The organism is Streptomyces sp. NPDC107498 (assembly GCF_055582805.1).
The window spans coordinates 226,352-341,694 of record NZ_JBVJPE010000002.1 but is presented as its reverse complement, the minus strand read 5'-3'; the positions used below and the strand labels follow the sequence as shown (position 1 = coordinate 341,694).

Below are 115,343 nucleotides of genomic sequence, written 5' to 3'. Positions count from 1 at the left end.
CTGTCGGGGCTCGCCGTTCTGCACGCGCCCGCACAGGCCGCTCCGAGCAGGCCGGCCGTCCCCGCCGAACCCCCGTCCACCCACCGGGTCACCCTGGTCACCGGCGACGTGGTCACGGTCACCACGACCGCCGACGGCCGGCGGACCGCCGACGTCGACCGGCCGGACGGTGCCGTGGGCGGCGTACGGCTCCAGCAGACCGGGGGCGATCTGTTCGTCATCCCCGACGAGGCCGTGTCACCGCTGGGCGCGGGCACACTGGACCGGCGGCTGTTCAACGTCACCGACCTGATCGAGATGGGATACGACGACAAGAAGTCGTCCGCGGTGCCGCTGATCGCGACCTACACCCGGTCGACGTCCCGGGGGGCCGTCGTGCCGACGGCCCCCCGGGGCAGCAGGCTGACCCACCCGCTCAAGGGCATCGGCGGCGCCGGGCTCAGCACCGAGAAGCGGCAGGCCCGCACCTTCTGGAACGCCGTCGCGCCGCGGGGCGGCACGCGGTTGGGCGCGGGCGTGGCGAAGCTGTGGCTCGACGGGCGCGTGAAGGCCGACCTGAAGGAGAGCGTGCCGCTGATCGGCGCGCCCGACGCCTGGGCGGCCGGATACACCGGCAAGGGCGTCAAGGTGGCGGTGCTCGACACCGGCATCGACGTCGACCACCCCGACTTCGCCGGACTGATCGACGGCACGACCAGCTTCGTGCCGGGTGAGGCAGTCACCGACGTCAACGGGCACGGCACGCACGTGGCCGGCACGATCGTCGGCTCGGGCGCCGCCTCCGGGGGCGACAACAAGGGTGTCGCGCCCGGTGCCGACCTGTACGTCGGCAAGGTGCTCGGCGGCGCGGAGGGTCAGGGCCAGGACTCCTGGGTCATGGCCGGCATGCAATGGGCCGCCGAGTCGGGCGCCGACGTCGTCAACATGAGCCTGGGCGACTCCTACCCCACCGACGGCAGCGACCCGATGTCGCAGATGGTCGACGCGCTCTCCGCGCAGTACGGCACGCTGTTCGTCATAGCCGCCGGCAACGCGGGCCCGGAGAGCATCTCCGCCCCGGGCGCGGCCGCCGCGGCGCTGACCGTGGCGGCCACGGACAAGCAGGACCGGCTCGCGTCCTTCTCCAGCACCGGCCCGCTGGCGTACTCCGGCGGCATGAAGCCGGACATCGCGGCGCCGGGCGTGGACATCACCGCGGCCCGCTCGCAGCAGATGACCGACGGCGGCGAGGGCCTCTACCGCACCCTCAGCGGCACCTCGATGGCCACCCCGCACGTCGTCGGCGCGGCGGCCCTGCTGGCCCAGCGACACCCGGACTGGACCGGTGCGCAGCTCAAGGAACACCTGATGAGCACCGCGAAGGGCCTCGGCGACGCGTACTCGCCGTACGAGGTCGGCACCGGCCGTCTCGACGCGGCCGCCGCGGTGCGCACCACGGTCCGCGCCACCGGACCGCTCTTCTTCGGCAACCACACCTGGCCGCACGAGCCGGGCGACGGCGCCGTCACGAAGGAGCTCGCCTTCACCAACTCCGGTTCCGCCGACGTCACGCTGAACCTCGCGCTGACCGCCGCCGGCGGCCCGTTCGCGCTGGGCGCCGACACGGTGACCGTCCCGGCGGGCGGCTCCGCCGCCGTCCCGGTGACCGGCGACCCGCGAAGCGCCGCGCCCGGACGGCACGTCGGCCACGTGGTCGCCACCGACGCGAGCACGGGACAGCCGGTGGCCCGCACCTCCGTGGCGCTGCTGAAGGAGGAGGAGCGCCACGACCTGAACATCAAACTGGTCGGCCGGGACGGCAGGCCCGCCGCCGGCTGGGTCTCGGTCAACCTGGCCGGCGACGGCTGGCCCTGGTCGTTCCACGTCGACGGCTCCACCACCGTGCGCATGGCACCCGGCCTGTACACCGTCGCCGCCTACCTCGACGTGGCCGGCGAGCAGACGGACCGCTCGGGCCTGGCCGTCCTCGTCGATCCGGAGACCGTGCTCGACGACGCCTCCGCGGACGTGGTCCTCGACGCGAGCAAGGCACGCCTGCTGCGGACCGAGGCGCCGCAGCGGACCCAGGACCGCCAGCGCAAGGTCGACTTCAACGTCCACTACACCGGCTTCGACCCGTGGACGGACTACCGCGGCGCGTACGTGCTGCCGCCGACGTACGACGACGTCTACGTCGCGCCGACGCAGCCCATGACCCGGGGCGAGTTCACGCTCGTCACCCGCTGGCGCAAGGGCGAGCCGCAGCTCGGCCTCAGCACGGTGGACGGCCGGCTCCATTTCGAGACGCTGGTGCAGGGCGGCAGTGCCCTGGGCACCGGCACGGACCGGCTGAGCGCCGTCTACGCGGGCGTCGGCGCGGCCGCCGACTACGAGCGGACCGGAGCCCGGGGCAAGGTCGCCGTCGTCGAACGGAGCGACGGAGTCTCGCCGGAGGAGCGCGTCGCCGCCGCGGTCGCGGCCGGGGCGAGGGCCCTGATCGTGGTCAACGACGGTGTCGGCGGCCTGATGGAGAACATCGGCGCGTCCGGCATCCCGGTCGCCACCGTGCACCGCGACGCGGGCCGGGCCCTCGTCGCGAGGGCCAGGGCCGGCAACCTCGGACTGACCGTGAAGCAGACCCGGTACACGCCGTTCGTCTACGACCTGACCCGGGACTATCCCGGCCTGGTGCCGGACCGGCCACTGGTGTACGAGCCCGGCAAGGCCGATCTCGCCCGGATCGACGCCCGCTACTACGCGGCGGCGGGCGGCCGCGCGGCCGAGGGCTACCGGTCCGACTTCACCCTCAGCCCGTCGTTCAACCTCCCCGAGGCCGAGTGGCACCCGGGCACCCGTACCGAATGGGTGACCCCCGGTCAGGTCTGGCGGGAGTTCCACACCCAGGGCGTCGACACGGCCCTGCCGTGGTCGATGGTGTCGGGTGACAACGCGTACGCCAAGGGCAGCACCACCCGGCTGGACTGGTTCGCCCCGGTGACCCGGCCGGGCCAGAGCGAGTCCTTCGGCGTCCACAACTCCCGCTGGCAGAACCGCATGACCTGGAACGTGCAGCCCTGGGCCTCCGCGAGCGACACCCTGCGGCTCGGCGGCTACCTGCCGTGGGGCGAGACGCCGACCCGCCTGCGGATCCTCCAGGGCGACACGCTGATCCACGACAACCCGAACGGCTCGGACATGCAGTGGGTGGAGGTGCCGGCCGGTGACCTCCCCTATCGCGCCGTGCTCGACGCGGAACGGCCCGCCGGCCTCTTCCGGCTGTCGACGCGCACCCACACCGAGTGGACCTTCAGGTCCGACACCGTCGACGCGGACTCCTTCGAGCCGTTCTCGGCGCTGAACCTGGACTACCGGCTGGGTACGGACCTGCACGGTGACGTGAAGGCGAACGCGGCCCAGGAGATCACGCTCAAGCCGGTGTCGACGGACCTGGGCACGGTGCCGGGCGAGGTCACCGGGGTGACGCTGGACGTCTCGTACGACGACGGCGCGACCTGGCGGAAGGTGACCCTGACCGAGGGCACCGACGGCTCCTGGACGGGTGCGTTCAGGACCGCCGGGAAGCCCGGCGGCTTCGTCTCGCTCCGCGCGGGCGCCGAGACGGACCGGGGCTTCGGCGTCAGGAACGAGATCATCCGGGCGTACGGCCTGCGATGAGCCGTACCGTCGGGCCCCGGGGCGGCGACACCCCGGGGCCCCTCCTCTCGCACCCGCTTCCAGCAGGGACTTTCCGCGCTCCGCCGCCGTGGCGCATACTCTCCCCGCCGAGGCAAGCGGAAGGGGGTCGATCGCCGATGCTGGATGCCCTGGGCCTCGGCCCCGACGACGAACGCGTCTACCGGGCGCTGATCGGGCACCCGGGCACCACCGCGGTCCTCCTCTCGGACCTGCTCGTGCTGTCCCGCGCCCACGTCGGCAGGGCACTGTCGCGCCTGGTCGAGTGGGGCCTCGCCACCAGGTCGGCGGACGCCCGGTTCACCGCCGCACCGCCGGCCATGGCCCTCGGCGCCCTCATCAGCCAGCGCCGGGACGGACTGCGCACGGCCGAGCAGGCGCTGGCCGCCTTCGCCGAGGAACACCGCGCCGCGACGACGGGCAGCAGCATCACCGATCTGATCGAGGTCGTGACCGGCGTCGACGCCATCAGGCACCGTTTCCTCCAGGTGCAGCAGGCGGCCAGGACACAGGTCCGCTCCTTCATCACCGCACCGTTCGTCGCCCTGCCGCCCGACGAGAACACGGCCGAGCCCATGGCCCTGGACCGAGGCGTGCTCTTCCGCGCCGTACTGGACCGCGAGGTGCTGGCCGAGCCGGGCATCGTCCACGACGCCCTCGACTCCCTGCGCAACGGCGTACGACTGCGGGTCGCGGACCACGTGCCGATGAAGCTCGTGCTGGCCGACGCCGATCTCGGCCTGGTCCCGCTCGCGGTCACCCCGGCGGGAGAGCCCGGCGCCGTGCTGCTGCACCGCAGTGGCCTGCTGGACGCGATGGACGCCCTGTTCGAGACGGTGTGGCGCACGGCCCGCCCACTTGAGCTGTCGAACGGGGGAGGCGAGTCCGAAGCCGTCGTCGAGGCGGACCCGCAGGGCCCGACCGAACTCGACCGCCAGATCCTCGGGCTGCTCCTGGCCGGCCTCACGGACCTGACGGCCGCGGCCCGGCTCGGCCTCTCGCCGCGTACCCTGCACCGGCGCCTGCGGCACCTCATGGACCTGGCCGGCGTCAGGACCCGGATGCAGCTGGGCGCCCACGCCGTGCGGAACGGCTGGGCGGAGCCCGCGGGAACCTGACCGCACCACCGCGTCAGGTGAGGACGTTGACGGCGCGGGCGACCACCAGACCGAGAACGAGCAGCGAGACGAGGGACTGGACGCCCATGGCGACCTTGGCCCAGGGCGCCAGGGGCATCACGTCGGTGGGGCTGAACGCGGTGGCGTTGGTCAACCCGAGGTAGAGGTAGTCGACGTAGCGCGGCCGCCAGTGGGCACGTGCCAGTTCGGGGTTGAGCTGCTGGGGGAAGGCGAGCGCGGGCGTGCGGGGGAGGCGGTGGGCACGGGCGGCGGCCCCGCCGCTGTCGAGTTCGAAGTACAGCAAGGAGAAGGCCAGGACGGTACAGGCCCAGACCGTGCCGCCCGACTGCAGAAGGCCGACGGCGGAGCTGGTCTCCTCGCCGCCGTGAAGGATGTCGTCGACCAGCTGCACCGTGGACCAGACGGCGCTGAGCGCGAGAACGCCCACCAGGGCGATCGACAGGCCGCGCAGGACCGTCGACCGCCGGTCGATCCGGCCCGGGTCGCCGGCGACGAGCGCGAGGAGCAGCAGCCCCTCGACGGTCGGGAGCACCCAACGGGGCGCCAGACGCAGGTCGTCGGGGAGCAGGAGGGTCAGCACCATGGCCGTGACGACGGCCATGGCCATGGGCCAGCGGGCCTCGCCGAGGGGCTCGGGCCGACTCGGGCTCCCGGCGGGTTCGGGGATGGTTCCGGTCACGGTGGAGACCCCTCACGTCGAGTGCGGAATGTCGGTCGTCGTCCTGCACTCGGACGATATAGCGGGCCGATGGGCGTCCGGCGGACCTCGTGACCGCGTGCCCCGGCGTCACGGCCCCGCCGCGGGGCCCTGGGAATTCCGGCGGAAGCTCTGCCCGCGTGACGAAGGCGCTGACCGTGGCTGACGAGGCCCCCGCGCCGGAGATCGTGGTGACGGCCGGCGGCGGGGCGTCCCTGATCGTCCCGGCCCTCGGTCGCGCGGAGCACCCCGTGAACGACAGGAGCCCCGCCGGGGTGGCGGGGCTCCGTCGATCTCACCGGAATCTAGGGAAGGAACTCGTAGGACGGTCCGTCAGGCGCGCGGTCGCGAGCGCACAACGTCACGTCGCTCCCCTCGAGATAGGCCAGCAGCCATGCGCCGAACGTCATCTCGTAGAGGGTCCACGACGGGCTGTCCATCTCCTGGACCAGGACGCGCCAGGGCGACGAGGGTGCGTCGGGAACGCGGAGGAAAACCATCTCTCCCGTCGTGGCCGTCGCCACCGGCAGCAGTTCACCGGGGTTCGTCCCTGCCGGGTCCGGCAGGAACTCGGCCATGTCCTCCTCGCGCCAGAACTCGAGGTCCTGCCTGATCATCGTTCCCAGATCGTGCAGAAGACGACCGGCGGGGTGCTTCAGGTACAACTGCCCGTTGATCGTGATCGAACCGTAGGCATCGACGATCTCGTGGAAGTCCGCGGGGAACTCGACGCCGAGTTCCCGCTCCAGTTCGATCCACGGTGCCGGGTCCGACCAGTTGAACCGGGGTTCGCCCAACAGGGCCCGTATCTCCGAAAGCGTTGTCACCTCTGGGCTCCTTCCAGCACTTCGAGCCGATGCCGTGCCCACGACGGGAGAACCGGCAGCAGGACTTCGGCGCAGTCGCGTGACGCCCGGTCCGCGGTGAACTGACGGCTCGGTCGCGGGGGTGCCGATGAGGGCCCGCCCCACCCGAGCCGGGCGTCATGAACGGCGGGGGCGCCCCGTCAGGGGGCGGAAGGTCCGGTCGTCCCGGCCCGCCAGCTTCCGCCGTCCACCCGGTACACCGTCAGTCGGCGGTTGACGGTGTCGCCCCCCTCGAAGGCGACGCGACCGGTGACGCCGTCGAAGGACAGCTGCTCCACGGCTCGCGGCAGTTCCGCCCGGATGCCGTGGGCGGGCGTGCCGCCCTCCCCCTTCACGACGGCCTTCACCGCTTCGATGAGGGCCCAGGTCGCGTCGTAGGCGTAGGGGCCGTACCAGCCGGCCGGCTGGGAGTAGCCCGCTTCGCCGTACCGCGTCAGGAAGTCGCGTCCCGCCGCCGACTCCGTCGCGGGTGCGCCGATCTGGGTCGCGAGGTCACCGTCGGCCCGAGGGTTCTCCGTGAGGTACTGCTGGTCGAAGATGCCGTCGCCGCCCATCAGGGGGACGGTCACCCCCGCCTGCTTGAGCTGTCGGGACAACGGTGCCGCGGTGTCGTAGTAGCCGCCGAAGTAGACGGCTTCGGCGCCCGAGGACCGCACCCTGACGGCGAGGCCCGCGAAGGAGCGTTCCGCGGGATCCACCTGCTCGGTGCCGACGACGGTCCCCCCGAGCTTCTTCCACTCGGCCGTGAGGCCGGAGGTGAGGGCGGTGCCGTGGCTGCTCGCGTCGTCGACGACGTAGAGCTTGCTCTTCCCGGCCCCGTGCAGGTACCGGGCGGCGAACGGACCCTGGTCGGCGTCCGTGCCGATCGTCCGGAAGTAGGTGGAGTACGGACGGACGCGGGTGCCCGACGCCCAGTCGGGGCCCAGTGTCAGGGCCGGGTCGGTGTTGCCCGGTGACACGTTGACGACGCCCGCGCGTGACAGCGCCGGCACCAGAGTGCGGGCGACGCCGGAGTTGAGCGGGCCGACCACCCCCACCAGCTTGTCGTCGGACACGAACCGGGCGGCGTTGGCCGCGCCCTCGGCGGGGTCGGCCCCGTCGTCCACGGCCGTGATCTCGAAGGTCACACCGGGAACGTGTCCGGTTTCGTTGGCGGTCCTGACCGCCAGTTCGGCGGAGTTCCTGATGCCGGTGCCCATCGAGGCGAGTCCGCCGCTGAGGGGCGCGTCCACCCCGATCCTCACCGTGACGGGGGACGCCGCCGCCCCGCCGCCCCCCGCCCGGCCGCCGCTCCGCGCGTCGTCGTCGCGGGTGAGGGACCAGGTCAGGAGGGACCCCGTGGCGAGCACGGCGAGTGCCGTACCCAGGACCGCGGAGCGCCGGGTGAGGCCCCGCCCTCCTGCGGACGCCCCGTCTCCCCGCTCTGATCGGGCCGTCGTGCCGAGCGTGCCCCGCCGCTCGTCCGGGATGACGACGACCGGCGGGACCGTGGGCCGGTCCGGCACGGGGTGACGCGGGGAGCCCGCACCGGCCCCGGAGGAGTCCGGGACCGTGGGGGTCGCCACGGGCGGTGTCGACGAGGGGGCCCGCTTCGGCATCGTCGGTGCGGAGGAGGGCTCCACCGCCGCGCCCGGTGCCGGAGCCGCCGTCGGATCGGGGAGGGGCACCGGTCCGCCGTCCGGCCCGGATTCCCGTGCGGTGCCGTGCCCGTGGGGCGCGTCGGGGCGGGGCGGGGCGGAGATCAGTACGTCCCTGAGCATCTCGGCCGCTTCCGCGGCGCCCACGCGTCGTGCCGGGTCCTTGGTGAGGAGGGCGTCCAGCACGGGCGCGAGCGGACCGGCGTGGACCGGCGGCCGGTGCGGGCGGGTGAACACGGCCACGGCGAGGGCGTGGAGACCCTCCGCCTCGAACGGGGGGTGCCCCTCGACGGCGTGGTACAGGGTGGCGCCGAGCGCCCACAGGTCGTTGGCCGGGGTCGGGCGCTTGCCGTCCAGTTGTTCCGGCGACATGTACTGCGGCGTGCCGATGACGATCCCGCTGTGGCTCAGCTTGGTCGTGGCGTCCGCGAGGTGGGCGATGCCGAAGTCGGTCAGGACGACACGGTCCTTGGCCAGGAGCACGTTGTCCGGCTTGATGTCGCGGTGGACGATCCGCGCCCCGTGCGCCGCGGTCAGCGCGTCGAGGACGGCGGCGCCGATCTCGGCCACGCGCCGTACGGGCAGCCGGCCTTGGCTGTGGATCGCGGCGGCCAGGGACCGGCCGCGTACCAGCTCCATGACGATGACCGGAGCGCCGTGATGCTCCACGACGTCATGGACGGTGATGACCCCCGGATGGCTGAGAGTGACCGCCGCGCGCGCCTCGCCCGTGAATCGCCGGAGCAGCGACTCACGGGCGTCGTCGTCCATGCCCGGTGGGAAGACGATTTCCTTGACGGCGACCTCGCGCCCGAAGAGCTGCTGGTCGAGACCACGCCAGACCCGGCCCATGCCGCCTTGTCCGATACGTTCGACCAGTTGGTACCGGCCGGCGATGAGTTCGTGGTTCTGCTCGGTCACGCGCACACTCTAGGCCCTGATGAGCCGATCAGGGGACGGAAGAACGGCTTGATCACGCTCCTTGCGGCGACGGCGCGAAGCGTCGACGGGAGGGGCGGGCACTCTCCGCCGTGGAGACTTCCGCGTCCGACTCCGGTGACACGGCGGGCCGCGTGCCCAGGGGAGGGACGACTACGGCGAGGTGGACCGCTGCGGGGAGCGGAGCACGAGCAGGGTGATCTCGCTGGGGGCGAAGACGCGGAAGGGCGGGCCCCAGAAGCCGGTGCCGCGGCTGGTGTAGAGGAGGGTGCGGGCGCCGTGGTGGCTGAGGCCGGCGACGGTGGGCTGGTCGAGGCGGACCAAGTGGTGGAAGGGCCAGATCTGGCCGCCGTGGGTGTGGCCGGAGAGCTGGAGGTCGATGCCGTGAGCCGCCGCCCGGTCGACGAACTTGGGCTGGTGGGCGAGCAGGAGGACGGGCAGGTCGGGATCGGCGCCCCGGAGGGCCCCGGCGAGGTGGGCGCGGTGACCCGCCAGGCCGGAGGACTCGGCGGTGACGTCGTCGACACCTGCGACCACGAGGGCGTCACCGCCGCGTTCGAGCAGCAGGTGACGGTTGCGCAGCGGCTCCCAGCCCAGCTCGTCCATCAGGTCGACCCAGCCCTGGGCCTCGCTGTAGTACTCGTGGTTGCCGGTGACGTAGACCCGGGCCCGCGTCGCCCGCACGGTGCCCAGGGGAGCGGCCTGGGCGCGACGGCGTTCGGCCGTGCCGTCCGCGATGTCACCGGTGTGGCACACCAGATCGGCTTCCAGGCCGTCGACCGTCTCGCACACCCGTGCCGACCAGCGGGCGCGGTCGAGCGGACCGTAGTGGGTGTCGGTGATCAGAACGACTCGGGTTCCGTCCAGCCCGGCTCCCAGACGCGGGAGCGGCACATCGAGCCGGCGCACGCGCGGCACGCGTCGGGCCTCGGCGTACCCCCATGCGAGCAGTACGGCGGCCACGCAGAGGACGGCCCAGGTGACGGTGCGCGCCCGGCCCTGCCCGTCACCGACACCGGCCACGACCAGGACGAGCCGCAGCACCACACCGAGCAGAACGGACCAGGTGAACAGGACCCAGCTGGTGCCCAGCAGCGTGTCACCGACGACTGCCGCCCGGTCCCGCTGACGACGGCCGTGGCCGCGCGTCATCGCGAGCGGCATGCCGACGAGGCCGAGGGCGAACAGGGCGGTGCCGACCAGCGTGACGGGCGGCGGCCAGTGCTGGCCGGCGTGGAGGAGCACCCAGCAGGGCACGGCCCACAGCAGGACGGGGGCGATCAGGGGGAGGTGGCGCATCAGGCGCTGCAGTCGGGTCCGTGACGCCCCTTGCGGCTCCTGGGCGGTGGATCGGGTGTCGCCGGTCTCTGTCACGCTTCCCCCTCCTGAGGTCCTGTCCGGCGGATCGTGCGAGTGGCGGAGCCGCGCGAGGGCGGCGCGTTCGTCGCGGCGGCCGTCCGCGGTGGCCTCGACATGAGCCGCCGCCCACGCCCTGCTTCTGCTCCGGCCCTGCTTGCCGGAGTCTCTCGGAGAGCCCATTGTCCGCCGTGGGGGGACGGGCTGTCCTCCGGGCTTCGGTGAGACCGCTCAGGGCACCCGCCGTCGGCGCCGCTCCGGAGGCCCCGGCGCGAGGGCTGCGGACCCTCCGCCGCACCGTTCGCTCACGCGTGGGTGTGAGGGGGGAACGCGGGGGCAGACGGAGGGCGGGGCGCATGGGACCGCCCCTGTAGCCGCCCGGAGCCATCCCCCCGCTCGCAGGCGGCGGTTTTGCGGCCGTCCCGCCCGGACCCCCTTCCGTGCGGGACGGCCGCCTTCCTTCCGGTGGTCGCGGGACGCGGCAGCGGAAGGGTGGGGCCGGTCCGGCTCACGTGCTGTCGTCGCCGGCGGCGAAGATGCCGTGGGCGGCCACGATGAGCCGGGCGCAGCGCCGGGTCATGGCCTCGGGCGACTGGTCGGGGTGGTGGATCCACCAGCGGACCAGAGCGGTGCACAGGCCGCGCCAGGCGTGCTTGAGGGCGTCGGCGTCCAGCGGGTCGGTGGTTCCGGCCGTGTGCAGGAGTTCGGCAGTGCCGGTCGCGGCGAGGTCGTCGATGGCGTCGCGGTGGTGCGCGGCGCGCAGGGCGGCGTCGCTGCCGGGCGGCAACGTGGGGTCGTAGAGGACGAACCACGCCTCGCGCTGCCCGTCGAGCGCGGTGAAGAGGGCGTTCAGGACGCGCAGGGGGGTGGGCGGCGCGTCGGTGTCGCGTCCGGCCATGGCGGTGCGGATGGCACCCAGCAGCCGGTCGCCGATCGGGTCGAGGCAGGCGAGGTAGAGGCCCTGCTTGCTGCCGAAGTACTGGTGCAGCAGCGGCTTGGTGACGCCGACCCGTACGGCGATGGCGGCCACGGTGGTCGCCTCGTAGCCGTGGCGGCCGAACTCCTCGGTGGCCGCGGCCAGGATCTGTTGTTCGCGATCGGCTCTCGGCACGCCCTTGGTGCCGGCCTTGGAGGAGGGCGTTGTCATGGAAACAGATCTTACCCTAAGGTAATTTTCCGCTGGGTAAATTCAATCGGCCCCCACCGGGAGGACTCCCATGTCCGAGATCCCGCTCGTGCCCCGCTCCGCCCGCACCCGTTCCTGGTGGGGCTGGGGCCATACCGACGGCCACCCCGACGACGCCGAATGCGTCGCGATGGGGGCCCTGCTTCCGGGCACCCTGGCCCGCCCGCTGCCGGTACCCCGCATCGCCGACCTGCCCATCGCCCGACCCGCCGTGACGCCCCCGTCCTCCCTGGCGCACCTGGTCACCGACGAGCCGCGGGCGCGCGCCGCCCACGCCATGGGCAAGGCGTACCGCGACGTCATCCGGGCCCTCCGCGCCCGTCCCGGCCGGATCCCCGACCTCGTCGCCCACCCCACCGGCGACCGGGAGGTGGCCGACCTGCTGGACTGGGCCGGCGAGCACGGCGTGGCCGTCATCCCCTTCGGCGGCGGCTCCTCGGTGGTGGGCGGCGTGGAGTACCGCGGCGATGCTCACCGCGCCGTGCTGTCGCTCGACCTGACCTCGATGGACCGCGTCCTGGAGATCGACACGGCTGGCCGCTCGGCCCGCATCCAGGCAGGAGCCCTCGGCCCGGTGCTGGAAGAGCAGCTGCGCCCCCACGGCCTGACCCTGCGCCACTTCCCGCAGAGCTTCGAGTTCTCCACCCTCGGCGGTTGGCTGGCCACCCGGGCCGGCGGCCACTACGCCACCGTCCACACCCACATCGACGACTTCGTGCAGTCCCTGCGCGTGGTCACACCCGCCGGATCCGGTACGTCCTGGCGCCTGCCCGCCTCCGGCGCCGGCCCGTCGCCCGACCGGTTCTTCCTCGGATCCGAGGGCGCGCTCGGCGTCATCACCGAGGCATGGATGCGCGTGCAGGAACGCCCCCGCCACAAAGCCTCCGCGTCCGTGGCCTTCACCGACTTCCACCGCGCGCTGGACGCCGTGCGCGCCATCGCCCAGTCCGACCTCGCCCCGGCCAACTGCCGCCTGCTCGACGCCGGCGAAGCCCTCCTCTCCGGCGCCTCCCACGACGGCTCCTCCGTCCTGGTCCTGGGCTTCGAATCCGCCACCGGACCCGTCGGCGACCGTCTCGCGAGCGCGGTGGACCTGGCCCGCGCCCACAGCGGCCGGGCCGAGACGCCCCCGGCGGACCGTGGCGCCCCGGCCGACCCGGCGGTGGACGCCTGGCGTTCGGCGTTCCTGCGCATGCCCTACCTGCGTGACGGCCTGGCCCGCATGGGCGCCGTCGTCGAGACCTTCGAGACCGCCGCCACCTGGGACGGGATCCCCGCCCTGATCGACGCCGTCCGTACCGAGGTCGGCGCCGCCGCCCTGAAGACCACAGGACACCCGGCCACCGTCAACTGCCGCCTGACCCACGTCTACCCCGACGGGGCCGCCCCCTACTTCACCGTGGCCGTCGCCGGCCGACCCGGCGACGAGGTCGAGGTCTGGGACGACATCAAGGCCGTCGCCGGTGAGGTCCTGCACCGCCACCGCGCCACGATCACGCACCACCACGCCGTCGGCCGCGACCACCGCGCCGGCTACGACCGCCAGCGCCCGGAGCCCTTCGCGCTGGCACTGCGCGCCGCCAAGGACGCCCTGGACCCCCACCGCGTCCTGAACCCCGGCGTCCTGCTCGACTGACGCGCCGGAGGGGCCGGGCAGGAGTGCGGCGGTGGGGCAGCGCCGCCCCGTGTGCTTCGCCTTCGTGGTGCGGGGTCCCCGCGAGGGCGGCCGGCGCCCGGGGGCGCGGTTCGCCGCCATGCGTCCGTCCGGGTCATCGGAGTGGCCCGGGGGAGGGCGAACGGCGTGGTTACCGCATCTTCCGGCGCCACTTCCTATGGTCGGCGCAGGTACGGCGACGGGCCGGCCACTCAGACCCGATGGGGAGTCATGGTACGGACGACGGCCAGGCCCGGAACGGTGACGCTCGTGCCCTCGAAGGGGCGTGCCACGCGCCGGTGGGCCCGACGGCTCGCTGCCGCGGCGGGCCTCGTGGCGCTGTGCGCGCTGCCCACGACGACGGCGGGCGCGACCCCGTCGCCGGCCGGCCGGGCCTTCGCGCACGCACCCCTGTACGTGTCCGACTACGGCAACGACCGGGTCGTCGCCCTGCCCACGAGAGGCGGCGACCGGACACCCGTGCCCTTCGAGGGTCTCGTACGGCCGACGGGCTTGGTCGGGGACGCGTCGGGCCGTCTCTACGTGTCGGACACCGGCAACAACCGCGTGGTCGTGAGGGCGGCGCGCGGGGGCGGCCAGTCCGTCGTTCCCACCGACGGCCTGTCGCGCCCTCTGGGCCTTGCTCTCGACGGAGCCGGGAACCTGTACGTCGCCGACAGCTTCAACGACCGGGTCGTGAAGGTGGCCCTGGCGAGCGGTACCCAGACGACCGTCCCGACCTCGGGTCTGCTGCACCCGTGGGGGCTGGCGCTGGACGCCGCCGGGAACCTGTACGTCTCCGACTTCGTCAACGACCGCGTCGTCGAGGTGGCCGGTGACGGCAGCGGCCAGTCCACCGTCCCCACCGTCGGCCTCTCCCAGCCGACCGGCCTGGCGCTCGGCGCCGCGGGGGACCTCTACATCGCCGACAGCGGCCACAACCGCGTGGTGAGGATCGCGGCGGGCGGCGGTCAGAGCACCGTTCCCACCACCGGCCTCAGCAACCCGCTCGGCCTCGCGCTCGACGGCTGCGGCAGCCTGTACGTCGCCGACGGCTTCAACAACCGGGTGGTCCGCGTCCGGGAGACGGGCGGTGGTCAGACCACCCTCCCCGCCACCGGCCTGAACACGCCGACGGGTCTCGCCTTCCCGCCGACCGGCACCCGCCCCTGAACACCACGATCCGGCGCCTCCGGGCCGCACGCGGGAGCGGGCCCGGCGGAGCGGCACGGAGGAGGAGCGGGTCCGGCGCCCTCGACGCGGTGATCGTGACCGGCACGGTCACGGCGCCGGGCGGGGACGGAGTGCCCGAAGGCCCCGTCGATCCTCGGACGGTGAGGGGGGCGGTGGCCGGATCGTCCGTGCCGTGCGGGGTGAGCCGCCCACCGCCCTCCCCGCTCAGGGAGTGAGCACGAGGCGGATCGGGCCTCCGGTCTTCTTCTCCAGCCGGACGACGGCGTCCGCGGCCTCGGCCAGCGGGACGTGGCGCCGACGGAGGGGCCGATGCGGCGGCGCTCCGCGTGTCCGCCGCTGAGCGGTCGTCAACTCCGGCATCCCGTTCAGCGGGCGGGCGACCGGGTGGTGAGCAGGGGGAGGAGGCGGTCGGGGGTCAGGGGGAGGTCGCGGAGGCGGACGCCGCACGCGTGGTGGACGGCGTTGGCGATCGCCGCCGCCGTGCCGACGATGCCGATCTCCCCGATGCCCTTGCTGCCCATCGGGTTGAGGTGGGGGTCGTGCTCGTCCACCCAGTGCGCCTCGACGTCCGGCACGTCGGCGCAGACGGGGACGTGGTAGGAGGCCAGGTCCCGTTCGCGGAAGTCGCCGAAGGCGGGGTCCATGGTGCTGTGTTCGGTGAGCGCCATCCCGAGCCCCATCGTCATGCCGCCGATGAACTGGGAACGGGCGGTGCGCGCGTTGAGGACCCGGCCCACGGCGTAGACGCCGAGCAGCCGGCTCACCCGGACCTCGCCGGTGACGGTGTCGACGCGGACCTCCGCGAAGTGGGCGCCGAAGGCGTGACGGGCGTACGGGGACGTCCGTCCCGCCTCCTCCCTCGTGTCCGCCTCGACCGTGACGCCCTCGGGCGGCAACGGACGGCCGGGGTCGGCGGCCAGGGTCGCGCGCAGCGCCGCACAGGCCTTGTGCACGGCCCAGCCCCAGGACGCGGTCCCGGAGGAACCGCCGGCGACGGGAGCGTCGGGCAGTCGGCTGCTGCCGAGTTCGACGCGTACGGAGTCGAGCGGGGCGCCGAGGGCGTCGGCGGCGATCTGGGCGAGGACGGTCCGCGCCCCGGTGCCGATGTCGGTGGCGTCGACGCGGACGACGAAGCGGCCGTCCGGGGCGGCGTGGGCGGAGGCGCGGGACGGACTCAGGAGTACGGGGTAGGTGGCGGCGGCGACGCCCGTACCGGACAGCACGTCCCCGTCCCGCCGGATGCCGGGGCGCGGATCCCGGTCCGCCCAGCCGAACCGGCGCGCGCCGTCCCGCAGACAGGCGGCGAGACCCCGGCTGCTGAACGGTTTGCCGCTGTCGGGCTCGGTGTCGGGTTCGTTGCGCAGCCGGAGCTCCACCGGGTCGACGCCGACCGCCTCGGCGAGTTCGTCCATGGCCGCTTCGAGGGCGTACATCCCGGACGCCTCGCCGGGGGCGCGCATCCACGACGGGGTGGGCACGTCCAAGGCGACCACCCGGTGGGTGGTGCGGCTGTGCGGGGAGGTGTACATGGTGCGGGCCGGGACGGCGGCCTGTTCGACGAACTCCTTCACCGTGGACGTCTGGGTGACCACGTCGTGGGCGAGGGCCGCGATCGTCCCGTCGTCGGCGGCGCCGATGCGGACGCGCTGGACGGTGGGCGCGCGGTGCCCCACGGTGGTCGGCAGGTCGCGGCGGGGCAGGGCGAGCCGGACGGGCCGGCCGGTGTGCCGGGCGGCCATCGCCGCGAGGACGGCCGGCGGCCGGGGGGTGCCCTTGGAGCCGAAGCCGCCGCCCACGTAGGCGGAGACGACGGTGATCCGCTGCCGGGGCTGCCGGAACAGGCGCGCGAGGACGTCCCGTACGGTCGTCGCGCCCTGGCTGGAGTCGTACACGGTCAGGCCGTCGTCGTCCCACCAGGCCGTGGCGGCGTGCGGTTCCATCGGGTGGTTGTGCAGGGCGCCCATGGCGTACGTGGCGTCGAGGCGGACCGGGGACGCGGCGAAGGCGGTGTCGAAGTCGCCCCGCTCGCGCACGGCCGGGTAACCGCCGTTGGCCTTCTCGGGCGTGTAGAGGCGCGGGTGGTCGACGCTCAGCCGGACGTCGTGCTCGCTCGGCGCGTAGTCGATCCGCAGCGCGTCGGCGGCGGCGCGGGCGTTCTCGGGCGTGTCGGCGACCACGACGGCGACGAACCACCCCCGGTGGGGGACCCGGTCCTCCTGGAGCAGCGCGAGCGTCGGGTCGTCGGCGTCGGCGAGGCGCGGGGCGTTCTCGTGGGTGAGGACGGCGTGCACGCCGGGGCGCCGCAGGATCTCGTCGGCGTGGACGGCGGTGACCCGCCCGCGGGCGACGGCGGCGGGCACCGGGCAGGCGTGGAGGCAGCCGGGCGGCGTCCGGTCGACGGCGTAGCGGGCCTCGCCCGTCACCTTCTGGCGGGCGTCACGCCGGACGGCCGTCGGGGGCTGCGCGGTCGCGGGTTCGTGGCGGGTCATGGCGCGGTGCCTCCTCCGGTCGGCGTACGGCGGGGTGCGGGCGGTCGGTCGCCCGGCGGGCGGGCGCACGGGTGCCGGGCGGGCGGGTCGACGCCGGGCGCGCCGGGCGGGACGTCGGGGCGGCGTGGCGGGCGGGCGACGCGCCGCAGGGCTCCGGCGGGGACGGCGTCGGGGCGCGGACGCGGCGCGGTCGTCACGGGGCGGCCGCGGCGGCGCGGGACGCGAGGTCCCCCAGGAGGCTCACGGCGAGGTTGTGGGCCAGCGGCACCTTGAAGCCGTTGTCGCGGAGGGGCTCGGCGGCGGCGAGTTCGGCGTCGGCGGCCCGCCGGAAGGTCTCGGTGGTGGCCGGTGCGCCCCGCAACACCTCCTCCGCCGCCCGTGCCCGCCAGGGCTTGTGGGCGAGACCGCCGAAGGCGAGGGCGGCGTGCCCCACCCGGCCGTCCTCGACGGTCAGGACGAGGGCGACGGAGGCGAGCGCGAAGGCGTACGAGGCGCGGTCGCGGGCCTTGCGGTAGGCGCTGAACGCGCCGGGCGGCGGCGCGGGGAGCGTCACGCCCGTGACGAGTTCGCCGGGTGCGACGACGGTGTCCAGGTCCGGGCGGTCGCCGGGCAGCCGGTGGAACGCGGTGACGGGCACCGTCCGCTCGCCGTCCGTCCCGCGCAGCCGGACCTCCGCGTCGAGGGCGGCGAGGGCGACGGCCATGTCCGAGGGGTGCGTGGCGACGCAGTGCGCGGAGTGGCCGAGGACCGCGAGGTCCCGGTGGACGCCCTCCCGGGCGGGGCAGCCGGAACCGGGCACGCGCTTGTTGCACGGCGTGGACGTGTCCTGGAAGTAGGGGCAGCGGGTGCGCTGGAGGAGGTTGCCTCCGGTGGTGGCCGCGTTGCGGAGCTGGGGAGAGGCGCCGGCCAGCAGGGCCTGGGACAGCACGGGGTAGCGGGTGCGCACGACGGGGTGGGCGGCGACGTCGCCGTTGCGCGCGGTCGCCCCGATCAGCAGGCCGCCGTCGGGGGTCTCCGCGACCCCGTCGAGGGGCAGGGCGCCGAGGTCGACGAGCAGCGGCGGACCGGTGACGCCCAGCTTCATCAGGTCCACGAGGTTGGTGCCGCCCGCCAGGAAACGGGCGTCGGGGTGGGCCGCGAGGTGCGCGACGGCCTCCTCGGTGCGTTCGGGGCGCACGTACGCGAAGGGCTTCACCGTGCGGCCTCCTCGATCGCGGCCACGATGTTCGGATAGGCGCCGCAGCGGCAGATGTTCCCGCTCATGCGCTCCCGGATCTCGTCCGGGGTGAGGGCGACGGGGGCGCCCGGCACGCGTTCCGGCGGTGTCACGTGCGACGGTTCGCCGCGCGCCGCCTCGTCCAGCAGGGCCACGGCCGAGCAGATCTGACCCGGTGTGCAGTACCCGCACTGCAGGGCGTCCCGGGCGACGAACGCCTCCTGGACCGGATGGAGGCGCTCGCCGTCCGTGAGGCCCTCGACGGTGGTGACGGAACGGCCCGCGCACGCGACGGCGAACAGCAGACAGCCGTTCACGCGCCGGCCGTCGAGCAGGACGGTGCAGGCACCGCACTGCCCGTGGTCGCAGCCCTTCTTGGTGCCGGTGAGGTCGAGGTGGTCGCGCAGTGCGTCCAGCAGGGTCGTGCGGTGGTCCAGGGTGAGCGAGCGGTCCGTTCCGTTGACGCGCAGCGTCACCGTGGACGCGTGCTCGGGCAGGGTCTGGTCCACGGGCCTTCCTCCTCACCTCGGGGCCTTCGCCGACGCGGGCCCGGACGTCCGCCGGCCGGCGGCACGTGGGCGGGCCCGACCGACCGGGGCGCCCTCGGCACGCCCGCCGGCCCGTCCGCACGCGGGTGCGGACGCGTGTCCGTCGGCGCGTCCATCCGTACGCGCCTGTGCCGACGCTATGCGACGACCGCCTTCCCCGCCTCCCGCGCGCCAAGCGTCCGACTCCCCAGGGCGTCTTCCCGGCCCTCGGACCGTCGGCCGGGGAAGGTGGGGACTCCGACGCGGCGCGGGCGGCGATCGCACCGTCGCTGCCGTCGCTGCCGTCGGTGGGTCGGGCTCGTGACGGGCGCGGCGCCCGCCGTGACCGCCCCGTTCGCCGCGTACGCCCGTTCCGTCGACGTCACGGCGGGGGAGCGGGGGACGCGGAAGGGCCCCTGCGTGTCGAACACCGCGCACGGCACGCAGGGCCCTCCTGGCCGGCAGTCCCGTCGCGGCGAGAGCCACTCCTCCGCCACGGGGCCGGTGAGAGTCAGTCAAGCAGCCGAAGAACCGCCGGGGCGATTGGATCTGGACACAGAAAAAACCGGTCGGGAGCATCCCGCGCACAGTGGATCATCCAAGGGCCGGACGAGGCGATATCACGCACATGTGCGAGGAAGGAACCGCTTGTGTCTGGCTGATGCGATACGCGACGCCATGGGCGGGAGGAGAGGCGCCGGGTTCCGCGGTCAGGCTCTCCACCGCCTGATCGAGCATCCCCGCCACTCTCGGTCCGGCGGCTCGACGAGCACCCCGTGCCGCACGGGCAGGTCTTCTGTGGCGTCGCGTCCGGGTGGGGCACACTGGCGGCGTGCGCATCGTGATGATGACGGCGGGGTCGCGGGGTGACGTCGCGCCGTACACGGGTCTGGGTGCCGGTCTCGTACGGGCCGGGCACGAGGTGACGTTGGCCGCGCACGGGGTGTTCGAGCCGCTGGTGGCGGGGTCGGGGGTGCGGTTCCGTCCACTGCCGGTGGACCCCCGTGCCGAGCTGCACTCCGCGCGCGGCCGACGGTTGCACGACGCGAGGACCGGTGCGGGAAAGCTCGTGCGGCTGGTGTCCATGGCCCGGAGCGCGGTCGACGAGATGACGGCGGCCCTGGTGGAGGTGGCGCGGGAGGGCGAGGTCCTGCTGGTCGGCGGGTCGCTGGGACCGCTCGGGCACGCCCTCGCCGAGGGCCTGGAGGTGCCCGCCCTGGGGCTGCACCTCCAGCCGCTGCACCCGACCGGGGAGTTTCCCCCTCCGGTCCTGGGGACGCGGTCCCTGGGCGCGGTGGGCAACCGGCTGAGCGGACGGGCCGTCATGAAGTCGGTGGAGCTGATGTTCTCCGACGCCGTACGGTCACTGCGGCGGTACGGGCTCGCGACGGCGGGCCGGTCCCGCGGACAGTGGCCCCGGCAGGTCCTGCACGGCTACAGCGAACTCGTCGCCCCCCGGCCCCGGGACTGGCCCGCGGGGCTCGAGGTGTCCGGGTACTGGTGGCCGCACGAGACCGGGCGGTTGTCCCGGGAACTGGAGGACTTCCTCGCCGCGGGGCCCCCGCCGGTCTTCGTCGGGCTGGGCAGCGCCACCGTCCCCGATCCCGAGCGGGTCAGCCGCGAGATCGTCACCGCGCTGCGCGCGGCGAAGGTGCGCGGGATCGTCCAGCGGGGCTGGGCGGAGCTGGACGCCCGGGACGACGACATCCTGACCGTCGGCGAGGTGCCGCACTCCCTGCTGTTCCCCCGGACGGCCGCCGTCGTCCACCACGCGGGAGCGGGCACGACCGGCGCCGTCCTGCGGGCCGGGGTGCCCACCGTTCCGGTGCCGGTCCAGTTCGACGCGGCGTTCTGGGCGTCCCGGCTGACCGCGCTGGGCACCGCCCCCGGGGTGGTGCCGCTGCGTCGGCTCACCTCCGGGACCCTGACCGGGGCCCTGCGCCGGGTGACGGAGGACGACTCCCACCGTGCGCGCGCCCGCGCGCTGGCCGACCGCCTGGCCGTGGAGGACGGCGTCGCGCCGGTGCTCGCCGCGCTCGCCCGGCTGGCGCGCTGACCGTTCGCCGACCGCGCCCGGCACGACTGCGACGATCCCGCGGCCGGACCGTCCCGTCCCGGTGTCACGCCGGGCGGGCCGTGCTCTCACCGACGACGAGTTCGGGCAGCAGCACGCGCGGCCGGAGGTCGACGTCGGCGGCGGAGGCGACCGCGCCGAGGGCCAGCTCGACCGCCTGGCGGGCCATGCTCCGCTTCGGCAGGACCACGCTGGTGAGTGCCGAGCCCGACAGGAGGCCTTCGGGAGCGTCGTCGTACGACACCACGGAGAGGTCCTGCGGGACCGAGCGTCCCGTGGCGCGGGCCGCTTCCGCGGCCGCCGCCGCGAGGATGTCGTGCGTGGCGAAGAGCGCCGTCGTGCCCGGGGCGGCCCGCAGCGCCCGCAGCGCCGTCGCGACGCCCTCCTCGAAGGTGGGTTCGGCCGCCCTGTGGACAGCGCTGTCCGGCAGGGCGACGCCGTCCTCGCGGAAGGCCCGCCGCAGGCCCTCCACGCGCACGGTGTGCGCGGGACTGGCGAGCACCGCCACGTTCTCGTGGCCGAGCTGCCGCAGATGGCGGCCGGCCAGCAGTCCGCCGTGCTCGTAGTCGATGGTCACGACGGGGAAGCCCGCCGGGACGGCGGCCTCCCACGCGCAGAGCACGACGGGGAAGCGGGCGTCCGCGAGGAGCGGCAGATGGCCGGTCAGCCCCTGGTCGCCGGCGATCAGGAGCGCGTCCACGGAGCGACTGGTCAGGCCGGCCAGATGGCGCCGGGCCCGCTCGCCGTCGAGGCGCGTGGTGCACAGCAGCAGGTGGTACCCGCGCTCCTCGAGGGCGTCCTCGACCTCTTCCACCAGGCCCGCGTAGAAGGGGGAGGAGACCGTCGGCACGAGGAGGCCGATGGTGCGCGTGCTGCCCGTCGCGAGCGAGCGCGCCACGAGGTTGGGCACGTAACCGAGTTCGGCGATCGCGGCGCGCACCCGGGCCTCGGTGGAGGGGCGTACCGCCACCCGTCCGGTGATGACGTTGGAGACGGTCTGCTTGGTGACGCCGGCGAGCTCCGCCACGTCCCGCATCGTCACCATGGCGCCCTCGTCCCGCTGCTCGTCGACCGGGTCGGCAACGTATCCCCGCCCCTGCCCGCGGTCAAGGCGCGCCACTGCCCGCCGACGGGCCCGGGCACCGCCGGACCGACGCGCCGCGATCCGGCGGCGGAGGCCGAACTTCCCTTCGCACGACCCTTGTTTTACCGGTCAAAGAAGGCCTACTGTCCGTGCCACGACGGCGCCGCGGACGGATGCCGCCGAAGGAAGGCGGCCCACTCGTCCCGGGCCGAACCGCACGATCCCGTACGGGTCCGAGGCGTCCTCCCCGGGGCCGCCGTCCGCTCGGCACCACGACACGGCGACGACCCATCGGGGGCAGGCCCACCGCCCCCGCGTTCCCACCCCCGAGCCGCTCTCCCGGCACGGCCCGTTCGGCGCGGTCCCCAGACCCCCGCCTTCGCGGCTTCCGCCCCGCCGGGAGGGCCGGGCGCCCGGGCCGCACCCCACAGCGGCCCGGGCACCGCCGGCGCCTCCCCACGGCGTCGCACCGACCAGGAGCCGCGGCACCACGCGCGGTTCCACCGACCAGGGAGTACCCGTGACAACTCCTCTCAGCAGGCTGGCGGCCGTGACCGCCGCGGTGATGCTGGCCGCCACCGGCGGCACACTGGCCACTCCGTCGGCCACGGCCGCGTCCCCGTCTGCCACGGCAGCGCCTCCGCCGGCCACGGCCGCGTCCCCGACGGCCACCTACACCGTCACCGTCGGCGCCAAGGGGTCCTGGACGCACCCGGACGACACCCCGGCGAGCCCGTACATCGACAAGGACGGCACCTTCCACTTCCAGCAGGCGCACGCCCTGTACGGCGCGGATCAAGGCCGGGCGTGGGACTTCTTCACCGGGACCGACCTCGACACCGCCACCCGGTCCTCCGCGATCAGCGACGCCGTGAACCCGGCGAACGCCGACGACCGCAACAACGACACCACATGGCGGTGCAACAACAGCCCGACGGGCCGGGAGGCCACCGCCCCGCCCGCCGGATCCGGCTACTCGCAGAAGAACTTCTGCGACCTGACGGGCATGTGGGTCGACCCCGACACGGGTGACTGGTACGGCCTCGTGCACAACGAGTTCACCCCCGAACCCTTCGGGGACGGCCTCCACTACGACGCCATCGACTACGCGGTCTCCAAGGACCGGGGCAGGACCTGGACGATCAAGGACCACGTCATCACCTCGCCGTACAGCACGAAGCGAGGGGACGTCGCGGCCTTCCCGCAGCAGACCTACCACTACGGAACCGGCGACCCCCGGCTGTTCGCGGACACCGCGTCGGGCTACTTCTACGTGTTCTACGGCTCCCGCATCGTGGACAAGGGCGGCAGCTGGAAGGCCTTCCACGGCCACGTGGCCCGCTCCCCGATGTCGGCGAAGCTGGCGCGCGGCTCCTGGCAGAAGTGGTACGACGGCCGCTGGTCCGAGCCCGGTGTCGGCGGCCACGAGAGCACCATGGTGCCGGTCGGCGCGAACAGCACCACGGGCTACGTGCCCGCCTCGAAGGAGTACGACCCGGCGACCCCGGGCTCGGTGAGCCAGCAGGTCGCCGACGGACGGACGCCGCCCACGTCCCCGCTGTTCGTCATGGACATCACCTACAACGCCCACCTCGGGCTGTACATCGGCGAACCGCAGGCCGTCGACCAGAGCGGCAAGGCCCCCCAGGAGCTCTACGCCACCGACGACCTCACCACCCAGAAGTGGTTCCGGCTCGGCGACACCGGAAGCTACCGGAACGCCTCCTGGTACCGCTGGTTCCTCGACAGCGGCAACAGGACGAGCTCCGGCATCGTCGGCAAGGACTTCCGCTCGTACTGCTCGTTCGGCTGCTCCGGCGGCGCGAGCAGCGAGTACGTCAACCTGAGCATCGGCACGAACGAGCCGGCGGCCCCGGTCGACACCGGCAGGACGTACCGGATCGCCGCCTCCGGCGGGCGCGTCCTCGCCCAGGTGGCGGGCGGCGCGGCCACCACCTCCCTGGCCTCCTCCACCGGCTCGGCCCTCGAATCGTGGAAGTTCACCGCGAAGGGCGACGGCTCCTACCGCATCGCCAACGCCTCCACCGGACAGCTGCTCGGCGTCGCCGCCACCGGCTCGACCAGCCGCGCCTGGGGCACGAAGCCCACGGTCACCGCGGCGGGTTCCGGCGGCTCCACCACCGGTCAGGAGTGGTTCGTCGTCCGCGGCGCGTCCGCCACGGACAACGCGCCCACCGGCGCCGTCAAGCTCGTCAACCGCTACAGCGGGCTCGTGCTCGGCCTGTCGGGCGATTCCGCCCGCACCGCCGAGACCACCCCCGTCCGCGCCTGGACGGACACCACCGGCAATCCGGTCGGCGGCGGCCGCACCGCCGGTGAGCAGACCCTGACGCTGGTCCCCGTGGGCGCGGCCCCCGGCCCGCTCACCGGAGTCCACACCCTCACCACCGGCGGCAAGGCCCTCGACGACCCGAACAGCAGCACGGCCGACGGCACCCAGCTCATCACCTGGACCCCGAACGGCGGCACCAACCAGCGCTGGACCTTCACCCAGCAGGCCGACGGCACCTACGAGATCAAGAACAGCACGTCGGGCAAGTGCGCCGACATCGAGGGCGGCTCCAGGAGCGCCGGCGCCAAGGTCATCCAGTGGACCTGCCACGGCGGTGCCAACCAGCGCTGGAACGTCGTGCGACAGGGCACCGGCGCCTACACCGTCGGTTCGGTCGCCAGTGGCCTGCTGCTGACGACGGCGTCGACGGCGGACGGAGCGCCGGTGACGCAACAGCCCGACACCGGCGGCACGCTCCAGCGATGGGCCGTCGATTGACCGCCGCCCTCCGGTGACCACCGGGGGCCCGGCCCACCGACCGGGCCCCCGCCCGGCTGCTCCGACGGGGCCTTGCCGGGCGCCCGAGCGCCGACCGGGGGCGGGTCGGCTGCCCCTGGGCTCACATCCGGCGCCACAGGAGTTCATCGGGGTCGTGCAGCCGCGCTCGGCCGGGAGCCACCGTCCGCGCGCGCGGGTCCTGGCCCGAGGTCACCCCGATCCAGGGGGCCCGCTCCGCCACGGCGTCCGGAGTCGAGACGTCGAGCGGCTTCCAGTGCGAAGTGCCGAGCGGTGTACGGGCCGAGGCGACGCGGTAGTACAGGCGCCGACCGGTTCGCAGCTTTTCCCAGGCCGACTCCGGCAGCCGATACGGGCCGGCCTCGCGCGCGTCGACGACAGGGCAGAGGCAGTAGGTGCGTGATGTCCGGTCGGAGGCCTCGTCCGGGTCGAACAGCCGCGCTTCGGCAGCGACCTCCACGCGAAAGGAGCGGGCGTAATCCGGCAGCTCGACCCGGAACAGCGGAGCCGGGCCGCTGCCGGAGACCGTGTCGGGTCCGCTGATGCGGGGGGACGCGAGACGCCTCCCGACCTCGCGGGTCCGCCCGTCCGACTCGATCTCCATACCGGGTGCGGTGGCGTGGTCCGTGTCCGACGTCGTGACCAGGACGTCCCGCCACTGTTCGGCCGAGGAACTGAACCAGGCGCGGTAGAACAACTCGTCGGCGTGAAGCAGTCGCTGCCAGGCCGTCTCGGACAGTCGGTACGAACTGCCCGCGAGGAAACCCGTGTCCTGCCAGGAGGCGTAGAAGTTGTCCGGAGAGCGCTCGTTTCCGTGACGCGCCCTGTCGAACAACCGGGACGCCGTGGCTGCTTCCACCGCGTAGTACAGGGTCGGTCCGGGGCCCGCGTCGATGCCGAAGGTCGGTGGCGGCCCCGAGCTGCTGACGCTCGTCGGGCCCGTGATCGACAGGCTCCGGTCCACCGGGCTCACCGGGGGGGAACCACCGGCCGACCGGGCGGCGAGCACGGCGGCGTGTGCGTCGACCTGGCCGTAGCCGAACTCCGGACTGTGACCGTCCGCGTCGTAGCCGTCCCCGATCTTGCGGGCCGTCTTCCTCAGGATGTCCCGGACCTGCTCCGCGGTCAGCTCGGGGTTGGCGGAGAGGATCAGGCCGACGATGCCCGCCACGAGCGGTGCGGCGGAGGAGGTGCCCCCGAACGAGTCGGTGTAGGCGACGTCGAGGCCTTCGCGCCCGTCGTTGTAGCCCTCGACGCCGGTGCGGTCCGTCGTGGTGATCGACTTCTCGCCCATGGACGCGGCGCCGCTCGACGGCGCACAGACCCAGATCGCCTTTCCCTTGTCGCTGTACCAGGCCCTGCGCTCGCGGTCCGTGCTGGCGGCCACGGCGATGACGTCCGGGCTGGAGGCGTAACCGTCGTCGTCCACGGACTCGTTGCCGTTGCCGGCGGCCCAGCAGATCGGAATGCCCTTGCCGCCGCGGCCCTTGCGGGCACAGTAGTCGAGTGCGGCCGCCGTGCTCCCCGGCAGGGGTTCGACGTCGCCCGTCCCGTCCTCCGGCCCCCAGCTGCAGCTGATGACGTCGGCCCCGTTGTCGGCGGCCCATTGGAACATGCGGGCCTCTTGCGAGGCTCCCAGGGAAGAGGGGAAGCGGACGGGCATGAGGGTGCACTCCGGCGCGGCACCGGAGGCGCGGAGTCCCTTCGCCACCGCGACGCCGGCGCAGGCGGTGCCGTGGTTGTTGAAATCCGACTTCGGCGAGGCGTCGGCCGTCTGGGTCGAGAAGTCGAACTGCGGTCCCACCTTGTCCGCGAACTCGGGGTGCCCGACGTCCACCCCGTCGTCGAGGACGGCGACGCGGATGCGAGGGTCGCCGAAGGTCACCCCCCAGGCATCGACGACCCGGGCTGCGGTGAGGTGCCACTGGCGGGAGACGTAGCCGGCGTCGCGGACGGCACGGGCCGAAGGCCCCGTTCTCGTGGCGGCCGTGGGGGATGGAGCGCGTGTGGCCGCGCGGCGCCGGTGACGGGGCGCGATGAGGTCGGGGTGAGCGAAGACGGTCAGGCCGGTCGCCCGGTAGGCGTTGGCCGTGCGCAGGGCTCCCAATCCGTCCGCTCCGGCCGGCGCGGCCAGGAGGAACCCGTTCTCCGCGTAGCCCAGCTCCTCTGCGATCGACACCCCGTGCTCGGCGTTCAACCGGTCGATCTGCTGTCGCGTCACGTCCGGAAGGAACTGGACGACGAAGCGCTCCGTGACGTAGATGTCGTCCTGGCTGTCCGTCGAGCGGTGGAGCACGGGTGCCGCCACGTCGACGGCGCGCTCCCGGTTGAGCAACTGCACCGCCTCGTGGGCCTCGGTGGCACTCAGGGTGTAGACACTGAGCCGGTGTTCGGGCAGACGTTCCACGACGGCTGCCCGCCGCCGCAGGAGGTCGCGGGCGTCCGGGTCGAGGGGTTCGCGTTCGACCCCGAACCGCACGGTGAACCTTCCCGGGTCACGAACGACCGTGACCCGGGTGTCACCGGCGTTGGGGAAGTAGGCGAGGTCCTCCCCTGCCGTGGAGCCCTCTTCCGGTGCGGGGTGGTTCATCTCGATCTCCTTCCCTGAAGGACGTTGCGTGCGCCGGTACGGGTCCCCCGTAGCGAAGGACCTCGTTGTCACTCTGGGACGACCCGGTCGACGAGCGCGACGACCTCTGCCGTGGCCCTGTCCACCTGTTGGAAGTACTCCGCCCAGGACGCCCCGGCCGGTGGAGCGAACCGCAGGGTCACTCCTCTCCACACGGAGCCGTCGACCCGGGAACCGAGGTACTCCCGGACGACCTCGGTGTGCACGGCAGGCGTGCGTGCGCCCCGGAGGCGGCCGACGACGGAGCTCATCCCACGGGCGAGCCGGTGGGACTCATCGACGTCCCGGGCCACGGCACAGACCTCGCGGTGGTCGTTGGGCTCTTCCTGTCCCGTGCGGTCGTGGCCCTCACAGCTCGAATACGTGACGCAACCGAAGCACCGCACGACAGCGGGCACCAGCTGCCGAACCCCGTCTTCCAGGACGTCCAGCCAGCTGCCCCGCCTGCCGTCGACGATGACTTCCTCACCGGGCGCCACCGCCCGGGCGACCGACCGACCGGGCGGACCCCCACGGCTTCGGCCGCTTAGGCCGCCGGTGAGCACGGTCCTGCCGGGCGCCCCGGACACCCGACCCTCCCACCGTGCGAGAAAGCCTTCGACATCACCCATGCGATTGCTGGTGCGATCGAGCCGAGGCAGGTCCTCCCAGCTCACCACCTCCCACCCCCGAGTCCCGCTCATGGAGCCGCCCTTCGCGCCACGGACGTCCGAGCTGCGGGCGGGTCAGCGCGCACCGGCGAGTTCGCGGCGCAGGCGCATCGTCTCTCCCGGGTCCACCTCCAGCCGGCGACGCAGATGCGCGAAGATCTTGAGCAGGTCCGCGCACCACACGCTCCGGTTGTCGAACCCCCGCTCCTTCGAGTACCGGTGCGGGTGGTATCCGCCGGCGCAGGTGTCCACCTCGACGCATCCGACGCAGTCGCTCGGCAGGGGCGCACCGTCGAAGACCATCCGACTGTGCAGCGGACTGGTGTGGATCAGGTCGGCGAAGTCGTCGTCGAGCACGTTGAGGCCGGTACGAGTGAGTCCGTCCTCGCAGGCCTTGAGCACGTCGAGGCCCTCCACCTCCCCGCTCGGGTTGACGACGACGAAGCCCAGGGGGATGTTGCCCAACGCGTCCACGTGACTCGTGCCACCGAGGATCAGCCTCGAGACCTCCCAGAAGTTCCTGATCCGCACCTCGAGAGTGGAGTTGTGCCACCAGTCCTCGAAGATGGGGATCAGGTAGTCGGCACACGGAGTGGGGCCGAACCGCGTCCGCGCGTCGCCGATCGTGTCGTGCGTCATGTCGGGCATGAGGTAGCTGACGCTGCGACAGCCGATGTCCAGGAAGTGGCGGTGGATCTTCAGGGGGTCGGCGCCGAGCTGCACGACCGCCAGGATGCCGTACCTCACCCCGTTCGTCTGGAGCATGTCGAGCCCGCGCCGCACCGCCCTGTACGAGCCGCTGCCGTTGCGCCGGACGCGGAATTTGTCGTGCACCTCGGGAGGGCCGTCCAGACTGATGCCCACGTCCACGCCGTGCCGGAGGAACACGTCGATCCAGTCACGGTTGATGAGCGTCCCATTGGTCTGCAGGGAGATGTACACCTGCAGACCAGGGAGCGACGATCTGGCCTCCTCGCACCACCGGTCGAAGCGGGCCGCCCCGACGAGGCACGGTTCACCCCCGTGGAACGACAGGGAAATGGTCCTCTGGCCGCTCATGTCGGCGTGCCTGCGGATGCGCTCGATCGTCGAGGAGAAGACCTCGTCCGACATCATGCGCGGTCCGGCCGCGAGGTTCTGATCCGCCAGATTGAACTCGTAGCAGTATGTGCAATCGAGATTGCACCGTCCGGCCACCTTCAGGATGACCAGACCCAGCCTCGGTGTCGTGATAACAGTGTTCACGTGCGCTCTCCTACAAGTGGCCTGCGCGATCACCAGCTCCGGCGGCGGGCGACGCGGCACCTCCCGCGCCGCCCGCTCGACCGCTCTACTCGGGCGGCGGACCCGCGGGTTTCGACGAGGGGTCGGTGTCCTCCTCGTACGCGACGGCCTCGCTGTGGGTCTGACCGTGGGCCGGCTTGTCGCTGTTCCCCTTGCCGCGCTTCGTCCTGGTCGGCTCGTCGGGAGGGCCCGTCCGGTCGTGTTCGGGCCGCCGAGTGGCCGCGGCGCGCAGTTCCTCCTCGATGATCGGCCGCAGTGCCGCCGCGACCTTCATCTCAAGGGATCCGCCGTCATGGCCACCGGTGCTCGTGTGGTCCTGGATGAAGGAGCCGCCTCTCGCGCCCTGCGCATCGCGCGTACGCGACTCCGAGGGTCGGGACTGGCTGTGGGTCTGCTCGAAATCCGTCTCGCCCGCCGCACCCCGTGTGGCGGGGCCGCGCAGCTTGTGCCCCCCGCCGCTCTCGCTGTGCGTCTGGGAACCGTTCTCACTGTAGGTCTGGCTGTGCGGCTCCCCGCCGGTGTCCCGGACGGCGGCTTGGCGTGCCTCGGCGGCGATGTGGGTGCTTTCGCTGTGGGTCTGGCCGTGTTCGAGCTCTCCGCCCACGTCGCGGGTCGAAAGAAGCTTTGCGCTTCCGCCTCCTCCGCCCGTGCTTTCGCTGTGGGTCTGCCCGTGCTCGAGCTCTCCGCCCACGTCGCGGACTGCGGACGAGCGCAGCTTCCCGCCGCCTCCGCCTCCGCCGGTGCTCTCGCTGTGGGTCTGGCCGTGCGGCTCCCCGCCGGTGTCCCGGACGGCGGCTTGGCGTGCTTCGGCGGCGATGTGGGTGCTCTCGCTGTGGGTCTGGCCGTGTGGTTCTCCGCCGGTGTCCCGAACGGTGGCTTGGCGTGCTTCGGCGGCGATGTGGGTGCTTTCGCTGTGGGTCTGCCCGTGTTCGAGCTCTCCGCCCACGTCGCGGGTCGAACGGAACTGTGCGCTTCCACCGCCACCGTGGGTGCTCTCGCTGTGGGTCTGGCCGTGTGGTTCTCCGCCGGTGTCCCGAACGGTGGCTTGGCGTGCCTCGGCGGCGATGTGGGTGCTTTCGCTGTGGGTCTGCCCGTGCGGCTCCCCGCCCACGTCGCGGGTCGAACGCAGCTTTCCGCTTCCACCGCCACCGTGGGTGCTCTCGCTGTGGGTCTGCCCGTGCTCGAGCTCTCCGGCCATGCCCTGAACCGCAGGAGCACGCTCCTCCTCGCCGGGGATCACGTTCTTGGGAGTGGAGGTGTGCGAACTCATGCCGCTGGCGTCACTGCCGTGGGACTGGTCGTGCCCTGCCAGATCTGCCGCCAGTTGATTCTCGACAGCGGAGCGCAGACTTCGCGCCACATCGCCGGCGAGAGCGTCCACAACTTCGTCGTGTGAAGACTGTTCATCGTGTTTGCCAGTCACCGGCATTCTCCACTTCACTCTGGACACCGGGGCCTAGGAAAGCAACGTATCCACAGCCTTGAGCGAGGTCTCCTCCGGACACGCCCGGGCTACTCCATCAGGGCCTTCTTCCCAGCCGATTGCTGTCGCCGCCTAAAGGCTGTCCCGTAACTCGGCGCAGAGGTCAGCAGTGCGCCGCTCCCGGAGCACCATGTCCGGTTCTGACCCGACTCGCGGCGTCAACAGGACCTCGGTCAAGCAGGTCGAAACGGACACCAGCAGGCGGTCTTCAGAGTTACGGGACAGCCCTTAGGTGGAGGGCGCCCCTGGCGGCCGTTTCCAGGGGCCCTGAGTGCACTGTGCCCTGTCGATGAGATCCGTGATGGCGTTCTTGACACGGGGCTCGACACCCTGTGCCGAGAGGACGAGGCGTGTGAGCCCGTCACCCTCGAACCCTTTTGCCGCTCGCCGGAACATGGAGCGGGCGACAGCCTCGTCACCCTTGAAGGAGGACCAGAAATTCAGGAGTCCGAACCAGACGAAACTGGCATGCACGAAGGAGTGCACGCGGATCTCGCGTCCTGACCAGGGTGACGTCATGCGACGGGATCGGACCGCGTGCCGGTCCGTGTACCAGGGTTCGTGCGACTCCACCAGGTAGAGGAGGTTGTGAATGGCTTCGTGGAGGACGGCGTCGACGAGGGCCGCTCGATCATGCGGTTTCAGGTTAACCAGCCGGATGTATCCCGGGCACGTCGTGAGCGAGGACGAGGTGACGCTGTTCGACGCGTCCTTCCTGAGACAGACGACTCGCACGCATCGGAGGACGAGATTTCCGGCGGCGGGATTGCTGGAGGAGAGCGAATCGATCGCCTGCTCCATCGCGGACACCAGCTGACCGGCTTCATCCGCCGTGTAGTCCTCCGAGATCCCTTCCAGAGCGCGCAGAGCCTGGGCGGAACAGGCGCGCGACGTGTCGACCACGATCCCCTTCAGCGAGGGGCTCCGGCGGTGTCGAACGACCCCCCGCGCGTCGATCTCCCATGTGTGGTCGCCCAGTGCGGTCTGGATCCTGCGTCGCTCCCGGGGCTTGCTCCCGAGAGACGCCTCCGGGAGCTCCGCTTCCGCCAGAAGGAGTTCACCGGCTGCCGCGTTCATGAGGTGGGAGATCGGTAATTGGTTCGGGGCGCGTAGAACATAGCTGGTGGCGGGTGCGAGGAGGATGCGCGCCCATGAGTTTTCGTCGAGCCGTGCGAGGCGTCCGAGATCTTCGCGTTCCAGCACAGGAAGGAGTAGCTGGAATCGTTCCCGCAGGCTGTCGAGGTGCGCCCTGAGCGCTACTTTCACGAATTCACTGGAATCTGTTCCCCATCCCAGTACGGAGATCAGTCCTTCGGTCAGTGAAAATTCGTCCGGTTTCTCCTCCACCGTTCCTCCGCAGGTTCGGCCGGACGCCCGCCCTGGCTGTTCATGGGCGTTTCGGTCCGGATCCGCCGTGGTCGTGCGACTCCGTCTCCATGGCTTGTCGGAGGTTTCGGGGTTCCTCCCTCGTGCCCCGGTGTCGTCCGCGTCTCCCTGATTCGGGTCGGCGCCACACTCGTACGTTGGCAGTTGACGACGCCGTTCGCCTCCCCTGGGGTACGGCCGGGCTCCAACGGAGTGACCAGTGGACGGGCCCGGACCGGGCCCGGAGGGGAAAGGGACCGTCCGAAGGGTGAGTCGGCGGGCCGGGGGTGGGTAGGGGGCGTGCATACGGAGGCCCCGGGGCGGGTCCCGCCCCGGGGCCTCGTCCGTGGCCCAGCCCTCCGACCGGACCGGAGGTCCCGGTGAACCGTCCCGACGTGATCGCCTACCGCCTCGCGCGGGCCATCGCCCGCCGCCGGGGTTCCCGGCCCGCGCTGCACCCGCGGGGAGTGGTGCTCACCGGGCGCCTCACGGTCCCGGACCACCGGCCTTCCTGGGGCGTGCCCTGGCTCGACCGCCCGGGCTCCCACCGGGTCACCGCGCGTTGGTCCCGTGCCGCGGGGCTGCCGTACCCGCTGCCCGACGGGTTGGGACTCGCGCTGCGGGTGGAGGACGCCGAGGGCCCGGGGCGCCCCCTGGAGCTGTTGCTGACCACCAGCGGCCGCAGCGGGCCGTTCCGGCACGTGCCCCTGCCCCGGCTGTCCGCCACCGCCGGTCCGTACGGCACCCTGCTGGGCTACGCCGTCGGTGACCGGCGCGGCGTGGTGGCGGCTTTCCCGGTGCCCGGCACGCCGGGGGTGCCCGCGCACCCCACGGCGGTGGCGGCCGCCGCCGCCGTCAGGCCCCTGCACTTCGTCCTGGCCTTCGCCGCCGGTCGCCGCTGGCAGCCGATGGCACGGCTCACCCTGGTCGGTGAGGAGCAGGCCGTGGACGGCGGGGCCTTCGACCCGTACCGCGCACCGCTCACGGCCTTCCGACCCCCCGAACGCCTGCGCGGGCTCCGGATCGCCGCCTACGCGGGATCACGGGCGGGCCGGGCCGGCAGCCGGTCCCGCGCGATCGGGACCCGGCACCGCGCCCCGGGCCCGGAGGCCGGAGGCGAGCACGGCGCTCGGTGAGCCCCCGCGCTCCGAACGTGAGGAGGCGACGCCCGGACGCGGCAGGCGGCCGCGGCCCGCTTCCGGACCCGGGCCGTGGTGTCCACGATCTCCGCGCCTGCCTCCCGTGGGGTCTCCGGGTGAGGGAAGGCGGAGCGGGCCGGTTCAGCGCGGTGTGTCCGAGAGGGCGGGCGCGGGGCGGCCCGCCGTGAACACGTGGCGGACGCGGCGGAGGGCGCCCAGGTCGGTCAGCGGGTCGCCGTCGACGACGATCAGGTCGGCCCGCATGCCCGGGGCCAGGGTGCCCGTGTCCCGGAGGCCGAGGGCCCGGGCGGCATCGACGGTCGCCATGTCGAGGACCTCGCTGTTCTCGAAGCCCGTGGAGGCGAAGAACTCGAGCATGCCCACGTAGTCGCCGAACCGGGCTCCTGGCACACCGGCGTCGGTGCCGGCGATGAAGCGAACGCCCTGCTTCCGCATCTCCTGGATGGACTCGATCATCGCCTGGGCGCGTTCGGGGCCCATCTGTTCGAGGAACAGGCGCCAGTCGCCGGAGACGCACCGGCAGACGGCCACGTCGTTGTCGACGATGCGGCTCGTGATCGCGGGATCGTAGGTGATGCCCCCGGCGGTGCGCCAGGAGCAGTGCTCGATGGTGCGGACGCCGGCGTCCACGCAGTGGCCGATGGTCTCGGTGCCGTGTGCGTGGGCGGCGACGGCCAGCCCGTGGTGTGCCGCTTCCCGGACGATCAGGCGCAGTTGGGCCGGGGAGAACTGCGGCTCCCACATGGGCGGGCCGCCGGGGGTGAGGGCGCCGCCGGAGGCCATGACCTTGATCAGGTCGGCTCCGGCCGCCGCGTTGCGGGCGATGAGGGCCCGGATGTCGTCGTCCGTGGTCACTTCGCCGCCCAGGAAGCCGCAGTGGCCGCCGTGCGAGGTCAGAGGGGTGGTGGCGGCGAGGACGCGAGGGCCGGCGACGGATCCGGAGGCGATGGAGGCGCGCAGCGCCAGGGTGCGGCCGTCCCGGTCGCCGAGGTCCCGCACGGTGGTGACGCCGGCGGCGAGCAGCCGGAGCGCGCGGTCCGCCATGGCGGTGGCCGCCCGGTCCGGGGCGGTGCCGGTGACCGCGCCGACGATGTCCGGGCCCGCGTCGAAGGCGAGGTGGACGTGACAGTCCACCATGCCGGGGACGACCGTGCTGCCGGGGCAGCGCAGCCGGGGCACACGGGGATCGAGCGTCGCGTCCAGCGCGGCGGCGGCGCCCACCGCGGCGACGGTGCCGGAGTCGACGAGGACGGCGCCGTCGGCGATCACCTCGTTCGCGGGCCCGGCGATCACGGTGTCCGCGGTGATCAGTAGCTTGTTCACGTTTTCCTTCCGCGCAGGGCGTGGGAGACGGCGATGAGTTCGCGGGCGTCGGAGTCGAGGTCGTCGCCTCCGACCGGGGTCGCGACGCGGACCGCGGACAGCTCGGCGGGTGGCACCTCGGCCGCGGACTCCATGGCCAGCGCCTCGGTGACGTACCCGGCGAGTCGCTCGGCGGGGACGTGGGCGAGGTCGGCGTCGGGCGCGATGTGCGCCAGGTAGGGGCTCAGGCGCAGCAGTCCGTCACGGCATTCGATGAGCCGCCGGTAGAAGCGCTGCTCGTACGTCCGGCGCTGGCGGCGCCACCCCCGGCGGGCCGGTGCCCGGTCCAGGACGATCTCGGGGTAGGCGGTGGTCAGGGCCGTCCACAGGGGGGTGAGCTCGTGGTACATGCGCCGGTGGCGTGACATCGAGCGCAGACGGGCGAGGACCTGGACGGAGGCCGAGTAGCAGATTCCGGTGAGGACGACCCCCATGCTCCAGTCGGACAGGGACCAGTTGACCGTGTTGAACGCCTCGTGCGACCCGGGCTCGCCGATGCGCAGCAGCACCAGGAGCATCCGGCCGGCCGACGACACGGTCAGCCCGATGAGGCCGAGGGCGGTGATCCGCAGGCCGATGCCCAGGTGCTGGGCCGCCCTGCGGGCGTAGCGGAGCGCCCACCGGCCGGCGGTCAGGAAGGCGTAGATGAAGTAGGCGTTGCCGACGACGTAGAAGGAGGCGACGGCCGGTTCCGCCATGTGCGGGGTGCCCAGGGAGTGGGCGCGGAGCGCCGCGGGCGTGGCGGCCATGGAGAGGGTGAGGGAGATCAGGGTCACGGCGAGGAGGCCGGTGTGGATCCGCAGGTGCCGGCGGTACGCCGCGTCCGTGCTGCGGGCGGCGCGGGTGAAGAACAGGATGAGGGCGCACAGCCCGGACATGTAGACCGCGTTGAAGGCGATCTTGCCGAACCCGACGACGGAGGCGGCGTCGAGGGCGCCGCTGACCTCCGGAAAGCTGAGGACCTCGCCTCCGAGCAGCAGCAGGAGGCAGGCGACGAGGAAGCGCAGTACGCGGTTGTGGGGGGCACGTGCCAGGTCGATGCCCTTCCACAGCACACCGATGCCCAACATGACGATCAGCGGTATCTGGAACATCACAGCCACCCCCAGCGCGGGTTGAGCGCGGAGCTGAGGGCGCCGAGGGTGGGGTCCTCCGGGGCGCGGGGAACGACCTGGTCCAGGACGGTCGACCACTCCAGGATGATGGTGGCGACCAGCTCGGCCTCGAGTTCGTGTTCCTCTTCGTACGCGGTGCGCCGCAGCGCCCTGTTGATGGCTCCGTACGAGAGGTCGGGGAGGAGGGTCTTCCAGACCGCGGGATCGGATTCGTCGCTCACGTGGTTGGCGAGAATGTGGCCGACCTCGTGCAGGATGATGTGGTCCTGGTGAGCGAGGCTGGTTTCCTGCTGGTAGAAGATGTAATCCGCCGTGTCCGTGGCGACCCACAGACCGAAGGGGCCCGGCACCGGCAGGGCGTAGTCGACGAGGTGTACGGGGCGGCCGCGGTAGTCGCCGAGGAGCCTGCACAATTCGCGCACCTGGAGCGGAGGACTTACTCCGAGGTCCCGGAGGATGCGTTTGCAGCGCTTTCGTAAGCGTCGCTCGTTCAAAACGGTCTCTCCGCTTGTAGGTCCGCCGGCCGAGCCGTGATGCGCTCTCACGACGGCGGCGGAAAGTGGAGGGGATGTGGGGGGTGTGAAGAGGTGATGGGGAATCGCCGCCGTCCCGTGCGGTGCCTCACCGGCTCCGACGCCGGCGCTCCGGGGAATAGGGTCCGACGGGCCTATTCCACGGCGGCGGGGACACGGGTCAAGGGAACGGATTGACGGAGGCGATGTCGAGTGCGCACTGGTCCGGTGTCATTCACTCGCCTTTCCCTGCTGATCGACTGCACTTCATCTCAACACGTCGACCAAGGCTCCACCAGGGGGGTTTGAGCCAGTCGATCATCCGTCGAAAGGAAGGGTCACGAATCCACGGCGGGTGATTCCTCGGGAAGCCCCTCGAGTTCGCGGACGCGCTCGATCACTTCCTGGATGGACTTCAGGCTCTTGCGCGAGAGCCCGGCGGTCCGCAGCGCGACGCGCTGCACCTCCGCGTCCCGCAGGGCCATGAGGAGGGACAGCTGCGTGTCGACGGCCTCGGTCACCTGGTCGTCGAAGAAGTAGGCGGGGGGGACTCCGAAGAACTTCGCCAGGCCCTCGACGTGCCGGACGGTCGGGTTGTCGCGCTGCCCCTTGCGCAGCATGCCGATGTAACTGCCCGAGATGGGGATGCCGTCCGCGGTGATGGCGCGGGCGACTTCCTCGGACGTGTACGGGCCCCGGCCGGCAGGCGCCGTATGGCTGAACAGATGGGTGAGCTTGTCGGCCAGGGTGCGAGTGGGCGGTCTGCCCTCGGGGTTGGTCACGGCTACGCCTCCATCCGTGGTGCCCCAGCATACCTCCGGACTGGCGTGCGGACGTGCGCCATGTTCGTTAAATGTCAGTTGACTCGGTCGAGGTGCCGGAGTTAGCGTGGCCGCTGCTTGAACTGGTGTTGTGAGTAACGGACTTGTGAAGAAACATCAGTGGCGGTGCTGCGGGTCGGAGCGTCGTTCGGCCGCCGCACCGGCGCCGGACGGAGGCCTGGCGAGGTCGGTGCCCCGCGCGTGCGTGCAGTCGCCTGCTCGAACTCCGTTCCATCGGACGAAAGTGGAGACCCCCTCGGCATGGAATACCAGTCCACGAAAACGGCCGCACCTCACGTTCCGCACCAGATGTCCGCGGGAACCGCGTCCGCCCGACCGCGGGGGCGGACCGATCGCGGGGCCCTCCGCGTGCTCGCCGTGGCGAGGGAGTCCCCCGACTCCGACCTCCTCGTCCGGGGGCTGCGCCGGCACGGGTACGCGGCGGAGGGGCTCCGAACCGGCGCCGAGGCGCTCCGGGACCACCGGAAGGCCGATCTGCTCCTCGTCGACCTCGATCTGCCGGACCTGGACGGCGTGGAGCTGTGCCGCACCCTCCGGGCCGTCAGTGACGTCGCCATCATCGTCGTCACCGCCCGCGACACGGAACTCGACAGGGTCCTCGGCCTGCGTGCGGGAGCGGACGACTACGTCGCCAAGCCCTGCAGCCTCACCGAACTGACCGCGCGGATGGAGGCCGTGATGCGCAGGGTGCGGCCGCAGCCGGGCGTTCCCGAGGACGTCATCACGGTCGGCCCGCTGCACATCGACCACCGCGCCCGGGAGATCCGTCTGGACGGCCGGCACATCGGGGTGACGCGCAAGGAATTCGATCTGCTCTCCCTGCTCGCCTCACGGCCGGGCAGCGTCTTCTCGCGCCGACAGATCATGACCCAGGTGTGGAGCGATCCCCGGGCGAAACCCGGCCGGACCATCGACACGCACGTCAGCAGCCTGCGCAGCAAGCTCGGTTCCAGCCGGTGGATCACCACGGTGCGCGGCGTCGGCTTCCGTTTCGTCCCCTCCGGGTGACCGTTCCCCTTCCTCCTCCTCGCCGTCGTGCCGGAGGCCGGGGGTGCTTCCCCCGGTGAGCACCGCCCGGGGCGGCAACCGGCGCACGACCCGTCGCCGCAGCCCTCCCCGGATCGCGGCGGCGGCGGCGTGGCCGCCGCCCCAGGGCACGTCCACGACCGTCCAGCCGGCGGGCCGCGGAGGGGCGTCCGGTCCTCCGTCGCCCAGGTACACGTCCGAGGTCCAGCCGCCGACCCCGACGCCCGTTCCCTTGAGGTAGGCCTCCTTGCGGGTCCACAGCCGGGCGAACACGGCCGGCCGGTCGCCGGGCGCGCACCGCTCCACCTCCCGCCGCTCGCCCGGGTGGAGCGCCGTGACGCTCACGTCGACGCGCTCCGGCCGCGGCAGCCGCTCCACGTCGACGCCGACCGGCGCGGAGGCCACGCCGATGAGGACGGCACCCCGGCTGTGCGACAACGAGAAGTGCACGGCGGAGTCGACCAGCACCGGGCGGCCGTGCGGGGCGCCGCACCGCGGGCATTCCGCCCGGGCGAAGGCGACGTCCCGTGGCGCCGTCCCCGTGTACGCGGCCAGCAGCCGCCGCAGCGCGATGTGGGAGGCCACGTACCGCTCGCGGTCGACCGGCCGCCGGAAGGCGTCCGCGCGGCCGCGCTCGGCCCCGTCCAGTTCGTGCAGCGCGAGGGGGCCGTGCCGGCCGGCGGTCTCGGGCGCGGCGAACAGCCAGAGGTCCAGTCGCCCCGGCCCCGGTCGCGGTTCGGCCCCGAGCCGCGGGGCCCACGGGGCGGTCATGCGGCCCGGTCGCGCACGTCGTCCAACAGGCGTGCCTGGCGCAGCGTCGCCCCGGACGGGGCGACGCCGGCGCGCACCGAGGCGACGAAGGCGGCGACGGTGGAGGCCACCTGGTCGTGGGGGGCCAGCCGCACCTCCTCGTGCTTCCCGCCCCGGTGCAGGTCGATCACGGGGACGAGGTCCGCCGGCGGGGTGAACGCGCGGTCCACCGTGATCCGGCCCTCGCTTCCCCACAGTTCGTACCGGGAGAGGTAGGCGTGCTCGATGCCGAAGGCGACGTGGGCCGTGGTCCCCCCGGGCGTGCGCAGGAGCGCGGCGCCCGAGGTCTCGACCTCGCGGCCGCGCCCCCGGGCGAGCACGGCCCCGACGACCTCCAGGGCGGGCCCCAGGAGGTGGAGGGCCGCGCGCAGCGGGTACAGGCCGACGTCCGCGAGCGCGCCGCCGCCGAGCTCGGGGCGGTGGCGGATGTCGGAGTCCGGCAGGGCCGGGACGCTGAACGCCGCGTGCAGGGAGCGGAGTTCGCCGACGGCTCCGTCGGCGAGCAGGCGCCGTACGGTCTCGTGCCGCGGGTGGTGGACGAACATGACGTTCTCCATCAGCGCGAGCCCGCGGCCCCGGGCCAGGTCGAAGAGGTGCCCGGTCCGGGCGGCGTCGGCCGCGAGGGGCTTCTCGGCGAGCACGTGCTTGCCGGCGCGGAGGGCGGCCTCGGCCCACGGGTCGTGCAGGGAGGCGGGCAGCGGCACGTAGACGGCGTCCACCTCCGCGAGGTCGAGCAGAGCGGCATAGCCCCGCACCGCGCGGGCGCCGTAGCGCTCCGCGACCCGCTCCGCCTTCCGCGCGGAGCGGCTGGCGACCGCGACGACCTCGGTGTGCGGGGAGGCCGCGAAGGCGGGGAGCATCCGGCGCACCGCGATGTCGGCACAGCCGATCACCCCGATGCGCACCGGTCCGCTCATCGGAGGGGCCCCGTCGCGTGGAGGCACGCCAGCAGCGTGCGGCCCTGGACGTTGACGTAGTGGCCGTGCCGGACCAGGGACGTGAGCTGGGCCGGTGTGACCCAGGCGTAGCCCGGCGGTGGGTCCTGCGGCGCGTCGGCCTCGTCCGCGTCCACGATCAGATACCGGCTCTCGGCGTTGAGGAAGCGCCCGCCCTCCTCCGCGTGGACGGCCTCGTAGCGGATGCGGTGCGCCGGTGCCCGCAGCACCGCGTCGAGGAAGGGCGGCCGGTCCGGTCCGGCGAGGTGGGCGTAGTTGTCCGGGGTGTACTGCACGGTGGGGCCCAGTTCGACGGTGTCGAGGAAGCCGCCCTCGACGCGGGCGTGGACGAGGACGTGCGGGACGCCGTCGAACGCACGGGTGAGGAAGGCCGTGACGCCCCGGCCCACCGGCTCGAAGAGGGGCTGGGTCCAGCTCGTGACCTCGCGGTTGGCGGCTCGTACGGACACGGCCACCACCCGGAAGTAGCGGCCGTCCTCGTGCTCCACGGCGCTCTCGCCGCGCTTCCAGCGGGGGACGTCCACGAGGGGGACGCGCTCGGCCCGCACGTGGTGCCGGGAGCGTTCCCCGGTGATCCAGGAGAGCAGCTCGATGTCGCCGAGCAGCGCTTTCCGTCCGGTGTCCGGGTGGGGCAGACAGGACAGGACCGTGCGCGCGTCCATGTTGACGACGTTGTCCCGGTGGAGCAGTTCGGCGATCTGGCCGAGGGTGAGCCAGCAGAAGTCGTCGAGCAGCGGCACGTCGCCGGTGACCTCCACGAGCATGTTGCGGTTGGACTTGCGGTAGAACCACGAACCGTGCTCGGACTGCAGCACGTCGGCGATGACGCGGCCGCGGAGCGGGCCGGTGAAGTACTCGATGTACTTCACGCCCGCTCCCTCGTGGGCCCTGGTGTAGTTGCTGCGGGTGGCCTGGACGGTGGGCGAGAGCTGGAGCAGGCGGGGGTTGCCGGGCTCCATCTTGGCCTGCATGAGGAAGTGCAGGACGCCGTCGAACTCCTTGGCGAGGATGCCGAGGATGCCCACTTCGGGCTGGGTGATGACGGGTTGGTACCAGTCGGCGTACGGGCCGTCCCCGTAGGGGCCGGCCTCTTCCGTGACGTGCAGACCTTCGACGGTGAAGAAGCGGCCGCTGCGGTGCGCGAGGTTCCCGGTGCGCCCGTCGAACGACCAGCCGTCCAGTTCCGCGAACGGGATGCGGTCGACGCGGAAGTCGTTGGCGCGGCCCCGTTCGGCCAGCCAGGGGGTGAAGTCCTCGGTGCGGAGCAGGGCGCCTTCCGCGGTCGCGGCGGAACGCGCGACGCGCGAGGGGAGGAGCACGTCCTCACGCGGCCCGAGGGAGGAAAGAGGGGACGGCGAGGACATCAGAGGGCTCCCCGGGGCCGGTGCGCCGGACCGCGGCCGCGAGCGGCCACGAACTCCTTGACCGAGGCGACGACGTAGTCGAGCATCTCGTCGGTGAGCCCCGGGTAGACGCCGATCCAGAAGGTGTGGTCGGTGATGACGTCGCTGTTCGTGAGCTCGCCCACGATCCGGTGCGGTCGGCCGATGTAGGCGGGGTGCCGGGTCAGGTTGCCGGCGAAGAGCCGGCGGGTGCCGATCTTCCTCCCCTCCAGGAAGGCCACCAGCTCGGCGCGGCTGAACGGCGCCTCGGGGCGCACCGTGATCACGAAGCCGAACCAGCTCGGGTCGGACCGGGGGGTGGCCTCGGGGAGGAGCAGTCCCGGTACGCCCTCCAGACCGTCCCGCAGCCGCCGCCAGTTGCGCTTCCTGGCCGCGACGAAGTCGTCCAGCCTGGCCAGCTGGGTCAGTCCCAGGGCGGCCTGGATGTCGGTCGCCTTCAGGTTGTAACCGACGTGGGAGAAGATGTACTTGTGGTCGTACCCGGCGGGCAGGGTGCCCATCTGGTACGCGAAGCGCTTGAGGCACTTGTCGTTCTCGCCGGGCTCGCACCAGCAGTCCCGGCCCCAGTCGCGCAGCGACTCCACGATCCTGGCGAGGCCGAGGTGGGAGGTCAGGACGCAGCCGCCCTCTCCCATGGTGAGGTGGTGCGCGGGGTAGAAGCTGACGGTGGTCATGTCGCCGAAGGTGCCGGTGAGCTGTCCGTCGTAGAGCGCGCCGACCGCGTCGCAGTTGTCCTCGATGAGGAACAGGTCGTGCTCCGCGGCGAGTTGCGCGATCTCGGCGACCGGGAAGGGGTTGCCGAGTGCGTGCGCGATGACGATCGCCCGGGTGCGCGGGCCGATCGCGGCCGCCACCCGGTCGGCCGTCGTGTTGCAGGTGGCGAGGTCCACGTCCACGAAGACCGGGACGAGCCCGTTCTGCAGGATCGGGTTGACGGTCGTCGGGAAGCCGGCCGCGACGGTGATCACCTCGTCGCCCGGCTTCAGCCGCCTGTCCTCCAGGACGTGCGAGGTGAGGGCCGACACGGCGAGCAGGTTCGCCGAGGAGCCGGAGTTGGTGAGGTGGGCCTTGCGGCGCTTGAGCCGCCGGGCGAAGGCCGTCTCGAACCTGCGGGCGCTGTGGCCCGCGGCGATGCGCATGTCCAGTGCGGCCTCCACCAGGGCCGCCCGGTCCGTCTCGTCCAGCACCGCGCCGGACGGCCAGATCTCCGTGGTTCCGGGGACGAACTCCCTCTGCGGGGAGGCTTCCTGGTGGTACTTGCGGACCTCGTCGAGTATCCGTTCCTTGTGGTCGCTCACGGTGCTTCCTCTTCCATGTCCGGTGCGCGGGCCACCGAGCCGAGCGGTGGGTGTCCCGGCGGTAGCAGGGGCGCGAGCAGGTCGCGCAGGGAGTCGTCGAGGTGCCGGCGGGGCCGCCAGCCGAGGAGCCGTTCGGCGCGGGTGACGTCCAGCCGTTGCCGGGCGACGTCGGTGCGCGCGGGCGGCCCCTCGGGATCCACGGAGACCGGGACGTCCAGGCCGCTGAGCGCGACCAGGCGGTGGACCGGTTCGGACATCGGGACCGCCCTGCCGCTGCCCACGTTGATCAGCGCGCCCGTGACGACCGCTGCCGGTGCCGTGGCCGCGGCCAGCACCGCGGCCACGGCGTCGCCCGCGTCCACCAGGTCGCGGGCGGCGCACAGGGGCGGGAGCCGCAGTTCGGCGGCCTCCCCGCCGCGGGCGACGGCACGGGAGGCCTCCCCGAGATGGGCCGCGACCCGGCCGAGGAGGCTGCCTTCCGGTGCCCCGGCACCGATCACGTTGGCCAGCCGGAGCACGACGCCGTCGACGCCCCGCTCCGACGCGGCGCGCAGGACGGCACGGGTGCCCAGGAGCTTGGTGCGGCCGTAGGCGGTGACGGGGGCGGGTTCGTGGTCCTCGTCGGTGGCGGCGTCCGGCGCACCCGCCCCGTACTCGTGGACGCTGCCGAGATGGACGAGCCGCACCGGTGGACGGGACGGCCGGGCGAGGGCCGTGACGAGGCGCTCGACCAGGTGGACGTTGCCCGCGGCCATCTGCCGCTCGTCCGCCCCCCAGGCCCGGCCGGCGGCGTTGATCACCACGTCGGCGCCGGTCGAGTCCAGGAGCCCGGCGATCTCCTCCGGCTCCGCCGTCAGCAGGTCCAGACGGAGCGGCGCGCGGTCCCTCGCGGGGTCGTGCGCGCCGGTGCCGGACACGGAGTGGACCCGGGCGCCGAGGGCGGCGAAGGCCTCGCAGACGTGGCGCCCCAGGAATCCGGTGCCGCCCACGACGAGGACCGGGAGCCCGGCCACCGGACGGGCGTCAGGCCGCACCGTGCTTGACGGCTTTCCACCAGTCGGGGTTGTCGCGGTACCAGGAGACCGTCTCGGCCAGGCCCTCCTCGAAGCCGATCAGAGGGGCGTAACCGAGCTGCTCGCGGATCTTGGACTCGTCGATCGAGTACCGCAGGTCGTGGGCCTTGCGGTCGGGGACCCGGCGGATCATGTCCCGGGTCGTGCCGGTCAGTTCGAGGAGCCTCTCGGCCAGGGCGCGGTTCGTGTACTCGTTGCCGCCGCCGATGTTGTAGATCTCGCCGGGCTGCCCGTCGTTGAGCACCAGGGCCACGCCCCTGCAGTGGTCCGCCACGTGGAGCCATTCGCGGATGTTGAGCCCGTCCCCGTAGAGCGGGACGCGACGTCCTTCCAGCAGGTCCGTGACGAACCGGGGGATGACCTTCTCGGGATGCTGGTACGGCCCGTAGTTGTTGGAGCAGCGGGTGATGGACAGGTCCACGCCGTGGGTGCGCCAGTACGTCCGGGCGACCAGGTCCGAACCGGCCTTGGAGGCGGCGTACGGGGAGTTGGGCGCGAGGGGCCACTCCTCGGTCCAGGAGCCCTCCTCGATGGAGCCGTACACCTCGTCCGTGGAGACGTGGACGACCCGCTCCACGCCGCTCTCCAGCACGGCGTCCAGGAGGGTCTGGGTGCCGAGGACGTTCGTGCGGAAGAACTCGCCGGCACCCTCCAGGGAGCGGTCGACGTGGGTCTCGGCGGCGAAGTGGACCACGGCGTCGTGACCGGGCACGAGCGCGCGCACGAGGCCGCGGTCGCAGACGTCGCCGTGGACGAACTCGAGCCGGTCGTGCGAGGCGGGCAGGTTGTCCCGGTTGCCCGCGTAGGTCAGCTTGTCCAGGGCGGTGACGCGGGCACCGGCCCAGCCGGGGTACGCGTCGGCCAGCAGCTCGCGGACGAAGTGCGAGCCGATGAAGCCGGCCGCTCCGGTGACGAGGATCCTCATGCCGCGACCTCCACCCGGGTGTGGTCCCCGACGACCAGGCAGTGCCGGTCCGTGCCGGGGCCCGTGGTGCCGACGGAGGCGGCGCGCCCGATCAACGAGTCGCGCAGGCCGTGCACCCCGGTGACGGACGCCTCGTCGAGGGCGATGGAGCCCTCCAGCCGGCTGTCGCTCACCCGGCAGTCCCGGCCGATCGAGGTGTACGGGCCGATGTGGCTGTCCTCGACCAGGGTGTCGGCGCCGATGATCGCCGGGCCCTCGATGCGGGACCGCAGGACGCGCGCCCCCGCCTCGACCACGACCTGGCCGACGAGGACGCTGGTGGCGTCGACGTGACCGTCGACGCGCCGGCTCAGGCCGTCGAGGAGGTGGCTGTTGCACTCCAGGACGTCCTCCACCGCTCCGGTGTCCTTCCAGTAGCCGTCGTAGCGGCTGGCCCGGACGTCCGCGCCGGAGGCGACCAGCCACTGCACGGCGTCGGTGATCTCCAGTTCGCCGCGGGCGCTGGGCTCGATGGCCTCGACGGCCTCGTGGACGGCGGGCGTGAAGAAGTACACGCCGATCAACGCCAGGTCGCTGCGGGGCTCCGACGGCTTCTCGACCAGGCTCAACACCTCGCCGTCGGGGCCGAGTTCGGCGACTCCGAAGGAACGGGGGTCGGGAACCTCGGCCACGACGACCTGAGCGGCCGGCCGGTGCGCGGCGAACTCCTCGGCGACGTCGGCGACGCCGTCGGGCAGCATGTTGTCGCCCAGGTACATCACGAAGTCGTCGTCGCCGAGGAAGTCGCGGGCGACGGACACGGTGTGGGCCAGGCCCCGGGGCGCGTCCTGGGGGATGTAGGTGAGCCGCAGGCCGAACGGGGAGCCGTCGCCGAGGACGGCCTCGATCTCGGGGCCGCGGGTGCCGACGACGACGCCGACCTCGGTCACCCCCAGGTCGCGGACGCCCCGCAGCACGTGCACGAGGACGGGTGTGTTCGCGACGGGGATGAGCTGCTTGGGCATCGAGTAACTGAACGGCCGCAGACGGGTGCCGGATCCGCCTGCGAGCACCAGAGCCTTCATCGGGAGGTCCTTTCGGTTCGCGTGTTCGTGCCGGCCGTCCGGGCGCGCGGTGGTCACCGTCCGCCCCGGCCGGGCGCGGCGCCGGACGTGCCGACGGGGTCACGGCCGTGGGTCGGACGTACCGAAGCGTCGGACGATCGGCAGCTCCACGTACCGGTACAGCAGCCATGCCAGGGCGAGGGAGACGGCGAGGGCCGAGGCGAGGTAGCCGCTCACCGCGGCCGTCGAGTCGAACGGGCCGTGCAGCACGGTGATGTCCAGGGTGTGGAGCACCAGGTAGTGGCAGAGGTAGAAGGCGAACGAGGCGTTGCCGAGCAGCACCATCGGGCGCGAGGACAGTGACGTCGGCCGGCGCGAGACGTCCCGCTGCGCGGCGGCGACGACGAGCAGCACGCTGGGGAGCAGCAGGGGGGCCCGCCAGCCGAAGAGCATCGGGGTCTGGCCGGCCACGACGTAGCAGGGGACGAAGGAGAGCAGCACCCACGGCAGGCTGACCCGGGGGAAGCGGTGGCCGGCGACGAGGAGCGCGGCGAAGATGCCGATGAAGAAGTCGCAGAGGCGTCCCAGCGGGAAGACGTAGGCGAACCACATCGGGAAGCCGGCCGCGTGCGACTCGCCGACGAGCCGCGCGGCGGGCAGGGTGTAGGCGAGCACCGGTACGAGGAAGGCGGCCGCCGCGCAGAGGGCGAAGCCCGTCCAGAGCGCGCGGTGCCCCAGGCGGCGGAACCTCCCGATGACGAAGGGGAACACCAGGTAGAACACCGCCTCCACGGCCAGGGACCAGCCCGGCGCGAGGACGGCGAAGTTGATCCGCGGGTCCGGCGGCCACACCTGGACGAGGCCGGCGTAGGCGAGCAGGTCCTGCGGGCGGGTGCCCGTGCCCCACAGCAGCACGGCCGCGGCGGCGCCCACCACGTAGTACAGCGGCAGGATCTTGACGAACCTGCGGCGGTAGAACGCTCCGGTGCGCTCGTGGGCCCGTGCGGACCAGGTGAGGACGAAGCCGCTGAGGATGAAGAAGAAGCTGACGCCGAGGCCGCCCAGGGCGCCGGCCGCGGTGTTGAAGCCGGCTTGGAGGCGCGGGTCGGCGAAGCTGGGGAAGACCGGGCTGGAGGAGTGGCTCACGAAGACCGAGAGGGCCGCGAAGAAGCGCAGCCCGGTCAGGGAGTCGAGTCTGGCGCGGCGCCCTCCCGCGGGCGCCGCCGCCTCCTGGAGGGCCGTCCCCCGCTCGCGGGTCCCCGCGCTGTCGAGGGAGGTCACCGCGGTCTCGACCCCGCGGTCGGTGCCGGGGCGGGTGCCACGGCCGTCGGTTCCTGTGTCATGGACGGGTCTCCAAGGAGGTGAGGGGGTGCGCGGCTCGGGAAAACGCAAAGGGGACGCCGAAGAACGGCGTCCCCTGGGACGGTTCGGAGCGACGCTCCGAGGCGTCAGCCCGCGACGGGAGTCACGAGGTCGCGGGCAGGATGTTGTGGTTGGAGCGGAACAGGTTGGTCGGGTCGTACTTCGCCTTGACCTGGGCGAGCCGTTCCCCCGTGGCGCCCGGGAAGACCGCGTCCCGGATCTGCTCCTGGTCCACGTCCATGATGAAGTTGACGTAGGCGCCGGTGTCGGACTGCCGCATGGCGGCCGTGAACTCCTCGACCCAGCCCGCGTGCAGGTCGGCCTCGGCCGGGTCGGCGTAGACGGCGGAGAGGTGGGCCATGATCCGGCTCTGCCGGTGGGCGAAGGCCGTGGCCTCGGAGGGGACCCGCGCGATGGCCCCGCCCAGAACGCGCAGCTGCGCCCCGGCGACCATGGCGCTGGAGGCGGTGACGTGCTCCAGGACGGTCTCGGCGGTGGAACGGTCGACCCGGTCGATGAAGATGGTGCGCGACACGGTGATGGGGTGCTCCAGGGGGTCCGCCGGCGGGAACATCCCGGGGTACGGCATGGCCTGCACCATGTCGGCCAACGGCGGGGCGATGGCCCGGAACCGGCCGATGACCTTCTCGCCCTCCTCGGCGGGGCCGGCGTAGCACAGCATCGCGAGGATGATCGGGCGGCCGTGGTACTCCTCGGGCACGAACGGGAACGGCGGCGCCGTCCACACATTCACGATCGTGGAGAGCTCGTCGGGGGCGGCCTCGGCCTCGGCGACGAAGGCCTCCAGGATCTCGGGCGTCACCGGCAGCACCATCATGCCGCCGTACACGCCGTCGAGCCGGTGCAGGCGGAACTTGAAGCGGGTGACCACCCCGAAGTTGCCGCCGCCGCCGCGCAGGGCCCAGAACAGGTCGGGGTGGTCGTGCTCGTCCACGAGCAGCAGCTCCCCGTCGGCGGTGACGATCTCCGCGGCGAGGACGTCGTCGACGGTCATGCCGTACTTGCGGGACAGGTAGCCGATGCCGCCGCCCAGCGTGATGCCCCCGACGCCGACCAGGGAGCCGTCGCCGAAGCCGGTCGCGAGCCCGTGCTCGGCGGCGGCCACGGTGTACTCGCCCGTGGTGATGCCGGCCTCGGCCCAGGCCGTCCTGGCCTCGACGTCGATCTCCACCGCCCGCATGAGGGACAGGTCGAGGACGATGCCCCCTTCGCAGACGCTGTGCCCGGCGGGGCTGTGTCCGCCGCTGCGGACCGCTAACGCGAGGCCGGTCTCCCGCGCCAGCGCCACGACGGCCGCGACCTGGTCGGGGTTCGTGGGGCGCAGGATGACGGCGGGCCTGCGGTCGACGTCGCCCGCGTACACGGCACGTGCTGTTTCGTACTCGGCACCACCAGGCCTGATGACCTGTCCGTACTGCTCATCGGTGAGGTCACCGATCGAAAGGGGAATGCGGCCGAGGGGTGCTGTCACAGGCTGGCTCCTTGATGTACGTCGTCGGTTGATTCGCGCATCCCTTCCTCGGGATTCCGCGGACGTGTCGACCCTGCCACCTGATCGTTTTCGGTGTCAAACCCCGGAGGAAAGGCCCGTTCGAACTCGCCCGGCATCGGATTGTCCATTTCCGGCGGGCGGACATGCGTGGTCCCGGTGGATTCCGCGCGTGCGGAGGAACCCTTTACGGCTCGCCCGGCCGACGCGTCACGGAGCGCTTCCGGCCGGGGAAGCGCTCCGAATGAAACGCCGTATTCAGATCGCCCTGGCCTCGATGAGGTGGAAGCCGGGGCCGCCGAGGGGCGTCACCGACACGATCTCGAGCCCCGCCCGGTGGCACACGTCGTCGAACTCCGCGCGGCTGCGCTCCCGGCCGCCCCAGTTCACCAGCATGTTGAGATCGCCGAGGTAGAGCCCGACGGCGTGGGGGTCGACCACGTCGGACAGGACGGGCTCCACGATCAGGACGCGCCCGTCGGCCGGAAGCACCTCGCGGATGTGGCCGAGGATCGTGACGCACCGGTCGTCCGGCCAGTCGTGCAGGATGCTCTTGATCAGGTAGACGTCGGCGCCCGCGGGAACCGACGTGAAGAAGTCGCCCGGCACCGGGGAGCAGCGTTCCGTCAGGCCCTCGCGCCGCAGCGTCTCCGGGGCCTGGGCCAGGCCCTCCGCCGTGTCGTAGAGGACACCGGTGAGGGAGGGGTGCGCCCGCAGGACGCCGGCGAGCAGGGTGCCGTCGCCGCCCCCGACGTCGGCGACCGTGCCGAAGCGTCCGAAGTCGAAGGCGCCCGGGAGCACTTCGGCGGTGGCCCGGGTCGCCCGGCTCATCGCCTCGTTGAAGCCGGCGGAGCGTTCCGGGTGGTCCTTGAGGTAGCTGAAGAAGTCCTTGCCGAAGGCCTTCTCGAACGAGGTGTCGCCGGTGCGGACGCTGTCCGCCAGGTACTCCCAGCCGGGTCGCATGAGCTGCTCCATGAATCCGGAGGAGGTGACCAGCGAGGCCATGGAGCCAGGCCGCCCCGGGTCGAGGAGGGCACCCGCGGGGGTCACCGAGAAGGTGCCCGGCGCGGACTCCTCGAGGAGGCGCAGGCCCGCCAGGGCGCGGAGCAGCCGCAGGGTGGGCTGCGGTGCCGTGCCGGCCCCCTCGGCCAGGTCGGCGGCGGTCCTCCGCCCGTCGCCGATCAGCTCGACGATCCTCAGGTCGATGGCCGCGCGCACGGCGTGCGCCGCCAGGCTGCCGAACATGAGTTGAACGACGTATCCGCGGTCCTCCGGTGCGGCCGCCCGGACCTCGTCGTGCGCCACAGTGCTTCCCCTTCCGCTGGCTGTGCGTCCTCTGCGCTGTGCTGCCGGTCCGGTCGGCCGATCCGGGACGAACTCCGCAGGAGTCGTCCCCCTTTCGGTTGTGGGCGCCCGGACTGTGCCGCCCACACCTTTTTCTGTCAAATCCTGGATGAGGCGTCCGATCACATTCGGCCACGGCTGGAGTTTTCTCCACCCGCGGGGATTCACGCGATCGACAGAAGTTATTCCCCCGCTCTTTCTGGACCGACCGACCGCTTTCTCGCGCTTCGGACCCGGTTCCCCGGGCGCCCGGGAATTCACGAAGGATTCGTCGCGGCGCGCACTCAGGCGGTCGACTTCACGAGGGTGAGCAGACGCGCGCCGTAGGCGAGGGTCTCGGACACCGAGTCGATCCTCATGCCCGCGGCGACCGCGAGTTCCCGCCACTGGGCGTAGGTGCGCTCGCGCCCCCCGAAGTAGGCCATCATCCGGATGTCGCCGCTGGTGAAGCCCGGGTCCGGCTTGGCGGGCGACTGGTCGGCGCACTCGACGAGCAGTACGGAACCGCCCGGCTCCAGCGCCTCCGCGCAGTGGCGCAGGATGCGTACGGCGTCGTCGTCGGACCAGTTGTGCAGGACGAACGACAGCGTGATCAGGTCGGCCGTCACCGGCAGCGGGTCGAAGAAGCTGCCGTCGACGACGGTGACCTTGCCGGCCAGACCGGTCTCCTCGAACTTCGCCCGCGCCCGGGCCGCCGGGCCGGGGAGCTCCAGCAGGGTGGCACTGATCCCGGGCTCCTTCGCGAGCACGGCGGCGATCAGATCGCCGTCGGCGCCGCCCACGTCGAGGAGACGGCGCACGCCGGACCAGTCGTACCGCTCGACCGCCTCGCCGAAGATGCGCTGCTGGCCGTGGGCCATCAGGTCGTAGAAGGTGGCGCCGAGGAACGCGTCGCCCGAGACGTCGTCCCAGAACTCGGTGCCGTACCGCTTCCCGTAGACGGAGCCGCCGTCGCGGACGGCGTCGAAGAGGTGGACGAGCGAGAGGTCCGCCCGTCCGATCATGTGCGTCGGATCCAGCCAGCCCGCCTGGGACACGGGGTGGCCGTGGGCGAGCAGTTCGCCGAGGGCGGTGGGTGCGTAGCGGCCCGGTGCGGTCTCCGTCAGCACCTCGACGGCGACCAGGTGCCGGATCACCCTTCCCAGCGTCTCCCGGTGGGAGTCGGTGGCCTTCGCGAGCGCGTCGAGGTCGTCGAGGCCGTCCTGGATGTGGTCGACGAGCCGGAGGTTCGCGGCCACCCGCAGGGCCATGGGGGTGACCAGGTCGGCGAGCCGCATCAAGGTGGCGAACTCCGGGGGGAGCCCGGCGACGGCGGTGGGGGACTTCGGTTCGTCCTGGGACATGTGCTTCTCCGATCGACGGGGCCGGTGTGAGGTGCTGTCAGGGCGTGCTGCGCGGCACGGGTGCGGCGGTGGCTCAGCCGCTGTGGGCGGGGCCGAACCACCGGGTGAGCGCGGACCTGAGGGCCGCGGTGCCGAGGTCGGTGTCGGTGCCGGTGGCGGGCGCGGGGGGTGCCGTCCAGACGACGTGGCCGTCGGGGCGGATCAGTACGGCACGGGGGGCCGGGACGTCGCCGATCACCGGATACGTCCACCGCCCGTCCGGGCACTCCGCCTCGGCGAGGTCCACCCGGTCCGTCCAGCCGTCGAGGGCGGTGCGGAGGCCGGGCCGGCCGGTGAGGTCGAGCAGGACGGGGCGTCCGGAGTGCATCAGCTCGAAGACGCGCGTCCGCCCGGTGGGCGTCTTGATGTCGAGGTCGGGCATCCGGCGGCCGAGGGCGGGATGGCCGTCGCCCACCGCGTAGTGGACGTCGAGCTGCGTACAGGCCCCGCCCAGGCGCCGGTTGACGTCCTCGGACCCGACGAGGGCGCCGAACACCTCCCGGAGCGCTTCCGTCTGGGCGTCCGGGCGCCACAGGGCGGTCTGCGCGCGGATGTTGACGAGCATGCGCCCGGTGGCCCGGTGCCGTTCGGCGTGGTAGCTGTCGAGCAGCTCCTCGGGGGCCTGCCCGCGGACGACGGCGGCGAGCTTCCAGCCCAGGTTGACGGCGTCCTGGAGGCCCAGGTTCATGCCCTGCCCGCTGGAGGGGAAATGGATGTGCGCGGCGTCTCCGGCGAGCAGGACCCGTCCCTCGCGGTACCTGTCGGCCTGCCGGGCGGCGTCGCTGAAGCTGCTGAGCCAGTGCGGGCTGTGCATGCCGAAGTCCGTGCCGGCGATCCTGAGGCACGCCTGGCGGAGCGTCTCCAGGGTCACCGGGGCGTCCCGGCTCGTGACCTTGTCGAACTCCATGGTGATCACCCGGTGGACGCCGGGAAGGTCGGAGTCGAAGATCATGAAGGAGCCGTGCTCCCGTCGGCCCTCGGGACCGAAGACGATCCCGGCGGGCGGCTCGGCGAGCACGACGTCGCCGAGCAGGGCGGTCACCGTCGCCGGTGTGCCGGGGTAGTCGATGCCGGCCAGCCTGCGCACCGCGCTGCGGCCGCCGTCGCAGCCCACCAGGTAGTCGGCCCGCAGGAGTTCGGGGCCGTCGGCCCCGGCGATCCGGACCTCGACGCCGGTCCCGTCCTGGTGCAGCCCGACGACCTCGGCGGAGCGGCGCAGCCGCACGCCCAGCTCGTTCGCGCGCTCCTCCAGGAGCTGCTCGACCCGGGACTGGTGGAGGGCGAGGGCGTACGGATGCCTCGTCGGGAGGCTCGTTATGTCGAGGGGGATGAAGGAGAAGTGCGCGAGCGGCCCCGTCCGGCCGGCCGCGAGGAACCGGTCGGCGATGCCGCGCTGGTCGAGGAGCTCGACGCTCCGGGCGTGGAGGCCACCGGCCCGTGACTCGCCGTTCCGTTCCGCGAGCCGTTCCAGTACCAGTACGTCGATGCCCGCGAGCCGCAGCTCGCAGGCGAGCATCAGTCCGGTCGGGCCGGCACCGGCGATGATCACATCCGCCACAGGAAACCTCTCTCGTTCCGCCGTCGGCCCGCGGCCAGGCGCCGGGGTCCGCGGCTCTGCGACCGTGGTGGGGTGGGGGAGGCCGCCGATCGCCCGCGGCCTCGGGGGGAGGCCGGCGACGACCGCCGGTCCGGGGGACCCGGCGACGACCGACGGCCCGGGGGAGGCCGCCGATCGCCCGCGGCCTCCCGTCGCCCCTATCGGAAGTCGGCCGCGTGGTCGGCGGCCCACTGGTCGAACGTGCGTGCCGGGTGGCCGGTGACCTCCTCGACCGTCGGCGAGATCTCCGCCGGCACCCCGACCCGCCCGGCGTGGAACCGGAGGGTCGTGTCCGCGAGTTCGGCCGGGACCCCGTTCCGGAGCATCCGCTCGCGCGCGGTCGCCGGCGACACCTCCTCGTACCGCACCGGCCGGCCGACGGCCTTGCCGATCCGCCTGGCCTGCTCCGTCTGGGTGAGGGGCTCGGGCCCGGTCAGGTGGTACCTCGCGCCCGCGTGTCCGTCCGTCAGCAGCGCGCGGACGGCGACGTCCGCGATGTCGCGCTCGTCGACGAGGGCCATCTCCACCCCGGCGTACGGGCCGCGCACCACACCGTCGGCGCGGATCTGCGGTGCCCACTGCAAGGTGTTGAGGGCGAACGCGCAGGGCCGGAGCAGGGTCCACTCCAACCCGGACGCCTCGACCTCCCGCTCGGCCTCCTTGTGGTACGCCACGATCGCGTTGTCGCCGCCGTCGGTGTCGTACCGGACGGACGCCGAGGAGAGCAGGACGACGCGGCGCACCCCGCGTTCCCCCGCGGCGGCGAGGACGGGGCCCGCCGTCCCGGGGGAGGGGAAGAGGAACAGCGCGGAGACGCCGTCCAGCGCCCGCGCCACCGTCTCCGGCCGGGTGAGGTCACCGCCCACCACCTCGGCCCCCGCGCCGAGCCGGGCTCCTTCGGGGCGGCGGGTCAGGGCGCGCACCGACCCGCCCGCGGAGAGCAGGCGGTCGACGACGTGACGACCGACGTTCCCGGTCGCTCCGGTCACCAGAAACACGGGCACCTTCCTTCCGGCGGCCTCCGCGGGCCGCCTCCGTTTCGTCATTCCGCACGTGACCGCTCCCTCAGGCTGGCGAAGCGGCCGCCCTGGAAGATCAGCGGACGTGCGTCGGCCCCCAGGGACCAGTCCTCGGCCTCGGCGATCACCAGGTGGTGGTCGCCCGCGACCTGGACCGTCCTGATCCGGCAGTCCAGCCAGCCGAGTCCGTCCGCCGCCACCGGGCGCCCGGCGGGGGAGCGGGCCCAGTCCCGGCCGGCGAACCGGTCCGCGCCGGGTGCGGAGAAGGCGCGGCAGACCTCCTCCTGCTCGTCGCTGAGGATCGAGACGGCGAAGCCGCCCGTGGCCCGGACGGCCGGCCACGTGGTCGAGGTCAGCGCGGCGCAGAACGCGACCAGGGGCGGATCCAGCGACACGGAGGTGAAGGAGTTCACCGCCATGCCGACCGGTCCGCCGTCCGACTCAGCGGTCACCAGCACCACTCCGGTGCCGAAACATCCCAGGACGTCGCGGAAACTGCGCTGGGTCAGCACGGTCGGATCCCTTCCCGGGGTCAGCGGAACGCGTCGGCGTTGTCGCGCGCCCACTCGGCGAAGGTGCGCGCCGGCCGTCCCGTCACCGTCTCGACGGTGGGCAGGGCCCGGGTCTCCTCGGGGGTGGGGCTGCCGAGGAACTCCAGGGTGGCGGCCACGATCTCGGCGGGCATGTGGGCGGCCATCTGCCGCGCGGCCTGCTCCGGATCGATCTCCTCGTGGCGCAGCGGGCGGCCGATGGCCTCGCCGACGGCCGCCACCTGTTCGACGGGGGTGATCGGCCGGGGGCCGGTGAGGGCGTAGGCGGCGCCGGCGTGCCCGTCCCGGGTGAGCGCGGTCCGGGCCACGGCCGCGATGTCGCCGGAGTGGATGGCGGGCAGGGCGACGTGGGCGTACGGGGTGCGGACCACGTCGCCGGCCGCGATCTGGGACCGCCAGGAACGGGTGTTGGAGGCGAACTGGCCCGGACGCAGGACCGTCCATTCGAGGCCGGACTTCCGCACGGCCTCCTCGGCCTCCTGGTGCACCCGGCCGACGAAGGAGTCGGGGCGGGTCTCCACGGCCATGGAGGACAGCAGCACGACCCGCCGCACCCCGGCCCCGGCCGCCTCTTCGAGTACGGCGGCCTCGTTCCCGGACATCATCAGGAAGAGGGACTCGACGCCGGCGAAGGCCCCGGCGAGCGACCGGGGATCGCCGAAGTCGCCCCGGACCACGTCCACGTCGGCCGGGAGCGCGGCCCGTGACGGATCGCGGGTGAGCGCGCGGACGGGGACGCCCTCGGCACGCAGTCGGCGCAGCAGCTCGCCGCCGACGTTGCCCGTGGCTCCGGACACCAGAATCATGAGGTCGCCTTTCGGAAGGAGTCGGTGTGGTCGGCCACCCACTGGGCGAAGGTCAGCCCGGGCCTGCCCAGGAGGGGGTCGACGGGAGAGATCTCGTGCGGGTGGCCGACGAGCTTCGCGAACATCGTCAGCCGGGCCTCCACGGCGTGCGGGGGGACGCCGGCCCGGAGCCACTCCTGTCGGGCCTCGTCGTGCGTGAGTTCCGTGAAGCGGACCGGTCGGCCGGTCACTTCGCCGATGATCCGTGCCCGGTCGGCGTAGCTGAGCGACTCGGGGCCGCTGAACAGGGGGGTGGCCCCGACGAGTTCGTCGGTGAGCAGGGCGCGTGCGGCCACCGCCGCGATGTCGCGTTCGTGGACGGGGGCGGTGCGCGCGTCCCCGAAGGGCGAACGGGCGACGCCCTCGGTCCTGATCCTCTCGGCCCACTCCAGGGCGGTGGCCGCGAACCCTCCGGCGGGACGCAGGAACGTCCACTCCGCACCGGTCTCCTCGATCTGGCGTTCCAGCTCCCGGTGTTTCACGCCGATCTTGTTCCTGGGGTCGTCGTCGAGGACCGAGTAGGACGACAGGGCGACGATGCGGCGGACCCCCGCCGCCTTCATCCGGGCGATCGGTTCGGCGGAGCCGCCCGGAAACGCGTTCATGACGAAGAAGGCGGAGGTGACGCCCTCCAGGGGCAGGTCGGCGGTGGCGGCCACCTCGACCCCGACGGGCAGGTCGGCCCGGTCCGGGTCGCGGCTGAGCGCCCGGACCTTGCGGCCCGCCGCGAGGAGTTCGTCCACGAGGGGCCTGCCGACGTGTCCGGTGGCTCCGGTTACCAAGATCATTGCTGTCTCCTTCAGGAGGGTCCGACGAGACCCTGGAGGTGCATGGTGTAGGCGAGGCCCGCGGGTTCGAACTGCATGACCGCGTGGCTGGCGACCGAGCGGACGTCCCGCCAGTACCGTCCCAGCGGATGCCCGTCCCCCTGGGCCCTGGTGCCCCCGATCCGCAGCAGCCGGTCGGTCGCGTCGATCAGCATCTGGAGCGCCAGCGCGCAGTCCCTGCGGTTGCGGAGCGCGAGCCCCGGCGGCACGGCGGCGCCGTCCGCGACGGCGGAGGCCCGCTCCAGCAGCAGCTGGGCGGCGTCGATCTCCCCGGCGGCCCGGGCGAAGTCGACCTGGTAGGGCTGGCCGGCCGCGGCCCGCGGGCCGGTCGGAGGGACCGCCACGAGCTCCTCGGCGACGGCGAGCGCGGCACGCGCGGCGCCCAGGACGGGAGCGACGAACATGATGCCGCTCACCGCCGGGTTCGACAGCTGGGCGCGCCCCGGCAGGCCCACCGTCACGCCCCGCATGGCGTCCTCGCGCAGACAGGTCCGGTGCTCGGGCACGAACACGTCGTCCAGGACGAGCGTGTGGCTGCCGGTGCCGCGCATGCCGAGGGAGGACCAGGTCCTCTCGTACGTGTACTCCGCGCGCGGCACCGCGAAGAGCCGCATCGGCTGCCCGCCGGACTGCGGGCCGGGGGCGGGACCGGTCAGCAGCGCCCAGTCGAAGTGCTCGACGCCGCTGACGTAGGTCCAGGACCCGGAGAGCCGGTATCCGCCCTCCACGGGGACGGCGGTGCCCAGCGGCTTGAAGACGATCCCGGCCGTCACGTCGGGGCCGTCGGCCCAGATGTCCGCCTGCCCCTGCTCCGGCAGGCAGCACACGTACCGGGCGGAGTACGCGGCGACACTGGCGAGCCAGGCCGTCGAGGGGCACTCCTCGGCCAGTTTCGCCACCGCCGCGGTCAGGTCCGCGTGGCTGAGGTCGGGCCCTCCCCAACGGGCCGGCACCCGCCAGCGGGCGAACCCGGCGTCCACCACGGCCCGGATCACCTCCGGGCTCACCCTGCCCTCCGCGTCGGCCCGCTCGGCCTGCGCTCCGGCCAGCTTGCCGAGCTCGTCCAACGCCGCCTGTGTCTCTGTGGAGAGTGACATGCCGGTTGTCCTCCTTCTCACGCGCCGTCGGGGACGGGCGGGATGTTGTGGTTGAGGCGGAACAGGTTGTGCGGGTCGTGGGCGGCCTTGAGCTCGGTGAGCCGCCGGTGGTCGGACTCGGGGAAGGCCCGCCGGACGTGCTCGGGGCCGGAGTCGTGGTCGAACAGGAACCCGGGCAGCACGGTGCCGGTGTCCCAGGGCTTCAGCCGCGCCATCACCTCGTCCGCGGCCCGGCGCACCGCCTCCTCCTCCCCGGCGGGGGCGGGCATCCGCAGCCACAGGTGGAACGCCGCGTCCCTGGCGCCGACGGCGTGCGGACGCCGGGGCGGCCGGCTCAGCGCCCCGCCGAGGTGGCGGAGTTCGAGGCCCGGGAACGGCCCCTCGGGCACCGCCGGGTCGATGAACGAGACCAGCGTGTCCACGGCCGCGTCGTCCAGACCGTCCAGCAGCGCGCTCCGGAAGTGGACCCTGACGGGGTTCTTCGGGTCGTGGTGCATCTCGGTGATCCGCGCGTACGGCATGGCGGCGCAGGTGTCGTGCTCGGGGCCGAGCGCGCGCAGCGGTTCCACCAGCCGGGCGCCGCTCGTCGCGTCACCGGTGTGGACGACGTGCACCTGCACGAGCGAGCGGCCGCGGAGCTCCTCGGGCAGCTGGGGCACGTCGGGGAGCCGCAGCAGCGTCACCGAGGACGACATCTCCTCCGGCTGCTCCCCGGCCCACGCCAGGTAGGACCGCACGACGTGCGCCGCGTGGGCGGGATCCTCGCCGGGGAAGTGGAGCTCGCCCCCGTAGACGGTCCGCAGCGGCAGCAGGTCGATCTCGGCCGCGGTCACCACGCCGAAGTTGCCGGTGCCTCCCCGCACCGCCCAGAACAGGTCGGGTTCCAGGGTCGGCGAGACGGTGCGGACGGCGCCGTCGGCGGTGACCAGGTCGAGGGAGCGGACGTGGTCCGCGGCGAAGCCGTGGGTGCGGCAGGTCAGGGGCAGTCCGCCGCCGGTGAGGTAGCCCATCACCCCGACCCGGTCGGAGGAGCCGCACAGCGGTGCGAGGCCGTGCTCGGCCGCGGCCGCGAGCACGTCGCCCCAGCGCAGCCCGGCCCCGATGCGGGCCGTCCGGGTCCGGGGGTCGACCGACAGTTCGCGCAGCTCCCGCGTCGAGACGAACACGGCGCCGTCGGCGGGCACCGACCTCCCGTGCCCGGTGGACTCCACCGCGACCGGCCGGTTCGCCGTGGCGGCGAACCGGACGGCGGCGGCCACGTCGTCGGCGTCGGCGGCGACGACGACGCCGGCGGGACGGTGCTCGACGGTGAGCAGCCAGCCGGAGGTCGCCTCCTCGAATCCGTCGTCGCCGGGGTGGAGCGTGCGGCCGCGGATCGGCGCACCGAGGCCCACCACGTCGTGCCAGGGCGCCGGCGCGTCGGCGACGCGTTCGCCCGCGGACTCGGCGGTGGTGGTGTGCACCCGCACGCCGTCGGGGGTGTGGATGTGGGCGGTGCCGGTCCCGGTGTGCGTGTCGCCGTCGAGGCGGGCGTCGACGTGCGCCCGGAGGTGTCCCGCGTGGCCGCTCGACGGGGTGAAGGTCTCCGTCAGTTCGTACGAGAACCGGCCCGCCCCCTGGGCGGCCCAGGTGCCGGTGCCCACGGTGACGGGGGTCCGCAGGGCGATCGTCCCGTCCGGCGCGAAGGAGATCGTGTAGGGGTCGGTCCGGCCGTCGTGGCGCACCGCGCCGGTCCAGACGCCGACGGGGCCCGGGCCCGCGTCGGTCTCGGGATTCGTGTCCGGCATGTCAACCATCCGTCCTCTCCGGGGACTTCGCCGGGTCGGCCGCCTCCGCGAGGGGCGGAGGACCCGGCAGGGGGGTGTGGCGCAGCAGGGTCGCGGCCGCCACGGCCAGCAGGACGGCCAGGACGGCTCCGACGAGCGCCGTGGTCTGGAGGCCGTGCACGAACGCCTCGCGGGCCGCGGACAGCAGCCGCAGGCCGTCGGCGGCCGGCAGGGCGCGGGCGACGTCCACCGTGGCGGCGAGGGTGTCCTCGGCCGCGTCGCCGACGGAGGCGGGCAGCCCCGCCGGGAGCGTGTCGGCCAGCCGGGCCCGGTACACCGCGAACCCGAAGCTGCCGATGAGCGCGATCCCGAGGGCGCTGCCGAGCTCGGAGCCGGTCGCGCTCATGCCGGACGCGGCACCGGCCCGCTCGGGCGGGGCGGCTCCGACGATCATTCCGGTGCCCAGGACGGTCAGCGGGCCGAGGCCGAGGCCGATGACGGCCGTTCCGACCACCGCGAGGACGAGGTCGGAGGGGCCGTCGACGCGGCTCAGCAGCACCATGCCGAGCGCGGCCACCACCAGGCTGCCGGAGAGCAGGGTGCTCAACCTCGTCCGTCCGGCGAGTGCGGGCCCCGCCATGGAGCCGACGAAGACCCCGAAGGTGATCGGCAGCGACCACAGCCCGGCCTGGACCGGGGACAGCCCCCGGACCAGCTGGAGGTACTGCAGGACGAGGAACTGCGAACCGGCGGCGAGCAGGGTGGCGAGGACCACCATGCCCAGGGCGATGCCGAACAGCCTGTTGCGGAAGAGCGAGAGGTCGACCAGCGGCTGCCGCAGCCGGCGCTGACGGGAGACGAAGAGCGCCGCGAGGGCCAGGCCGGCGACGAGGGCGGCGCCCGACACGGGGCCCGGCCCGTCCTGGGCGATGCGCTTGATGCCGTAGACCAGGGCGAGCATCCCGACGACGGACACGACGGCGCTGGGGAGGTCCGGGCGCGCGACCGCGCGGTCCCGGTACTCGGGCAGCACCAGCGGGCCGAGGACGACGAGCAGCACCATCACGGGAACGCCGAGCAGGAAGACGGAGCCCCACCAGAACCACTCCAGGAAGGTGCCGCCGACCAGGGGGCCGATCACGGTGCCGACGCCGAAGAAGCCGGTCCACGCCCCGATCGCGGTGCCCTGCTGCCTGGGGTCCCGGAACATGATCCGGATCAGGGAGAGGGTGGAGGGCATGAGGGTGGAGCCCGCGACGCCCAGCAGCGCCCGCGCGGCGATGAGCATCGCCGGGTCGACGGAGAAGGCCGAGACGGCGGAGGCCGCCCCGAACGCCACGGCGCCGATCAGCAGCAGCCGTCGGCGTCCGATCCTGTCGCCGATGGCGCCCATGGGGATGAGGAAGCCGGCGATGAGGAAGCCGTAGACGTCCACGATCCACAGCAGTTCGGTGGTGCCGGGCCGCAGGTCGGCGGTGAGCGTGGGCAGGGCCAGGTGCAGGACCGTCAGGTCCATGGCGATGAGCATGGTGGGAAGCGCGAGGACCGCGAGCCCCAGCCACTCCCTTCGGGTCGCCCGCGGCGGTGCCGCCGTACCGGCGTCGGTACTCAAAGAAGGGTCTCCTTGCGTTGTCGTCGGCCGGCCGCCGGGTCCCGGGGCCCGGGGCGGGGCCCGGATCGGGACGGACGGGCGGCGGCGGGTGTCAGGGGCGCACGTCGCGCCAGTCCGCGAGCGTCCCCGCGGCGAGGGCCGCGCGCAGCCCGGGGGCGTTCGCGTCCTTCTCCGAGATCAGCGGGGGCTCGGCGTACCCCCAGGGGAGCGCCAGGTCGGGGTCGAGGGGGTCGATGTCGATCTGCGTGCCGGGCACGTACGCCGTGGAGACCACGTAGCAGACGCAGGCGTCGTCGGTGAGCGACAGGAATCCGTGCCCGACCCCCTCCGGCACGTACACGCACCGCCCCGATCCGGCGTCGAGTTCGGTCACGTGGTGCGCGCCGAAGGCGGGCGAGCCGACCCGCAGGTCGACGACGACGTCGCGGACCGCCCCGCGCACACAGGTGACGTACTTGACCTGTCCCGGTGGTACGGCCACGCCGTGCAGGCCACGGAGGACGTTGCGGCGGGACACCGAGTAGTTGATCTGCTCGGGCCGGAAGGGGCGTCCGGTGACGCCCTCGACCAGGTCGGAGCGGAACGCCTCGAAGAACGCGCCCCGTTCGTCGGGGATCCGGCGCGGGGCGAACACGAACGCGCCCGGCACCCGGGTCTCGATCACGTCCACGCGCGGCTCAGACCCGGGTGCGGTACTGCGCGGCCATCCGCTCCAGCACGGGCACGATCTCCCCGGGGCCGGGAGCGGCGGTCATGTCGGCGTACACGGCGGCGGTCCCCCGCCGGAACGACGGCTCGGTGAGCATCCTGGACAGCTCGTCGCCCACCCGGGCCGCGGTCAGCCCCTCGCCGGGGAGGACGACGCCCGCGCCCTTCGCCTCCAGGTAGCGGGAGGTGCTCAGGGCGCTGCCCAGCTCCTCCCTGACGATCATCTGGGGCACCCGGTGCGCGGCCGCCGCGAAGAAGGTGCCGAAGCCGCCGTGGTGGATGACGGCCGAACAGGTCGGCATGAGCTGGGTGAGCGGGACGTAGTCGAGGAGCCGGACGTTGTCGGGGACGCGCACGTCCTTCCCCAACTGGTCCGCGTTGACGGTGGCGACCACCTCGACGTCCATGCCGGCCACCGCGTCGAAGGCGGCCACGACCCGCGCGTCGGGGCCGTCGTGGACGGTGCGCCCGGTGACGCCCAGGGACAGGCACACGCGGGGCCGCGACGGCGGCCGCGTCAGCCAGTCCGGCACCGGGTCGGCCCCGGTGTACGGCACCCACCGCATCGGGATCCGTCGCAGCCCCGGGGGGCCGGGCAGCCGTGTGGGGATCGGGTCCACGGTGAAGTCCCCGAGCAGCAGCTCCTCGGAGAAGTCGTGGCCGAACCGCCCGAACACCGGGGCCAGGAGCGCGGCCAGCGGATCGGTGGCCGGGCCCACCCCGGACGTCGGGTCGTCCATGCGGGCGACCAGACGGTCGCGGAGCCAGCCGAGGTAGTCGGGGCCCCACATCAGCCGGGCGGACGCGGCCCCGGACTCGCGGGCGGCGACCGCCCCCACGGGACAGGCCGGATCCCAGACCACCAGGTCCGGTGACCAGCCGCGGGCGAACTCGACCAGGCCGTCGGAGAGTTCCTGCCGTCCCTCCTCGTCGGGGTGGTACCGCTTGTTGGCGGCCACCATGTAGAAACGGGTCGCCCGCCAGAGCCGGTCCTCCTCGGAGCCGGGCTCGAAGCCGAGCGCGTCGCCGAAGCGGTCCAGCTCCGCGTCGGTGACCGGCGCGGGAGGCGAGGTGCGCTCGCCGATGTCGACCGCCGTGAGACCGGCCGCGGTGATCTGCTCGACCAGGCCGGTGCTGCCGGCGACCCGCACCTCGTGCCCGGCGCTCTGGAGCGCCCAGGCCAGCGGGACGCTGGGGTACAGATGGGCGGTCAGGGGGGCGACCGCGATGAGTATCCGCATGTGAATGGCCCTACTTGTCATCGGTGAACGGCCTTACGTGGCGTGGTCGCCGGTCTCTCCCGGGGGCGTGCCGCGGGTCCAGACCACCTCGAACGCCAGCCGGGTGAAGCGCCAGCCGGCGTCGGTCCGCACCGCCTCGCCCTCGAAGCGGTCCCCGACCTGGAAGGGCTCGGGGGCTCCCGTCGTCCCGGGCGGACGGCGCGGTGTCGCGGTGCAGGGGTGCAGATGGGTGGCGATCAGGCTTCCGCTCACCCGCGCCCGGTCCCCGTCGATCTCGACGAGGTGACCGGCGGCGACGTGGTGGGTCCGCCGCCACTTGCCCATCATCCCGGCGGTGAACCCGGCCATGCCGGCCACGCCGTCGTGGCCGCCCCGCGCGAACCGGAACCGGCCGTCCTCGGTGAAGACCGACCGGGCCCAGGCGTCGTCGAACTCCGCCGCGTCCAGGCCGGCCAGATAACGGTCGACGAGCTCCCGCACGTCCATCCGGTCGGTGAGCAGGCCCAGTCGGCCCGCGTCGTCCGCCATGTGTGCTCCTCCTCCGCTCTCAGCGCGCCGGGACGGCGGGGGCGCCGAACCAGCGGTGCAGCGCCTCGGTCAGTTCCCGCTCCCGCCCGCCGGGGGCCGCCCAGGCGACGTGCCCGTCGGGCCGCACCAGCGCGGCGTCCAGCCGGGGGACCGAGGGGTCGACGACCGGTTTCGCGGTCACCACGTCGACCCGGTCGGCCCACGGCCGCGCCGCCTCCCGCAGGGAGGGGGCGTCGGCGGCGTCGAGGAGGAGACCGCGCCCGCGGCGCAGCAGCGGGAAGACCGTCGTCGTCCCCGCCCCGCCGACGAGGTCGAGGTCGGGCATGCGCAGACCGAGCAGCGGGTGGTCCCCCGGGCCCATCGGGTAGCGGATCTCCAGCCCGCTGACCATGGCGGCCAGGTGCCGGTGCACGACCTCGTGCTCGACGAGCTCGCCGAGCACGTCCCGGAGCGGCTGCATCTCGGTGCCGCCCAGGAAGAGCAGCCCTTGGGCGCGGGTGTTGTTGAGGAGTCGCTTCCCCACCGCGTGCCGCTCCTCGTGGTACGTGTCGAGCAGGGCGTCGGGGGCCCGGCCGCGCACCACGGCGGCGAGCTTCCAGCCGAGGTTGAAGGCGTCCTGGACGCCGGTGTTCATGCCGAGCCCGCCCGCCGGGAGGTGGACGTGCGCGGCGTCGCCCGCGAGCAGCACCCGCCCCCTGCGGTACTCGGTGGCGAGCCGCGTGGCGTCGCCGAAGGCGCTCACCCACAGTGCCTCTCCGTGGCCGATGTCCTCGCCGGTGAGCCGCTGCCACCCGGCGGCGACCTCCCGGAACTCCGGCGGACCGGTGCGCCGCCGCGGGGGCGCGGTCCGTTCGCACACCACGATCCGGTCCACCCCGTCGCCGAGGGGGGCCGCCATGGCGACGCCGTCGGGCAGCCACTCGCCGATGAAGCGGGGCCGGACGGCGCAGCCCCGTACGTCGGCGAGGAGGAGTTCGAGGGTGGCGGGCGTGCCGGGGAAGTCGAATCCGGCCAGCCCGCGCACCGTGCTGCGACCGCCGTCGCACCCGACCACGTACCGCGTGCGCAGCCGCCGGGGCCCGTCGGGTCCCTCGACCCGCACCTCCACGGTCTCGCCGTCGTCGGTCAGACCGACGACCTCGTGGCCGCGGTCCACGTCGCAGCCGAGCTCGGCGACCCAGTCGCGCAGCATGGCCTCGGTGCGGACCTGCGGCAGGTTCACGACGGCCGGGCGGGCCCGGGGCACGACGCCGAAGTCCAGCGGCAGCCCGCCGAAGTGGCCGCGGGTGGTGGTCTGCAGCGCGGTGCCCTCCGCGTCGAACCGGTCCACGAGGCCGCGCTGGGCGAACACCTCCATGGTCCTGGGGGTGAAGCCGAGCCCGCGTGACGCGGTGGTCGGTTCGGACAGCCGGTCGAGCACGACGACACGGACCCCGGCGAGGCGCAGTTCCCCCGCGAGCATGAGCCCGGTCGGACCGGCGCCGACGACGACGACCTCCGCGTCGATTGCGGCATCCATCAAAGGTCTCCTGTTCGGATTCCGGGCTCCGCCCGGGAAACGGATGGGCGCCCCTTCCGCGCCGGGCGACGGCCGGCTCCCCGGTCACGAGCGGGGCGCGTCATGAGCGGGGCGCGCCGAACCAGCGCTCCAGCGCCGAGCGGAGCGGCGTCGTACCGTCGTCGGCCCAGGCGACGTGGCCGTCGGGACGGAGCAGCACCCCGCGGAGCGCCGTGTCACCGGACCCGTACGGGGACCCGGACCCCTCCGGCAGTGCGGCCGCCACCACGCGGACCCGGTCCGCCCAGCCGGCGACCGGCTCGGACGACGGGCCGGCGGAGAAGTCGAGCAGCACCCCGAGGCCGGTGCGGAGCAGCTCGGCGGGGCGGACGGGCCCCGTCCCGGTGAGCAGCTCCCGCTGCGGCACCCGACGGCCGACGAGCGGAGCGGCGTCCTTCCCGTAGGGGTAGCGGACGTCCAGGCCGCTGATCATGCCGGCCAGGTGCCCCACCACCTCGTCGTGGCCGAGCAGCTCGGCCACGACCGCGCGCATCGGCTCCACCTCCGCACCGCCCAGCAGCAGGACGGCCTGCGCCTCGATGCCGGCGAGCACGCGGCGGGCCACGGCGTGCCGTTCCTCGTGGTACGTGTCGAGGAGGCCGGCCGGCGCATGGCCGCGGACCCGGGCCGCCAGCTTCCAGCCCAGGTTCACGGCCTCCTGGAGCCCCAGGTTGAGGGCCTGCCCGCCGACCGGCAGCTGCGCGTGGGCGGCGTCCCCGGCGAGGAGGACCCGGCCCTTCCGGTACGTGTCGGCCAGCCTGCGGGCGTTCCCGAAGGCGTTCACCCAGATCGGCTCGCCGGCGCCGATGTCCTCGCCCGTGACCCTCGCCCAGACGGCGGCGACCTCGGCGAACTCCGGCTCGCCGGCCCGTGGGACGGCGGCCCTGCCGAACTCGTGCACCATCACCCGGGTGATCCCGTCGGGCCGCCGGTGGGCGATGGCCAGACCGTGCTCGTGGCGCTCGAACCGCCGGTCGGGCACGTCGATGCCGGCGACGTCCGCGCGGAGCAGCTCCCGGGTCGCGTCCGTGCCGGGGAAGGCGAAGCCCGCCAGGCGGCGCACGGCACCGGCCTCGCCGTCGCAACCGACCAGGTAGGAGGCCCGGAGGCGGACGCGGCCGGCGGGGCCCACCGCCTCGGCCTCGACCTCCGTCGGCGTCTGTCGCAGCCCCACGAGCTCGTGACCGCGCCGTACGACCGCGCCGAGACCGGCGGCCCTGTCGCCGAGCAGCCGCTCGACACGGGCCTGCGACACCTTCCACAGGCCCGGCCAGGGGCTGTCGAGCCCGCCGAAGTCGAGGGGGAGCCCACCGAAGTGCCCCGTCGCCCCGCCGGGCACGGTGCCCAGCGCGTCCAGCAGCCCGCGCTCGTCGAGGACCTCCATGGTGCGGGCGTGCAGGGTCGACGCCCGCGACGCGGTGGTGGGCGCGGACAGCCGTTCCAGGACGGTCACGCGCGCCCCGCCGGCCCGCAGTTCTCCGGCGAGCATCAGGCCGACCGGCCCGGCGCCCACGACGATCACGTCGGTGTCCCGTGCGTGCGTGGCCATGGTCACCGCCGGGGCTTCGTCCGGTTCTCCGCGTACCCCTCCGCATGACTTTCCGCATGCCTCTTCGCGTGGCCGAGCGTCGCCACGCTGTTGGTGCTCAGGGCGTTGCGCACGTACTCCCGGGCGTCCGCGACGGTCGCCCCGGGGCCGAGCACCCGGGCGATGTTGGCGGTGTTCAGGACCACGGTGTGCTGCGAAGAGGCGGCGACGCCCCGCTCGTTCTCCGTGAAGGTCCAGTAGCCGGTGTGGAGCGCCATCAGGGCCGGCAGGGTGATCTGCTTGTACGCGATCCTGTGGTGCGGGAAGGTCACCCGGTACGACTTCGTGGTGTGCGTGGAGCCGTCCCGCGCGCGGGTGTCCATCTCCAGGGTCTGGAGGCCCGGGGTGTCCTCCTCCAGGCGGGCGCTCACCACGTGCGGGAGGCGCTCGGCCCACAGCCCCGCCTCGTTGACGAAGTCGTAGACGTCCTCGGCCCGCCCCTGGATCTGGACGGTGTCCTCGAAGGAGAACGTGATCTCCTCGGAGGCGTGGGCGAGTTCGACGTTCTGTTTCAGGGCGGCGAGCTCGCTGCGGGAGTTCCTGTCGACGGCCTCGTCGATCCACCTCAGGCTCTCGGGGTCGTCGTCGACCGCCCGGTAGTCGTGCAGCAGCCGGACCCGCGACGCCGCGTCGGACAGCGGCTCGACGATCCAGGTGCCGCCCATGGCGGCGACCGGCGGGGCGGAGACCTCCTGCCGGAAGGTGATCCGCAGCTCGCTCGGATCCAGGACGCGGCGCGACGTCCAGGTCTTGGCCTCGCCGTTGGCGGTGGCCCAGATCCGGATGCGCTCCTCGTCCGCACCGCGCTCCACGTGGTCGACGTAGAGGGTGGGCGGGAAGATCCGGGGCCAGTTCTCCACCTCGGCGATCAGGCGGTAGACGGCGGCTGCCGGGGCGTCGATGGTGATCTCGTGCTCGACCAGGCGGTTCGTCATCGGTCCACTTCTCTCGGTCCTTCTCTCGGCTTCTCGGCTCCTCGGCCGACCGTTCTCGGCCCGCCGTGCTCGGTTCTCCTCGTGCCGGCTCAGAAGTTGCCGAGGCCGCCGCAGACGTTCAGCGCCTGTGCGGTGATGGAGGCGGCGGTGTCCGAGGCCAGGTAACCGACGAGACCCGCGACCTCCTCGGGGGTGGAGTAGCGGCCGAGCGGGATCTTCGCCTCGAACTTCTGGAGGATGGCCTCCTCGCTCGTGTCGTAGGCGGCGGCGTAGCCCTGCCGGACGCGCTGCGCCATCGGGGTCTCGACGTAGCCCGGGCAGACGGCGTTCACGGTGATCCCGGTCGGGCCCAGCTCGTTGCCGAGGGCCTTGGTGAAGCCGACGACGCCGTGCTTGGAGGCGGAGTAGGGGGCACCGAGCACCACGCCCTGCTTGCCGGCGGTCGAGGCGATGTTGATGATCCGACCGCGGTCCTTGTGCCGCATGCCGCCGGTGTTGAGCACCTCGCGGGTCATCCGGAACACGCTGTTGAGGTTGGTGTCGACGACGTCGAGCCAGAGCTCGTCGGTGAGGTCGGCGGTGACCCCGCCACCGGACCGTCCCGCGTTGTTGACCAGCACGTCGATCGTGCCGAAGCGGTCGACGGCCTGCTGCACGAAGCGCTGGACGTCCGCCGCGGAGCGGACGTCGCAGGGGGCGCCGTCGACGTCGAGTCCCTCGTCGACGAGCTCTTTGACCGTACGGGTCACACTGTCCTCCGTACGGGCGCAGAGGAACACGCGGTGACCCTGGCGGGCCAGCAGCCTGGCCGTCTCCAGGCCGATGCCGCTGGTGGCGCCGGTGACGACGGCGACCTTCGGTTCCTGCTCCGTCATGCTGACTCCTGACTGGCTCGGTGGGCACGCCGACCGCCGGCCGCGGTACGGCCGTGCGGGGCGTGGGGGAGGGGGCGCCGCGGCGTCCCCGGTGGTCGGGACGGGTGAGCGCGCCGGCGACGGACCGCTCGGGGCCGCGACCGGCCCCGGTGCGGGCGGTCCCGGCCGGGGAGCGCTCACCACGTCCTCACCGTCAGGCGGCGCCGGACGGCACCAGGACGCCGTTGACGGCGTCGATCAGGGCACGCGGCGTCTTCGCCCCGGTCAGCGTGTCGTCGTCCAGCGTCACGCCGAGCTCCCGCTCGATGCGACTGCTGATCTCCAGCATGGCCAGCGACTCGTAGCCGAGCGCCTCGAAGTCGGTGTCGAGGATGTCTCCGTCGAGGTCGACGCTTTCGTCCACGCCGGCGCCCTCGCGCAGGATGCGCTTCAGGTCCTCGACGGTGAACTCGGTTGCAGACATGGATGGCTGTCCTTTCCTCTCGATGGGGAGGTCACTGCGGTGGCGCGTCATGCGGCCCGCACCACCAGCGCGGAGTTGAAGCCGCCCTGGCCGCGGGCGATCACCAGGGCGGAGCGGACCGGCGCCGCGCGCTCCTCGCCGACCACCAGGTCGAGGTCGTACGAGGGGTCGGGACGGACTCCGACGGACGGCGGGATCACCCCGTCGCGCATGGCGAGGAACGCGGCGGCCACGTCCAGCGGCGCCGCGCCCGAGTAGAGGCGTCCGGTCATGGTCTTGGGCGCGGTGACCGGCACGGCCCGCGGCCCGAACACGTCGGAGATCGTCTCGGCCTCGATCCGGTCCAGCTCCGGGATCGCGGCCGCGTCGGCGAACACCACGTCGATCTCCTCCGGGGACGTGCCGGCGTCGGCCAGCGCCAGTTCCACGGCCCTGGTCAGACCGGGGGGCCGGCCGCTGTCCGGTCGGGGGTCCAGGGTGGAGCCGTAGCCGGCGATCTCCCCGTAGACCGTGCGGGCCCCTCGGGCACGGGCGCGCTCCAGGTCCTCGAGGACCAGCAGGGCCCCGCCCTCACCCGGCACGTGGCCCCGGGCGGCGGCGTCGAAGGGCAGATAGGCCCGCTCCGGGTCCTCGCTCGTGCTCAACCGGCCGCCGGCCATCTGGGCGACCCAGCCCCACGGGCAGATCGAGGCGTCGACGGCTCCCGACAGGACGAGCCCGGTGCCCTTGCGGATCTGCCGCCGGGACTGGGCGATCGCGTCGAGACCGCCCGCCTGGTCGCTGACGACCACACCGCTCGGACCGCGCATCCCGTTGCGTATGGAGATCTGACCGCTGTTGACGGCGTAGAACCAGGCGAACGACTGGTACGCGCTCACATGGCGACCGCCCTTGCTCCACAGCGCCTGGAGCTCCCGCTGGCCGAACTCGAAGCCGCCCGAGGAACTGGCCGTGATCACGCCCATGTCGTACTCGGGCAGGGCCCGCGGGTCGACGCCCGCGTCGGCGAGCGCCCAGTCGGCGCTCGCCAGGGCGATCCGGGTCATCCGGTCGGTCTGGGGCAGCAGCCGGCCCGGCAGGTGGTCCTCGGCGACGAAGTCGTCGATCTCCCCGGCGAGCCGGGCCGGGTACTGGGTGGGGTCGAACCGCGAGACGCGGCCGATGCCGCTGATGCCCTTGCGGACCGCCGCCCAGTACGCGTCCACGCCGCAGCCGTTGGGGGCGGCCACGCTGAGACCGGTGACGACGGTCCTGACGGCGTCGCTCATGCCGCGCTCCTCTCGGGACGGGCCAGCACCATGGCGCTCTGGAAGCCGCCGAAGCCGCTGCCCACCGAGAGGACGGCGTCGGTCCGCCAGTCGCGTGCCGTCAACGGCACGTAGTCCAGGTCGCATTCGGGGTCGCGGGTGTGCAGGTTGGCGGTCGGCGGTACGACGCCGTGCTCCATCGCGAGCGCGCTGGCGGCGATCTCGATCGAGCCGATGGCGCCGAGCGAGTGACCGACCATCGACTTGATCGAGCTGACGGGCGTCCGGTAGGCGTGCTCGCCCAGGCTGCGCTTGAAGGCGGCCGTCTCGTGCCGGTCGTTCTGCTTGGTGCCCGAACCGTGCGCGTTGACGTAGTCGATGGCGTCGGGGTTGAGACGGGCCTCGTCCAGGGCGACCCGGATCGCCTCGGCCATCTCCCGTCCGTCGGGGCGCAGGCCCGTCATGTGGAAGGCGTTGCTGCGCGTGGCGTAGCCGGCGACCTCCGCGTAGACGTGCGCGCCGCGGCGCCGGGCGCTGTCCAGTTCCTCCAGGACGAAGACGGCCGATCCCTCGCCCAGGACGAAACCGTTGCGGGTCTGGTCGAAGGGGCGGGAGGCGTGCTCCGGATCGTCGTTGCGCGAGGTGGTCGCCTTGATCGCGTCGAAGCAGGCCACCGTGATCGGGGAGATGGGAGCGTCCGAGGCGCCGGCCACCATGACGTCGGCCGAGCCCTCGCGGATCAGCTCGGCGGCGTAGCCGACCGCGTCGATGCCCGAGGTGCAGCCGGTGGACACCACCGTCGCGGGGCCCTCGGCGCCCACGGCCCAGGCCACCTCGGAGGCGAAGGAGCTGGGCACCAGGTAGTTGTAGAGGTGCGGGACGGTGTAGGTGTGGTCGACGAGGTCCAGGCGTCCGCTGTCGCTGACCGCGCGGTACTCCTGGTCCAGGCCCATGGTGGCGCCGACCGCGCTGCCGATCGTCACGCCGGTGCGGTACGGGTCGAGGGCCGCGAGGTCCAGCCCGCTGTCCGCCACCGCCTCCCGCGCCGTCACCACGGCGAACTGCGCGGCGCGGTCCATCCGCCGGATCTGCTGGACGGTCAGCCCGTGGAGTTCGGCGTCGAAGTCGACCTCCGCGGCGATCTGCGAGCGGAAGGGGCTCGGGTCGAAGAAGCTGATGCGACGGGTGGCGGTGCGGCCGTCGGTCAGCAGGTTCCAGAAGTCCTTGCTGCCCACGCCGCCGGGCGCGGTGACGCCGATGCCGGTGATGACCACCCGCCGGCCGTGCGGCGCGCTCACCGGGCGGACCAGTGGTAGAAGCGCCGCGCCATCGCGTCGGCGGGCGAGCGCCAGGTGGCCGGGTCGTAGGCGGTGATGAACGGCTTCAGGTCCTCGCTGACGCCGACGAACCGGGGGTCGGTCTTCGCCTCCTCGATGCGCTCCCCGCCGTCCTCGCCGTCGAAGTCCTGGAGGTGGAAGTAGAGGCCCCGGTACGAGAAGAGCTGTCGGCGCCTGGTTCCCATCCGGTGGGGCATCTCCGTCTCGTCGAACGCGCCGAAGAGGCTCGCGACCTTCGCGGCCGAGTGGGGGTCCATCCGGGCCACGATCAACGTGCTGTGCATCCGCATCTCCTTGTCGTCGGGCTGGTGAGCCGGGACCGCTTCGGCGACGTGGTCGGCGCGCCGACGGCCGGGTCCCGGGACGTCCTCATGAGACGGACACGCCGAGCGGCGCACCGAGTCGTTTCCATCGGCGCGCCGTGCGAGAAATCAAGTGATGGCACATCGGGCCGGAAGGGGAATTCCCGTGAACGGCCTCCGAATTCCCCGTCCGGCCGATCGGCACAGTGCTGAGGAAGTTAGTGAACAGCTTCTTCGGAAAGGGAGGGGATGTCAACGTCCCTTTCCCAGGGCAGTGACAGGGGCGAGTCAGAGAATGGTCAAATCCTGCTGTCCGGACGGCGCAGTCGCACCTGGTCAGAGTGCGGATCCGAGACGGATTCCGATGCGTCTGCAGATTTTCGGAAGTCGTGCGGGAGGGGGTACGACGACAGTGGGCACGGCCGAGGCCGTGCCCACTGGGTTCTGGTGAGACGATGCGTCAGACGGGGTCGCCCGCGCGCGTTCCGAGGGACCGCAGGACGTCCTCCTCGTGGTAGAAGGTGCGCCCCTTGCCGGTACGGCGCCGCCACCGCTGTTCGCTGGCACGGCGGTACACGCTGCCGGAGGGGACGCCCCAGAGGAGGGAGACGTCCCGGGCGCTCAGCCATCGCACCGCCGGCGCCGCGAGGGCCGGGCCGCTCCGGAGCGCGGAACCGGCGGGCGACTCGGGTCCGGTCGACACCTCGGGTCCGGTCGGCGACCCGGGACCGGCGGGCGACCCGGGGCCGGCCGTCCGTTCCGCACGGTCCGCCGACGCGCTGCGGCCCAGGGCCATCCACTCCCGCGCCGACCAGCGGTGCGAGGGGTCCGCGGCGCAGGTGACCTCGACCGGCGCACCGCCCCGGCCGGTGCGGACCACGGCGGTCAGCCCGCCCTCGCACCCCGCCACCACGCACGTTCCGACGCGCATGCCCCGGCCGGCGGGCGGGTCGATCACGTACCGGGCCCGGCGCACCGCCCTCGCCGCCTCCCGCGACAGCTCACCCGCGGCTTCGTGGGCGGCCAGCCAGCCGGCGTGCCGGACGAGGAACTCGGCCGCGTCGGCCGCGGTGTCCCGGGGAGCGGTGACGCCCCGCTCCTCCACCACCAGCCCGGCCCAGGAACGGAGGACGCCGAGGACCACGGAGCGGGCCTCGGCCGCCGCCGTGTTGAAGGGCAGCCCGGGCGACGAGCCGCCGCCGGACGTACGGTCGCGGGGCCGGTCGGAGCCTCCGAGGAGCAGTCCGCACTCGTGGTGGAGGCGGGGCAGCCTCATCAGGTCGTCGGTCAGGCGGAGGGCGCAGGCCCGGCAGAGCCGGGCACCGGCGGCACGGCCCCGGGGACGCCGTGATTCCGGAATTCCGCCACGGCATGCGATGCCCTCGCATGCCGAAAGGTCCGTCTCCGAGGAGAGTGCTCGTGTGGTTCCGCCGAATTCGCGTGTCATGTCACCCCTGTCTCGAGTGGGGTGAATGTATTTCGCGCGCGCGGCACCGGGCAAGGAAAAGGCCGTTCCCTGTCGATTCCCTGTAGCGGACTTTTCCTTTCTCTGACGCAACGGCTCCTTGTCCGTCGATCGGCTGGAACCGGCCGACAAACGCGGTCCGGCCCGGCGGAGCTCCGCCGGGCCGGACCGGGCACGCCCGCGCACGGCGCGGGAACGCGTCAGACGTTGCGGCGGTACTGGCCGCCCACCTCGAAGAACGCCTCGGTGATCTGCTGGAGGGTGCAGACGCGGGCGGCGTCCATGAGGACGGCGAAGGCGTTCTCGCCGCTGACCGCGGCCTCCTTGAGGGCGGTCAGGGCCGCGTGGGCGTGGTCGTGGTGGCGGGTCTGGAAGTCCTGCACCCGCTCCAGCTGGGACCGCTTCTCGTGCTCGGTGGCGCGGGCGAGTTCGACGGTGACGGGTTCGGCGGTGTCCGCGTGGGGGCTGCGGAAGGTGTTGACGCCGATGATGGGCAGGGTGCCGTCGTGCTTGCGCTGCTCGTAGAGCATCGACTCGTCCTGGATGCGACCGCGCTGGTAACCGGTCTCCATCGCGCCGAGCACGCCGCCGCGCTCGCTGATGCGCTCGAACTCCTGGAGCACGGCCTCCTCGACCAGGTCGGTGAGCTCGTCGATGATGAACGACCCCTGGAGGGGGTTCTCGTTCATCGCCAGGCCCCACTCCCTGTTGATGATCAGCTGGATGGCCAGGGCGCGGCGCACCGATTCCTCGGTGGGGGTGGTGACGGCCTCGTCGTAGGCGTTGGTGTGCAGGCTGTTGCAGTTGTCGTAGATGGCGATGAGCGCCTGGAGGGTGGTGCGGATGTCGTTGAAGTCCATCTCCTGGGCGTGCAGGGAGCGTCCGGAGGTCTGGACGTGGTACTTCAGCTTCTGGGAGCGCTCGTTGGCGCCGTACTTCTCCTTCATCGCCACCGCCCAGACGCGGCGGGCGACGCGACCGAGGACGGAGTACTCGGGGTCCATGCCGTTGGAGAAGAAGAACGACAGGTTCGGGGCGAAGTCGTCGACGTCCATGCCGCGGGCCAGGTAGGTCTCGACGTACGTGAAGCCGTTGGCGAGCGTGAAGGCGAGCTGGCTGATCGGGTTCGCGCCGGCTTCGGCGATGTGGTAGCCGGAGATGGACACCGAGTAGAAGTTGCGGACCTTGTTCGCGATGAACCACTCCTGGATGTCGGCCATCATCCGCAGCGAGAACTCGGTGGAGAACAGGCAGGTGTTCTGGCCCTGGTCCTCCTTGAGGATGTCCGCCTGGACCGTGCCGCGCACGGTGGCGAGCGCGTGGGCGCGCAGCTCGGCGACCTCGTCGGCGGAGGGCTCGCGGCCCTCGGCGGCGCGGAACCGGTCGATCTGCTGGTCGACGGCCGTGTTGAGGAAGAACGCGAGGACCGTCGGGGCCGGGCCGTTGATCGTCATGGACACCGAGGTCGTCGGCGCGATCAGGTCGAAGCCGTCGTAGAGCGCCTTCATGTCGTCGAGGGTCGCGACCGAGACGCCGGAGGTGCCGACCTTGCCGTAGATGTCGGGGCGCTCGCCGGGGTCGCGGCCGTACAGCGTGACCGAGTCGAAGGCGGTGGAGAGCCGGGTGGCCGGCTGGCCCTCGGACAACAGCTTGAACCGCCGGTTGGTACGGAACGGGTCGCCCTCGCCGGCGAACATCCGCGCGGGGTCCTCGCCGTCGCGCTTGAAGGGGAACACCCCCGCGGTGAAGGGGAAGTGACCGGGCAGGTTCTCGCCGCGCCAGAAGCGCACCAGCTCCCCGTGATCGGTGAACCGGGGCAGGGCCACGCGCGGGATCTTGTTGCCGGACAGGGACTCGCGGGTCAGCTTGGTGCGGATCTCCTTGTCCCGGATCCGCACGACCTGCTCGTCGCCGGAGTACGACTCCACGACGGCCGGCCACTTCTCGATCTGGTCCGCCACTTCGTGCGGAAGCCGCTTGCGGGCGTCCGTGAGCAGCGCGTCCACGCCGGCGTCGTCGTACTCGGCCCGGGCGAGCTCGGCCTTGACCGCGTCCAGGCGCTGCACCCGGCGCGCCGCCTCGACGAGGCGCTCGGTCTCCGCGTGGTACGTGCGGACGGTCTCGCTGATCTCGGTGAGGTAGCGGACCCGGTCGGCGGGCACGACCTGCCGGATGCCGGAGGAGTGGCGCACGTCGACCGGCGCCAGGGTCCCCCGGCCGAGGGCGAGCCCCCGCTCGGCGAGGGCGGTCTTGAGGTGCTGGTGGAGCGCGGTGACGCCGTCGTCGTTGAAGGTGGCCGCCGAGGTGCCGTAGACCGGCATGTCCTCGGGCCTCTTGTCGAACGCCTCGCGGTTGCGGACCAGTTGACGGGCGACGTCGCGCAGGGCGTCCTTGGCACCGCGCCGCTCGAACTTGTTGATGGCCACGACGTCGGCGAAGTCGAGCATGTCGATCTTCTCCAGCTGCGAGGCGGCGCCGAACTCCGGCGTCATCACGTACAGCGAGGTGTCGACGAAGGGCACGATCGCCGCGTCGCCCTGGCCGATGCCCGGCGTCTCCACGATCACCAGGTCGAACCCGGCGGCCTTGACGACGTCGATCACATCGGCCAGGTGCTCGGGCAGTTCGTGGCTGCCGCGCGTGGCCAGGCTGCGGAAGAAGATCCGGTCCCCGTCGAGGGAGTTCATCCTGATCCGGTCGCCGAGCAGCGCGCCGCCGCCCCGGCGGCGGGTCGGGTCGACCGCGATCACCGCGATGCGCAGCTTGTCCTGCTGGTCGACGCGGAGCCGGCGGACGAGCTCGTCGGTCAGCGACGACTTGCCGGAGCCACCGGTGCCGGTGATGCCGAGGACGGGCGTGACGCGTGCCGCCGCGGCGGTGCGCAGCCGGTCCAGGAAGTCGGGGGACAGCTTGCCGAGCTCGGCGCCGGTGATGGCGCGGGCGATCGCGAACCGGTCACCCGCGAGGACCGCCGCCGCGTCGGCCGGCCCGCCGTCCCAGAGGTCGAAGTCGCACTGCTCGATCACCGAGTTGATCATCCCGGTGAGGCCCATCCGCTGGCCGTCCTCGGGGGAGAAGATGGTGACCCCGCTGTTGCGGAGCCGGGTGATCTCCTCGGGCACGATGACGCCGCCCCCGCCGCCCACCACACGGATGTGGTCCGCGCCGCGCTCGCGCAGCGACTGGACCAGGTACTCGAAGTACTCCACGTGCCCGCCCTGGTAGGACGAGACCGCGACGCCGTGCACGTCCTCCTCGAGCGCCGCGTCCACCACCTCCTGCACGGACCGGTTGTGCCCGAGGTGGATCACCTCGGCGCCTTGGGACTGGAAGATCCGCCGCATGATGTTGATCGAGGCGTCGTGTCCGTCGAAGAGCGCCGAGGCGGTGACCAGGCGGACGGGGTGCACGGGCCGGTGCAGAGCGGTCATGTGGACCTTCCCGGGGAGGTGAGGGGGACCCCACAGATAGTAGGACGTCCTACTAGTTTTGCAGAAGGAGGGACCCGTGTGACCGGATCCACACCGGCGCGTCGGACCCGTCGGCCGGGCCCCCGCAGATCCCGCCCCCTCCGGACGCCCCGAGAGGGCCTGCCCGGCGCCGTGATCGTCGCTGACCGCGGCGCCGGTCGGTCGGTGCTCGCGGCGTCGGTCAGCCGATGATGGCGACCGGGGCGTCCCAGGCGTTGCGGTCGACGGTGAGGGTGGAGCCGCCGCGGGTCTCCCGGCTGTTCGCCTTGTACTGGTGGCCGCGGCTGTGGTCGGTGTAGAGCTTCGGGTCCCAGGGCCAGTCCCTGGTCGTGGTCTCCTGGCCGTCCCACAGGGCGTACCAGAGGTTGCCCGGCAGGTCCGTGCGGTTCTTCGCGGTGGCGACGGCCTTGGCGCTGGAGCTGCTGAAGCCGTAGAGACCGGCGCGGTAGGTCTTGGCGCGCAGGGTCTTGGTGAAGGACCGCACGTAGGTGAGGGTGGCGTCGTTGCACGCCTTGTCGGCGGTGTCGTACGGCTCCATGTTGAGGTAGACCGGGCTGCCGGGCTTCATGCCGAGCGCCGAGGCCTTGGCGACCGCGTCGTTGGCGTTGCTCGCCCCGACCGAGGCCGCGGTGGCCGCGGTGAACCTCTCCTTGTTCCCGCTCTTCTGGCAGGGCGGCTGGGCGCCGACGTAGAGCGGGATGACCCGCCAGCCGAGCGTGTCGATCGACTTCACCCACGACCTGGTCAGGTTGGGCTGGGCGCAGCCGCGGTTCTTCCCGCCGACGTAGACCGCGACGCCGCCGTAGTACGCGTCCTTCTTCCACGCCTTCATCGCGGTGAGCGAGGGCGCCGTGCACGCGTCGAACGCCCGGCCCGTGTACGTCCGCTGCGCCGGCCACGCCGTGGCCGCCATGGAGGTCTGCGCCGCGACCCCGGCACCCGCCACGACCGCGACGGCCGTCACCGTCAGCGCCGCGTAGCGGCCTTTTCTGGACAGCCGGTGCTTCGCCATTCCCCACCCCATGCAGAATCAGGCTCCGGCCCTCCGGAGCCCGCCCACTCTATCCGGAGGCACCGGGACCGGACGGCCCCGGCCGGTGCCGTGCCGCGCTGCCGCACGAAGCCTTCGCCCCGCTCCACGACGGGTGGCGCACGCCGACGTGGTGTCGGTGTGCGCCGCCCTGGGGAGCCGGGCCGTTCGGTGTGTCCCGGTCACTTGGGATCGCGGTTGAAGACCTTCTTGGTCCAGAGGTGTCCGAGGGCGGCGAGGGCGAGGCACCAGGCCGGGGCGAGCCAGCCGTTGTGGCCGATCTCGGTGCCCAGGAGCAGGCCGCGGAGGGTTTCGACGGCGGGGGTGAAGGGCTGGTACTGGGCGATGGGCTGGAACCAGCCGGGCATCTGCTCGACCGGGACGAAGGTGCTGGAGACGAGCGGGAGGAAGATCAGCGGGAGGGCGTTGTTGCTGGCGGCCTCGGCGTTCGGGCTGACCATGCCCATCCCGACCGCGATCCAGGTCAGGGCCAGGGCGAACAGGACCAGCAGGCCCAGGGCCGCGAGCCATTCCAGGGCGGTGGCGTTCGTGGAGCGGAAACCGATCGCGACCCCGACCGCGCCGACCAGGAGCACGCTGATCACGGACTGCAGGACGCTGCCGATGACGTGGCCGGTGATGACCGAGCCGCGGTGGATGGCCATGGTGCGCAGCCGGGCGATGATGCCCTCGCTCATGTCGTTGGAGACGGAGACGGCGGTGCCGATGGTGGTGGAGCCGATGGTCATCAGCAGCAGGCCGGGGACGAGGTAGGCGAGGTAGTCGGAGCGGTCGCCGCCGCCCAGGCCCGCGCTCATCGTGTCGCCGAAGATGTAGACGAACAACAGCAGGAGCATGACCGGGGTGAGCAGCAGGTTCAGGGTCAGGGAGGGGTAGCGGCGGGCGTGCAGCAGGTTGCGGCGCAGCATCGTGGTGGTGTCACGGGCGGCCAGGGGCAGGGTGCTCATCGGGCGGACTCCTTCGGCTGGGCGGGAACGGCGGCGGGGGCGGTGAGGGCGAAGAAGACGTCGTCCAGGTCGGGCGTGTGCACGGTCAGTTCGTCCGCCTCGACGCCCGTGGAGTCCAGCCGGTCGAGGACGGAACGCAGTGCGCGCTGGCTTCCGTCGCCGGCCAGGTGCAGGGCCAGGGCCTCGTCGTCGCGTGCCGCGTCGGTCAGGGCGGTGGCCGCGGCGCGGTAGGCGGCGGGGTCGGTGAAGCGCAGCCGGACGTGTCCGCCGGGGATCAGGCGCTTGAGTTCCTCGGCCGTGCCCTCGGCGGCGATCTTTCCGTCGTTCAGGACGGCGATGCGGTCGGCGAGCTGGTCGGCCTCCTCCAGGTACTGGGTGGTGAGGAAGACGGTGACCCCGCCGGTGACCAGTTCGCGGATGATGCCCCACATGGTGTGCCGGGAGCGCGGGTCCAGGCCGGTGGTCGGCTCGTCCAGGAAGATGATCCTGGGACTGCCGACCAGGGTCATCGCGATGTCCAGGCGGCGCTTCATGCCGCCCGAGTAGGTGGAGGCCGGCTTCTTCGCCGCTTCCTTCAGGTCGAAGCGCTCCAGCAGTTCGGCCGCCACCCGCCGGCCCTCCCGCTTCGGCAGGTGGTGCAGGTCCGCCATCAGGAGCATGTTCTCCTCGCCCGTGATCAGGCCGTCCACGGCGGAGAACTGCCCCGTCACCCCGATCGCGGCCCGCACCGCCTGCGCCTCGGTGGTGAGGTCGTGGCCGCCGACGCGCACCTGTCCGCCGTCGGCCGTGATCAGGGTGGACAGGATCTTCACCGCCGTCGTCTTGCCCGCCCCGTTCGGGCCCAGCAGGGCGAAGACCGAACCCGCCGGGACGTGCAGGTCGATGCCGTCGAGGACGGTCTTGTCACCGTAGGACTTGCGCAGACCGCTCACCGCGATCGCCGGGTTGGTCATGGGCATGACAGAAGAAGGCATGGGGCCCTCCGATCGAAGGGTGGAGAGGGGAAGAAGAGAAGAGAGGAAGGGGGAAGGGGAAGGGGGAAGGAGAGGAGAAGAAGGAGGTGCGTGACCGGGCGCGGAGGTGGCGCTCAGGCCTTGGCCCGGCGGATGTCGATGTTGCCGTGGCGGGTGCGGGCGCGGACCTCGACGGTGTCCTCCGCCTTCCCCGGGGTCTCGGACGCGGTGAGCCCGTTGCGCACCTGGCCGGAGGTCGAGTGGGCGTCGAGCCAGGCCGCCACGCCCTCGCGGATGCCGACCTCGATGGCGCCGTACGAGGTTTCCAGCTGGACGGTGCCGCTCGCCACCTCGCCGACGCGCAGGGTGCCGTGGGCGGTGGTGGCGGAGACCGAGGCCTCGGCGCGGCCGATCTCGATGTCGCCGTTGGCGCCGCTCACCCGCAGGTCGCCGGTCGCGGCACCGATGGTCGTGGTGCCGTGCGAGTTCTTCAGGACGGCGGCGCCGTCGACGAGGCCGACGCGCAGGCTGCCCGAGCTCGTGGTGATCTCGGCCTTGCCCTCGACCCGGTCCACGGTGATCGAGCCGTGCGACGCGATCAGGTGCAGCGGCCCGGTGGTGTCGAAGCGGGCGTCACCCGACGAGGTCTTCACGCGGACCTCGCCGAGCCGGCCCTCGCCGAGCACCTGGGTCCAGGCGCCGGTCATGTCGATCCGCGAGCCGGCGGGCAGTTCGACCGTGACGTCGACGACGCCGGTGCGGCCGAACATGCTGGACTTCGGCGTCCTGACGGTCAGCGCGCCGCTCGCGTACGTGACCTCCGTCTGGTCCGCGGCCCGCGCGTCCAGGTCCTTCTTCGGGTTGCGCGCCCGCACCTCGACGACGGTGTCGGTGCGGTCGCCCGCGATGAACTGGATGGAACCGGCCTCCACGCGCGCCGTGGCCGAGATCGGTTCGGGGGTGTCGAAAGAAGGCATGGCTGTCCCGTCCTCTTGAGTCTTCAGATCGTCCCCGCAGGTGGGACGTGGTGTGGGTGAGGTGGTGCGGGTGGAGCGGTGGGGCCCGGGGCGCGGCTAGCGCACCCAGCCGGTGATGCTCTGTCCGACGCTCTGGGGCTTCTCCGGCGCACGCGGCCGGGTGCCGCCGCCGACCGCGGCCGAAACGGCCCGTACCAGCCAGGCGTTGACCGACAGGCCCTCGCGTGCCGCCGCCTCCTCGGCGCGGGTCTTGAGGTGGGCCGGCAGGCGCAGGTTGACGCGGGCGGTGCCCCCCTCGTCGCCCTCGGCGGGAGCCGGGGCCGGGAGCGGTTCGGTGGCGGTGTCCGGTTCCGCGGGGGCGCCGCCGACGAGCGGGAGCGTCACCACGAAGTCGGGGTCGAGGCCCCGGAGCCGTACGTCGACCGAACCGGGTGCGAGTTCACGGGTGATCTCGTCCGTCGCGGCGGAGAGCGCGTTGAGCAGGGTCAGCCGAACCGCCGACTCCAGGGGAGTGGTGAGCCGCTCGGCCAGTTCGCGCGCCTCCTCGCCGCCGGCTTCGGCAGCCACCGCGAGCTCGCGGCGGAGGTTCTCGACATACGGGGTGAGGTCCATGACGTCATCATGGCACCACTCTGGCGCCATGCGCAAGTGCCTCAAGGGGGTCAGGGGAATCTTCTCCCTGTACACCGGTTCTGACCTGCGGAAACTTCGTGACGTCTCGTGAGGCGATGATGGCGCCAGGTGGGTGCGACCGCGATGGGGGGTGTCGAGTGGCGCCATGTGGCGCCACATGACGCCATGTGGCGCCGCATGGCGCCATGTGGTGGTGCACGGTGCCATGTGGTGGTGCACGGTGCCATGGGGCGGGCTCGGGGGCGGAGCACGAAAGAGGCCGGCCCGGGTGGCGTGGAAGCCACCCGGGCCGGCCCCGGGGTCGCGCCGAGAATCGGCGCCGAGGATCAGGCGATGTCGAACCGGTCCAGGTTCATCACCTTGTCCCACGCCGACACGAAGTCCTTCACGAACTTCTCCTTCGCGTCGTCGCTCGCGTAGACCTCGGCCAGCGCGCGCAGCTCGCTGTTGGAGCCGAAGACCAGGTCGGCGCGGCTGCCGGTCCACTTGACCGCACCGGTGGCGGTGTCACGGCCCTCGAAGGTGGTCTGGTCCTCGGAGGTGGACTTCCACTCCGTGCCCAGGTCCAGCAGGTTGGCGAAGAAGTCGTTCGTCAGCTTGCCGGGCGTCTCGGTGAGGACGCCGAGCGAGGACTGCGGCTGGGTCACGCCCAGGGCGCGCAGACCGCCGACGAGGACGGTCAGCTCGGGGGCGCTCAGGGTGAGCAGGTTCGCCTTGTCGATGAGCAGGTACTCGGCCGGCAGGCGGTTGCCCTTGCCCAGGTGGTTGCGGAAGCCGTCCGCGGCGGGCTCCAGGGCGGCGAAGGACTCGACGTCCGTCTGCTCCTGGGTGGCGTCCACGCGGCCCGGGGTGAAGGGCACCTCGACGGCGTGACCGGCGTCCGCGGCCGCCTTCTCGACCGCCGCGACGCCCGCGAGGACGACGAGGTCGGCGAGGGAGACCTGCTTCCCGCCGCTCTGGGCGGAGTTGAAGGACTCCTGGACGCCTTCCAGGACGCGCAGCACCTGCGCCAGCTCGTCCGGGTTGTTGACCTCCCAGTTGCGCTGCGGCTCCAGGCGGATGCGACCGCCGTTGGCGCCACCGCGCTTGTCGCTGCCGCGGAAGGAGGAGGCGGCGGCCCAGGCGGCGGAGACCAGCTGCGTGACCGTCAGGTCCGAGCCGAGGATCTTCTCCTTGAGGGAGGCGATGTCCGCGGCGTCGACGAGCTCGCCCGAACGCTCCGGCAGCGGGTCCTGCCAGAGGAGCACCTCGGACGGGACCTCGGAGCCGAGGTAGCGCACGACCGGGCCCATGTCGCGGTGGGTGAGCTTGTACCAGGCGCGGGCGAAGGCGTCCGCGAACTCCTCCGGGTTCTCGTAGAAGCGCCGGGAGATCTGCTCGTAGACCGGGTCGAAGCGCAGCGACAGGTCGGTGGTGAGCATCGTCGGAAGGTGCTTCTTCTCCGGGTCGTACGCGTCCGGAATGATCGCCTCGGCGTTCTTCGCGACCCACTGGTGGGCGCCGGCCGGGCTCTTGGTGAGCTCGTAGTCGTACTCGAAGAGGTTCTTGAAGAACCCGTTGCCCCACTGGGTCGGCGTCGCGGTCCAGGTGACCTCCAGGCCGCTGGTGATCGCGTCGGCGCCCTTGCCGGTGCCGTACGAGCTCTTCCAGCCGAAGCCCTGGGCCTCCAGCGGCGCGGCCTCGGGGTCGGCGCCGACGTGGTCCGCCGGGCCGGCGCCGTGCGTCTTGCCGAAGGTGTGGCCACCGGCGATGAGGGCGACGGTCTCCTCGTCGTTCATCGCCATCCGGCGGAAGGTCTCGCGGATGTCGCGGGCCGCGGCGATCGGGTCCGGATTGGCGTTGGGGCCCTCCGGGTTGACGTAGATGAGACCCATCTGCACCGCGCCGAGCGGGTTCTCCAGCTCGCGGTCGCCGGTGTAGCGCTCGTCGCCGAGCCAGGTGGTCTCCGGGCCCCAGTAGACGTCCTCGTCGGGCTCCCACACGTCCGCGCGGCCGCCGGCGAAGCCGAAGGTCTCGAAGCCCATCGACTCCAGGGCGACGTTGCCCGCGAGGATCATGAGGTCGGCCCAGGAGAGGCTCTGGCCGTACTTCTTCTTCACCGGCCACAGCAAGCGGCGCGCCTTGTCCAGGTTGCCGTTGTCCGGCCAGCTGTTCAGCGGCGCGAAGCGCTGCTGGCCGGCGCCGGCGCCGCCCCGGCCGTCGCTGATGCGGTAGGTGCCGGCGCTGTGCCAGGCCATGCGGACCATGAACGGGCCGTAGTGGCCGAAGTCCGCGGGCCACCAGTCCTGCGAGGTGGTCAGGACCTCGGCGATGTCCTGCTTCACGGCCGGCAGGTCGAGGCCCTGGAAGGCCTGCGCGTAGTCGAAGTCCTCACCGAGCGGGTTGGCCACGGCGGGGTTCTTGGCGAGGATCTTCAGGTTCAGCCGGTTCGGCCACCACTGGCTGTTGCCGCCGCCCTGGGTGGGGTGGGCGGCACGCCCGTGCGCGACGGGGCAGCCGCCTGCGCCCTCCGCCTTCGGGTCGGTGACGATCGCGTCGTGGTTCTCAGACATGGAAATCCTTCCGGACATGGCGGATCACTGTGCTCAGGAAGTGCGTTTCGGCGGACGGGCCTGGCGCGGGTGTCACGTGTGCTTCTCCCGCCGTGCTGGAGTCTTCCTGTCCCTTGGCCATTTACGAAACCGATCCTACGATGGACCTTGTCCAAGTCAAGAAGAAACCCAAGTTTGCCGATGCCGCCGAGGTGAGAGATGAGTGACCTGCTGGAGCGCCTACGCGCTCGGGGCTGGCGGATGACGTCCCAGCGCCGCGTCGTCGCGGAGGTCCTGGCCGGGGAGCACGTGCACCTCACGGCGGACGAGGTCCACGCGCGCGCGGTGGAGCGCCTGCCGGAGATCGCGCGGGCGACGGTCTACAACACCCTCGGCGAACTGGTCGCCCTCGGGGAGGTCGTGGAGCTCTCCGTGGACGGGCGGGCCAAGCGCTACGACCCGAACGCGCACCACGCGCACCAACACCTGGTCTGCTCGAACTGCGGGCTCATCCGCGACGTCCGCCCCTCGGGGGACCCGCTCGCGGTCCTTCCGTCGGCGGAGCGGTTCGGCTTCGCGGTGTCGAAGGCGGACGTGGTCTACCGGGGGCTCTGTCCGGGCTGCGCCTGAGCGGCGGTGAACGCGAAGGAGCCCTCCGCCGACCGGTGTCGGTGGAGGGCTCCTTCGCGCCCCGCGCCGGCGAGGACCGCCGGGGGCCGCCGAGGACTACTTCAGGGCGGCGAGCGCCTCGTCGTAGCTCGGCTCGTCGGCGATCTCGCCCACGAGCTGCGCGTGCAGCACCGTGTCGTTCTCGTCGAGGACGACGACGGCGCGGGCCGTCAGACCGGCGAGCGGCCCGTCCGCGATCTCCACGCCGTAGTTGGTGTGGAACTCGCGGCCGCGGAGCGTCGAGAGGCTCTTGACGTTCTCCAGGCCCTCGGCGCCGCAGAAGCGGGCCTGGGCGAAGGGCAGGTCGGCGGAGATGCAGAGGACGACCGTGTTGTCCAGCTGCCCGGCCTTCTCGTTGAAGGCGCGGACGGAGGAGGCGCACGTCGGCGTGTCGACGCTCGGGAAGATGTTGAGGACCTTGCGCAGACCGGCGTAGTCCTTGAGGGACTTGTCCGCCAGCCCCTCGGCGACGAGCGTGAAGTCGGGGGCTTGGCTGCCGGGGGCCGGCAGAGCGCCGTTGACCTGTACGGGGCTGCCCTTCAGCGTGACCTGGGCCATGGGATCTCCTTCAGACGTACGAGTGGCAACGGGTGAATCGTACGGAAGGCGGGCCCGTCCCGACGACACGGGCCGCCGAGGCCTTTCCCGGACCGTTCGCACGCCTGAACGGCAAGCCGCCCCCGGTGAGGGTCGTCGACCGTCCGGCCGTCCTCGTCGCCACCCCCGGGCCCGGCCGCGCCGGAGCCGCGCCGGGCCCGTCGACGAAGTCGGCTCCGACGTGCCGCGCGGTCACCCGGGGTACGCGATGGCGAACGCGGGAAGCCCGCCGAAACGGCCCGGCCCGCGGGCGCGAACAGCCTCTTCGTCGCCTGGGTGATCCCCACCCGCGCGGGCAACTCCCGCTGCTGCGAAGGGAGTCGGAAGGGACGTCACACCTCTTGACGGCCACTTCCTTCACTCCTTAAATCATGGGTGCGGTGAAGTGGACCCCCGCCGCACCCCCCACAGCCGACGGAAGAGAGCCCCATGACCTCCTCCCGCTCACGAACGCGCTCACGACTGCGCCCCCTGTCCTCCGCCGTGACGGCCCTCGCGCTCGCCCTGGCCGTCGCGGCGCTCGGCCCGGCCACGGAACCGCGCGAGGCGCTCCGGCCCGTGGCCGGGACGGCCGCCGTCACCTTCTCCGACGACTTCGACGGTCCCGCCGGCTCCGCCGTCGACGGCGCTCGGTGGCAGATCGAGACCGGCGACAACGTCAACAACCACGAGCGCCAGTACTACACGGCCGGCAACGCCAACGCCGCGCTCGACGGGCAGGGTCACCTGGTCATCACCGCCCGCAAGGAGAACCCGGGCAACTACCCGTGCTGGTACGGGCGCTGCGAGTACACCTCCGCGCGGCTCAACACCGCCGGGAGGTTCACCACGCGGTACGGTCACGTCGAAGCCCGCATGAAGGTGCCGCGCGGCCAGGGCATGTGGCCCGCCTTCTGGATGCTCGGCAACGACATCGGCCAGGTCGGCTGGCCGAACTCGGGGGAGATCGACGTCATGGAGAACGTCGGCTTCGAACCGTCCACCGTGCACGGCACCCTGCACGGCCCCGGCTACTCCGGCTCCGGCGGCATCGGCGCCCCCTACACCCTGCCCGGCGGACAGGCCTTCGCCGACGCCTTCCACACCTTCGCCGTGGACTGGTCGCCCGGCCTGATCAGCTGGTCCGTGGACGGGACGGTCTACCAGACCCGCACGCCCGCCGACCTCGGCGGCCGGACCTGGGTCTTCGACAAGCCCTTCTTCCTCATCCTCAACCTGGCCGTCGGCGGCTACTGGCCCGGCGACCCGGACGCGTCCACCACCTTCCCGAAGCAGCTCGTCGTCGACCACGTCCGCGTCACCACCGCCGACGCCCCCGCCACCGGCGGGCCGATCACGGGCCTCGGCGGCAAGTGCGTCGACGTGGCCGGCGCGAACACCGCGAACGGCACCCCCGTCCAGCTCTACGACTGCAACGGGACCGCCGCCCAGCAGTGGACCCTCGCGGCCGACGGGACCGTCCGCGCGCTCGGCAAGTGCCTCGACGTCGCCTCCGCCGGCACGGCCGACGGCACCCCCGTCCAACTGTGGGAGTGCAACGGCACGGGAGCCCAGCGCTGGACCGCCAACGCGGCCGGGGACGTGGTGAACCCGCAGTCCGGCAAGTGCCTGGACGCCACCGGGAACAGCTCCGCCAACGGCACCAGGCTCCAGATCTGGACCTGCTCCGGCGGCGCCAACCAGAAGTGGAAGGTGACCCGTTGAGCGCGTGAGGGCCGGGGGCCGCGTCCGCCCCTCGTCCGCTGGGCGTTCGTCGCGTACACCGCCCTGACCGCCCTCGACCTGCTGCTCCGCCCCGGCTTGCTCCGCGCCGCGACCCGGCCGGGCGCGGAACCGGCGCGGCCCCCGCGGCCGCTGCCGGCCGGCGCCGGCGCCCCGGTCGGCGCGGTCGCCGCCTTCCTCGGCGTCGGCGGCAGCGTGATGACCGTCCCCGCGATGCGCCGGGCCGGTCACCCCTGCGGGTCGCGACCGCGCTGGCCGACCCGCTCACCCTCGCCGTGGCGCTCCCGGCCGTCGGGGTCTCCCCGCCCCCGGCCGTCCCCGCCCCCGGCCGCCCCCGGCCTGGTCGGCCTGGTCGATCCGTACGCGGCGGGGGCACTGCTCCTGGGAGCCCTGCCGGTCATCACCGTCCTCCTCCGCCGCCGCCGCCCGTCCCGGATCCCGGACCGGGTCCACGCGTGCGCGTACCTCGCGCTGCTCGGCCCGGTGGCCCTCGCGATGCTGCTCACCGGCGGCTGAATCCGCCACCCCGGCACAAGGGCGACGGGGTCGCGGGTCCGGCGGTGGCGCACCCCGCCGTGCGTCCGAACTCGCCGGACGGCCGAATGCCGCGCCCGGGTCGGGCGAATCCGGGGCCCCGGGGGTGGTGCCGCGAGCCGGCGGTGGTAGGTCGATGGCCATGCAGCCAGGCACACCCCCGACGGTCTCCCCCTTCCTCCGTACGGCCGCCGCCTACGCGTGGCGGCTGCTCGCCGTCGGCCTCCTCGTCTACGGCCTGTTCGCGGTGCTCGGGCGCTTCCACGAGATCGGCGTGGCCGTCTTCCTGGGCCTGGTGATCACCGCGCTGCTCCGGCCCGTCGCCGACCGGGTCGCCCGGCTGATGCCCCGCCCGCTGGCCGTCGCCCTCACCCTGATCGGCAGCATCGTGCTCGTCCTCGGGGTGCTCGCGCTGGTCGGCGAGGCGGTCGCGGGGGAGCGGACGACGCTCGTGCGCGAGTTCCGGACGGGCGTCGGGCGGATCGAGCACTGGCTGGAACGGCCGCCGTTCCGCCTCGACCCCGGCACGCTCTCCAGCGTGCAGTCCAAGATCGGGGACTACCTCTCCAGCCACCGGTCCACCCTGCTCAGCACGGCGGTGAGCGGAGCCGGTCACGTCGTCGCCGTCTTCGCCACGCTGGCCCTCGGCCTGTTCTCCTCGGTGTTCTTCATCCACTCGGGGGACCGGCACTGGGCCTGGTTCCAGGAGCAGCTGCCGAGGTCGGTGCGCGGCCGGGTGGGCATCGGCGGGCGCGCGGCCTGGCGCACCTTCACCGGCTACACGCACGGCATCGTCCTGGTGGCCGGCACGAACGCCGTGCTCGTCGGCATCGCCCTCTGGGCCCTCGGGGTCCCGCTGGCGGTGCCCCTCGCCCTCCTGGAGTTCTCCGCCGCCTTCGTCCCGCTCATCGGCTCGCCGATCGCCCTCGCGATCGCCGCCGTCGTGGCGCTCGCCTCGAAGGGTCCGCTGGTGGCGGGCATCGTCATCGCGCTGATCGTGATCATCGGTCAGATCGAGGGGCACCTGCTCCATCCGCTGGTCATGAGCTGGGCGGTGCGGCTCCACCCGCTGGTGGTGGCCGTCTCGGTCGTCGCGGGCTCGATCGCCGCGGGGGTCGTGGGCGCGGTGGTGGCGGTGCCGCTGGTGTCGGTGGTGTGGTCGGTCCACACGGCCCTCCGGACGGCGCGCACCTGAGTCCGCCCGTGCGGGGGGTCTTGCGCCGGAGGTGCGGCCTCTCTACTCTCCCGGCCAATGGTTAGGAATATTTCCTAACCATTGGCCATGGAGGGAAAGGGAGTTGACATGCGTCGACGAAGCGTCTCGCTTCTCGGGCTCGCGGGTCTGCTGGCGTTGCCCCTGACGGTCATGCCGCAGGCGCAGGCCGCCGACGGCCTGGTGTCCGGCGGAAAGGCGGTGACGGCCTCGTCCGTCGAGACCTCGGCCTTCGGACCGGGCCTCGCGGTGGACGGCAGCGCGGGCACCCGCTGGGCGAGCGTCGAAGGGGTCGACCCGCAGTGGATACGGATCGACCTCGGGGCGAACCACACGATCTCCCGGGTGAAGCTCGACTGGGAGGCCGCGTACGGCAAGGCGTACCGCATCCAGACCTCCGCCGACGGGTCGACCTGGACCGACGTCTACTCCACCACCACGGGTGACGGGGCGACCGACGACCTCACGGTCTCCGGCAGCGGACGGTACGTCAGGATGTACGGCACGGGCCGCGGCACGGCGTACGGCTACTCCCTCTGGGAGTTCCAGGTGTACGGAGCACCCACCGGCACCGGCGGGGGCGGCGGCGGACCGGCCGTCCCCTTCGGCAGCCACCTCAAGCCCTACGCCGCTGGCGTCCTGAAGCCCTCGGGCACGCAGTCCGCCCTCGACCAGAAGGTCGTCGACTACTACAACCGGTGGAAGGCCGCCTTCGTCCGCCAGAACTGCGGCAACGGCTGGTACCAGGTCATCTCGCCCGACGCCGACCACCCCTACGTCGCCGAGGCCCAGGGCTACGGCATGGTCGTCGCGGCCACCATGGCGGGCGCCGACCCGGACGCCAAGAAGATCTTCGACGGTCTCGTCAAGTGGAAGATCGACCACCCGTCCTCCGTCAACCCGAACCTCCTCGCCGCCGAGCAGGACACCGCCTGCAAGAGCGTCAACGGCGGCGACGGGGCCACCGACGGAGACATGGACGTGGCCTACGGCCTGCTCCTCGCCGACAAGCAGTGGGGCAGCACCGGTACGTACAACTACAAGGACCTCGCGCTCAAGCACATCGCCGCCATCAAGAAGGACGAGGTCAACCCCACGACCAAGCTCCTGAAGCTCGGCGACTGGAGCGACCCGGGCGACCAGTACTACTACGTCTCCCGCACCTCGGACTGGATGGTCGACCACTTCCGCGCCTTCCGCGCGGCCTCGGGCGACACCACCTGGGACGCCGTGCGCAGCGCCCACCAGACGCAGATCTCCCGCCTCCAGTCCGCCTACGCCTCCGGCACCGGTCTCCTGCCCGACTTCGTCGTCGACACCGCCACGACGCCCAAGCCCGCCCCGGGACAGGTCCTGGAGGACCCCAACGACGGCTCCTACTGGTGGAACGCCTGCCGCACGCCGTGGCGCATCGCCGACGACGCGGTGACCAGCGGCGACGCCACGTCGCTCGCCGCCGCCCGGAAGGTCAACGGCTGGATCAAGGCGAAGACCGGCGGCGACCCGAACAAGATCGCCGTCGGCTACAAGCTCAACGGCACCCCGATCTCCTCGGGAAGCGAGGCCGCCTTCTTCGCCCCGTTCGCGGTGGCGGCGATGACCGACTCCGGCAGCCAGGCCTGGCTGGACGCCCTGTGGAACAAGATGGTGGCGACCCCGATCGACACCAGCAGCTACTTCTCGGCCAGCATCCAGCTCCAGGTCATGATCACGGCCTCAGGCAACCACTGGGTCCCGTAGCGGGACGTCCGGCCGCACGGACAGGGCCCTGAGATAGCCGCTCAGGGCGGCGGCCGCACCCGACAGCGGGAAACGGGCACCGAGCTGCCCGTCGGGACGGACCACGAGACCGGTGGCGCCGTCGGGGAGGTAGAGGCGTCGGAACTCCCCGGCGGCGTCGCGGTACACGGGCACGGAGGGATCGCCGGGCCAGGAGGGGTCGCCGGGCCCGGCGGAGTCGTCCGCGCCGGCCGCGAGCACCACGACGGCCGGGAGGCCGCCCGTCGCCCGCGCCGCCGCGGCGGCGCGGGCCAACTCGGCCCCGTCCGACCCGTACAGCAGCACCACGTGCCCCGCGCGGCCCCGCAGGACGTCGAGGAGCCGCAGCGGATAGGCGGCGACCGGCGTGGTCAGGCCCGCGCAGTCCGGGGCCCGGTCGCCCGGCTGGGGCGCCTCCTCGGGACCGTACGGAACGCCGGAGAGCGGACCGCCCCGATAGCCGACGAGCAGCTGCGCCTCGCGCAGGAGCAGCGTCCTCCGGTCCTCCGGGTCGGCCTCGATCCCCCGTACGGCGTGCCGCACGGTCCGGCCCACGACCTCCTCGCCGACCGGACGGCGCTCGGCGTCGTACGTGCCGAGCAGCGCGGGCTCCGCCTCGCGCCGCACCACGAGGGCGAGCTTCCAGGCCAGGTTGCAGGCGTCCTGCACACCGGTGTTCATGCCCTGGGCGCCGGTGGGCGGATGGATGTGCGCCGCGTCCCCGGCCAGGAAGACCCGGCCCCGGCCGTAGCGGTCGACGATCCGGTGGCTGATGCGGAAGACCGAGGACCACCGCAGTCCCGACAGCCGTGCCGGGCGCGGCGCGAGACGGTCGACGACGGCCTGGAGGTCGGCGAGCCCGGGGACCCGGCCGTTCTGCGGGCCGTGCGCGACCCCGTCCGGTGCGTCCGGGGACGCGCCCCACGCCCCGGAGAGCTCCGGCGGGAGCCTCATCGACATCCGGTAACGCCCCGCCCCCGGCAGGGGGACGCACACCAGCACGTCACCGGGGGAACCGTCGGCGGCCCGGCGAACGGAGCGGACGCCGTAACCGGCGGGCACGTCCCAGTCGGCCACGACGTCACCGAGCATGTACTCCTCCTGGAACGCACCGCCCTCGTAGGACAGGCCCAGCGTCTTCCGGACGACGCTGTGCGCGCCGTCGCAGCCGATCAGGTACGGGACCCGCAGCTCCTCGTCGGTGCCCGTCGCCGTGCGCAGCCGCGCCGTGACCCCGTCCCGGTCCTGGGCGAACGAGAGCAGTTCCGTGCCGCGCTCGATCACCGTCCCCATGCGGGCGACGTACTGCTCGAGGAGCCGCTCCGTCTCGTACTGCGGCAGCGCGGCGAAGCCGTAGGGCACCTCGGGAGGCATCGTGAGATCGATGCGGCCCTGCTCGCGGCCGTCCACGTAGGTCAGCTGGCCGCGCAGCGGCACGGCGGCCTCGAGCACGGCCCTGACCAGGCCCATCCGGTCCCAGAGTTCCAGGGTGCGCGGCTGGATCCCGACGGCCTTCGCGTACGGGAGACGGGCGGGCAGCCGGTCGACGAGCCGGCAGTGCACGCCGTGCCGGCGCAGCTCGGCGGCCGTGCTCAGGCCGACCGGGCCCGCTCCCACGATCAGGACGTCGGTGGTGCTCCGGTGGTGCGTCACGTGTGCCTCCAGCACTGGCCGGCCCCCGACGGGTCCCCGCGTCCCATGGTCACCCGGGACCAGCGGGTCGGCGAGCGGTGCGGCCGGCCGAGGGCGGGGCGGCAGGCGGTACGGCCTTCCGGGAGCGGGGGCCGGCCGGCGGGAGCGCCGGTCGGGAGCGGTACTGTCGCGGCCATGCCGGCACTGACCACCCCCACCACCCGACCGCACGCCTCCCGGAGGGAGGCGCACGACGAGTGGCCCGCCGACGCGCGGCGGCCGTCCTCGAACGGACTCCGGGCGCGCGGCCGGTCCCAGGGCTTCGCCGTACCGGACCGCGGCCGGCCGCCGAGCGAGCTCCTGCGCGCGTGGGAACGCGCCGCCGAAGAGGCCGGGGAGCGCGCCGGATGATCGCGGAACTGCTGCCCGACGCCGTCGCCTCCGCCTGGCGGCGCGACGACACGGAGCCCGTCACGCTCTTCCCCGAGGAGGCCGCCGCCGTCGCCCGCGCCGTCGTGGGCCGACAGCGCGAGTTCGCCACCGTACGGCTGTGCGCACGGCTCGCGCTGCGCCGCCTCGGCCTCCCCGAGACGCCCCTCACGCCGGGCGCGCGCGGGGAGCCGCGCTGGCCCCACGGCGTGGCCGGAAGCATGACGCACTGCGCGGGATACAGGGCCGCCGCCCTGGCCAGGACCACGGACGTCCTGTCGCTCGGCATCGACGCGGAACCGGCGGCCCCCCTGCCCGAAGGGGTCCTGGAGGGCGTGTCGCTCCCGGGGGAGCGGCGTCACCTGCACGCACTGGCCGCCCGGACGCCGGGCGTTCCCTGGGACCGGCTGCTGTTCAGTGCGAAGGAGAGCGTCTTCAAGACCTGGTACCCGCTGACCCGCGGAGAGCTCGGATTCGACGAGGCGTCGGTCGACTTCGAGCCGGCCCCGGCCGGCACGGAACCGCACCCGTCGGCGCACACGGGCACGTTCACCGCCCGGCTGCTCGTCCCCGGCCCGGCGACCGGCCGCGTCCGACGGGACCGCTTCACCGGACGCTGGCTCGTGCGCGACGGGGTGGTGCTCACCGCGATCGTCCTGTCCCGGTAGCCTCACGGGCGCCCCGCCGGGGCCGGGCGTACCGGCGCGGGGAACCGGACGGCGCCGCCCGGCGTCCGTCCCGGGCATGAGCGAGACGCCGTCACAGGAAGCGCGGGACCGGGCCGAGAGCGCCGTCGGCTGCCTGCTCGCCGTCATCGGCGCCGCGGTGGCGGGCGCCTTCGCGCTGCCCCGGGCCGCGTACAGCATCGACGGCGGCTTCGAGGCGCACGCGCGGGACTGGGGCGTGATCCTCGTCGATCTGCCGCTGATCCTCTTCGCCGGTCTGGTCGTCCCTCCGCTGACCTGGGCGGCGGCCACCAGACGGCTCCGGCCGTGGGTGGCGCTGCTCGTCTGCGCGGCCGTCGCCGGACTCGCGCTGTGGGGCCTCGCGACCTGGTGGCATCTGCGACAGAACCCGAACCCCAGCTCCGGGCCCGGCATCTGACGGGACCTCACTGCGAGGAGCGTACCCGGGGCCGTCTCGTCCGAGGCGAGGCCGCGACCGACGAGTACCCGTCCCCGGCGGCGTGCTGATGCGCACGGACGACGGTGGAGTCGGCCGCGACGGCCCGGGCCGGGTCGCCTTCGGCATCGGCCTGGACGAGCAGCGCGGTGAACGCCCTCTCCCACGCGCCGTCGGCCGCCCGCTCCCGAAGCCGGTCGTGGGCACCCTGCCACGACCGGCACGGCTAGGTCCTCGGTCGCGCGGCGCGGGCCGCGAACAGGAGGAAGAGGCCGCACGCCGACACGACGAGCCAGCCGGGCCGGGTCGCGGCGGGGAGGTCGGCCGGGCCGGTGCCCGCGACCAGTCCGCCGGCGACGGCGATGCCGACCGCCACGCCGACCTGGCGCGAGGCGGACGTGATCGCCCCCGCCACCCCGGCCCGGGACGCCGGCAGGCCGCCGACCGCGGTGTTCGTCAGAGGGGCGTTGGCGAAGCCGAAGCCGATGCCCGTCAGCAGGAAGGCGAGCAGGATCCGCGGCACGCCCGTGTCCCCGTCCAGATCCACGAGGCAGAGGCCGCCGGCCGCGGTGAACCCGCCCGCGAGGAGCAACGGGCGCCGGGGCCCGACGCGCCCCACCAGCACGCCGGACCAGGGCGCGCACACCGTGGCGCCGAGCGCCATGGGCAGGGTCGCGGCGCCGGCCGCGAGCGGCGTCCAGTCCCGGGCCTGCTGGAGGTAGAGGGTGCTGAGCAGCAGGGTCATGTTGAGGGCGACGAAGACCGCCGTCGCGCCGAGCACCGCCGTGACGAACGGCGGACGGCGGAACAGGCCGAGGTCCATCAGGGGCTCCTCGCGCCGGAGTTCGACCCGGACGAAGCCGGCCGTGGCCGCCGCGGTCAGCGCGTGACCGACGAGGGCGGCGGGCGACGTCCAGCCGATGCGGGGGCCTTCGATGAGGAGGCCGACGACGAGGAAGAGCACCAGGGTGAGGAGCAGTTGACCGGGCAGGTCGAGGCGGCGGGCGCGCTCTGCGCGGGACTCCGGCACGAACAGGGCGACCAGGACGAGGGCGAGGGCCACCACCGGCGCGTTGATCCAGAACACCGAGCGCCAGCCGAACGCGGCGATGAGCGCCCCGCCGGTGACCGGGCCCGCCGCCATGCTCAGCCCGAAGACCGCGGCCCAGACGCCGATCGCGCGGGCCCGTTCGCGCGGGTCGGGCATCGCGTTCACCACGATCGCCAGGGCCACCGGACTCAGCATCGAGGCGCCGATCCCCTGGACGGCCCTGGCCGCCACCAGCACCCCGAGCGACGGGGCGAGGGCGCACACGAGGGAGGCCAGGCCGAAGACGAGCAGCCCGCACCGGAAGACCCGGCGGCGCCCGAAGCGGTCGGCGAGGGCGCCGGAGACGATGAGCAGACTGGCCATGGCCACCGTGTACGCGTCCACGACCCATGCGAGACCGTGGGTGCCCGCGCCGAGGCCCCGGCCGATCGCGGGCAGCCCCACGTTGACGATGGTGGCGTCGACGCCGACCAGGAACATGCTGAGCGCGCAGACCGCCAGCACCGTCCGACGGCGGCGCGGATCCAGCGGAACGGGTGGAGCGGACAGGGACGTCGTGAGCACGTGGGTTCCCCCTTCGACGGGACCGGACGGGACTGAACGGGACCGGATGCCGCCCAGATTCGGACCGGGGAGGGAATACGGCAAAGAACTTTGCGGATACCGCAAAATCATCCGTCGAAGGAGGGTGGGGACCGTGCGCGCTCAGAGGACGGTGAAGAGGTCCCCGGGGGCGTCGTCGAGGACGAAGCCGTTGTCGAAGCGGACGCGGACCGTCAGACGGAGCCTCCGCTCCCGGTGGGCGGTCCACGCCGGTTCCAGCGAGTCGACCTGCTCCTCCAGTTGCCGCCTGCTGCCCGGAGGCATCTGGTGGCCGAAGTCGTCGAGGAGCGACCTGAGGCGCTCGTACTCGCGGACCTCCTGGCTCTGCGGCCGGTCCTCGTCCACCCGCTCGACGGTGCCCTCGACGCCCGCGCCCAGGGCCAGGAACCCCGTCCCGGCCCCCTCCTCCGCGGGATCCTCGCCCGCCGGGGCGACCCGGCCGAGCGTCAGGTCCACCGCCAGCCTCACCCGTCGGCCCTCTTTCAGCGTCATCGAACCTCGTCTCCGGTGTGGGGATGCCATTGTCCAGCCCCCGAGGCCGTACCGGTTACCCGCGTGGCCCCGTACGGGTGGACTCGCCGCGCACGCGCCGGACGGGAGCGCCGTCGCCCCGGCCCCCGGTGGTGATGATGCCCCTCCTGAGCCCGCCATCCCGAGCTCGTGACCCGGAAGAGGCACCCCCGACATGCGACGTACCCCCTCCCGTCGGCTGTTCGCCGCGGCGCTGCTCGTGACGTCCGTGCTGGCCCCCGTGACGGCCGCGCCCGCCGTCGCCGTCCACACCCCGAGCGGCGCCGCCACCCACGCCCCGAGCGCCGCAGGCCTCGTGCACGGCGAGGACGACGACTGCCCGCCGGACGGATTCGGCCCCGAGATCACCGCCCGGCTCGACCGGGCCGTCGAGGACGTCCGCAAGCAGGCCGGCATCCCCGGCGTCGCCGTCGGCCTGTGGATGCCGGGCAGGGGAAGCTACGTCCGCGCGACCGGCGTCGCCGACAAGGTCACCGGCGAGCCGATGTCCACCGACGGCTTCGTCCGCATCGGCAGCGAGACCAAGACCTTCACGGTCACCGCCCTCCTGGAACTCGTCGACGACCACCGGATCCGTCTGGACGACCCGATCGACCGCTACGTCCGCGGAGTGCCGAACGGCCACCGGATCACCCTGCGCCACCTCGCCGAGATGCGCAGCGGCCTCTTCCCGTACACCTCCGACCCGGACTTCGTCCACGACCTGCTCGGCGACCCCGAGCGCCCCTTCACCCCGCAGGAGGCGCTCGCCTACGGCTTCAGGCACGAGAACATCTTCGAGCCGGGCGCGCGGTTCGAGTACTCGAACAGCAACCTGGTGCTCCTCGGCCTGGTGGTGGAGAAGGTCAGCGGCCGGCCGCTGACCGCGTTCCTCCGCGACCGTGTGCTCCGCCCGGCCCGCCTGCGCCACACGTTCCTCCCCACCGGCCCCGAGTTCCCCGAGCCGCACCCCCGCGGCTACACCGACCAGACGCTCAGCGGCGCCGTCGTGGACTCCACCGACTGGAACCCCAGCTGGGCCTGGGCGGCCGGGGCGATGATCTCCGACATGCACGACCTGCGCCGCTGGGCGAAGATCCTCGCCACCGGCGAGCTGCTGAGCCCCGCGACGCAGGCGCAGCGGCTCAAGACGCTGCCGACCGGCCACCCCGGCCTCGACTACGGCCTCGGCATCTTCGACGCCAACGGCTGGATCGGGCACAACGGCTCGATTCCGGGGTACGAGACGGTGACCGTCCACCTGCCCGAGCGGGACGCCACGCTCGTCATCATGATCAACACGGACATCACCAGCCGGGGCCAGGAGCCGTCCACGCCGCTCGCCCGCGCGATCACGGCGATCGTCACCCCGGACCACGTCTACGACAGCGCGGTCCAGCCCCGCTAGCCGGTGCCCTCCGGACCGGGCCCCGCGGGCCCGGGAAGATCCGGAAGACGCCCCCAGGGGGTGTCGATCGCGGCCATCTGGCGGAAACTGGGGGGAGAGATGGTCTCGCCGAGTGGTACGAGGAGGTGGGCCGGTGTCCAAGGACGCCGACGACAGTACGGGGGGGACGCCGTCCCCCGACCCCCGGTTCGTCGTCCGGGCCCGGCCCGGGCCGCCCGACGCGGTGGTCGTGCTCGCGCTGGGCGGGGAGCTCGACCACGACACGGTCGGCCCGTTGCGCCGGGCGCTGGACGGCAGCGCCCGGGCCCGGCGGATCGTCGTGGACTGCTCCGGCCTGAGCTTCTGCGACTCGACCGGTCTGAACGAGCTGTTGCGGGCCCGCATGCGCCTGGGGGAGACGGGCGGGCGCCTGGACCTCGCCGGACTCCGGCCGTCGGTGGACCGGATGTTCGAGATCACCGGTGCCCGGACGGTCTTCCGGGTATACGCGGACGCGGCCGAGGCGCTGGCCGACGACGACGAGGGTGCGGGGACGAGGGACGGGGGAGACATCCATGACTGACGACGAAGGCGGCCCTCCGGGCCAGGTCCGCCGACTGGTGTTGCACGGGACGCGCGGCGTCGTCTCGCGCTGCCGGGACTTCACGGCGAAGGCCCTGGCGGACTGGGGGTGGATCCCGGCGGACAGCGAGGAGGCCGAGGAGCGGGTCGAGGACGTCCTGCTCCTCGTCTCGGAGGTCGTCACCAACGCCTGCCTGCACGCCGGCGGCCCCGAGCAGTTCGTCCTGCGGAACGGGCGGGAGCGGCTGCGCGTCGAGGTGTACGACGCCGACCCGGGGCATCCGCAGATGCGGACGCCCCGGTCCCCCGCGCTGCCCGGCGGCCACGGCCTGATGGTCCTGAACCGGCTCGCCGGCGACTGGGGCAGCCGGGACAAGGGGGCGGGGGCCGTGGGCAAGGTGGTCTGGCTGGAGGTCGACCGCCCGCCCCGGCGCGCGGGGGAACCGGATTAGACCCCGAGGGGGCGGGCAGGCGCCGGATGCGGGGGGAGGTCGTGTCCGGACGGAGAGGAGCGGAACATGCCGCGCGGATCGAACGCCAAGCGGGAGCGGCAGTACGAGCACATCAGGGAGAGCGCCCTGGACCGGGGCGAGAGCGAGAAGCGCGCCGAGGAGATCGCCGCGCGCACGGTGAACAAGGAGCGCGCGCGGGCCGGGGAGTCGAAGACCGCGAGCAAGAGCTCGACACAGGACATGTCCTCCTCGCGCCGCGGCGGGAAGCGCTCGCACAGCGGCTCGCAGGGCCCGACCTACGACCAGCTCTACGCCGAGGCCAAGCGCCGAGGCATCCAGGGCCGTTCCTCGATGGACAAGGCCGGGCTGAAGCGGGCCCTGGGCGAGTAGGAAGAGCCTTGGACGGCCCCCGGTGCCCTCGGGCCCGGGGGCCTCGGGCTCCCCGTCCCCGGCCCCCGGCCGCCTCGGGGCCCGGTCTCTCGGGTTCGGCCGCCTCGGGCCGTTCGTCAGGCCCGGGTCCGTCCCGGAGGGGGCCCCACGACGCCCCGGACGACGCCGAGGTCCACCAGGTCCTCGGGGCGCAGACGCAGCTGGTCGGCGGTGGCCGCGGCCTCCTCGGGGGCCCGTTTCAGGATGGCGGCGGCGGCCTCGGGCGCGATGACGGAGAAGTAACCGTCCGGCGTGGCCCAGGTGTTGCCCGGCGCGGCCAGCGCCAGGGCGCCGCCGGAGCCCCCCTCGCCGATGAGCAGTGAGGTGAGCGGGGTGCGGGCGGAGGCGACGGCGGCGAACAGGTCGGCGATCGCGGTCCCCGCGCCCGCGCGCTCCGCCGCCGGGTCGTTGGCGGCGCCCGGCGTGTCCACGAGGGTGAGCACCGGGATGCCGAGCCGGCCGGCCAGCCGCACGAGGCGGGCCGCCGTGCGGAAGCCGGCCGGGCGGGTCGCGGTGCCGCACTGGGCCGCGTAGGCGACGGTACGGCCGTCGGGGAGCCGCCCGAAGCCGCACCGCATGCCCGGGTCGACGCCCCCGCAGCGGTCGCCGGAGATCTCCTCGCGCAGGGCGAAGTGGGCGTCGAGGTACGCGACGGCCCGGGGCCGGTCCGGACGCCGGGCGCGCGCCACCGCCTCCCGGCCGCTCGCGGCGGGCGGCGCCTCCGGGTCGCCGAGCGCGTACGGCGGCGCGACCGGGCCCTCGGCGGGCCGGACGAGCAGCGACAGCCAGCGCCCGAGGGTCGCGCGCAGCGCGGCGGGCGGCACGATCGCGTCGAGGTGGCCGTGGGCGAGCTGCGCCTCGGCGGTGTACGCGGCCGGGTCCGCGTCCGGCGGCCGCACGCGGGAGCCCGCGAAGCCGATCTGGGCGCCGGGCAGGGCGAGGACGACGTCGGAGCCGGCGCCGAGCGTGGCCCAGCCGCCGCCCGTCGTCGGATCCCGCAGGACGGCGACCTGCGGCAGCCCCGCGGCCCGGGTGGCCTCTGACTCGCCCGCCAGGAGCTGGAGTTGCAGGAGGGCGCGCATGCCCTCGTGCATCCGGCTGCCCCCGGTGGCCGGGAGGACGACCACGGGAAGCCCCCGCTCCCGGGCCAGGGCGTGGGCGGCGGCGGCCCGCGCGCCCGTCCGCTCCCCGAGGGACCCGCCGAGGAACCGGAACTCGAAGGAGATCAGCACCGCCGTCACCCCGCCCACCACGCCCGTGCCGCAGACCACCGACTCGGTCTCGCCGGTACGGTCGGCGGCGCGGGCGTGCGCGGCGGAGTAGCCGGGCCAGCCGAGCGGCCCGTCATCGACCAGGGGGCCTTCCGCACAGGGGAGTTCGCTGAAGTCGTCGGTGACGAGGGCGATCGCCTCGCGTGCCGTCGTCGGGTCGCTCATGCGGGCCTCGCCGCTCGTCGCCGGAGTGCACGGACGGGATGGTGCGGTGCTCGGTCGCCTGAAAGGCGTCCCCCCACCGTACCGTCCGGTACCCGTCAGCCGCCCGGGACGAACGCCGGACGGCGGGCGATCCGCCGCCGGTCCGCCTCCGCGCCGAAGCGGAGGCCGATCGCCCGCGTGGCCTGCGCCCCCTCCCGCGTGGTCCGCACCGGGGTCGGGGCCTCCCGCGCGGACGGGTCGTGCCGACGGGCGACGGCCCGCCCCCACCGCTCCGCCGGCTCGTCCGTCAGGACGTTCCCGACGGTCTCCCCGTAGGCCGCCATCGTCCGTCCCGCGTCCGCCCCGCGTCCGTCCCGCGTCCGCCCCGCGTCCGTCCCGCGTCCGCCCCGTGCCGTCTGCACGGCGCGGGGCGGAGCTGGCCGTGACGCCGCTCCGCCCCGCCCCGGCGCCGGTCAGGCCAGGACGCCGCTGCCGTGCGGGGCGTACAGGTCGAGGAGGCGGACCCGGGTCACATGGAGGCGGTGGGCGAGGATCGACCCCACCCAGAAGATGACCGAGGCGCCGAACTCCGCGTCGGAGTGGCACATCGACCGCACGGCCGGGGCGTTGAACTCGTACGCCCTGACCGGCGTCATCGCCTCGGCCCCCGACTGGCACAGATACGGCGGGAAAAGCCAGGAGAGCCCGACCAGCTCGCCGTGGCGCAGGGTCTCGATCACGGGCGACCCCCGGCCCGGGACCTTCGCGTCGAGGGTCACCGCGCCCGTCTTCACGATCCAGAACCGGTCGGCGTGCTGCTGCTCCTCGAACAGACGGTGACCGGACTCGAAGTACACGTCCTCGGCGAAGGCCATCAGGCGCTCCCGGTGCTCCTGGGGCAACGTGCTGACCTTGGGCGCGGCTCTGCTCATGGCGGTCCCTCCTCGCACACTCGACTCCCACCCCCAGTGTGGGCCCGGCCGTCGCCGCGCGCAGGCTCCGGACCGCCCGGTGGCGCCGCGTCCGGGCCGGGGACCCGCAGCGTGCCCGTGCGCTCACCCTCCGTGCCTCCCCCCACCCGGAGTGCGCCGGACGGGTGCAGGGCGGAGCATGAACGTGGGGAGTGAGCGGCAAGCGGGGGCGTGACCCAGGAGGGTGCCATGCCCGTTCCGGACGGCGGCGACGAGCTCGTCGTACTGCGCGGGGTCGACAAGCACTTCGGCCCCCTGCACGTCCTCCAGTCCATCGACCTCACGATCCACCGCGGCGAGGTCGTCGTCGTCATCGGGCCGTCGGGCTCGGGGAAGTCGACGCTGTGCCGGGCGATCAACCGCCTGGAGACCATCGACGCGGGCGAGATCGTCGTCGACGGGCGACCGCTGCCCGCCGAAGGACGGGAACTGGCGGCCCTGCGGGCCGACGTCGGCATGGTCTTCCAGTCCTTCAACCTCTTCGCGCACAAGACCGTGCTCGACAACGTGACCCTCGGGCAGATCAAGGTCCGCAAGAAGGAGCGGAAGAAGGCCGAGGAGAGGGCCCGGACCCTCCTCGACCGGGTCGGCGTCGCCTCGCAGGCGGACAAGTACCCCGCCCAGCTCTCCGGCGGTCAGCAGCAGCGCGTGGCGATCGCCCGCGCGCTCGCGATGGACCCGAAGGTCATGCTCTTCGACGAGCCGACCTCGGCCCTCGACCCGGAGATGATCAACGAGGTCCTGGAGGTCATGCAGCAACTGGCCCGGGACGGCATGACGATGGTGGTCGTCACGCACGAGATGGGCTTCGCGCGCTCCGCCGCCCACCGCGTGGTCTTCATGGCCGACGGCCGCATCGTCGAGGAGACGACGCCCGAGGAGTTCTTCGGCAACCCGCGCAGCGACCGGGCCAAGGACTTCCTCTCCAAGATCCTCCACCACTGACCCGTCAGCACACCCAGGGGTGATCCTCATGAACCCGCTCAGGACCGGCAGGGCCGTCGTGGCGGCCGCCGCGACCGTCGTCCTCTCCCTCACCTCGGCAGGATTCGCGAACGCCGCGGCCGGCGGTGCGCCCCGGGACCACGGCGACGACGACAAGATCACCATCGGCATCAAGTTCGACCAGCCCGGCATCGGCCTGAAGACCCCCGACGGCACCTACACCGGCTTCGACGTCGACGTGGCGACCTACGTCGCCAAGCAGCTCGGCCACAAGCCCTCCGACATCGAGTGGAAGGAGGCGAAGAGCGCCGACCGGGAGACCCTGCTCCAGCGCGGTGACGTGGACTTCATCGCGGCCTCGTACTCGATCAACGACAAGCGGCTGGAGAAGGTCGACTTCGCGGGTCCCTATCTCCTCGCCCACCAGGACGTCCTGATCCGGGCGAATGACGATTCGATCAAGAAGCCGTCCGACCTGAACAACAAGAAGCTCTGCTCGGTCACCGGCTCGACCTCCGCGCAGAACGTCAAGGACAAGATCGCCCCCGACGCCCAACTCCAGGAGTACGGCGGTTACTCCGAGTGCCTGACCGGACTGGAGAACGGGGTCATCGACGCCGTCACCACCGACGACTCGATCCTCGCCGGCTACGCCTCGCAGCCCGAGTTCAAGGGCAAGTTCAAGCTCGGCGGCTTCAAGATGAGCAACGAGAACTACGGCATCGGCGTCCAGAAGGGCAGCGACCTCAAGGGCAAGATCAACACGGCCCTGGAGAAGATGGTCGCCGACGGCTCCTGGCAGGCGGCGGTCAAGAAGAACCTCGGCCCCGCCGGCTACCAGAACGAGCCCGCCCCGAAGATCGGCGTCATCGTCAAGTGAGCAGGCCGCCGTGTTCGACTTCCTCCAGGGGTACGACCTGCTCGGAGCCTTCTGGACGACGGTGCAGCTCACCGTCTACTCCGCGATCGGCTCCCTCGTCTGGGGGACGCTGCTGGCCGCGATGCGCGTCAGCCCCGTCCCCCTCATGCGGGGCTTCGGCACCGTCTACGTCAACATCGTCCGCAACATCCCCCTCACCGTCATCATCGTCTTCACCTCCCTGGGCCTCTTCCAGACCCTCGGAGTCAGCCTCGGCGCCGAACGGTTCACCACCATCAACTTCCGGCTCGCCGTCCTCGGCCTCACCGCCTACACCAGCGCGTTCGTCTGCGAGGCCCTGCGCTCCGGCATCAACACCGTGCCCCTCGGGCAGGTCGAGGCCGCCCGTGCCATCGGGCTGAACTTCCCCCAGGTGCTGCGCCTGATCGTGCTCCCGCAGGCCTTCCGCTCCGTCGTCGGACCGCTCGCCAACGTCCTCATCGCCCTCACCAAGAACACCACCGTGGCCGCCGCCATCGGCGTCGCCGAGGCGGCCCTGCTGATGCGCGAGATGATCGAGAACGAGGCCCAGCTCCTCCTCATCTCCGTGATCTTCGCCGTCGGCTTCCTCTGCCTCACCCTGCCCACCGGGCTCCTCCTCGGCTGGGTGGCCAAGAAGGTGGCGGTGAAGCGGTGAAGGACAAGCCCACCGTCCTCTACGACGTCCCCGGCCCGCGCGCCCGCCGGCGCAACCTCGTCTGGAGCCTGCTGTTCGTGCTCGTCCTCGCCGCCGTGGTGTGGTGGGTCGTGACGGGCCTCGCCGACAAGAACCAGCTCGAATGGTCCAAGTGGGCGCCCTTCTTCACCGATGCCCGCGTCTGGGAGACGTACATCCTGCCCGCCCTGAAGAACACCGTGATCGCCGCCGCGCTCGCCATGGTCATCGCCCTGCCCCTGGGCGCGCTCCTCGGCGTCCTCCGGCTCTCCGACCACCGGACCGTCCGCGCCGCGGCCGGCGTCGTCGTCGAGTTCTTCCGGGCCATCCCCGTCCTGATCCTGATGCTCTTCGCGAACGCCGCCTACTCCGAGTTCACCGACATCAGCCCGGACACCCGCCCCCTGTACGCCGTCGTCACCGGCCTCGTCCTCTACAACGCCTCCGTACTCGCCGAGGTCGTCCGCGCCGGCATCCTCTCCCTCCCCGCCGGCCAGACCGACGCCGCCAAGGCCATCGGCATGCGCAAGGGCCAGACCATGGCCCACGTCCTGCTGCCGCAGTCCGTCACCGCCATGCTGCCCGCCCTCGTCAGCCAGCTCGTCGTCATCGTCAAGGACACCGCCCTCGGCGGCGCGATGCTCGGCTTCTCCGAACTCCTCGCCTCCGTCCGCCCGATGAGCGCCAACTACGGCGCCAACACGATCGCCTGCTTCACCGTCGTCGCCGTGATCTTCGTCGCCCTCAACTTCGCGCTCACCACCTTCGCCTCCCGGCTCGAACGCCGGCTGCGCCGCGGCAAGAGGTCCACCGGCGCCGTCGTCGGGGCCGAGGCGGTGGAGGAGCTGGCGACACCGGGCGAGCACCCCGACACGCGCTGACCCCCGCGCCCGTACGGGTGACACGGCCCGCCCACGCGGCCGGACGTGCCGAAACACCCACCATGAACGCCACCAGCGACCCGCGCGGGCCGCACCACGACCCCACCCGCACCGACCGCCTCCTCGCCGCGCTCGGCGGCCTGGTCTCGGCGTACGTCTCCCTGGCCGTCGCGGACCTCGTCGCCTCCCGGGTGCGCCCCGAGGCGGGCCCCGTCCCGGCCGTCGGCGGCGTCGTCGTCGACCGGACCCCGACGGCCCTCAAGGAGTGGGCGATCCGCACCTTCGGCGAGAGCGACAAGACCGTCCTCCAACTCGGCATCCTGCTCCTCCTCGCCCTCCTGGCCCTCGCGGTCGGGCTGCTCGCCCTGCGCCACCGCCTGCTCGGCACGGCGGCCGTCGCCGCCTTCGGCGTCCTCGGGGCCCTCGCCGCCGTCACCCGCCCCGACTCCGACACCGCCCTGGACGCCGTCCCCTCCCTCGTCGGAGCCGCGGCCGGCGCGCTCCTCCTGTACGTCCTGACCGGCCGCCTCCTCGGCACACGACCCGGAACCGCCCGGGCGGACCGGCGGGGCTTCCTGATCGTCGCCGCCTCCACCGGTCTCGCCGCGACCGGCGCCGCCGCACTCGGCCGCGCCGCCGGCAGCCCCGTACAGGAGAACGCCGCCGCCTCCCGCGCGGCCCTGCGCCTGCCCCGGCCCGATTCCCCCGCACCGGCCGTGCCCGCAGGGGCCCAGCTCGACGTCCCCGGCATCAGCCCCTTCGTCACCCCGAACCGCGACTTCTACCGCGTCGACACCGCGCTCGTCGTCCCCAGGGTCGACGCCGACCGCTGGCGCCTGCGCCTCCACGGCAGCGGCGTCCGCCGGGAACGCGTCCTCGCCCTGCGGGAGCTCACGGCCCGGCCGACGGTGGAGCGGGACATCACCCTGTGCTGCGTCTCCAACGAGGTCGGCGGTTCGCTCGTCGGCAACGCCCGCTGGCTCGGCGTCCCCCTCGCCGACCTGCTCCGCGAGGCCGGCGTCCGTCCGCCCTCCGAGGGCGGCCCCGCCGACCAACTGGTCGCCCGCTCCGTCGACGGCATGACCATCGGCACCCCCGTCGAAGCCGTCATGGACGGCCGCGACGCCCTCCTCGCCTTCGGGATGAACGGCGAACCCCTGCCCTTCACCCACGGCTTCCCCGTCCGCATGGTCGTCCCCGGGCTGTACGGGTACGTCTCCGCCTGCAAGTGGATCGAGTCGATCGAGCTCACCACCTTCGACGCGTACGACGCCTACTGGGTCCCGCGCGGCTGGGCGGCGCAGGCCCCCGTCAAGACGCAGTCCCGCATCGACACCCCGCGCCCCTTCGCCCGCCCCGCCGCCGGCACCGTCATGGTCGCCGGGGTCGCCTGGGCCCAGCACCGGGGCATCCGCCGGGTCCAGGTGCGGATCGACGACGGCCCCTGGCAGGACGCCCGGCTCGCGGCCGAGGACGGAACCGACACCTGGCGCCAGTGGGTCCACCCCTGGGCCGCCGCCCCCGGCCGCCACACCCTCACCGTCCGCGCCACCGACGGCACCGGCACCACCCAGCCGGAACGCCGCACCGACACCATGCCCGACGGGGCACAGGGGTGGCACTCGGTCGTCGTCACGGTCGCGGGGGAGTGAACCGGCCGGGCCGGCGCGCGCTCAGAACCAGTGCAGGCAGTGCGGAGCGCGTTCCCCGCGGAAGAGGGCGTCGGCGAGGGCCGCCGCGCCCGGGCGGTGGGCCCGGACGTGCCCGGCGCGCACCAGGGTGCTCGGGGCGGTGCCGCCGAGGTAGACCGAGCCCAGGTCCCGCACGTCCAGGGAGAGGTCGGGCGCCCGGTCCGTCGGGACGCAGTCGGCCCTGCCGCTCCGGACGGTCAGCAGATGACGGCCGTGCTCGCCGAGGAACGGGTCCTCCACGTCGAGGACGAGCTCGCCGTCCGTGCACCAGCCGCGCGCGGTCAGCGCCCCCGGGACGTCGAGCAGCCGCACCCAGAGCCCGTCGGTGTCCCCGCTCACCTCACCGGCGCGGAAGTCCGCCAGCTGCAGGCGCAGCGGATGCCCGGGCGGGACGTGCTCGAACACGACCGCACCGACCAGGTCGTGTCCGAGCACGAACCGGGCCAGGGCCGTGAAGACGGCGTCGTCGCAGGCGATCGTCTCGTCGACGGTCAGGGTGCGGTCCTCGCCGACGGTGTAACTGGCGTACCCGTCCGGGGTTCCGCCGGCGTCCCGGTGGACGGCGACGTGACGCGGCGCCGGGGCGACCGGGGGCCGCCCCGCCCGCAGGGCCCACCAGCGGGGCGGCCGGGACAGCGCGCCGGGCTGTGTGCGGCGGTACCGGTCGTAGACCGCTTCGAGGATCTCCCCGCACTCGGCGCGCCGCAGCACCTCGACCGAGCCGGTGTCCGCTCCCGCCGTCGTGGCGCCGGCCGCCCCGAGCGCCCGGGGCGGGGCGAGCGCGGCCCGCCCGCGCGGCACCGTCAGCCGCCGCGTGGAGGTCGCCGGGCCGTAGCCGAACCTGCCGTAGATCGTGGCCTCGGAGGCCAGCAGCACGGAGAGGAGGTCCCCCCGGGCCCGCAGCTCGGTGAGCTGGTGCCGCATCATGGCACTGAGCACGCCACGGCGCCGGTGCGAGGGCAGCACACCGACGGCGGTCACTCCGCCGACCGGCACGAGGACGTCACCGGGCAGGGTGAGCTCGAAGGAGTACGAGGCGGCGGTGCCGACGGGCCGTCCGTCCCGCTCCAGGGCGAGCAGGCCGCGTTCCATCTCGAGCGCCGACCACCAGACGCCTCCGCCGTCCTCGTCCGGCGTCTCGGGGAAGAGCCCGAACGCGGTGTGCATCGTGTCGACGAAGACGCCGCGGTCCTGCTCGCTCGTGGGACGGATCTCCACCGGTACTGTCGCCTCCCCGGAACACCGGCACCACCACCCGTGGCGCCCCGCACAGTGCAGTCCCGTCCCGGCGGCAGGTCAAACGAATTTCCGCTCCGGAACGGAGACCGGCGGCACAACGAACCCGTCCCACCGGTCCGTTCGCGGCGCGGATGGGGGAGACTGCTCCCGTGCGTGGACATCTGCCGGACGAGAACCCCGGTTTCGTGGGACGCCGCACGGAACTGGAGCGCGTGTCCGCCGCGTTGGCGGACCACCGCCTCGTCACCGTGACCGGCGTCGGGGGAGTCGGGAAGACCCGGCTCGCGCTGCGCGCCGCGCACCGCGCCGCCGACGGACACCCCGACGGCGCCTGGTGGGCCGACCTCGCCCAGCTCGACGGCGACCGGCTCCTCGTCCCCCTCGTCGCCGACTCCGTCGACCTCGCCGACCACGCCCCCGGGATGGCCGTCACCGGCCTCTGCCGCCGCCTCGCCGACGACCGGCTGCTCCTCGTCCTCGACTCCTGCGAGCACCTCGCCGAACCCTGTGCCCGGCTCGTCACCGAACTCCTCGCCGCCGCCCCCGGACTCACCGTCCTCGCCACCAGCCGGCGCGCCCTCGGCGTCCCGGGCGAGCGGGTCGTCGCCCTCGACCCGCTGCCGCCCGCCGGGGACGACGCCCTGGAACTCCTCCGCCGGGCCGCCGGCGAGGACTTCCCCGCGGCCGGGCCCGCCGGCGAGATCTGCGTACGCCTGGAAGGCATTCCGCTCGCCCTGGAACTGGCCGCCGCGCAGATCCGCCTCCAGGGCGTCGAAGCCGTCCGCGACCAGCTCGGCACCCGCCTCGAAGCCCGGCCGGGCGCCCGCTTCGACCTGCTCGCCCACACCGAGCGGGTCTGGCCGAGCCGCCACCGGACCCTGCGGGCCGCCATCGGCTGGAGCCACGAGCTGAGCACCCCCCTCGAACGCCTCCTCTGGGCCCGGCTCTCCGTCTTCCGCGGCCCCTTCGACCTCGCCTCCGCGACCGCCGTCTGCGCCGGCGGGCCCCTGGACCGCGCCACCCTGCCCGGCGCGCTCGACGGGCTCGTCCGCTCCTCCGTGGTCCGCCCGCCGGACGCCGCCGGCGGGCTCCGCATGCTCGACACCGTCCGGGAGTACGGGGCGACCTGGCTGGACCGCACCGGCGAGACCGCGACGGTCGCCGAACGGCACGCCGCCCACTTCCGGGGCCTGGCCCGCCGGGCCGAGACCGCGTGGCACGGCGCCCGCCAACTCCGCTGGTACCGGACCGTCGACGCGCACCACACCGACCTGCGCACCGCCCTGGACCGGCTGCTGCGCACCGACCCCGACGCCGCCCTCGACCTCGTCGGCTCCGTCGCCTTCGCCTGGTCCTGCCGAGGCCGTCTCCACGAGGCCCGCGACGGCCTCGAACAGGCCCTCCTCCTCAGCGAGACCCGGGGCCGCGTCCGGGCCCGCGCCCTGTGGGCCCTCGGCGTCACCCTGGTCCTGCAGGGGGAGCCCGGCCCCGCGCAGGAGGTGAGCGAGCGCTGCGCCCGCGAGGCCAGGTACGCGGAGCACGTCGAGTCCCCGACGTACGAGGGGGCTCCGCGCGGCGACCGCGACCGTGACCGGGATCGTGACCGGGATCGTGACCGTGACCGTGACCGTGACCGTGACCGTGACCGTGACCGGGATCGCGACCGCGGCCGCGACCGGCCCGGCGACCTCACCCTCGACGCCGCCGCCCTCGCCGGGCTCCTCGCCCTGACCACCGGCCGGCCGATGGCCGCGTACGTCGTCGTGGACCACGTCCTCGCGGCCGCCCGGGGCGGCTCCGCCGACTCCGCCGCCCGGCTCCGCTGCCACCTCGTGCGGGTCTTCGCCCTCACCGGCCTCGGCCGCCTCGCCGAGGCCCGGGAGCGGGCGCTCCGGCTGCGCGCCCGGTGCGAGGAGCTCGACGAGCACTGGATCCGCACCGCCCTCGAGTACCAGCTCGCCCTCACCGGCCTCCTGGAGGGCGACCCGGCGGCCGCCTCCGGCCACGCCCGCGCCATGCTCGAAGGCACCCGCAGTCTCGGCGCGAGCCTCGGCGTCGCCCTGGGCCCCGTCTTCCGGAGCATGCCGGGCTCGCGGGGCCTGACACGCGAGCTCGCCGCGTTGTCGTCGCTCGCCGACTCCTCCGGCCACCACCGGGAGGCGCCCCCACCGCGTTGACCCCCTCCGCCCGCGCTCGCACGCACCGGGCCCCGCTCCCCGGGAGGCCCGGCGGGCTCGACGTGCCGGGGCCCCCGCCCGGGCGGACGATGAGGGCATGGACGGATCCCTGAGCGGTCTGGGCGACATCAGCGCACCGGGACGCGTGGCCGGACCCGACGAGGGCGTCACCGCGCAGGAGCTCGCCCTCGCCGCCCGGAACCACGGACTGCCCCTCGAAGCCCTGCGGTACGACGTCACCCCGCCCGGACTCCACTACGTCCTCGTGCACTACGACATCCCCGCCACCGACGCGGACGGCTGGCGGCTCACGGTCGGCGGCCGGGTCCTCCGGCCGCTCGACCTCGACCTGGCGGCGCTCCGCGCCCGGCCCGCCGTCACCCGACGGGTGACCCTGGAGTGCGCCGGGAACGGCCGGGCCCGGCTCGTGCCCCGCCCCGTCAGCCAGCCCTGGCTGGTCGAGGCCGTCGGGACCGCCGACTGGACCGGAGTCCCGCTGGCCGCCCTCCTCGCCGAGGCGGGCATCGCGGAGGACGCGACCGACGCGGTGTTCACCGGTGCCGACCACGGGGTCGAGCGGGGCGTCGAGCAGGACTACCGCCGCGGCCTGCCCCTCGCCACGGCCGCCGACCCCGCCCGGGACGTCCTCGTCGCGTACGCGATGAACGGCGCGCCCCTGCCGCCGCAGCACGGCAGCCCGCTCCGGCTCGTCGTCCCCGGCTGGTACGGCATGGCGCACGTGAAGTGGCTCCGCGAGATCACGCTCACCGACGCCCCGTACACCGGCTTCCAGCAGAGCGTCGCCTACCGCCTGCGCAGGGAGGCGGACGAACCGGGAGAGCCCGTCACGCTCATCGCGCCCCGGGCCCTGATGGTGCCGCCGGGCTTCCCCGACTTCATGTCCCGCACCCGCGTGGTGCGCCCCGGCCCCGTGCCGCTCACCGGGCGCGCCTGGTCCGGGCACGGCCCGGTCGCCCGCGTCGAGGTCAGCGAGGACGGCGGGGCGGCCTGGACCGACGCCGAGACCGAACGGGACCCCGCGCACCCCTGGGCCTGGTCCGCCTGGCACGCCACCTGGAACGCGACGCCGGGGCTGCGCCACCTGACCGTGCGGGCCACCGACGCCGAGGGGAACGTCCAGCCGCTCACCGCGCCGTGGAACCGCGGGGGCTTCGCCAACAACCTCGTCCAGCGGGTCGAGGTCCTGTGCACCCCCGACGGCTAGGAGGCGCCGTGCCCTCCCCGCCCGCCCGGGACGGGTCCGCGACCCCGGCGGGCGGCGCGTAGAGTCGACTCCGGTGCACCCCGTACCAGCGGGTTCACCGTCGACCGACCCCGACGAGGAGACTTCCGTGACCGACCCGGCCTCCACCGCCCTCCAGCAGCAGATCGCCCGGGACCTCCAGGTCGCCGACGCCTTCGACCCGAAGGCGGAGATCGAGCGCCGGGTGGCCTTCCTCACCGAGCGGCTCGCCTCCACCGGGCTGCGCTCCCTGGTCCTCGGCATCAGCGGAGGCGTCGACTCCACGACCGCCGGCCGGCTCTGCCAGCTCGCCGTGGAGCGGGCCCGCGCCGCCGGCCACGACGCCACCTTCTACGCGATGCGCCTGCCGTACGGCGTGCAGGCCGACGAGCGGGACGCGCAGACCGCCCTCGACTTCATCCGCGCCGACCGGGTCCTCACCGTGGACGTCAAGGCGGCCAGCGACGCGGCCCTGGCGGCCTGCCTCGCCGGCGGGGTGACCTTCCGCGACGCGCACCACCAGGACTTCGTGCAGGGCAACATCAAGGCCCGGCAGCGGATGATCGCCCAGTACGCGGTCGCCGGCGCCCACCACGGCCTCGTGGTCGGCACCGACCACGCCGCCGAGGCCGTCTCCGGCTTCTTCACCAAGTTCGGCGACGGCGCCGCCGACGTCGTCCCGCTGACCGGCCTGACCAAGCGGCGCGTCCGCGCGCTCGCCGACGAGCTGGGCGCCCCGGCCGAGCTGGTGTGGAAGACCCCCACGGCCGACCTGGAGACCCTCGCCCCGGGCAAGGCCGACGAGGACGCGCTCGGCGTCACGTACGACGACATCGACGACTTCCTGGAGGGCAAGCCCGTCGAGGAGGCCGCCTACGCCACGATCGTCCGCCGCTACGAGCTCACCGAGCACAAGCGACAGCTGCCCATCGCCCCCTGAGCACCCGCCGCGGCGGCCGGACCGCCCCCGAACGGCCCGGCCGGAGGCGACTCCGAGAGGTCCGGCCGGGGGCGGACCCCGAACGGTTCGGCCCGGGGCGACTCCTGACGGTCCGGACCGCCCCGCCCGCGCCGACGACGGCGGGGAATCCCGTCCCGGACACCCCCGCCGTGTGATCCACTGTCCGCGCGGGGGGCGTACCGAACAGGAGCAGGAGCAGCGTTGAGCACCTACCGGCAGCCGGGCCTCGTCCTCACGGACCACCGCTTCCCCGTCCCCCTCGACCACGCCCGCCCCGACGGCGAGCGCATCGAGGTCTTCGGCCGTGAGGTCGTCGCGAGCGGCCACGCCGGATCCGGCCGCGAGAAGCTGCCCTGGCTGGTCTACCTGGAGGGCGGACCCGGCTTCGGCGCCCGCCGCTTCATCGGCCCGCAGGCCTGGCTCGGCCGCGCCGTGAAGGAGTTCCGCGTCCTCCTCCTCGACCAGCGCGGCACCGGCCGCTCCACCCCCGCCAACCGCCAGACCCTGCCGCTGCGCGGCGGCCCGGCCGAGCAGGCGGACTACCTGGCCCACTTCCGCGCCGACTCCATCGTCAAGGACTGCGAGCTGATCCGGCGCCGCCTCACCGGCGGCGCCCCCTGGACCGTCCTCGGCCAGAGCTTCGGCGGATTCTGCGCCACCCACTACCTCTCCACCGCCCCCGAGGGCCTGGACACCGTCCTCGTCACCGGCGGCCTGCCCTCCCTCGACGCCACCGCCGAGGAGGTCTACCGCGCCGCCTACCCGCGCGTCCGGCGGAAGAACGAGGCCCACTTCGCCCGGTACCCCCAGGACGCCGAACGGGCCCGCGCGATCGCCGCCCACCTCCTCGACCACGAGGTCACCCTTCCCGGCGGCGGCCTCCTCACCGTCGAGGCCTTCCAGTCCCTCGGCATCCTCCTCGGCTCCGGCGAGGGCACCCACCAGCTCCATCTGCTCCTGGAGGGCGCCTTCGTGCCCACCCCGGGCGGGCCCGCGCTCGCCGACGCCTTCCTGGAGCAGGTCCAGGCCCACCTCTCGTACGCCGGACACCCGCTGTACGCCGTGCTCCACGAGGCCATCTACGCCCAGGGCCAGGGCCCTACCGACTGGGCCGCCGAGCGCGTGCGCGCCGAGCACCCCGAGTTCGACGCCCGCACGGCGCTCGCCGAGGGCGCGCCGCCGCTCTTCACCGGCGAGACCGTCCACCCCTGGCACTTCACCACCGACCCCGCCCTGCGTCCGCTCCGCGAGACCGCCGAACTGCTCGCCGCGCGCACCGACTGGACCCCGCTGTACGACCCCGAGCGCCTCGCCGCCAACCGGGTCCCGGTGGCGGCCGCCGTCTACCACGACGACATGTACGTGGACACCGCCCACTCCCTGGAGACCGCGCGCGCCGTACGCGGCCTGCGGACCTGGGTGACCGACGAGTTCGAGCACGACGGGGTGCGGGCCGGCGGGCCGCGGGTCCTGGACCGGCTCCTCGCCCTCGCCCGGGACGAGGCCTGACCGTCCGGCCCCGGAGGAACGGGCATAGGATGCGGCGCGCGATCGACCGGCGACGGCCCCGGGGCGGGGTCCCGGTGCGCAGGAGGGGGCCCGGATGGCGGCACGCGAGACACCGGCCTCCGGCCGGGAGCTGAAGTTCCGGGCCCTCATGGCGGAGCTGCGGCGCGGCATCCTCGACGGCACCTGGCCCCCCGGCGGCAAGCTCCCCACCGAGCGGGCGCTCGCCACCGAGACGGGCCTGTCCGTCACCACCGTCCGCCGCGCCTACGAGGACCTCGTCGCCCTCGGGCTCGTCGAACGGCGCCGGGGCGCGGGCACCTTCTCCGCCCACCGGCCCGAGCGGAGCCGGACCGACCGGCGGATCGTCGGCGTCCTCGTCCCCGACACCGCCTTCTACTACCCGCGCGTCCTCCAGGGCATCGAGAAGGAGCTCGCGGCGGCCGGCGCCCGGCTCGTCCTCGCCTGCTCGCACTACGACCCCGCCGAGGAGGACGCCGCCGTCGAGCGGCTCCTCTCCGCCGGGGTCCACGGGCTCCTCCTCGTTCCCAGCCTGCACACCGCGACCGACCCGGGGCGCCGCGCCGAGGAGCTCCTCGCCCTGCCCGTCCCCGCCGTCCTCGTCGAACGCCGGCTCGCCGCCCACGGCCCGGGCGATCCCACCGAGCACGTCTGCACCGACCACGAGGGCGGCGCCTACGACGCCGTGCGCCACCTGCGCGCCCTCGGCCACGAGCGGCTCGGGCTCGTCGCCCGCACCGACGCCCCCACCGCCGCGCCCGTCGAGTCCGGCTTCGCCCGCGCGCTCACGGACCTCGGACTGCCCGCCGCCCCGGCGCCCGAGCGGGACGTGACGGCCCGCTGGGACCCGGACCGCGCCGACCGGGCGCTCGCCGCGCTGCGGGACGGCGGGGTGACGGCCGCGCTCTGCTTCGGCGACCGGGAGGCGGCCCTGATGCTCGGAGCGGCCCGCCGCGCCGGGCTCCGGGTGCCCGAGGACCTCGCCCTGATCAGCTACGACAACGAGTTCGCCGATGTCGCGGAGACCCCGCTGACGGCCGTCTCGCCCCCCAAGTACCAGCTCGGCCGCCTCGCCGCGCAGATCCTGCTCCGGCGGCTCGCCGAGGGGGACGCGGTCCCGCTCCACCAGGTGCAGCTGAGACCGCGCCTCGTGGTCCGGACCTCCTGCGGCGGGCGGGCGCCGGGGGAGCCACAAAAGTCCAAGCGATGAGTTCGGATTGCTCATGGTGTGCTCTCCCCGCGTACGGATACAACTCGGTCCGGGCCCGTGAGGGCCCCTGCGAGGAGAGGACCCGGACCATGAGCACCCACGTCAGCGCGGAGATCGCCGGCCAGCCCGACTGCTGGCGCCGTGCCGCCGAGATCGCCGACCGCGACACCGGCCTGCTGCCGGCCCGGGGCGAGCGCGTGGCGGTCGTCGGCTGCGGCACCTCGTACTTCATCGCCCGCGCCTACGCGGCCCTGCGGGAGTCCCTCGGCGCGGGCGAGACCGACGCGTTCCCCGCCTCCGACGGGACACCGCTCGGCCGCGGCTACGACCGGATCGTCGCCCTCACCCGCTCCGGCACCACCACGGAGGTCGTGGACCTGCTCGCCCGTGCCGCCGGCCGCGTCCCCACGCTCGTCGTCACCGGTGTCCCCGCCGGCCCCGCCGGGCGGCTCGCCGACCGGATCGTCGACCTGGGCTTCGCCGACGAACGCTCCGTCGTCCAGACCCGGTTCGCCACCACCGCCCTCCAACTCCTGCGCGCCGGGCTCGGGGTGGACCTCGGTCCGGCGATCGCCGACGCCGAACTCGTCCTGTACGAGCGGCTGCCCGCCGCCTGGGAGCGGCGCGGGCAGTTCACCTTCCTCGGCACCGGCTGGACCGTCGGGCTCGCCGACGAGGCGGCACTCAAGCTGCGCGAAGTGGCCCGCGCCTGGACGGAGTCGTACCCGGCGATGGAGTACCGCCACGGTCCGATCAGCATCAGCGACCGGGCGAGCCTGGTCTGCTGCCTCGGCCCCGCCCCGTCCGGCCTCCGGGACGAAGTGGAGTCCACCGGGGCCCTGTTCGCCGCCGACGCGATCGATCCGGTCGCGGCCCTCGTCCGCGTCCAGCGGCTCGCGGTCGCCCTCGCGGACCGGCGCGGCCTCAACCCGGACCGTCCGCGCCACGTTTCGCGCTCGGTGATCCTCGCCGGGGCGTTCCGCCCGACGGTGTCGGACGCGACCCGTATCCTGCGGTCATGATCGATACGGATGCCCCGGACCTGCTGGAGATGCCCGGCGACTGGCAGCGCGCGCTGTGCGTCGTCGCCCACCCCGACGACCTGGAGTACGGCTGCGCGGCGGCGGTCGCGGCCTGGACGGACGAGGGGAAGGAGGTCGCGTACGTCCTGGCCACCCGGGGCGAGGCCGGCATCGACACCCTCGCCCCGGACGTCTGCGGCCCGCTCCGCGAGCGCGAGCAGCGGGACAGCGCCGCCGTCGTCGGCGTGAACGCCGTCGAGTTCCTCGACCACCGCGACGGCGTGATCGAGTACGGGCTCGGCCTGCGCCGTGACATCGCGGCCGCGATCCGCCGCCACCGCCCGGAGCTCGTGATCACCCTCAACCACCGCGACACCTGGGGCGGGGACCCGGGCGCGCCCTGGAACACCCCCGACCACCTGGCCGTCGGCCGCGCCACGCTGGACGCGGCGGCCGACGCCGGAAACCGCTGGATCTTCCCCGAGCTGACCGAGCGGGGCCTGGAGCCCTGGAACGGCGTCCGCTGGGTCGCGGTCGCCGCCTCCAGCACCCCGACCCACGCGGTCGACGCGACCCCGGGCCTGGAGCGCGCGATCCGCTC

The 115,343-nt window shown here is 73.4% G+C and carries 95 protein-coding genes and 1 pseudogene (2 of these 96 running past the window's edge); 32 read left to right on the top strand and 64 right to left on the bottom strand.

The features are described 5' to 3' along the window. Both ACZ66Z_RS04740 and ACZ66Z_RS04735 read left to right on the top strand, forming a co-directional pair. Positions 1–3,654 carry the 3' portion of a S8 family serine peptidase gene (locus tag ACZ66Z_RS04740; RefSeq protein WP_469932545.1) on the top strand. 81 nt of this gene lie to the left of the window's left edge, so only the last 3,654 of its 3,735 coding nucleotides appear in the window; its start codon lies beyond the left edge, outside the window; it ends in the stop codon at positions 3,652–3,654. A 137-nt stretch (positions 3,655–3,791) separates the two neighbouring features. Further along, positions 3,792–4,790 carry a transcriptional regulator TrmB gene (locus ACZ66Z_RS04735; RefSeq protein ID WP_469932544.1) on the top strand — a complete coding sequence of 333 codons (999 nt, stop codon included), beginning with the start codon at positions 3,792–3,794 and terminating at the stop codon, positions 4,788–4,790. A gap of 13 nt (positions 4,791–4,803) precedes the next feature. Here the strand turns inward: ACZ66Z_RS04735 and ACZ66Z_RS04730 are convergent, their stop codons facing one another. The 5 genes from ACZ66Z_RS04730 to ACZ66Z_RS04710 all read right to left on the bottom strand — a co-directional run bounded on the left by ACZ66Z_RS04730 (position 4,804) and on the right by ACZ66Z_RS04710 (position 11,453). Continuing rightward, on the bottom strand, positions 4,804–5,490 hold the full coding sequence (locus tag ACZ66Z_RS04730) for a hypothetical protein (protein WP_469932543.1): 687 nt from the start codon (positions 5,488–5,490) through the stop codon (positions 4,804–4,806). A gap of 323 nt (positions 5,491–5,813) precedes the next feature. Next, a complete protein-coding gene (locus ACZ66Z_RS04725; protein WP_469932542.1) occupies positions 5,814–6,335 on the bottom strand; it encodes an SMI1/KNR4 family protein in 522 nt (173 codons plus the stop codon). Positions 6,336–6,514: 179 nt separating this feature from the next. Beyond that, entirely contained in the window at positions 6,515–8,932 is a 2,418-nt protein-coding gene (locus ACZ66Z_RS04720; protein ID WP_469932541.1) for a bifunctional serine/threonine-protein kinase/ABC transporter substrate-binding protein, read from the bottom strand. A gap of 171 nt (positions 8,933–9,103) precedes the next feature. Then, entirely contained in the window at positions 9,104–10,324 is a 1,221-nt protein-coding gene (locus ACZ66Z_RS04715; protein ID WP_469932540.1) for a metallophosphoesterase, read from the bottom strand. A 490-nt stretch (positions 10,325–10,814) separates the two neighbouring features. Further along, positions 10,815–11,453, bottom strand: a complete 639-nt coding sequence (locus ACZ66Z_RS04710) for a TetR/AcrR family transcriptional regulator (protein ID WP_469932539.1) — start codon at positions 11,451–11,453, stop codon at positions 10,815–10,817. Positions 11,454–11,523: 70 nt separating this feature from the next. Between ACZ66Z_RS04710 and ACZ66Z_RS04705 the strand changes: the two genes are divergently transcribed. Continuing rightward, positions 11,524–13,128 (top strand): FAD-binding oxidoreductase, encoded by a 1,605-nt coding sequence (locus ACZ66Z_RS04705; RefSeq protein ID WP_469932538.1) that lies wholly within the window; start codon positions 11,524–11,526, stop codon positions 13,126–13,128. A 249-nt stretch (positions 13,129–13,377) separates the two neighbouring features. Continuing rightward, a complete protein-coding gene (locus tag ACZ66Z_RS04700; RefSeq protein WP_469932537.1) occupies positions 13,378–14,319 on the top strand; it encodes an SMP-30/gluconolactonase/LRE family protein in 942 nt (313 codons plus the stop codon). 386 nt (positions 14,320–14,705) lie between these two features. Here ACZ66Z_RS04700 and ACZ66Z_RS04695 read toward each other — a convergent pair whose 3' ends face one another. The 3 genes from ACZ66Z_RS04695 to ACZ66Z_RS04685 all read right to left on the bottom strand — a co-directional run bounded on the left by ACZ66Z_RS04695 (position 14,706) and on the right by ACZ66Z_RS04685 (position 18,554). Continuing rightward, positions 14,706–16,829 (bottom strand): xanthine dehydrogenase family protein molybdopterin-binding subunit, encoded by a 2,124-nt coding sequence (locus ACZ66Z_RS04695; RefSeq protein ID WP_469932536.1) that lies wholly within the window; start codon positions 16,827–16,829, stop codon positions 14,706–14,708. 193 nt (positions 16,830–17,022) lie between these two features. After that, positions 17,023–18,024 carry an FAD binding domain-containing protein gene (locus ACZ66Z_RS04690; RefSeq protein ID WP_469932535.1) on the bottom strand — a complete coding sequence of 334 codons (1,002 nt, stop codon included), beginning with the start codon at positions 18,022–18,024 and terminating at the stop codon, positions 17,023–17,025. Then, positions 18,021–18,554 (bottom strand): 2Fe-2S iron-sulfur cluster-binding protein, encoded by a 534-nt coding sequence (locus tag ACZ66Z_RS04685; protein ID WP_469932534.1) that lies wholly within the window; start codon positions 18,552–18,554, stop codon positions 18,021–18,023. Before ACZ66Z_RS04685 ends, ACZ66Z_RS04690 begins: the two co-directional genes overlap by 4 nt. Positions 18,555–19,404: 850 nt before the next feature. Here ACZ66Z_RS04685 and ACZ66Z_RS04680 point away from each other — a divergent pair. Beyond that, a complete protein-coding gene (locus ACZ66Z_RS04680) occupies positions 19,405–20,628 on the top strand; it encodes a glycosyltransferase (protein WP_469932533.1) in 1,224 nt (407 codons plus the stop codon). 64 nt (positions 20,629–20,692) lie between these two features. On the opposite strand, the gene ACZ66Z_RS04675 is transcribed toward ACZ66Z_RS04680, so the two are convergent. Further along, entirely contained in the window at positions 20,693–21,766 is a 1,074-nt protein-coding gene (locus tag ACZ66Z_RS04675; RefSeq protein ID WP_469932532.1) for a LacI family DNA-binding transcriptional regulator, read from the bottom strand. A gap of 529 nt (positions 21,767–22,295) precedes the next feature. On the opposite strand from ACZ66Z_RS04675, the gene ACZ66Z_RS04670 reads away from it, so the two are divergent. Further along, positions 22,296–24,521: an RICIN domain-containing protein gene (locus tag ACZ66Z_RS04670; RefSeq protein WP_469932735.1), complete on the top strand. Its 2,226-nt coding sequence runs from the start codon at positions 22,296–22,298 to the stop codon at positions 24,519–24,521. A gap of 121 nt (positions 24,522–24,642) precedes the next feature. On the opposite strand, the gene ACZ66Z_RS04665 is transcribed toward ACZ66Z_RS04670, so the two are convergent. From ACZ66Z_RS04665 to ACZ66Z_RS04645, 5 genes are all read right to left on the bottom strand, one after another. Further along, a complete protein-coding gene (locus ACZ66Z_RS04665; RefSeq protein ID WP_469932531.1) occupies positions 24,643–27,129 on the bottom strand; it encodes a S8 family serine peptidase in 2,487 nt (828 codons plus the stop codon). A gap of 68 nt (positions 27,130–27,197) precedes the next feature. Continuing rightward, positions 27,198–27,779 carry a hypothetical protein gene (locus tag ACZ66Z_RS04660; protein ID WP_469932530.1) on the bottom strand — a complete coding sequence of 194 codons (582 nt, stop codon included), beginning with the start codon at positions 27,777–27,779 and terminating at the stop codon, positions 27,198–27,200. A 114-nt stretch (positions 27,780–27,893) separates the two neighbouring features. Beyond that, a complete protein-coding gene (locus ACZ66Z_RS04655; RefSeq protein WP_469932529.1) occupies positions 27,894–29,063 on the bottom strand; it encodes a radical SAM protein in 1,170 nt (389 codons plus the stop codon). A gap of 85 nt (positions 29,064–29,148) precedes the next feature. Next, positions 29,149–30,525, bottom strand: coding sequence for a hypothetical protein (locus ACZ66Z_RS04650; RefSeq protein ID WP_469932528.1), 1,377 nt, complete (start codon positions 30,523–30,525; stop codon positions 29,149–29,151). Positions 30,526–30,813: 288 nt separating this feature from the next. Next, on the bottom strand, positions 30,814–31,932 hold the full coding sequence (locus ACZ66Z_RS04645; RefSeq protein WP_469932527.1) for an aKG-HExxH-type peptide beta-hydroxylase: 1,119 nt from the start codon (positions 31,930–31,932) through the stop codon (positions 30,814–30,816). A gap of 398 nt (positions 31,933–32,330) precedes the next feature. Between ACZ66Z_RS04645 and ACZ66Z_RS04640 the strand changes: the two genes are divergently transcribed. Then, positions 32,331–33,086, top strand: a complete 756-nt coding sequence (locus tag ACZ66Z_RS04640) for a phosphodiesterase (RefSeq protein WP_469932526.1) — start codon at positions 32,331–32,333, stop codon at positions 33,084–33,086. 144 nt (positions 33,087–33,230) lie between these two features. On the opposite strand, the gene ACZ66Z_RS04635 is transcribed toward ACZ66Z_RS04640, so the two are convergent. The 4 genes from ACZ66Z_RS04635 to ACZ66Z_RS04620 form a co-directional block, all read right to left on the bottom strand. Next, positions 33,231–34,433, bottom strand: coding sequence for an amidohydrolase family protein (locus ACZ66Z_RS04635; protein ID WP_469932525.1), 1,203 nt, complete (start codon positions 34,431–34,433; stop codon positions 33,231–33,233). Next, the gene (locus ACZ66Z_RS04630) at positions 34,430–35,566 is read right to left on the bottom strand and encodes an MAB_1171c family putative transporter (RefSeq protein ID WP_469932524.1); all 1,137 of its coding nucleotides are present in this window, start codon (positions 35,564–35,566) and stop codon (positions 34,430–34,432) included. Before ACZ66Z_RS04630 ends, ACZ66Z_RS04635 begins: the two co-directional genes overlap by 4 nt. Further along, entirely contained in the window at positions 35,566–36,009 is a 444-nt protein-coding gene (locus ACZ66Z_RS04625; protein ID WP_469932523.1) for a hypothetical protein, read from the bottom strand. Before ACZ66Z_RS04625 ends, ACZ66Z_RS04630 begins: the two co-directional genes overlap by 1 nt. 428 nt (positions 36,010–36,437) lie before the next feature. Next, the gene (locus ACZ66Z_RS04620) at positions 36,438–36,881 is read right to left on the bottom strand and encodes a helix-turn-helix domain-containing protein (protein ID WP_469932522.1); all 444 of its coding nucleotides are present in this window, start codon (positions 36,879–36,881) and stop codon (positions 36,438–36,440) included. A 417-nt stretch (positions 36,882–37,298) separates the two neighbouring features. On the opposite strand from ACZ66Z_RS04620, the gene ACZ66Z_RS04615 reads away from it, so the two are divergent. Beyond that, positions 37,299–37,949 carry a response regulator transcription factor gene (locus ACZ66Z_RS04615; protein ID WP_469932734.1) on the top strand — a complete coding sequence of 217 codons (651 nt, stop codon included), beginning with the start codon at positions 37,299–37,301 and terminating at the stop codon, positions 37,947–37,949. 279 nt (positions 37,950–38,228) lie between these two features. On the opposite strand, the pseudogene ACZ66Z_RS04610 reads toward ACZ66Z_RS04615, so the two are convergent. The 38 genes and pseudogenes from ACZ66Z_RS04610 to katG form a co-directional block, all read right to left on the bottom strand. Further along, positions 38,229–38,738, bottom strand: a pseudogene (locus ACZ66Z_RS04610) (4'-phosphopantetheinyl transferase family protein); the annotation flags it as partial. Then, positions 38,735–39,694: a Gfo/Idh/MocA family protein gene (locus ACZ66Z_RS04605; RefSeq protein WP_469932521.1), complete on the bottom strand. Its 960-nt coding sequence runs from the start codon at positions 39,692–39,694 to the stop codon at positions 38,735–38,737. The pseudogene ACZ66Z_RS04610 and the gene ACZ66Z_RS04605, both read right to left, overlap by 4 nt. After that, the gene (locus tag ACZ66Z_RS04600) at positions 39,691–41,097 is read right to left on the bottom strand and encodes an NDP-hexose 2,3-dehydratase family protein (RefSeq protein ID WP_469932520.1); all 1,407 of its coding nucleotides are present in this window, start codon (positions 41,095–41,097) and stop codon (positions 39,691–39,693) included. Before ACZ66Z_RS04600 ends, ACZ66Z_RS04605 begins: the two co-directional genes overlap by 4 nt. After that, positions 41,097–42,434, bottom strand: coding sequence for a lipopolysaccharide biosynthesis protein RfbH (rfbH, locus tag ACZ66Z_RS04595; RefSeq protein WP_469932519.1), 1,338 nt, complete (start codon positions 42,432–42,434; stop codon positions 41,097–41,099). Before rfbH ends, ACZ66Z_RS04600 begins: the two co-directional genes overlap by 1 nt. After that, positions 42,431–43,447 (bottom strand): NAD-dependent epimerase/dehydratase family protein, encoded by a 1,017-nt coding sequence (locus tag ACZ66Z_RS04590; protein WP_469932518.1) that lies wholly within the window; start codon positions 43,445–43,447, stop codon positions 42,431–42,433. The genes rfbH and ACZ66Z_RS04590 overlap by 4 nt, the downstream gene beginning before the upstream one ends. Positions 43,448–43,457: 10 nt before the next feature. After that, positions 43,458–44,432, bottom strand: a complete 975-nt coding sequence (rfbB, locus tag ACZ66Z_RS04585) for a dTDP-glucose 4,6-dehydratase (protein ID WP_469932517.1) — start codon at positions 44,430–44,432, stop codon at positions 43,458–43,460. Then, positions 44,429–45,496, bottom strand: coding sequence for a glucose-1-phosphate thymidylyltransferase (locus ACZ66Z_RS04580; protein WP_469932516.1), 1,068 nt, complete (start codon positions 45,494–45,496; stop codon positions 44,429–44,431). Before ACZ66Z_RS04580 ends, rfbB begins: the two co-directional genes overlap by 4 nt. Positions 45,497–45,595: 99 nt before the next feature. Then, a complete protein-coding gene (locus tag ACZ66Z_RS04575; protein ID WP_469932515.1) occupies positions 45,596–46,756 on the bottom strand; it encodes an acyltransferase family protein in 1,161 nt (386 codons plus the stop codon). Positions 46,757–46,940: 184 nt separating this feature from the next. Beyond that, on the bottom strand, positions 46,941–48,329 hold the full coding sequence (locus ACZ66Z_RS04570; protein WP_469932514.1) for an FAD-binding oxidoreductase: 1,389 nt from the start codon (positions 48,327–48,329) through the stop codon (positions 46,941–46,943). A 276-nt stretch (positions 48,330–48,605) separates the two neighbouring features. Continuing rightward, entirely contained in the window at positions 48,606–49,652 is a 1,047-nt protein-coding gene (locus ACZ66Z_RS04565) for a methyltransferase (protein ID WP_469932513.1), read from the bottom strand. Between the two features lie 323 nt (positions 49,653–49,975). After that, positions 49,976–51,034, bottom strand: coding sequence for a methyltransferase (locus ACZ66Z_RS04560; protein ID WP_469932512.1), 1,059 nt, complete (start codon positions 51,032–51,034; stop codon positions 49,976–49,978). A 73-nt stretch (positions 51,035–51,107) separates the two neighbouring features. Further along, positions 51,108–52,631: an FAD-dependent monooxygenase gene (locus ACZ66Z_RS04555; protein ID WP_469932511.1), complete on the bottom strand. Its 1,524-nt coding sequence runs from the start codon at positions 52,629–52,631 to the stop codon at positions 51,108–51,110. Positions 52,632–52,828: 197 nt separating this feature from the next. Beyond that, positions 52,829–53,668 carry an SDR family oxidoreductase gene (locus ACZ66Z_RS04550; protein ID WP_469932510.1) on the bottom strand — a complete coding sequence of 280 codons (840 nt, stop codon included), beginning with the start codon at positions 53,666–53,668 and terminating at the stop codon, positions 52,829–52,831. Positions 53,669–53,712: 44 nt separating this feature from the next. Further along, complete coding sequence (locus tag ACZ66Z_RS04545) at positions 53,713–54,201, bottom strand: flavin reductase family protein (protein ID WP_469932509.1); 489 nt, start codon at positions 54,199–54,201, stop codon at positions 53,713–53,715. A 20-nt stretch (positions 54,202–54,221) separates the two neighbouring features. Beyond that, positions 54,222–55,046 carry an NAD(P)H-binding protein gene (locus tag ACZ66Z_RS04540; protein ID WP_469932508.1) on the bottom strand — a complete coding sequence of 275 codons (825 nt, stop codon included), beginning with the start codon at positions 55,044–55,046 and terminating at the stop codon, positions 54,222–54,224. Beyond that, positions 55,043–55,873, bottom strand: a complete 831-nt coding sequence (locus ACZ66Z_RS04535) for an NAD(P)H-binding protein (protein ID WP_469932507.1) — start codon at positions 55,871–55,873, stop codon at positions 55,043–55,045. Before ACZ66Z_RS04535 ends, ACZ66Z_RS04540 begins: the two co-directional genes overlap by 4 nt. A gap of 11 nt (positions 55,874–55,884) precedes the next feature. Then, the gene (locus tag ACZ66Z_RS04530) at positions 55,885–57,009 is read right to left on the bottom strand and encodes an acyl-CoA dehydrogenase family protein (protein WP_469932506.1); all 1,125 of its coding nucleotides are present in this window, start codon (positions 57,007–57,009) and stop codon (positions 55,885–55,887) included. Positions 57,010–57,026: 17 nt separating this feature from the next. Then, on the bottom strand, positions 57,027–58,796 hold the full coding sequence (locus ACZ66Z_RS04525) for an FAD-binding oxidoreductase (protein ID WP_469932505.1): 1,770 nt from the start codon (positions 58,794–58,796) through the stop codon (positions 57,027–57,029). A 1-nt stretch (position 58,797) separates the two neighbouring features. Beyond that, positions 58,798–60,387, bottom strand: coding sequence for an MFS transporter (locus ACZ66Z_RS04520; RefSeq protein WP_469932504.1), 1,590 nt, complete (start codon positions 60,385–60,387; stop codon positions 58,798–58,800). A 91-nt stretch (positions 60,388–60,478) separates the two neighbouring features. Further along, positions 60,479–61,057: a dTDP-4-dehydrorhamnose 3,5-epimerase family protein gene (locus tag ACZ66Z_RS04515; protein ID WP_469932503.1), complete on the bottom strand. Its 579-nt coding sequence runs from the start codon at positions 61,055–61,057 to the stop codon at positions 60,479–60,481. Positions 61,058–61,064: 7 nt separating this feature from the next. Beyond that, positions 61,065–62,336 carry a nucleotide disphospho-sugar-binding domain-containing protein gene (locus ACZ66Z_RS04510; protein ID WP_469932502.1) on the bottom strand — a complete coding sequence of 424 codons (1,272 nt, stop codon included), beginning with the start codon at positions 62,334–62,336 and terminating at the stop codon, positions 61,065–61,067. A 33-nt stretch (positions 62,337–62,369) separates the two neighbouring features. Next, positions 62,370–62,864, bottom strand: coding sequence for a nuclear transport factor 2 family protein (locus ACZ66Z_RS04505; RefSeq protein ID WP_469932501.1), 495 nt, complete (start codon positions 62,862–62,864; stop codon positions 62,370–62,372). A 19-nt stretch (positions 62,865–62,883) separates the two neighbouring features. Next, complete coding sequence (locus tag ACZ66Z_RS04500) at positions 62,884–64,383, bottom strand: FAD-dependent monooxygenase (RefSeq protein ID WP_469932500.1); 1,500 nt, start codon at positions 64,381–64,383, stop codon at positions 62,884–62,886. Positions 64,384–64,483: 100 nt separating this feature from the next. Beyond that, positions 64,484–65,971 carry an FAD-dependent monooxygenase gene (locus tag ACZ66Z_RS04495; RefSeq protein WP_469932499.1) on the bottom strand — a complete coding sequence of 496 codons (1,488 nt, stop codon included), beginning with the start codon at positions 65,969–65,971 and terminating at the stop codon, positions 64,484–64,486. 2 nt (positions 65,972–65,973) lie between these two features. Continuing rightward, positions 65,974–66,945, bottom strand: coding sequence for an aromatase/cyclase (locus ACZ66Z_RS04490; RefSeq protein WP_469932498.1), 972 nt, complete (start codon positions 66,943–66,945; stop codon positions 65,974–65,976). An 89-nt stretch (positions 66,946–67,034) separates the two neighbouring features. Beyond that, entirely contained in the window at positions 67,035–67,820 is a 786-nt protein-coding gene (gene fabG, locus ACZ66Z_RS04485) for a 3-oxoacyl-ACP reductase FabG (RefSeq protein WP_469932497.1), read from the bottom strand. A 193-nt stretch (positions 67,821–68,013) separates the two neighbouring features. Next, positions 68,014–68,283, bottom strand: a complete 270-nt coding sequence (locus ACZ66Z_RS04480; protein ID WP_469932496.1) for an acyl carrier protein — start codon at positions 68,281–68,283, stop codon at positions 68,014–68,016. 47 nt (positions 68,284–68,330) lie between these two features. Continuing rightward, on the bottom strand, positions 68,331–69,551 hold the full coding sequence (locus ACZ66Z_RS04475) for a ketosynthase chain-length factor (RefSeq protein ID WP_469932495.1): 1,221 nt from the start codon (positions 69,549–69,551) through the stop codon (positions 68,331–68,333). After that, entirely contained in the window at positions 69,548–70,828 is a 1,281-nt protein-coding gene (locus ACZ66Z_RS04470; protein WP_469932494.1) for a beta-ketoacyl-[acyl-carrier-protein] synthase family protein, read from the bottom strand. Before ACZ66Z_RS04470 ends, ACZ66Z_RS04475 begins: the two co-directional genes overlap by 4 nt. After that, positions 70,825–71,151: a TcmI family type II polyketide cyclase gene (locus ACZ66Z_RS04465; RefSeq protein ID WP_469932493.1), complete on the bottom strand. Its 327-nt coding sequence runs from the start codon at positions 71,149–71,151 to the stop codon at positions 70,825–70,827. The genes ACZ66Z_RS04470 and ACZ66Z_RS04465 overlap by 4 nt, the downstream gene beginning before the upstream one ends. A gap of 478 nt (positions 71,152–71,629) precedes the next feature. Further along, positions 71,630–72,445: a hypothetical protein gene (locus tag ACZ66Z_RS04460; protein ID WP_469932492.1), complete on the bottom strand. Its 816-nt coding sequence runs from the start codon at positions 72,443–72,445 to the stop codon at positions 71,630–71,632. Positions 72,446–72,834: 389 nt separating this feature from the next. Continuing rightward, positions 72,835–76,065, bottom strand: a complete 3,231-nt coding sequence (gene icmF / locus ACZ66Z_RS04455) for a fused isobutyryl-CoA mutase/GTPase IcmF (RefSeq protein ID WP_469932491.1) — start codon at positions 76,063–76,065, stop codon at positions 72,835–72,837. A 220-nt stretch (positions 76,066–76,285) separates the two neighbouring features. Continuing rightward, entirely contained in the window at positions 76,286–77,116 is an 831-nt protein-coding gene (locus tag ACZ66Z_RS04450) for a glycoside hydrolase domain-containing protein (RefSeq protein ID WP_469932490.1), read from the bottom strand. Between the two features lie 200 nt (positions 77,117–77,316). Next, positions 77,317–78,102, bottom strand: coding sequence for an ABC transporter permease (locus ACZ66Z_RS04445; RefSeq protein ID WP_469932489.1), 786 nt, complete (start codon positions 78,100–78,102; stop codon positions 77,317–77,319). Further along, complete coding sequence (locus ACZ66Z_RS04440) at positions 78,099–79,076, bottom strand: ATP-binding cassette domain-containing protein (RefSeq protein ID WP_469932488.1); 978 nt, start codon at positions 79,074–79,076, stop codon at positions 78,099–78,101. The genes ACZ66Z_RS04445 and ACZ66Z_RS04440 overlap by 4 nt, the downstream gene beginning before the upstream one ends. A gap of 113 nt (positions 79,077–79,189) precedes the next feature. Further along, complete coding sequence (locus tag ACZ66Z_RS04435; protein WP_469932487.1) at positions 79,190–80,032, bottom strand: DUF4097 family beta strand repeat-containing protein; 843 nt, start codon at positions 80,030–80,032, stop codon at positions 79,190–79,192. A gap of 96 nt (positions 80,033–80,128) precedes the next feature. After that, positions 80,129–80,644, bottom strand: coding sequence for a toxin-antitoxin system HicB family antitoxin (locus ACZ66Z_RS04430; RefSeq protein ID WP_469932486.1), 516 nt, complete (start codon positions 80,642–80,644; stop codon positions 80,129–80,131). A 347-nt stretch (positions 80,645–80,991) separates the two neighbouring features. Then, complete coding sequence (gene katG, locus ACZ66Z_RS04425) at positions 80,992–83,217, bottom strand: catalase/peroxidase HPI (protein WP_469932485.1); 2,226 nt, start codon at positions 83,215–83,217, stop codon at positions 80,992–80,994. Between the two features lie 198 nt (positions 83,218–83,415). On the opposite strand from katG, the gene ACZ66Z_RS04420 reads away from it, so the two are divergent. Beyond that, positions 83,416–83,826 (top strand): Fur family transcriptional regulator, encoded by a 411-nt coding sequence (locus ACZ66Z_RS04420; protein WP_469932484.1) that lies wholly within the window; start codon positions 83,416–83,418, stop codon positions 83,824–83,826. 96 nt (positions 83,827–83,922) lie between these two features. Here ACZ66Z_RS04420 and tpx read toward each other — a convergent pair whose 3' ends face one another. After that, the gene (tpx, locus tag ACZ66Z_RS04415) at positions 83,923–84,423 is read right to left on the bottom strand and encodes a thiol peroxidase (RefSeq protein ID WP_469932483.1); all 501 of its coding nucleotides are present in this window, start codon (positions 84,421–84,423) and stop codon (positions 83,923–83,925) included. Positions 84,424–84,891: 468 nt separating this feature from the next. Between tpx and ACZ66Z_RS04410 the strand changes: the two genes are divergently transcribed. The 4 genes from ACZ66Z_RS04410 to ACZ66Z_RS04395 all read left to right on the top strand — a co-directional run bounded on the left by ACZ66Z_RS04410 (position 84,892) and on the right by ACZ66Z_RS04395 (position 89,671). Beyond that, on the top strand, positions 84,892–86,166 hold the full coding sequence (locus ACZ66Z_RS04410) for a ricin-type beta-trefoil lectin domain protein (protein WP_469932482.1): 1,275 nt from the start codon (positions 84,892–84,894) through the stop codon (positions 86,164–86,166). A 96-nt stretch (positions 86,167–86,262) separates the two neighbouring features. Next, positions 86,263–86,700, top strand: a complete 438-nt coding sequence (locus tag ACZ66Z_RS04405) for a hypothetical protein (RefSeq protein WP_469932481.1) — start codon at positions 86,263–86,265, stop codon at positions 86,698–86,700. A gap of 160 nt (positions 86,701–86,860) precedes the next feature. Next, on the top strand, positions 86,861–87,913 hold the full coding sequence (locus ACZ66Z_RS04400) for an AI-2E family transporter (protein WP_469932733.1): 1,053 nt from the start codon (positions 86,861–86,863) through the stop codon (positions 87,911–87,913). Positions 87,914–88,021: 108 nt separating this feature from the next. After that, a complete protein-coding gene (locus ACZ66Z_RS04395) occupies positions 88,022–89,671 on the top strand; it encodes a glycosyl hydrolase family 8 (RefSeq protein ID WP_469932480.1) in 1,650 nt (549 codons plus the stop codon). Here ACZ66Z_RS04395 and ACZ66Z_RS04390 read toward each other — a convergent pair. Then, complete coding sequence (locus tag ACZ66Z_RS04390) at positions 89,648–91,342, bottom strand: FAD-dependent monooxygenase (protein ID WP_469932479.1); 1,695 nt, start codon at positions 91,340–91,342, stop codon at positions 89,648–89,650. The two genes, ACZ66Z_RS04395 and ACZ66Z_RS04390, sit on opposite strands and share 24 nt — an antisense overlap. 174 nt (positions 91,343–91,516) lie before the next feature. Here ACZ66Z_RS04390 and ACZ66Z_RS04385 point away from each other — a divergent pair, with 174 nt between their 5' ends. The 3 genes from ACZ66Z_RS04385 (at position 91,517) to ACZ66Z_RS04375 (ending at position 92,854) form a co-directional block, all read left to right on the top strand. Continuing rightward, the gene (locus ACZ66Z_RS04385; protein ID WP_469932478.1) at positions 91,517–91,732 is read left to right on the top strand and encodes a hypothetical protein; all 216 of its coding nucleotides are present in this window, start codon (positions 91,517–91,519) and stop codon (positions 91,730–91,732) included. Next, positions 91,729–92,418: a 4'-phosphopantetheinyl transferase family protein gene (locus ACZ66Z_RS04380; protein WP_469932477.1), complete on the top strand. Its 690-nt coding sequence runs from the start codon at positions 91,729–91,731 to the stop codon at positions 92,416–92,418. The genes ACZ66Z_RS04385 and ACZ66Z_RS04380 overlap by 4 nt, the downstream gene beginning before the upstream one ends. 76 nt (positions 92,419–92,494) lie before the next feature. Further along, positions 92,495–92,854, top strand: coding sequence for a hypothetical protein (locus ACZ66Z_RS04375; RefSeq protein WP_469932476.1), 360 nt, complete (start codon positions 92,495–92,497; stop codon positions 92,852–92,854). Positions 92,855–93,098: 244 nt separating this feature from the next. Here the strand turns inward: ACZ66Z_RS04375 and ACZ66Z_RS04370 are convergent, their stop codons facing one another. Both ACZ66Z_RS04370 and ACZ66Z_RS04365 read right to left on the bottom strand, forming a co-directional pair. Next, on the bottom strand, positions 93,099–94,487 hold the full coding sequence (locus ACZ66Z_RS04370) for an MFS transporter (protein ID WP_469932475.1): 1,389 nt from the start codon (positions 94,485–94,487) through the stop codon (positions 93,099–93,101). A gap of 141 nt (positions 94,488–94,628) precedes the next feature. Further along, entirely contained in the window at positions 94,629–95,018 is a 390-nt protein-coding gene (locus ACZ66Z_RS04365) for a hypothetical protein (protein ID WP_469932474.1), read from the bottom strand. Positions 95,019–95,211: 193 nt separating this feature from the next. On the opposite strand from ACZ66Z_RS04365, the gene ACZ66Z_RS04360 reads away from it, so the two are divergent. The 4 genes from ACZ66Z_RS04360 to ACZ66Z_RS04345 all read left to right on the top strand — a co-directional run bounded on the left by ACZ66Z_RS04360 (position 95,212) and on the right by ACZ66Z_RS04345 (position 97,847). After that, positions 95,212–96,444, top strand: coding sequence for a serine hydrolase domain-containing protein (locus ACZ66Z_RS04360; RefSeq protein ID WP_469932473.1), 1,233 nt, complete (start codon positions 95,212–95,214; stop codon positions 96,442–96,444). Positions 96,445–96,577: 133 nt separating this feature from the next. Then, a complete protein-coding gene (locus ACZ66Z_RS04355) occupies positions 96,578–97,006 on the top strand; it encodes an STAS domain-containing protein (protein WP_469932472.1) in 429 nt (142 codons plus the stop codon). Continuing rightward, positions 96,999–97,457, top strand: a complete 459-nt coding sequence (locus ACZ66Z_RS04350) for an ATP-binding protein (RefSeq protein WP_469932471.1) — start codon at positions 96,999–97,001, stop codon at positions 97,455–97,457. Before ACZ66Z_RS04355 ends, ACZ66Z_RS04350 begins: the two co-directional genes overlap by 8 nt. Before the next feature lie 66 nt (positions 97,458–97,523). Then, positions 97,524–97,847, top strand: a complete 324-nt coding sequence (locus ACZ66Z_RS04345; protein ID WP_469932470.1) for a plasmid stabilization protein — start codon at positions 97,524–97,526, stop codon at positions 97,845–97,847. A gap of 116 nt (positions 97,848–97,963) precedes the next feature. Here the strand turns inward: ACZ66Z_RS04345 and ACZ66Z_RS04340 are convergent, their stop codons facing one another. The 3 genes from ACZ66Z_RS04340 to ACZ66Z_RS04330 form a co-directional block, all read right to left on the bottom strand. Continuing rightward, positions 97,964–99,322 (bottom strand): carboxyl transferase domain-containing protein, encoded by a 1,359-nt coding sequence (locus ACZ66Z_RS04340; protein ID WP_469932469.1) that lies wholly within the window; start codon positions 99,320–99,322, stop codon positions 97,964–97,966. Between the two features lie 95 nt (positions 99,323–99,417). Continuing rightward, positions 99,418–99,645: a hypothetical protein gene (locus ACZ66Z_RS04335; RefSeq protein WP_469932468.1), complete on the bottom strand. Its 228-nt coding sequence runs from the start codon at positions 99,643–99,645 to the stop codon at positions 99,418–99,420. 129 nt (positions 99,646–99,774) lie between these two features. After that, entirely contained in the window at positions 99,775–100,233 is a 459-nt protein-coding gene (locus ACZ66Z_RS04330; protein WP_469932467.1) for a Crp/Fnr family transcriptional regulator, read from the bottom strand. Between the two features lie 228 nt (positions 100,234–100,461). Here ACZ66Z_RS04330 and ACZ66Z_RS04325 point away from each other — a divergent pair, with 228 nt between their 5' ends. The 5 genes from ACZ66Z_RS04325 to ACZ66Z_RS04305 all read left to right on the top strand — a co-directional run bounded on the left by ACZ66Z_RS04325 (position 100,462) and on the right by ACZ66Z_RS04305 (position 105,324). Then, on the top strand, positions 100,462–101,217 hold the full coding sequence (locus ACZ66Z_RS04325) for an amino acid ABC transporter ATP-binding protein (RefSeq protein WP_469932466.1): 756 nt from the start codon (positions 100,462–100,464) through the stop codon (positions 101,215–101,217). A 28-nt stretch (positions 101,218–101,245) separates the two neighbouring features. Beyond that, a complete protein-coding gene (locus tag ACZ66Z_RS04320) occupies positions 101,246–102,097 on the top strand; it encodes a glutamate ABC transporter substrate-binding protein (protein WP_469932465.1) in 852 nt (283 codons plus the stop codon). Positions 102,098–102,107: 10 nt separating this feature from the next. After that, on the top strand, positions 102,108–102,773 hold the full coding sequence (locus tag ACZ66Z_RS04315) for an amino acid ABC transporter permease (RefSeq protein ID WP_469932464.1): 666 nt from the start codon (positions 102,108–102,110) through the stop codon (positions 102,771–102,773). Beyond that, on the top strand, positions 102,770–103,672 hold the full coding sequence (locus ACZ66Z_RS04310) for an amino acid ABC transporter permease (protein ID WP_469932463.1): 903 nt from the start codon (positions 102,770–102,772) through the stop codon (positions 103,670–103,672). The genes ACZ66Z_RS04315 and ACZ66Z_RS04310 overlap by 4 nt, the downstream gene beginning before the upstream one ends. A gap of 62 nt (positions 103,673–103,734) precedes the next feature. Further along, the gene (locus tag ACZ66Z_RS04305; RefSeq protein WP_469932462.1) at positions 103,735–105,324 is read left to right on the top strand and encodes a molybdopterin-dependent oxidoreductase; all 1,590 of its coding nucleotides are present in this window, start codon (positions 103,735–103,737) and stop codon (positions 105,322–105,324) included. 21 nt (positions 105,325–105,345) lie between these two features. Here ACZ66Z_RS04305 and ACZ66Z_RS04300 read toward each other — a convergent pair whose 3' ends face one another. Further along, positions 105,346–106,581: a GNAT family N-acetyltransferase gene (locus ACZ66Z_RS04300; RefSeq protein WP_469932461.1), complete on the bottom strand. Its 1,236-nt coding sequence runs from the start codon at positions 106,579–106,581 to the stop codon at positions 105,346–105,348. 170 nt (positions 106,582–106,751) lie between these two features. Between ACZ66Z_RS04300 and ACZ66Z_RS04295 the strand changes: the two genes are divergently transcribed. The 7 genes from ACZ66Z_RS04295 to ACZ66Z_RS04265 all read left to right on the top strand — a co-directional run. After that, a complete protein-coding gene (locus tag ACZ66Z_RS04295; RefSeq protein WP_469932460.1) occupies positions 106,752–108,779 on the top strand; it encodes an ATP-binding protein in 2,028 nt (675 codons plus the stop codon). A gap of 97 nt (positions 108,780–108,876) precedes the next feature. Next, a complete protein-coding gene (locus ACZ66Z_RS04290; RefSeq protein ID WP_469932459.1) occupies positions 108,877–110,004 on the top strand; it encodes a sulfite oxidase in 1,128 nt (375 codons plus the stop codon). A 127-nt stretch (positions 110,005–110,131) separates the two neighbouring features. After that, complete coding sequence (nadE, locus tag ACZ66Z_RS04285) at positions 110,132–110,962, top strand: ammonia-dependent NAD(+) synthetase (protein ID WP_469932458.1); 831 nt, start codon at positions 110,132–110,134, stop codon at positions 110,960–110,962. Positions 110,963–111,184: 222 nt separating this feature from the next. Then, a complete protein-coding gene (locus ACZ66Z_RS04280; protein WP_469932457.1) occupies positions 111,185–112,492 on the top strand; it encodes an alpha/beta fold hydrolase in 1,308 nt (435 codons plus the stop codon). A gap of 94 nt (positions 112,493–112,586) precedes the next feature. Further along, positions 112,587–113,720, top strand: a complete 1,134-nt coding sequence (locus ACZ66Z_RS04275) for a GntR family transcriptional regulator (RefSeq protein WP_469932456.1) — start codon at positions 112,587–112,589, stop codon at positions 113,718–113,720. Positions 113,721–113,809: 89 nt separating this feature from the next. Further along, entirely contained in the window at positions 113,810–114,742 is a 933-nt protein-coding gene (locus ACZ66Z_RS04270) for an SIS domain-containing protein (RefSeq protein WP_469932455.1), read from the top strand. Further along, positions 114,739–115,343, top strand: partial view of a PIG-L deacetylase family protein gene (locus ACZ66Z_RS04265; protein ID WP_469932454.1) — the 5' portion only. It continues 157 nt past the right edge of the window; 605 of the gene's 762 nt are visible here — the first part of the coding sequence; the start codon lies at positions 114,739–114,741; the stop codon falls past the right edge of the window. Before ACZ66Z_RS04270 ends, ACZ66Z_RS04265 begins: the two co-directional genes overlap by 4 nt.

What these genes read in the sequence shown, in the direction of transcription:
- ACZ66Z_RS04735 (WP_469932544.1), top strand. Translation starts at nt 3,792, where the DNA reads ATGCTGGATGCCCTGGGCCTCGGCCCCGACGACGAACGCGTCTACCGG.
- ACZ66Z_RS04710 (WP_469932539.1), bottom strand. Translation starts at nt 11,453, where the DNA reads ATGACAACGCCCTCCTCCAAGGCCGGCACCAAGGGCGTGCCGAGAGCC.
- ACZ66Z_RS04705 (WP_469932538.1), top strand. Translation starts at nt 11,524, where the DNA reads ATGTCCGAGATCCCGCTCGTGCCCCGCTCCGCCCGCACCCGTTCCTGG.
- ACZ66Z_RS04700 (WP_469932537.1), top strand. Translation starts at nt 13,378, where the DNA reads ATGGTACGGACGACGGCCAGGCCCGGAACGGTGACGCTCGTGCCCTCG.
- ACZ66Z_RS04695 (WP_469932536.1), bottom strand. Translation starts at nt 16,829, where the DNA reads ATGACCCGCCACGAACCCGCGACCGCGCAGCCCCCGACGGCCGTCCGG.
- ACZ66Z_RS04670 (WP_469932735.1), top strand. Translation starts at nt 22,296, where the DNA reads ATGCTGGCCGCCACCGGCGGCACACTGGCCACTCCGTCGGCCACGGCC.
- ACZ66Z_RS04665 (WP_469932531.1), bottom strand. Translation starts at nt 27,129, where the DNA reads ATGAACCACCCCGCACCGGAAGAGGGCTCCACGGCAGGGGAGGACCTC.
- ACZ66Z_RS04660 (WP_469932530.1), bottom strand. Translation starts at nt 27,779, where the DNA reads ATGGGTGATGTCGAAGGCTTTCTCGCACGGTGGGAGGGTCGGGTGTCC.
- ACZ66Z_RS04630 (WP_469932524.1), bottom strand. Translation starts at nt 35,566, where the DNA reads ATGTTCCAGATACCGCTGATCGTCATGTTGGGCATCGGTGTGCTGTGG.
- ACZ66Z_RS04605 (WP_469932521.1), bottom strand. Translation starts at nt 39,694, where the DNA reads ATGAGCGGACCGGTGCGCATCGGGGTGATCGGCTGTGCCGACATCGCG.
- ACZ66Z_RS04600 (WP_469932520.1), bottom strand. Translation starts at nt 41,097, where the DNA reads ATGTCCTCGCCGTCCCCTCTTTCCTCCCTCGGGCCGCGTGAGGACGTG.
- rfbB (WP_469932517.1), bottom strand. Translation starts at nt 44,432, where the DNA reads ATGAGGATCCTCGTCACCGGAGCGGCCGGCTTCATCGGCTCGCACTTC.
- ACZ66Z_RS04580 (WP_469932516.1), bottom strand. Translation starts at nt 45,496, where the DNA reads ATGAAGGCTCTGGTGCTCGCAGGCGGATCCGGCACCCGTCTGCGGCCG.
- ACZ66Z_RS04560 (WP_469932512.1), bottom strand. Translation starts at nt 51,034, where the DNA reads ATGTCCCAGGACGAACCGAAGTCCCCCACCGCCGTCGCCGGGCTCCCC.
- ACZ66Z_RS04540 (WP_469932508.1), bottom strand. Translation starts at nt 55,046, where the DNA reads ATGATTCTGGTGTCCGGAGCCACGGGCAACGTCGGCGGCGAGCTGCTG.
- ACZ66Z_RS04535 (WP_469932507.1), bottom strand. Translation starts at nt 55,873, where the DNA reads ATGATCTTGGTAACCGGAGCCACCGGACACGTCGGCAGGCCCCTCGTG.
- ACZ66Z_RS04530 (WP_469932506.1), bottom strand. Translation starts at nt 57,009, where the DNA reads ATGTCACTCTCCACAGAGACACAGGCGGCGTTGGACGAGCTCGGCAAG.
- ACZ66Z_RS04525 (WP_469932505.1), bottom strand. Translation starts at nt 58,796, where the DNA reads ATGCCGGACACGAATCCCGAGACCGACGCGGGCCCGGGCCCCGTCGGC.
- ACZ66Z_RS04510 (WP_469932502.1), bottom strand. Translation starts at nt 62,336, where the DNA reads ATGCGGATACTCATCGCGGTCGCCCCCCTGACCGCCCATCTGTACCCC.
- ACZ66Z_RS04505 (WP_469932501.1), bottom strand. Translation starts at nt 62,864, where the DNA reads ATGGCGGACGACGCGGGCCGACTGGGCCTGCTCACCGACCGGATGGAC.
- ACZ66Z_RS04500 (WP_469932500.1), bottom strand. Translation starts at nt 64,383, where the DNA reads ATGGATGCCGCAATCGACGCGGAGGTCGTCGTCGTCGGCGCCGGTCCG.
- ACZ66Z_RS04495 (WP_469932499.1), bottom strand. Translation starts at nt 65,971, where the DNA reads ATGGCCACGCACGCACGGGACACCGACGTGATCGTCGTGGGCGCCGGG.
- ACZ66Z_RS04490 (WP_469932498.1), bottom strand. Translation starts at nt 66,945, where the DNA reads ATGACGAACCGCCTGGTCGAGCACGAGATCACCATCGACGCCCCGGCA.
- fabG (WP_469932497.1), bottom strand. Translation starts at nt 67,820, where the DNA reads ATGACGGAGCAGGAACCGAAGGTCGCCGTCGTCACCGGCGCCACCAGC.
- ACZ66Z_RS04480 (WP_469932496.1), bottom strand. Translation starts at nt 68,283, where the DNA reads ATGTCTGCAACCGAGTTCACCGTCGAGGACCTGAAGCGCATCCTGCGC.
- ACZ66Z_RS04475 (WP_469932495.1), bottom strand. Translation starts at nt 69,551, where the DNA reads ATGAGCGACGCCGTCAGGACCGTCGTCACCGGTCTCAGCGTGGCCGCC.
- ACZ66Z_RS04465 (WP_469932493.1), bottom strand. Translation starts at nt 71,151, where the DNA reads ATGCACAGCACGTTGATCGTGGCCCGGATGGACCCCCACTCGGCCGCG.
- ACZ66Z_RS04460 (WP_469932492.1), bottom strand. Translation starts at nt 72,445, where the DNA reads ATGAGGCTGCCCCGCCTCCACCACGAGTGCGGACTGCTCCTCGGAGGC.
- icmF (WP_469932491.1), bottom strand. Translation starts at nt 76,065, where the DNA reads ATGACCGCTCTGCACCGGCCCGTGCACCCCGTCCGCCTGGTCACCGCC.
- ACZ66Z_RS04450 (WP_469932490.1), bottom strand. Translation starts at nt 77,116, where the DNA reads ATGGCGAAGCACCGGCTGTCCAGAAAAGGCCGCTACGCGGCGCTGACG.
- ACZ66Z_RS04445 (WP_469932489.1), bottom strand. Translation starts at nt 78,102, where the DNA reads ATGAGCACCCTGCCCCTGGCCGCCCGTGACACCACCACGATGCTGCGC.
- ACZ66Z_RS04440 (WP_469932488.1), bottom strand. Translation starts at nt 79,076, where the DNA reads ATGCCTTCTTCTGTCATGCCCATGACCAACCCGGCGATCGCGGTGAGC.
- ACZ66Z_RS04435 (WP_469932487.1), bottom strand. Translation starts at nt 80,032, where the DNA reads ATGCCTTCTTTCGACACCCCCGAACCGATCTCGGCCACGGCGCGCGTG.
- ACZ66Z_RS04430 (WP_469932486.1), bottom strand. Translation starts at nt 80,644, where the DNA reads ATGGACCTCACCCCGTATGTCGAGAACCTCCGCCGCGAGCTCGCGGTG.
- katG (WP_469932485.1), bottom strand. Translation starts at nt 83,217, where the DNA reads ATGTCTGAGAACCACGACGCGATCGTCACCGACCCGAAGGCGGAGGGC.
- ACZ66Z_RS04420 (WP_469932484.1), top strand. Translation starts at nt 83,416, where the DNA reads ATGAGTGACCTGCTGGAGCGCCTACGCGCTCGGGGCTGGCGGATGACG.
- tpx (WP_469932483.1), bottom strand. Translation starts at nt 84,423, where the DNA reads ATGGCCCAGGTCACGCTGAAGGGCAGCCCCGTACAGGTCAACGGCGCT.
- ACZ66Z_RS04410 (WP_469932482.1), top strand. Translation starts at nt 84,892, where the DNA reads ATGACCTCCTCCCGCTCACGAACGCGCTCACGACTGCGCCCCCTGTCC.
- ACZ66Z_RS04400 (WP_469932733.1), top strand. Translation starts at nt 86,861, where the DNA reads ATGCAGCCAGGCACACCCCCGACGGTCTCCCCCTTCCTCCGTACGGCC.
- ACZ66Z_RS04395 (WP_469932480.1), top strand. Translation starts at nt 88,022, where the DNA reads ATGCGTCGACGAAGCGTCTCGCTTCTCGGGCTCGCGGGTCTGCTGGCG.
- ACZ66Z_RS04385 (WP_469932478.1), top strand. Translation starts at nt 91,517, where the DNA reads ATGCCGGCACTGACCACCCCCACCACCCGACCGCACGCCTCCCGGAGG.
- ACZ66Z_RS04380 (WP_469932477.1), top strand. Translation starts at nt 91,729, where the DNA reads ATGATCGCGGAACTGCTGCCCGACGCCGTCGCCTCCGCCTGGCGGCGC.
- ACZ66Z_RS04375 (WP_469932476.1), top strand. Translation starts at nt 92,495, where the DNA reads ATGAGCGAGACGCCGTCACAGGAAGCGCGGGACCGGGCCGAGAGCGCC.
- ACZ66Z_RS04365 (WP_469932474.1), bottom strand. Translation starts at nt 95,018, where the DNA reads ATGACGCTGAAAGAGGGCCGACGGGTGAGGCTGGCGGTGGACCTGACG.
- ACZ66Z_RS04360 (WP_469932473.1), top strand. Translation starts at nt 95,212, where the DNA reads ATGCGACGTACCCCCTCCCGTCGGCTGTTCGCCGCGGCGCTGCTCGTG.
- ACZ66Z_RS04350 (WP_469932471.1), top strand. Translation starts at nt 96,999, where the DNA reads ATGACTGACGACGAAGGCGGCCCTCCGGGCCAGGTCCGCCGACTGGTG.
- ACZ66Z_RS04345 (WP_469932470.1), top strand. Translation starts at nt 97,524, where the DNA reads ATGCCGCGCGGATCGAACGCCAAGCGGGAGCGGCAGTACGAGCACATC.
- ACZ66Z_RS04340 (WP_469932469.1), bottom strand. Translation starts at nt 99,322, where the DNA reads ATGAGCGACCCGACGACGGCACGCGAGGCGATCGCCCTCGTCACCGAC.
- ACZ66Z_RS04335 (WP_469932468.1), bottom strand. Translation starts at nt 99,645, where the DNA reads ATGGCGGCCTACGGGGAGACCGTCGGGAACGTCCTGACGGACGAGCCG.
- ACZ66Z_RS04330 (WP_469932467.1), bottom strand. Translation starts at nt 100,233, where the DNA reads ATGAGCAGAGCCGCGCCCAAGGTCAGCACGTTGCCCCAGGAGCACCGG.
- ACZ66Z_RS04325 (WP_469932466.1), top strand. Translation starts at nt 100,462, where the DNA reads ATGCCCGTTCCGGACGGCGGCGACGAGCTCGTCGTACTGCGCGGGGTC.
- ACZ66Z_RS04320 (WP_469932465.1), top strand. Translation starts at nt 101,246, where the DNA reads ATGAACCCGCTCAGGACCGGCAGGGCCGTCGTGGCGGCCGCCGCGACC.
- ACZ66Z_RS04305 (WP_469932462.1), top strand. Translation starts at nt 103,735, where the DNA reads ATGAACGCCACCAGCGACCCGCGCGGGCCGCACCACGACCCCACCCGC.
- ACZ66Z_RS04290 (WP_469932459.1), top strand. Translation starts at nt 108,877, where the DNA reads ATGGACGGATCCCTGAGCGGTCTGGGCGACATCAGCGCACCGGGACGC.
- ACZ66Z_RS04275 (WP_469932456.1), top strand. Translation starts at nt 112,587, where the DNA reads ATGGCGGCACGCGAGACACCGGCCTCCGGCCGGGAGCTGAAGTTCCGG.
- ACZ66Z_RS04270 (WP_469932455.1), top strand. Translation starts at nt 113,810, where the DNA reads ATGAGCACCCACGTCAGCGCGGAGATCGCCGGCCAGCCCGACTGCTGG.